Annotated in this window: 72 protein-coding genes, 8 pseudogenes and 1 other annotated feature (2 of these 81 only partly in view); of the genes and pseudogenes, 49 read left to right on the top strand and 31 right to left on the bottom strand. The window is 63.7% G+C overall.

Annotation, left to right across the window (positions count from 1 at the left end):
• The 12 genes from AC6RIC_RS25740 to AC6RIC_RS25685 all read right to left on the bottom strand — a co-directional run.
• Positions 1 to 1,232: the 5' portion of a recombinase family protein gene (locus AC6RIC_RS25740; protein WP_499736658.1), read on the bottom strand. Its footprint begins 466 nt before the window's first position; only the first 1,232 of its 1,698 coding nucleotides appear in the window; its start codon is at positions 1,230 to 1,232; its stop codon lies off the left edge, out of view.
• Between the two features lie 181 nt (positions 1,233 to 1,413).
• Entirely contained in the window at positions 1,414 to 1,698 is a 285-nt protein-coding gene (locus AC6RIC_RS25735) for a hypothetical protein (RefSeq protein WP_499734500.1), read from the bottom strand.
• A 338-nt stretch (positions 1,699 to 2,036) separates the two neighbouring features.
• Positions 2,037 to 3,893 (bottom strand): hypothetical protein, encoded by a 1,857-nt coding sequence (locus AC6RIC_RS25730; protein ID WP_499734499.1) that lies wholly within the window; start codon positions 3,891 to 3,893, stop codon positions 2,037 to 2,039.
• Positions 3,894 to 3,990: 97 nt separating this feature from the next.
• A complete protein-coding gene (locus AC6RIC_RS25725) occupies positions 3,991 to 4,512 on the bottom strand; it encodes an RraA family protein (protein WP_499734498.1) in 522 nt (173 codons plus the stop codon).
• A gap of 112 nt (positions 4,513 to 4,624) precedes the next feature.
• A complete protein-coding gene (locus AC6RIC_RS25720) occupies positions 4,625 to 5,491 on the bottom strand; it encodes a hypothetical protein (RefSeq protein ID WP_499734497.1) in 867 nt (288 codons plus the stop codon).
• An 86-nt stretch (positions 5,492 to 5,577) separates the two neighbouring features.
• Complete coding sequence (locus AC6RIC_RS25715) at positions 5,578 to 6,750, bottom strand: AAA family ATPase (RefSeq protein WP_499734496.1); 1,173 nt, start codon at positions 6,748 to 6,750, stop codon at positions 5,578 to 5,580.
• Between the two features lie 118 nt (positions 6,751 to 6,868).
• Positions 6,869 to 7,765, bottom strand: a complete 897-nt coding sequence (locus AC6RIC_RS25710; protein WP_499734495.1) for a hypothetical protein — start codon at positions 7,763 to 7,765, stop codon at positions 6,869 to 6,871.
• 152 nt (positions 7,766 to 7,917) lie between these two features.
• The gene (locus AC6RIC_RS25705; protein ID WP_499734494.1) at positions 7,918 to 8,919 is read right to left on the bottom strand and encodes a hypothetical protein; all 1,002 of its coding nucleotides are present in this window, start codon (positions 8,917 to 8,919) and stop codon (positions 7,918 to 7,920) included.
• Positions 8,920 to 9,043: 124 nt separating this feature from the next.
• Entirely contained in the window at positions 9,044 to 9,964 is a 921-nt protein-coding gene (locus AC6RIC_RS25700) for a hypothetical protein (protein ID WP_499734493.1), read from the bottom strand.
• A 126-nt stretch (positions 9,965 to 10,090) separates the two neighbouring features.
• Positions 10,091 to 11,242, bottom strand: a complete 1,152-nt coding sequence (locus AC6RIC_RS25695; RefSeq protein WP_499734492.1) for a hypothetical protein — start codon at positions 11,240 to 11,242, stop codon at positions 10,091 to 10,093.
• Positions 11,200 to 12,606, bottom strand: coding sequence for an exonuclease domain-containing protein (locus AC6RIC_RS25690; protein ID WP_499734491.1), 1,407 nt, complete (start codon positions 12,604 to 12,606; stop codon positions 11,200 to 11,202). Before AC6RIC_RS25690 ends, AC6RIC_RS25695 begins: the two co-directional genes overlap by 43 nt.
• Positions 12,607 to 12,618: 12 nt before the next feature.
• Positions 12,619 to 12,984 carry a hypothetical protein gene (locus tag AC6RIC_RS25685; RefSeq protein ID WP_499734490.1) on the bottom strand — a complete coding sequence of 122 codons (366 nt, stop codon included), beginning with the start codon at positions 12,982 to 12,984 and terminating at the stop codon, positions 12,619 to 12,621.
• Positions 12,985 to 13,989: 1,005 nt separating this feature from the next.
• On the opposite strand from AC6RIC_RS25685, the gene AC6RIC_RS25680 reads away from it, so the two are divergent.
• From AC6RIC_RS25680 to AC6RIC_RS25605, 16 genes are all read left to right on the top strand, one after another.
• Entirely contained in the window at positions 13,990 to 17,124 is a 3,135-nt protein-coding gene (locus AC6RIC_RS25680) for a hypothetical protein (RefSeq protein ID WP_499734489.1), read from the top strand.
• Positions 17,124 to 17,582 (top strand): hypothetical protein, encoded by a 459-nt coding sequence (locus AC6RIC_RS25675; protein ID WP_499734488.1) that lies wholly within the window; start codon positions 17,124 to 17,126, stop codon positions 17,580 to 17,582. The genes AC6RIC_RS25680 and AC6RIC_RS25675 overlap by 1 nt, the downstream gene beginning before the upstream one ends.
• Positions 17,583 to 17,587: 5 nt before the next feature.
• Entirely contained in the window at positions 17,588 to 18,826 is a 1,239-nt protein-coding gene (locus tag AC6RIC_RS25670; RefSeq protein WP_499734487.1) for a 5'-methylthioadenosine/S-adenosylhomocysteine nucleosidase family protein, read from the top strand.
• Positions 18,827 to 19,186: 360 nt separating this feature from the next.
• Complete coding sequence (locus AC6RIC_RS25665; protein WP_499734486.1) at positions 19,187 to 20,089, top strand: HNH endonuclease; 903 nt, start codon at positions 19,187 to 19,189, stop codon at positions 20,087 to 20,089.
• 182 nt (positions 20,090 to 20,271) lie between these two features.
• Positions 20,272 to 21,219, top strand: a complete 948-nt coding sequence (locus AC6RIC_RS25660) for a LysR family transcriptional regulator (protein ID WP_499734485.1) — start codon at positions 20,272 to 20,274, stop codon at positions 21,217 to 21,219.
• A gap of 200 nt (positions 21,220 to 21,419) precedes the next feature.
• A complete protein-coding gene (locus AC6RIC_RS25655) occupies positions 21,420 to 22,208 on the top strand; it encodes a creatininase family protein (protein WP_499734484.1) in 789 nt (262 codons plus the stop codon).
• A 104-nt stretch (positions 22,209 to 22,312) separates the two neighbouring features.
• The gene (locus AC6RIC_RS25650; RefSeq protein WP_499734483.1) at positions 22,313 to 23,932 is read left to right on the top strand and encodes an ABC transporter substrate-binding protein; all 1,620 of its coding nucleotides are present in this window, start codon (positions 22,313 to 22,315) and stop codon (positions 23,930 to 23,932) included.
• A gap of 109 nt (positions 23,933 to 24,041) precedes the next feature.
• On the top strand, positions 24,042 to 25,055 hold the full coding sequence (locus tag AC6RIC_RS25645; protein ID WP_499734482.1) for an ABC transporter permease: 1,014 nt from the start codon (positions 24,042 to 24,044) through the stop codon (positions 25,053 to 25,055).
• The gene (locus AC6RIC_RS25640) at positions 25,052 to 25,915 is read left to right on the top strand and encodes an ABC transporter permease (protein ID WP_499734481.1); all 864 of its coding nucleotides are present in this window, start codon (positions 25,052 to 25,054) and stop codon (positions 25,913 to 25,915) included. Before AC6RIC_RS25645 ends, AC6RIC_RS25640 begins: the two co-directional genes overlap by 4 nt.
• 219 nt (positions 25,916 to 26,134) lie before the next feature.
• Entirely contained in the window at positions 26,135 to 27,376 is a 1,242-nt protein-coding gene (locus AC6RIC_RS25635; RefSeq protein ID WP_499734480.1) for a Zn-dependent hydrolase, read from the top strand.
• A 27-nt stretch (positions 27,377 to 27,403) separates the two neighbouring features.
• Entirely contained in the window at positions 27,404 to 27,763 is a 360-nt protein-coding gene (locus AC6RIC_RS25630; protein WP_499734479.1) for a RidA family protein, read from the top strand.
• Between the two features lie 47 nt (positions 27,764 to 27,810).
• Entirely contained in the window at positions 27,811 to 28,452 is a 642-nt protein-coding gene (locus AC6RIC_RS25625) for an isochorismatase family protein (RefSeq protein WP_499734478.1), read from the top strand.
• A 57-nt stretch (positions 28,453 to 28,509) separates the two neighbouring features.
• Positions 28,510 to 30,081 (top strand): ABC transporter substrate-binding protein, encoded by a 1,572-nt coding sequence (locus tag AC6RIC_RS25620; protein WP_499734477.1) that lies wholly within the window; start codon positions 28,510 to 28,512, stop codon positions 30,079 to 30,081.
• Positions 30,082 to 30,096: 15 nt separating this feature from the next.
• Entirely contained in the window at positions 30,097 to 31,056 is a 960-nt protein-coding gene (locus AC6RIC_RS25615; protein ID WP_499734476.1) for an ABC transporter permease, read from the top strand.
• A 5-nt stretch (positions 31,057 to 31,061) separates the two neighbouring features.
• Positions 31,062 to 31,934 (top strand): ABC transporter permease, encoded by an 873-nt coding sequence (locus AC6RIC_RS25610; protein ID WP_499734475.1) that lies wholly within the window; start codon positions 31,062 to 31,064, stop codon positions 31,932 to 31,934.
• A gap of 33 nt (positions 31,935 to 31,967) precedes the next feature.
• Entirely contained in the window at positions 31,968 to 33,245 is a 1,278-nt protein-coding gene (locus tag AC6RIC_RS25605) for a M20 family metallopeptidase (RefSeq protein ID WP_499734474.1), read from the top strand.
• Between the two features lie 503 nt (positions 33,246 to 33,748).
• On the opposite strand, the gene AC6RIC_RS25600 is transcribed toward AC6RIC_RS25605, so the two are convergent.
• Both AC6RIC_RS25600 and AC6RIC_RS25595 read right to left on the bottom strand, forming a co-directional pair.
• Entirely contained in the window at positions 33,749 to 35,431 is a 1,683-nt protein-coding gene (locus tag AC6RIC_RS25600; protein WP_499734473.1) for a hypothetical protein, read from the bottom strand.
• Positions 35,431 to 35,799 carry a hypothetical protein gene (locus tag AC6RIC_RS25595; RefSeq protein WP_499734472.1) on the bottom strand — a complete coding sequence of 123 codons (369 nt, stop codon included), beginning with the start codon at positions 35,797 to 35,799 and terminating at the stop codon, positions 35,431 to 35,433. The genes AC6RIC_RS25600 and AC6RIC_RS25595 overlap by 1 nt, the downstream gene beginning before the upstream one ends.
• Before the next feature lie 301 nt (positions 35,800 to 36,100).
• On the opposite strand from AC6RIC_RS25595, the gene AC6RIC_RS25590 reads away from it, so the two are divergent.
• Genes AC6RIC_RS25590 through AC6RIC_RS25570 form a run of 5 tightly spaced genes read left to right on the top strand, consistent with a single transcriptional unit; the run spans position 36,101 to position 39,646 of the window.
• Entirely contained in the window at positions 36,101 to 36,622 is a 522-nt protein-coding gene (locus tag AC6RIC_RS25590; RefSeq protein WP_499734471.1) for a hypothetical protein, read from the top strand.
• A 10-nt stretch (positions 36,623 to 36,632) separates the two neighbouring features.
• Complete coding sequence (locus tag AC6RIC_RS25585) at positions 36,633 to 37,388, top strand: hypothetical protein (RefSeq protein WP_499734470.1); 756 nt, start codon at positions 36,633 to 36,635, stop codon at positions 37,386 to 37,388.
• Between the two features lie 4 nt (positions 37,389 to 37,392).
• Positions 37,393 to 37,902, top strand: a complete 510-nt coding sequence (locus AC6RIC_RS25580) for a hypothetical protein (protein WP_499734469.1) — start codon at positions 37,393 to 37,395, stop codon at positions 37,900 to 37,902.
• 35 nt (positions 37,903 to 37,937) lie between these two features.
• Positions 37,938 to 38,225 carry a hypothetical protein gene (locus AC6RIC_RS25575; RefSeq protein WP_499734468.1) on the top strand — a complete coding sequence of 96 codons (288 nt, stop codon included), beginning with the start codon at positions 37,938 to 37,940 and terminating at the stop codon, positions 38,223 to 38,225.
• Positions 38,222 to 39,646, top strand: coding sequence for an AICE element replication initiation protein (locus AC6RIC_RS25570; protein ID WP_499734467.1), 1,425 nt, complete (start codon positions 38,222 to 38,224; stop codon positions 39,644 to 39,646). The genes AC6RIC_RS25575 and AC6RIC_RS25570 overlap by 4 nt, the downstream gene beginning before the upstream one ends.
• Before the next feature lie 260 nt (positions 39,647 to 39,906).
• Here the strand turns inward: AC6RIC_RS25570 and AC6RIC_RS25565 are convergent.
• Positions 39,907 to 40,432: pseudogene (locus AC6RIC_RS25565) on the bottom strand (YcnI family copper-binding membrane protein).
• Positions 40,433 to 40,527: 95 nt separating this feature from the next.
• Positions 40,528 to 41,125 (bottom strand): annotated as a pseudogene (locus tag AC6RIC_RS25560) (IS3 family transposase); the annotation flags it as partial.
• Positions 40,725 to 40,841: a sequence feature (AL1L pseudoknot), on the bottom strand. Its footprint overlaps the pseudogene before it by 117 nt.
• 51 nt (positions 41,126 to 41,176) lie before the next feature.
• Between AC6RIC_RS25560 and AC6RIC_RS25555 the strand changes: the two are divergent.
• Positions 41,177 to 41,356 (top strand): annotated as a pseudogene (locus tag AC6RIC_RS25555) (IS3 family transposase); the annotation flags it as partial.
• 246 nt (positions 41,357 to 41,602) lie between these two features.
• Here the strand turns inward: AC6RIC_RS25555 and AC6RIC_RS25550 are convergent.
• Positions 41,603 to 42,866, bottom strand: a pseudogene (locus AC6RIC_RS25550) (IS110 family RNA-guided transposase); the annotation flags it as partial.
• Between the two features lie 143 nt (positions 42,867 to 43,009).
• Between AC6RIC_RS25550 and AC6RIC_RS25545 the strand changes: the two are divergent.
• A pseudogene (locus AC6RIC_RS25545) lies at positions 43,010 to 43,345 on the top strand (integrase core domain-containing protein); the annotation flags it as partial.
• Between the two features lie 35 nt (positions 43,346 to 43,380).
• A pseudogene (locus AC6RIC_RS25540) lies at positions 43,381 to 44,256 on the top strand (N-carbamoyl-D-amino-acid hydrolase); the annotation flags it as partial.
• A gap of 26 nt (positions 44,257 to 44,282) precedes the next feature.
• Here AC6RIC_RS25540 and AC6RIC_RS25535 read toward each other — a convergent pair.
• A complete protein-coding gene (locus AC6RIC_RS25535; protein WP_499734466.1) occupies positions 44,283 to 45,263 on the bottom strand; it encodes a LysR family transcriptional regulator in 981 nt (326 codons plus the stop codon).
• Positions 45,264 to 45,520: 257 nt separating this feature from the next.
• On the opposite strand from AC6RIC_RS25535, the gene AC6RIC_RS25530 reads away from it, so the two are divergent.
• The 6 genes from AC6RIC_RS25530 to AC6RIC_RS25505 are packed head-to-tail and all read left to right on the top strand — an operon-like array spanning position 45,521 to position 50,536.
• Positions 45,521 to 46,369, top strand: a complete 849-nt coding sequence (locus AC6RIC_RS25530) for a transporter substrate-binding domain-containing protein (protein ID WP_499734465.1) — start codon at positions 45,521 to 45,523, stop codon at positions 46,367 to 46,369.
• A 34-nt stretch (positions 46,370 to 46,403) separates the two neighbouring features.
• On the top strand, positions 46,404 to 47,063 hold the full coding sequence (locus tag AC6RIC_RS25525) for an amino acid ABC transporter permease (RefSeq protein ID WP_499734464.1): 660 nt from the start codon (positions 46,404 to 46,406) through the stop codon (positions 47,061 to 47,063).
• 1 nt (position 47,064) lies between these two features.
• Entirely contained in the window at positions 47,065 to 47,790 is a 726-nt protein-coding gene (locus AC6RIC_RS25520) for an amino acid ABC transporter permease (protein WP_499734463.1), read from the top strand.
• The gene (locus tag AC6RIC_RS25515) at positions 47,787 to 48,557 is read left to right on the top strand and encodes an amino acid ABC transporter ATP-binding protein (RefSeq protein WP_499734462.1); all 771 of its coding nucleotides are present in this window, start codon (positions 47,787 to 47,789) and stop codon (positions 48,555 to 48,557) included. The genes AC6RIC_RS25520 and AC6RIC_RS25515 overlap by 4 nt, the downstream gene beginning before the upstream one ends.
• 36 nt (positions 48,558 to 48,593) lie before the next feature.
• Positions 48,594 to 49,550: an agmatinase gene (locus tag AC6RIC_RS25510; RefSeq protein ID WP_499734461.1), complete on the top strand. Its 957-nt coding sequence runs from the start codon at positions 48,594 to 48,596 to the stop codon at positions 49,548 to 49,550.
• A 17-nt stretch (positions 49,551 to 49,567) separates the two neighbouring features.
• Positions 49,568 to 50,536 carry an arginase family protein gene (locus AC6RIC_RS25505; RefSeq protein WP_499734460.1) on the top strand — a complete coding sequence of 323 codons (969 nt, stop codon included), beginning with the start codon at positions 49,568 to 49,570 and terminating at the stop codon, positions 50,534 to 50,536.
• A gap of 169 nt (positions 50,537 to 50,705) precedes the next feature.
• Here AC6RIC_RS25505 and AC6RIC_RS25500 read toward each other — a convergent pair whose 3' ends face one another.
• Positions 50,706 to 51,167 carry an Lrp/AsnC family transcriptional regulator gene (locus AC6RIC_RS25500; RefSeq protein ID WP_499734459.1) on the bottom strand — a complete coding sequence of 154 codons (462 nt, stop codon included), beginning with the start codon at positions 51,165 to 51,167 and terminating at the stop codon, positions 50,706 to 50,708.
• Positions 51,168 to 51,251: 84 nt separating this feature from the next.
• A pseudogene (locus tag AC6RIC_RS25495) lies at positions 51,252 to 51,985 on the bottom strand (IS5 family transposase).
• Between the two features lie 155 nt (positions 51,986 to 52,140).
• Here AC6RIC_RS25495 and ocd point away from each other — a divergent pair.
• From ocd to AC6RIC_RS25455, 8 genes and pseudogenes are all read left to right on the top strand, one after another.
• Positions 52,141 to 53,190, top strand: a complete 1,050-nt coding sequence (gene ocd, locus AC6RIC_RS25490; protein WP_499734458.1) for an ornithine cyclodeaminase — start codon at positions 52,141 to 52,143, stop codon at positions 53,188 to 53,190.
• An 11-nt stretch (positions 53,191 to 53,201) separates the two neighbouring features.
• Positions 53,202 to 54,131 (top strand): citrulline utilization hydrolase CtlX, encoded by a 930-nt coding sequence (gene ctlX, locus AC6RIC_RS25485; RefSeq protein ID WP_499734457.1) that lies wholly within the window; start codon positions 53,202 to 53,204, stop codon positions 54,129 to 54,131.
• 307 nt (positions 54,132 to 54,438) lie between these two features.
• Positions 54,439 to 55,308, top strand: a complete 870-nt coding sequence (locus AC6RIC_RS25480; RefSeq protein ID WP_499734456.1) for an amino acid ABC transporter permease — start codon at positions 54,439 to 54,441, stop codon at positions 55,306 to 55,308.
• Entirely contained in the window at positions 55,305 to 56,108 is an 804-nt protein-coding gene (locus AC6RIC_RS25475) for an amino acid ABC transporter ATP-binding protein (protein WP_499734455.1), read from the top strand. The genes AC6RIC_RS25480 and AC6RIC_RS25475 overlap by 4 nt, the downstream gene beginning before the upstream one ends.
• 25 nt (positions 56,109 to 56,133) lie before the next feature.
• Positions 56,134 to 57,018 (top strand): ABC transporter substrate-binding protein, encoded by an 885-nt coding sequence (locus AC6RIC_RS25470; RefSeq protein ID WP_499734454.1) that lies wholly within the window; start codon positions 56,134 to 56,136, stop codon positions 57,016 to 57,018.
• A 140-nt stretch (positions 57,019 to 57,158) separates the two neighbouring features.
• Positions 57,159 to 57,956: a hypothetical protein gene (locus AC6RIC_RS25465; RefSeq protein ID WP_499734453.1), complete on the top strand. Its 798-nt coding sequence runs from the start codon at positions 57,159 to 57,161 to the stop codon at positions 57,954 to 57,956.
• A 63-nt stretch (positions 57,957 to 58,019) separates the two neighbouring features.
• A complete protein-coding gene (locus AC6RIC_RS25460) occupies positions 58,020 to 59,015 on the top strand; it encodes an arginase family protein (RefSeq protein WP_499734452.1) in 996 nt (331 codons plus the stop codon).
• A gap of 287 nt (positions 59,016 to 59,302) precedes the next feature.
• Positions 59,303 to 59,497, top strand: a pseudogene (locus tag AC6RIC_RS25455) (IS481 family transposase); the annotation flags it as partial.
• Between the two features lie 86 nt (positions 59,498 to 59,583).
• On the opposite strand, the gene AC6RIC_RS25450 reads toward AC6RIC_RS25455, so the two are convergent.
• The 11 genes from AC6RIC_RS25450 to AC6RIC_RS25400 form a co-directional block, all read right to left on the bottom strand.
• Complete coding sequence (locus AC6RIC_RS25450; RefSeq protein ID WP_499736672.1) at positions 59,584 to 59,787, bottom strand: hypothetical protein; 204 nt, start codon at positions 59,785 to 59,787, stop codon at positions 59,584 to 59,586.
• Between the two features lie 62 nt (positions 59,788 to 59,849).
• Positions 59,850 to 60,962, bottom strand: a complete 1,113-nt coding sequence (locus AC6RIC_RS25445; protein WP_499734451.1) for a sialidase family protein — start codon at positions 60,960 to 60,962, stop codon at positions 59,850 to 59,852.
• Positions 60,963 to 60,986: 24 nt separating this feature from the next.
• Positions 60,987 to 62,624, bottom strand: a complete 1,638-nt coding sequence (locus AC6RIC_RS25440) for a dipeptide ABC transporter ATP-binding protein (protein ID WP_499734450.1) — start codon at positions 62,622 to 62,624, stop codon at positions 60,987 to 60,989.
• A 31-nt stretch (positions 62,625 to 62,655) separates the two neighbouring features.
• A complete protein-coding gene (locus AC6RIC_RS25435) occupies positions 62,656 to 63,459 on the bottom strand; it encodes a hypothetical protein (protein WP_499734449.1) in 804 nt (267 codons plus the stop codon).
• A 52-nt stretch (positions 63,460 to 63,511) separates the two neighbouring features.
• The gene (locus tag AC6RIC_RS25430; protein ID WP_499734448.1) at positions 63,512 to 64,378 is read right to left on the bottom strand and encodes an ABC transporter permease; all 867 of its coding nucleotides are present in this window, start codon (positions 64,376 to 64,378) and stop codon (positions 63,512 to 63,514) included.
• The gene (locus AC6RIC_RS25425; RefSeq protein WP_499734447.1) at positions 64,378 to 65,328 is read right to left on the bottom strand and encodes an ABC transporter permease; all 951 of its coding nucleotides are present in this window, start codon (positions 65,326 to 65,328) and stop codon (positions 64,378 to 64,380) included. Before AC6RIC_RS25425 ends, AC6RIC_RS25430 begins: the two co-directional genes overlap by 1 nt.
• 43 nt (positions 65,329 to 65,371) lie before the next feature.
• Entirely contained in the window at positions 65,372 to 67,012 is a 1,641-nt protein-coding gene (locus tag AC6RIC_RS25420; RefSeq protein ID WP_499734446.1) for an ABC transporter substrate-binding protein, read from the bottom strand.
• 41 nt (positions 67,013 to 67,053) lie between these two features.
• Entirely contained in the window at positions 67,054 to 67,617 is a 564-nt protein-coding gene (locus tag AC6RIC_RS25415; RefSeq protein ID WP_499734445.1) for a helix-turn-helix domain-containing protein, read from the bottom strand.
• 203 nt (positions 67,618 to 67,820) lie between these two features.
• Positions 67,821 to 69,059 (bottom strand): Zn-dependent hydrolase, encoded by a 1,239-nt coding sequence (locus AC6RIC_RS25410; protein ID WP_499734444.1) that lies wholly within the window; start codon positions 69,057 to 69,059, stop codon positions 67,821 to 67,823.
• Positions 69,060 to 69,124: 65 nt separating this feature from the next.
• Entirely contained in the window at positions 69,125 to 70,510 is a 1,386-nt protein-coding gene (gene hydA, locus AC6RIC_RS25405) for a dihydropyrimidinase (RefSeq protein WP_499734443.1), read from the bottom strand.
• Between the two features lie 187 nt (positions 70,511 to 70,697).
• On the bottom strand, positions 70,698 to 72,143 hold the full coding sequence (locus AC6RIC_RS25400) for an amidohydrolase family protein (protein WP_499734442.1): 1,446 nt from the start codon (positions 72,141 to 72,143) through the stop codon (positions 70,698 to 70,700).
• Between the two features lie 35 nt (positions 72,144 to 72,178).
• Here AC6RIC_RS25400 and AC6RIC_RS25395 point away from each other — a divergent pair, with 35 nt between their 5' ends.
• The 11 genes from AC6RIC_RS25395 to AC6RIC_RS25345 form a co-directional block, all read left to right on the top strand.
• Positions 72,179 to 73,600 carry a chlorohydrolase family protein gene (locus AC6RIC_RS25395; RefSeq protein ID WP_499734441.1) on the top strand — a complete coding sequence of 474 codons (1,422 nt, stop codon included), beginning with the start codon at positions 72,179 to 72,181 and terminating at the stop codon, positions 73,598 to 73,600.
• A 49-nt stretch (positions 73,601 to 73,649) separates the two neighbouring features.
• The gene (locus tag AC6RIC_RS25390; RefSeq protein ID WP_499734440.1) at positions 73,650 to 74,003 is read left to right on the top strand and encodes a RidA family protein; all 354 of its coding nucleotides are present in this window, start codon (positions 73,650 to 73,652) and stop codon (positions 74,001 to 74,003) included.
• Between the two features lie 148 nt (positions 74,004 to 74,151).
• A complete protein-coding gene (locus AC6RIC_RS25385) occupies positions 74,152 to 74,919 on the top strand; it encodes a FadR/GntR family transcriptional regulator (RefSeq protein WP_499734439.1) in 768 nt (255 codons plus the stop codon).
• 69 nt (positions 74,920 to 74,988) lie between these two features.
• On the top strand, positions 74,989 to 76,239 hold the full coding sequence (locus tag AC6RIC_RS25380; RefSeq protein WP_499734438.1) for a Zn-dependent hydrolase: 1,251 nt from the start codon (positions 74,989 to 74,991) through the stop codon (positions 76,237 to 76,239).
• 255 nt (positions 76,240 to 76,494) lie between these two features.
• Entirely contained in the window at positions 76,495 to 77,448 is a 954-nt protein-coding gene (locus AC6RIC_RS25375) for an ABC transporter substrate-binding protein (RefSeq protein WP_499734437.1), read from the top strand.
• 178 nt (positions 77,449 to 77,626) lie between these two features.
• The gene (locus AC6RIC_RS25370) at positions 77,627 to 78,709 is read left to right on the top strand and encodes an ABC transporter ATP-binding protein (protein WP_499736657.1); all 1,083 of its coding nucleotides are present in this window, start codon (positions 77,627 to 77,629) and stop codon (positions 78,707 to 78,709) included.
• A 115-nt stretch (positions 78,710 to 78,824) separates the two neighbouring features.
• A complete protein-coding gene (locus AC6RIC_RS25365) occupies positions 78,825 to 79,619 on the top strand; it encodes an ABC transporter permease (RefSeq protein ID WP_499734436.1) in 795 nt (264 codons plus the stop codon).
• A gap of 2 nt (positions 79,620 to 79,621) precedes the next feature.
• A complete protein-coding gene (locus AC6RIC_RS25360) occupies positions 79,622 to 80,425 on the top strand; it encodes an ABC transporter permease (protein WP_499734435.1) in 804 nt (267 codons plus the stop codon).
• A 27-nt stretch (positions 80,426 to 80,452) separates the two neighbouring features.
• Entirely contained in the window at positions 80,453 to 81,625 is a 1,173-nt protein-coding gene (locus AC6RIC_RS25355) for an amidohydrolase family protein (RefSeq protein WP_499734434.1), read from the top strand.
• Between the two features lie 233 nt (positions 81,626 to 81,858).
• The gene (locus tag AC6RIC_RS25350) at positions 81,859 to 83,394 is read left to right on the top strand and encodes an ABC transporter substrate-binding protein (RefSeq protein WP_499734433.1); all 1,536 of its coding nucleotides are present in this window, start codon (positions 81,859 to 81,861) and stop codon (positions 83,392 to 83,394) included.
• Positions 83,395 to 83,412: 18 nt separating this feature from the next.
• Positions 83,413 to 83,472, top strand: the beginning of a protein-coding gene (locus AC6RIC_RS25345; protein ID WP_499734432.1) for an ABC transporter permease. The gene runs 918 nt beyond the window's last position; 60 of the gene's 978 nt are visible here — the first part of the coding sequence; its start codon is at positions 83,413 to 83,415; the stop codon falls past the right edge of the window.

Genomic DNA, 83,472 nt, shown 5'->3' with positions numbered 1-83,472 from the left:
AGTTCCGCCCGCCAAGCGTCGCCATTGGAGCGCCGCTCCCGGTTCAGCCGATTGGTCTCCTGAGCGTACGCGCGCATCGCCTCCTCGACCATCTCCGGCGCCATCATCCGATCCTTCAGGCCAGCGAGCACGCGGCTTTCCAGCGTGTCCTGACGGATACTGCGGCTGTTGTCGCAGGTCGCCTTACTGATGTGGTTCGAGCAGGCATAGCGCTGCGGGCCGCGGAGGGAATAGGGGCCACCGCAGCAGCCGCAAAAGATCAGGCCGGACAGCAAGGTGCGGGGGCGGCGCGCGACGTTCAGGCGGTTGCGCCGGTGATGCTCGCGCACCCCTTCCGTCAGCTTCGCGAATTTATCCGTGATCTCGTTTTGGCGCGCGCGGGCGGCCTGCCAGAGTTCGTCGTTGACGATGCGCCATTCTGGAACGTCCTTGACGATCCAGGCGGTCTGCGGGTTGAGCCGGGAGACGCGTTTGCCGGATGAAGGGTCCTTGATGTAACGCAGGCGGTTCCAGATGAGCCGGCCGATATAGAGCTCGTTGTTGACGATGCCTGTGCCGCGCTTCACATGGCCGCGGATGGTGGTGTCGCCCCAGGGCTTGCCGCCAGGGCCGGGAATGCCCTCGCGGTTCAAAGTCAGGGCAATGCTGCGCGGCGCGACGCCGGCGGCAAACATCGCGAAGATGCGGCGGACGACTTCGGCTTCATGGCCGTCGATGGTCCGGTCGCCCCGGATCGGCGCGCCATGCGCATCGAACTGCTTCACGACCTTGTAGCCGTAGCAGAGGCCGCCGCCGGACTTGCCGGCTTCGACGCGCCCGCTCATGCCGCGATGGGTCTTCTCGGCGATCTGCTTGAGGGCCAGCGCGTTCATCGTGGCGGTGAGCCCGACATGGAGCTCGGTGATCGCGCCCTCCGACAGGGTGACGATCTGCACGCCGGCGAACTGGAGCTGCTTGAAGAGCGTCGCCGTGTCGGCCTGGTCTCGGCTTACCCTGTCCAGACCCTCCGCCAAGACGAGGTCGAACCCGCCTTCCAGGGCCGCCTGCAGCAAAGCCTGGATGCCGGGCCGCAGGATCATGCTCGCCCCTGAAATCGCCGCGTCCTTGTAGGTGCCGACGACCTCCCATCCCTCGCGCTCCGCACGCTCCCGGCAGACCCGGAACTGATCCTCGATCGACGCCGCACGCTGGAGGTCGGACGAATAGCGGGCGTAGATCGCGACGCGGGTCATAGGGACGCCTCCTGAACGGGGCCCATCATCACAGGCTCTCGGGGGTCGGGTGCACGAAGTATCGATATCGCCTGCGTTGCCTTCAAGCCTTCTTCCCCTTCGGCCGCGAGCCGGTCTGCGGGAAATCCTCGGTGCAGCGAGCGGATTGGGGCCCGCTTACCGGGTCCTGTCGCTGACAGCGTCAGAAGTGCTCGTGCTCCACGACATCGGCAGCAACGATCTCAGCGATCATGCCCTTATGAATCGTGATTCCACGTTCGGCGAGGAAGGCAATCGCCCTCGAATCATCCCCGTTCCAGAGGATTCCGCCGTAGTTTTCGGCGTAGGTCAGCAGTCCCTTGTAAGTATTGGTGCCCAACCCGCGTGCCAGAGCTTCGACCGCGTGACAATAGCGCGCAGGCGCGAATGCCTCCCGCGCCCTCCACTTCATGTTGAAGATCCTTTTCCCATCCAACCGTACGAGCATTGTCTCATCCTTTCCGTTAAATCTTCTGAGCTTCTTCCCAGTCCGAATACTGAATCCCAACATCAGCTGGAGGCTCGCTTCAGCTCGCGCGCGATCTGTCGGCCCATCAGTCGAGCCAAGCGACGGATGGCCTCGCTGGCGGCACCGGACGGTGCGTGCTGTCGGTCGGAGGCAGCCGTGACCACTTCAGCGTCGACACCGGCCGGCTGGTGGGAGCGGGAAATCTCCGGACGCTGTCTTGGCCTCTTGGCCATGGCCACCTCCAAATTGGGAGATGACCAAATCCATCGCGGTGGCCTGAAAAAACAGGGGGGAAGTTTCGGAATAAGGAGATACGGCTAGGTCAGCCAGATCGCTGCCTCGGCGAGAACGCTGATCTCTTTTGATAACGTCGCCGGCTCAAAACATTTCCCGCCATCGGCCTTGAGCCGAACTCGGGTTGCTAGCCCCTTCACCATGGCCGTGGCGCACAGATGAACGAGTTCTGCGACGACGTTCTCACGCGCAGGATGCTTCTTAACGGCAAGGCTGAGTGCCTCATCGAAATACGACCAATCCCGGTTGAAGTCCGGGTTGTCCCCTGACGAGCGGAAGCCGTGAACCAGGAAGAATTCCTGCGCCATGTGGCAAGTCACGATCATGCTGCCACAGCGGTGCAGATCGCCCAGCGCGATGAACCACTGGTACATCAGGGTCAGGTGCATGTCGTCAAGCCAGAGTTTGGCGGGATTAACTCGGGCATGCAGAGCCAGCAATGCCCGAAAGAGCCGGTCAACCACCCAGGGCTTCGGATCCTCTTCCGAAGGCTCGCTGTTGACGGCTCGGTCGAGCGTCTCGCGCAGATCGCTCTTCGCCGCTTTGCCGTTGTTCTGCTGTCGGAGGTCACGCAGATGCCCAGTCTGAACATGGGCTCGCCGAAGAGTCTTCAGCGTGGCCTGAAGAAGTCTATAAGCGTGATCGATCCGGATCTCTGCACTGTGGTCACCGGAACCATGACAGCGCTCCAGTCCAAGCTGAAACAGGCCGTCGTTCAGACCGTGAGCGTAAGCGCCAGACGTCAATTCAGCGATCTCTGACCAATCCTTTATAGTCTCTTGCAAGTCGGCAAAGCTGCCCATTGCGTGTCTGTACCGTTGGTCACGATTGACAATGGTGTGGCCAACGCGCGGATTGTAGATGCCTTTCCGTGATGAGCTTTTCTCTATTTCGATCAGGCCGGTTTCTATCAATTCACGGTGCAAGGTCTCGATGGTTTTGAATAGTGTCATCAAGAAGCGGATCAAGATGATCTCGTGTGCTGACTTCGTAGCGTTTCCGTGTTTGAAAATATTTCGATCGACCCTGATATCTCGATCCAATACCAGATTAATCTTACCTTTAGGATCGAGGGTAATCTTACGCGCATCCTTCGCCGCTATCTCCATGATGATTTGGAGACGGCGGTTTCTAACGCATGAAATATGCGGTGCGAGCGAAGCGAGATGGGTTTCCTCGATGAGAAGTTTATCACGCTCGATAATCTTCCCAGCGCGGCCAACCTCGCCTATCTCGCCAGTCCTTGGCACAGCAGCCCGCCTTTGGCCGGACAACGCAGGGCGAACATACTCGTCGTAGTCCTCGAAGTAGTCAGTTCCTGCATACGGGTCGAGGGCATCTATGGAAGGTGGCAGGCTGCCTTTTAACGTTCGCTGCTTGATATCCAGTTCAACCAACAGCCCATTTTTATCGAAGACATCGATGCCTCTGCGCCCGAAATAAAACGCTCTCTTTTCGCTTAGCAGAACGCAGCGGACGAGCTCGGATCCCTTTTCTTGAAGCAGTTCGAGGCGCTTCAATCCATCCAATACAATCGTGATCTTCTCAAGCTTGATTAGCAATATCGGCTGTACGGTTAGATGCGCCTCCTGATCCGACAGGGAGGAGGGCTTCCACTGATCGGAAGGGATGAACCGGCGGCCCTTGGGGACCATCCAAATCACGTCTGCCAGTTTTAGGTCCGCGAACGTGATGCCTTGTTCGAGCTTACGACTGACGATCGCCTCGTTGATGCCGCAGGCGATCTGAAAGATGCTGAGCACCTTGCCGCCGACGCGACGGCATTCGCCATAGCGAGCAGAAACCAGATAGGCCTCGGAGAAGTCGGGCTTACCGCCATCGACGCGCCCGCTGGGCTGTTCGTTTAACGCTCTTCCCATTCTCGCGAATCGCCACCCTTTCTCCAGGAGAGGATGGCGAAGATCGCGAAAAGGCCTAGGGCGTCGGCAAGCTGTGGTTAATTTTGGAAGCGCTGGCCTACGGAGTGCCGACCCCGCCCGTCTTCACGGAAAATCTGGCCTGGAACTGCTCCTTCTCGGCAGCGACGACACCATCGGCATCACCAACGATATACTGCGAGGAGGTGATCAGACCCGCTTCGCAATCGAGAACGCCGGCGTAGGCGATCCCTTCGTCCTTGCGCAGCAGCCGGGGCGTGTTGCCATAGGCCAGGATCGGGATGCGCGCCTTCATCATGGCATCGACCTGTCCGACCTGTCCGAGGATCACGACCGCTCGGCAGCCGCCCTGCATCGCGCTGACGAGTTCGTCCTTGCCGAAAACGGCGCTGTTACCGAAATGGCTGGCGCCGATGATCACGACGTGATCCTTGCCGCGCGTCCTGAGCACCTCATTGAGCTTGAGGCGCCCGACATGGGGCACCACGGGGAGCGCGTCGCCCTCGAATTCAGCGATCTGTGTGTAATTCACGGTGCTGGGGAGAACCCTGGCCAACGGGCCGAGGCTCTCGCAGATCTTCATGCACTTGTAGGCGGCCATATCTCTCTCCTGACGAAAGTTGCAGTCGGGAGAGTTTTCGAACCGGTCCTCTCCGAAACCAGAGGGCAAGTTTCGGAAGGGTTCGGCGTGGCGGATGCGAAGCACTTGGTGATCAGGTCGCGCTAGGCTTGAACAATTGCCCGAATCCCTGTCCCCGCGACTTCCAGCTCGCGGCCTTGCGCCAGTGCGGGCGAAGAACATGGTCGTGGATGATGAGTTCGGCAAGGCGCAGGAGCCGGTCGGCATCGTCGCCCCTAGGGCGGAAGAAGTAGAATTCCTGCGCCGCGCTGACGCGCTTCAGATCACCGAAGCCGTAACCGGTCTGACGCATGAGCTCGACCGGCGCGATGCCAATCAGATCGCAATGTGCGCGACCAGCGTCGCTGTAGAGCCAGGGGTTGAGCGCAGCATGGCGCATGCGATGATGCAGCTGCTTGTCGAACTCCCTCACCGACATGGATTCCGGCAGGCGCACCGCTAGCGAGCGCTCCGCCAGGGCGACTGGCGATCCGCGCAAGGGCGCCGTCGGCGGCAGGATGTGTTGTAGCATCCAGTTGTCGAACCCGAGGTCGGAGCAGAGGTGCCCGTCAGCGCTCGTGGTCAGCGAGCCGTAGCGATCGGCGTTGAGCTCGCGCAGCCGATCGCGGATGTTCACCTGGGCGGTCACGGAGACCTTGTGGACGGCAATCCTGAGGCGGCGCGCAAGGCCGAGCAGCCCGGTCGCCGTCGGCAAGCGATGATCCTCGCCGCACCCGGCTGCGTAAATCCAGACCAGCTTGCCGGGGTTGTATTTCAGTGCGAAGCGCTCATTGATGAAGCTGTCTTCCTGAAGCCGGAACACGCTCTTTCCACCGATGCGCGGCCAACGCGTCGGGTACCATTCGGTGACCGCACCGGCTGATCCCGCTGGCAGCAGCCTGCTGCCGACAGCGCGCTTCCTCGTAGCTGTATCGGGCTTGGCCTGTTCATTCGTCATCATGGTCTTGATCCTCGCAGAGCTTCCCGGGGGCATTCCCGATCTCACACTCATTTTCCGCTGCTCACTTCGGATTCGACTTGGAAGGCTTACCCTCGCGCCTGCAGGAACCCGATCGGCTCAGGTTTCGCTGCGCCTACCGCCAATCGGTCGGCCGCCTCGACATCGGCGACGGTCAGATGCCTGCGGCCAGCCGCTGCCGCGTAGCCGAGCGCCAGCCGCGCGACCCGCGTAATCCGCCTCGGATTGGCGCGCGCCAGCCGGACGATGACCTCGTCACCGGGCGGGGTGATCACCCCGCGCGCCTCGTCCAGCGCCGCCCTGACGATCAGCCGCGTGATCGCGAGAAGATCATCGCCACTAGGGGCGGCGATCTCGACCATGACCAGCCTGTCTTGAATGAATGCGGGTAGACGACCGGCATCATTCGCGGTCGCGGCGACGATCGCGCCCGACAGGTCGAAGGGGATACGCAGATATTCGTCGTGAAGAGCGCGGCTGTTCTCCGGTTCCAACATGTTGAGCAGCACGTTGTAGGGCTGCTCGTCACGGTGGCTGTCGAACTTGTCGATTTCGTCGAGGAGGATGACGGGCTGGGCGGTGTTCCCACCGACCAAGGCCTCGTTGACGACCGACATGCGCGCGCCGCGCCAGGAGGTCGGGTGGCCGACGATCAACTGCTGCGCATCGCTATTCGTCGCGCAGGAGAAGGCATGGATCGCAGTACCGAGGGCGCTCGCGATTGCTTTCGAGGCATGGGTCTTGCCGATGCCTGGCGGTCCGAGCAGCAGCAGCGGCGGCACGCTGACAGCCGCCTCCGACATCATCGACAACGCCACCGCCCGGTCGATCAGGTCGATGACGGTCGCGAATGTCGGGCAGGCCAGCCTGACCTCGGCCAGCCGATCGCGCATCGTCTGCGAGCCGAACAGCAGGGGCCGGGCAGCACCACGCTCGTCGTCGGCAAGCCAGCGGAGCTTTTCCAGACGAACCTGCTCCTCGGTGCTCAGCGTGGGCTGAGGCAGGCCGAGTTCAAGCTCGTCGTCGAACATGTATGGCCGGCCGTATACGCGCTCGAGCTGGTCCAGCAGCGCGGCGCGGTCATAGATCGCGACCTCGCGAGCCGGATAAGCACTGTTATCGAGGAGAGGGTTGGCCGCGGCGTCGCCGACCACATCCTCATCTCGACTGATTGGCAGCGCACGGCTCCGACGCTTGATGCGAGGAGCCGTTTCATAGGCGGGGATGGTGTCGGTCATCATGTGATCTCGGTGGGTGTGCTCGGTCGAGCTGCACCCGGCACCACCGATCACGACGAAAGGCGCGACACGGAGGTCGCGCCTTCACCGGCTCAGGCTTGGCCGTGTGTTCTGGCGCAGCTCAGTCGAGGTTGGTGACCGTCCGCCCGAGCTCGACCGCCCATTCGATCGCGGCCCGCATGGGATCGGGGTCACGGCCGCGCGGTGCGATCAGGTCGAGGGCGGCTCGCTTGATTGCGAGGTCGTCGTCATCGAGAGCCCGGCACACGCCGATCCGGGCCAGCCGCGCATAGGCGAGAAGCTCGGCGCCCCTGAGCGGTTCGTCGAGGAGCGAGGGATCCGAGATCTTGCCCTGCAGGCGTCGCCAGACATCGATCTGCGCCAGCAGCGCGCGAGCGCCATCGAAGAGGTCAGCGAGGTCGACCGGCGTCGCAAGCCAGAGCTGAAGCGACCGGGCCATCGCGACCGGATAGGCGGCGGGCTCGCCTGCCGCCGCGCGGAGGCAATCATCTGCCGAGACCTTCGGCAGCCTGGCCGGCCTCATGCCGTCCTCGCTCATCGCGACGAAGTCGCCGCCGCACATCCGGCTGACGCGATAGACGATGTCAGGCTCGCCCGAACGGCGGGCCTGATGGCGCAGGGTGCGCCGCAGGTCCGCGCGGGCGCGGTAATCTGCTTCGCCGTGCGGCGCGATCAGCATCGTCGCGACATTGCCGGCGTTGATCAGGATCGCCCAGGCCCGGACAGCATCGGATTTGAGGTCGTCGACCGTGACGACGCCGTCGCCCAGGGCCGTCAGCAGGTTTTCGATCTGACCGGCATGGAAACGGGCTCGCCCCCGGATCGGCAAGAGCGACGGACGCTCACGCCAGACCGAGGCGCACCGCCGGAGAAGGGATTGATCCTCGTCGCCCAGGAACTCGAGAGCCTCGAGTTCGTCGACGATGCCGACGAGCGGGACCTCGTTGGCGGCCGAACGCCAGGCCGTCGCGATGTCCGGGTTATTGCTGATCTTCACGGGACTGCTCTTTCATGAGGGGTGATCTGCTCTCCGCAGCGCCTTTCCCCCGGTCCCTCTTCCCCATTGACCGGACCCCAACGCGAAGGGGCGGCACCGCGCGGCGCCGCCCCTTCCTCGGAAGACCGATGGTGTGGTCGCCTTGAGCTGGCCTAGACGATCGGGATCCAGTCCGGCTCGAGCACGATCGTCGCGGTGGGGCGCCAGCCATGGGCGGGCCAGGCAGCTTCCGTAACGAGATGGCGGATCGCCGCCTGCATGTGCGCGGGATCGCCGCGGCTGGCGCGAGCATTGATGACGGTGACGAGCCGCTCCTTCACCTGCGCTTCCTGCGAATGCTTCAGCGCCGGCCAGATCGCGATCTGTGCCGCGGCCATGTAGGCCAGGATGAGCGCGCCCTCGCAGGCCCAGCGCAGATCGCGCGCGCCATCTTCCGCCTGCCGCGCCAGGACCCGGAGACGATCGGCGATCGCGAACATCTGCTCCACGCGTGCGAGCCGGCCCTCGAAGGACGGCTCCGCCTTGAGGAACAGGCCCCACCGGGCGATCTCACGGGGAGAGAGCAGGATTTCCCCGGCCGAGGGCGGGGTCAGGTCGGCGAGATCGAAGGACCGGATCGGCCAGTGCGCCAGGCCCCGATCATCCTGGGAGGGTGCCACGGGCCCCGGTGGCACGATCAGCGGGTCCACCGCATAGGCGGCGCGCCGAAGCCGGATCCGGGTCGCGGTCGCGGCATCGAGCATCGGCGCCTCGCCACGCTCGGCATCGTCACCGTGGAGCGCGCCAGCCTCTGCAAGTGCCATCTTGGCATGGGCGTCGTGAACGGTGTCGCAGGGCCAGATCGCGACGATCGCGCTGCAGGAGAGACCGGCAATGGCGAGCGCGACCCAGGCCCGGTTTTGCGGATCGGGGTGATGGCTGCCGATCATCAGCCTGCGGGCCTCATCGCCACAGCGCTTCGCGTCGATGGCGACAGCCTGAAGGTCAGGCGTGCTGCGGCGGAACGCGATGAGCTCCGACACCGAGGGATCGTCACTGATGCTCTCCGCGATCGCCGTCAGCGGATCGCGGATGGGATCGGCTGGACCATCCTGGCCACCGGGATGTGCATTATCGTGCGGCGCCAGCGGGCCGCGAGAGTCGTTCCTGCTCATGTCTTGCTTTCTCATGTGGGTCATAGCCTTGTCGGCTACGCCCTCGTCCGGTCCCTGGAATCGCGAGAGGGCACCGCGGTCCGCGGCGCCCTCCCGGCATGCTCTGAGCCTGATCCAGTCCGGATCAGAGCGGCTTGAACCGACCGGCCGCCTCCCGCTTCATGCGACGAAGCTCTCCGAGGCGATCGGCCATCGCGCCGGCGAACATCACAATGTCCCGCAGGCGCTGTTCGACGAAGCGCAGCGACTGCTCCTCGATCCGGCGCCGGACGGTCTGGTCCCCGGCCGTGACCGCGTCGATCAGCCAGGCCCGCGCGAGATCGGCCGCTGCCAGCAGGTTCGCGCCGTGGCAGGCGCGCTGAAGCCGGTCGAGACGCTCGCGATCGAGATCGGCTTCCGTCTCGATCGCCCGGGCGAAGCGGTCGGCGTCGTCGAGCTGTAAGGCCGCGCGCTCGACCAGGATCGCTGCCGAGGTCTGGTCGCGCAGGAAGGCCATCAGGCTGAGACCCTGCTCCAGGCCGAGGACCGTCGGGCGGCCATCATGGCTGTCGTCGAGAGCGGGCACCGTCGCCGCATGGAACATGGTCTCAACCGCGGCGGGTTCGCCGAGGTCGCCATGAGCGAAGGCCTTCCGCGCTAGCTCTGCGAAGTCCGCATCGCCACCGACCGACGCGATGACATCGCCGAGGACACGTCGGCGCGCCGCGAAGTCTACGGCCACGCGCGGCGGCGCCAGCGCGACCGTGATGGTCGCGGCCGCGTTCAGGAGCGACAGTCCGAGGAGCATGTCGAGGTAGTAGACGACCTGCGCCCGCGCAGAGGTGCCGGCAAGCGCGAGGAAGCGGGTGATCTCGACAGCGTGGCCGATGGCGCGCCCGGCGACCTCGCCGACCTGGAGGGTCTCGGTGGCGATGATGGCGTAGCCCTTCTCCGCGCCAGCGGAAAGCGACAAGCGGTCGCTGAAGGCCGCGAGGTCGTCGGTAACCGCTCTGATCGGCAGTTCGAGCTCGATATCGGCGAGTGAGGCAGAGGAGATGGTCTTCATTTTCAGTCGTCCCAGATCATAGGGGTGACAGCCACATAGCTGCGTTTTCCCCCGGGCCCTGGAATCCAAGGAGGCGCCCGTTTCCGGACGCCTCCCTTCTTCATCCGTTCCTATTCGGCGCGACCGTCAGACCAGTTCGTTCCAGTCGAACTGGAGCCGATCGCGGGCGCCCACGGGCAGGGTTTTTATCCAGGCCGCCTCGGCCGTGACGTGCCGGACCGCCGACTGCATGGAAGGCGGATCGCCAGCCTCGCCGCGCCTGTTGATCAGGGCGACCACCTGCTTCTTGGTTTCAAGCGCGTCGCGGTTGTGAACCGGCCAGATCATGACCTGGCAGGCGGCAAGGTATCCCATCAGGCGGGCGCCCTCGGCAGCCACCGTCAGCTCGCTGGCGTTGGCAGGACCGCGGCCGGCAAGTTCGAGCAGGCGGTCACAGGTCTCGAACATTTTCGCCGCGCGCTGGAGAAGCGCATCGAGGTCGGGGGCGGATCTGGCGAACCTGCTCCATTCGACCACCTGCCTGTCGGCGAAGGCCGGCGGTCCGCCGCGCTTCGGCAGATGCTCGACGAGATCGAAGCGCTCGAGCGGCCACGCAGATAGTCCTCGGTCGTCGCTCTGTGGCGCAGCCGGCGCCGGCGGCAGGATCAGGGCCGGTACCGCGAAGGCGCCGCGCCGCCAGCGGATCCGCCGGGCGGTTTTTGCGTCCATGCTGCCGTCGAAGTCCTTTTCGCGGCGATGCAACTGCACGCCGGTCCGCGCATCGAGCGCGAGCTTTGCCTCGGCCGCGTCGAGGTCGTCCGCCGGCCAGAGCGCGACGAGCGCGATCAGGCTGATGCTCATGATCTCGAGCCCGCCGCAGACGGCCTCGCCGACATCATCGCCGCTCTCGCGCGCCAGCCACACCCTGAACTCCTCCGAGTGGAGGTTCTTGGCACTCCTTGCGGCATGCTTGAGATCGAGCGGCTGGCGCCTGAACGCCACCAACTCGGCAACACTAGGATCATCCCCGGCGGCGATCTCCATCGCCACCGTGATGGGATCACGCATGGTGGTCTCCGCCGGCTCGTCGATCGCCTTGCTGGCGCGCCGGGCGAGCGAGCGACCGCCCTCATTCTTCCTGGTCATGTCGGTACTTTCATCGGGGTTCCAGCCATATCGGCTGCGCGTCCCTCTCGATCCCCAGATGGGAAAGGCGCCCGGTGGGCGCCTTCGTCGTCGCGGCAGATGGTTTTGGCTCAGGCCGCCAACTGGAAGTACTGGCTGCGCTGGCGGAGCCATCGCTCGATCTCGTCGAGATGAGGATGTTTGCTGACCTCATCCTGGGCGAGACCGGCACGCAGCTCGGCAACCTGCCGCAGCGCCATCGGCAAGGTCAGCCACGGCACCTCGGCTTCGGTGGTCAGCCGATCGCGCAGCCACGCCTGGCCTCTTTGCCAGGCAACCGGAGACATGGCCTCCGGCGCCTCCAGCAACATCAACCGATTTGCAAAGGCTTTCAGCCGCTCGTCCGTGAACTGCGCGGCGATAGCCGGGCGATCCTCCCAGGGCGAAGCGTGCCAGCGGGCGCTCAGCCGGGCATCCTCGTTTGAGAGGAAGCCTCCGGCATAGAGGCTCGCCTCCGGATAGGGCGGTGGCTCGCGGTCGGCGAAGCGGTTCGCCATCGCGACGGCGAGATGAGCACGGAACTCGGCATGATCGCGGACCCGTGCCGCGCGCTCGTGGTAGAGCGCCGCATCTCGCTGGTTCGGTGGCAGGGCGTGGCAGCCCTGCTCATAGGCCAGCAGGATCGGCTGGGCATTGGTCCGTACCAGCCTGATCGGACGAGGGCCCGGACCGGAAAGGAGTTTGGCGATCTCCTCCGGGCTGCCGTCGAGATAGCTTTCCGGATCGATGGTCAGGTCGACAGTCGCCCAGGAGGTCGCGACCGGCGGGTTCGCGATGACGCCGACGACGGGAGCGAGCTTCGATGCACCACCGAGAAGCAGGACCTCGCCGCCGGCAAGGAGCCGGTTCGGGATGGCCTTGTCGGCGAGGCTGAGCATCATCGCGACCGTCACTGGCGCGACCTGGCGCAAGTGACGGAACAGGGCGAGCGTAGCTCGCGTATCGGCAAGGGCGTCATGCGCCTCGTCCTCGGCGAGCGCGATGCCATTGGATCTGCAGACGTCGCCAAGCCTGAAGCTCGGCTTGCCCGTCGGGCAGACCGGCACGGTAATGGCCGCGGGTTCCAGCATTGCGACCGCCCTGACCATGGTCAACAGGTCGGCCCGGCGATGGCCGCCAAGCTGGGTCGCATAGGGCGGGAGGAGATGGGTGAAGAACGTGTGCCGGAGCATTTCCTCGTCGAACCGGATCGTGTTGTAGCCGATCACGGTCGAGGGCGCCCAGGCAGACAGCGCCTTTGCGATGGCGCCGAGCATCTCCGTGCTCGACATCGGCGCCTGCTCGAGCTGGGCCGGACCGATGCCGGTCATGAGAAGCGCGCCCGGCGTCGGCACGATATGGGCCGGAAGTCGGCAGCGCAGCGAGAGCTCGCTGATCGGCTTAAGGCTGTCGTCGCAATTGATCAGGGCCGCCTGCAGCGGCACATTCCACTGCGGCTCCAGGCCGGAGGTTTCGAGGTCGTAGACGATATAGGACATGGCGGCTGCCTCTCAGTGCCGGCTCGTCGTGCCGGCCTCGATCGGCAGCTTTCTGAGAGTGATGCCGAGCCTGCGTGCGTCGACATGCATGGCGGTCTCGACCATCACCGCCGCATGCGAGCGCTCCATCTCGTCCTCCTGGAAGATCATCGCCTCATAGGCCGTGATCTTGCGCTCGAGGTCATCCTCGCTCTTCGCGGGCGGCTCGGCGATCATGAAGGCGAAGAAGCGAGCCTGCGCCCTGGCTCCTTCTGCAAGCTGCCGGCCATTGAGGCCGCCGAATTCGGGATGAATCCGATCGCCTTCCTGCTCCAGCAGCATCGCATGGGCCGTCGAGAGCTGCCACAGCAGGAAGTATCGGGCGGCGTTGTCGCCCATCTGCCTGTAGGTCCGTTCGTACCGTCCAAGATCCGCGGCCGTTGGTCGCGCGTCATCGCTCGCGGCGAACGCCGCTCCATTCGTTCTGCTCATCAAACTCACCCGTTCTGGAATGACCCGGAACGGCACGTCGGCTCAGATTCTCGGGGGTCCCCAAAATGGGTTCCGGAGTTCGCCTGTTTCCTCCTATGTGGACTGATCAAAAGCCGTGCGTCTGACTCAAGCGCAGGCGCTAACCTGGCCCATTCCTGCCGCTCGCGAGGTCCGCTTTCTGGCGGGCGGCCTCCAACTTTTGATTAGGGCTAAACCTCCCCTAATTCGCGCTGTCGTGAGGTGACGGTCTCCAGACGCGGCCGTCCGCCGGATCGAAGGGGATGCAGGCGACGAACCACTGCATCGCCGCTTCTCGAGCGCAGAAACCAGAGATTCTGAGAGGCTCGCGAGGGCGGTCTCGATCGTCCGATAGTACTTGACCTGCCACCCGAACGCGCAGCTCCTCGGCAGGACCGCGAAGGCTTCCACTCCGCCATTAACTCCCCGACGCTTCCGCACGTACCTAGCACCGAGGGCTTTCGCCTCGTCGGCCGCCAGTTGCATAAAGGGGTATAAGCGTCTGCCCATGCGCACGTTAAGGTCTTGGCAAGGCGATTGCGCTTGGGTATAGGCGCCGACTTTGAGATCGCTTGTCTTGGGCCGGCCGGCCTGTCGCTGGCTTGTGCAAACGCGATCATCGCTCCCACGGCAGGGTGCATTGCCTTCTAACGCCTCGCAGGAGGGTCGGATGAACCCCGAATTCGCAAGTTCGCTCGGAGTAGCTCGCTTGCCTGTCATCAGCCTGAAGGTCGTCGCGTCCGGCAAGAGGCAGCAGGCGTCGCCAGTCTCGTCGTGCCCGAAGTCGACGGAGAGCAACCTAAGCGCGACCCGAGCCGTCAAGTAATCGTCCAACTTGCCGAATCGACGCCGCATCGCGCATGGTCGCGGCCTTGGCGGTTGGCGGGTGCGTAAATGGGATCGCGTATCAGGGTTCTCCGAAATCTCGCTCGTGGAAGCGGCAAGTTTCACTTCCACAGGCGCGAGATCATCAGGGGTATCCTTGATAGCGCCGGTGCGGAGCGGCAGTCGCTCTCGGTATTCCTTGCTGCGAGCTTCTTTAGCCTGCCGGACGGCTGGTCCGTTTTCAACTTCAGCCCGAAGGACTGGCCGCTTGGCGACCGTCTAATCGCTTGCAGGCATCCCGCGGTAGAGGCTCGGCTGCTCGAGATGATCCTCGATTATGCCGACGCGAATGCGGATGCCGTAACGCGGCTCTACGCGCTGAGTGCGACGGCGAGCAACCAGCTACTCCGTCGGAACGTGGTCCAGATTGAGGCCGGCAACGATGAGCTGGATGCGGCTGACGCCCAATCTTTGTTTGGATTACGGATGAAATGCGCCGCCAACCAAGCGGCGACCGACGCTGTCATCGGTGCGGTAGAGCAGGGGCTACCGCTCAAGAGCTGGGCCCGCTCCCGCTTGGTACATCCTATGGTGTACCACTTCTCGCACACCCCTCCCGCCGCCTCCCTCGACAATTTCCTATCCTATATCGTGACCGGCAAGGAGCACGACGCCGAAAAGCTCGCGCTGAAGCTGATGTTGAGCGACGAGGCGGCACGTGAGTGCTCCCTGGCCTTCAGGTGCTTCATCGGGCTGATGGGGCATCCCTTCGACGCAATCGAGTTCGTCATCGACCATGTCGAGAACGAGATCGCATCGGGGCGCGCGCTGGCCAGCCATCTCGAGCGGTTCATAACGGAAATCGCCTTGAGGCAACCGGGCTCGCGCGCAGGGATGATCTCCTCCGTCATGCTCGGTCAGGTCGACTTCCTTGAAGGAACGCGTCCTGAAGGGCTGGCGCAGCGTTTCGAGATTCCCGAGCAGGACCTCGAAGCCTATGCTTCCCTCTGCAACGTCTCGCCGCTGGGGCACGCGTCCAACCCTGAATCCACGCGGCCGCTCGATGTTCTGACGCGGATGCGAGCGAACGAATACCCAGAGCCATCGGATTTCCACTTCATCTGGGTCAACCACGCCGTCTGGCACTTTATCGACGGCGGCCGCTTCATCGGCGCGCTCCTCCGATCGGTCTACATGGTCGACCGGGCCGCGAGCGATCTTGAGGTCCGCGCGTCGTTTCGACTGATGTGCTTCCTGGGGTTCGCGAGCCCTTTCCTAGCCTCGGCGCCGTCCGCGATGATCATGCTGAGAAGGCTTCACCGAAATGGTGTCAACGTCCCGCCCTCGGACGACATTGAGACGCGCACCGACCAACAGCTGCATCGGCGCGCACCTTTCAAGGATCGACTCTGGATTAACGAGCTCCAGTGGCGGCTCAGGCGTCTAGAGGAAGACGGGCGGATAGAGCAGTGGTTAAAGGTCGTCCGGTCCGAGACACGGCTGCGCCCGTCATACCTCACGGGTATCAATTGGCACTGGGTCGAGGAGATCATCGCGACGCGCCGCCTGAAGCCGTTCAGGAACCTCGACGGGGCCTTCCTTTTCATCCACATGGAGCTCGAGGCGAACACCGACCCGCTCCGCCTGCGACTGACCTTGGAGCCGCTGCTCAAGGGAAAGGAATTCGGCGATGCTGTCAGGACGATCATCAGTGAATTCGGCGCGGCCGCCGGAGCTCTGGTGCGGCGATACCTGACGACGCAGAACCTGCTTGCTGTCGGTTTCGCTCCCAACTACCTCGCAGCGCTGGACCAGCGCGTCCGCGCCATGGAAGCTTACATCCGCCAATTCAAATTTAACCCGCTCCTGACGGAGGAGGTGTATGAAAGTGAGGTCAAGGCGCTGACGGCCGAGCTATTCCTGACGGACGTGAACGCCGGCAAGTTCGAGATCCCGTGGGAAACGTTCCGCAAGGACGCGAACGATGCCAACCAAGAACTGTACCATGCGGCCGAAAGCCTGCGACGTCCGTTGGACGGCGCCGCTCCGCTGACAGCGATCGTCGAGACGCCGTTGGCATTCCCCAACGGTCGCACCCAGACCTTCAAGGTCCGACAACGGGACCAGGCGCTCTTCGCTTGCGTGATGGCAGTCCTCAAGGACTTCATGCAGCATCCCGCCTTCGGCCTTGAAGTCATCCTCTCGGGCCGGTTCCGACATAACAACCTGATACAGGAACTGTGGGCCGCCATGGCGGACGTCATCGGTGCGACCATCCCGTCCGTGTCGCAGCACGCCAAGGCGGCCCTCATCGACGATTACAAGCTGGCGGCCGAGCGGACCGTCGATGGCTGGTGCGCAAGCCGCCTCCAGACGAGGAGGCCGGAGAAACCGGCCGCACTCTTCGACCTGATCCCCGACTCCCGGGAGGTCGAAGCGCTCCTGGGGCTCGCCAAGGACGTCGACGGGATGCTCGCGATCACGGACGTGGTTATCGAGTGGATCAAGGCCAAGATGCGCACGCAGGTCGCCTCGGCGCGATCGGCATTCGAGCAGGAAGTAGCTACGGAGCTGAGCGCTTCCTTCGCGGAAGTCCGCGCGCAGCAGCTGTCGGGCGGCAACTATCGCGATGCCGACGTCCACCTGGTGTTCAACGCCGTCAACGACGCGGTCCAACGGCGCATAGGCGACCTCGGCCATTGGTTCGACGGCGTGGATTCGGCGACGTCGGGGCCGATCTCCCTCGGCCATCTCGGATTGGCGGCGGAAGCGCTATTCGAGAACATGATCCCCGGCAAGACACTTGCCTTAAAACTCGACCGGGACGCGGAATGCGTTTCTTTCCCGCCCCACCACGTGAAGATCGCCTTCGATCTGGTGAGGGAACTCTGCTACAACGCCATCAGGCGCGGCGCGGGCCCCAACGTCGAAGTGGTTGTTGAGGGCGTTGCCGGACAGCAGGGTATGTTCCGTTTCAGGAACGATTGCTCGCCATGCGCTTCGGACGAGATTGGGGAACAGACGGTCGAGGGGCACGTGTACCACGGCCGGAACGAGGCGGTGACCCGGGAAGGCAACTCCGGCTTGCCCAAAATCGCGGCCAGCTCGGCGACCCTGGTAGGGAAGGACGCGTCCATCCGGTGCGTGCGCACCGAGCGGGACTACGAGGTCCTTGTCGCGCTCCGGCCCGAAGGGCAAGGCTGATGCGCATCCTGGCCGTCGAGGACAACGACCGCAAGTGGGCCCGCGTCGAGACCGTCGTGCGATCAGTGATCGGGGACGCGGATATCGTGCGCGCCCGGGACTTGAAGGACGCAGAACGCCTGGTCGAAGAAAGCGGGTGGGACCTCCTCCTCTTGGATATCTCCCTGGATATCCGCGCCGGCGGGGATCGGGGCGGACGAGGCGCCCACGACTATACCGGGGGCCTGAAGATCGCGGGCCGGATGTTCTATTTGGCATGCGAGATCCCGACGATCATCGTGACGGGCTTCGACGCGTTTCCCACGGCCGCATCGTCCGCTGGGCAAGACGTGATCCTCGGCCTGGAGGACGTCGGCCGCCAGGCGCGGAAGTTTCTGGGTGCCTATCTGCTGGGATCTGTCCGCTTCGGATCGCCAGATTGGGAAGCCAACCTGCATAACCTGCTGAAGGGGATCTAAGAAGCATGAAGATCCTCGTCATCCACGATCGCGTCGAAGTCGGCTCGGAACTCCAGCGGATCGCCGAGGCGACCGCCGGTTCCGGCGCCAAGGTCGAGCTTGTCCATGACGTCTTCAGCTCTCGCGACAGGCTGAAGGCGGGCTTCTACGATTTGGTGGTCGTCGACCTGACGCTTCCCGTGAAGACGGGGAGCGCGCATGTCAGCCTCCAGAACACGCAAATGCTGCTCGAAGAGATATTCAACGGCGATGTCAACGTCCCCGCCGACGTCGTCGGCATCAGTAGGGAGGCCGACGTCCTGAGCCTGCTGCGCACGACCATTGGCGAGCACCTGATGGCCTGCCTGCACGAGGACACGGACGGAGCCTGGCGGGAGGCCTTCCGGACGAAGATACTGTACCTCATGAACGCTAGGTCGGCCCGCCGGCTGGTGGCGAACTCCAGTTATGACGCAGACCTCGTCATTATGACGGCGCTCGACAAGGAGGCGCAGCCTTACTCCCACCTCTTCGAGCCGGCTGCGTCAAGCGACTTGCCGGGCGCGAAGGAATTCTCCTTTCAGGACGCGGCGGGCAAGACCCGCAAGGGGTACATCTACTCGATCGGGCAGGCGGGGCAGCCTCCGTGCGGATCCGCCACGCAGGCCCTGCTTACCCAGTTCCGCCCCAAACTGATCGTCATGACTGGGTTCTGCGGCGGAGTCGCCGAACGCGTAGGGTTCGGCGATCTCGTCGCGTTCGGCACAACTTCGGCGTGGGATTACGGCAAGTGGGAGCAGATCGAGGACGCGTCCGGTAAGCGAACCGTGTTTCGCCCCCGCCCGATGCCCTTGAGCTGCCCCACCGATGGCATCCGGGAAAAAGTGCGCGAGGCGATGGCTTCCGGATTCTCACCCGATCCCGAGACCCTCGCCTCGGTCCTGAAGCTAAGCAAGGGGAAGATCACCGACTGGAAGCTGCGGCTCCGCGGGGCTGGATCGGGCTCCGCCGTCGTCACGAGCCTAGAGACCTTAGACGGCATCGTCGGCCGCGACGAGGAGATCTGGGCGATCGATATGGAAAGCTACGCGTTCTACTACGCGTGCCTCCATACGCCGGTTCTGCGTCCCGATTTTATATGCATCAAGTCGGTCGCGGACCACTGCAACGGCGAAAAGAACAGCGATTATCATGATTCCTGCAGCCTGATATCGGCGCAGTTCGCCAAGCAGATCATAACGAGGAGATACGACTTCGGCGCATGATCGGGGGGGAACGACGACGTCCTGTCGACTATTCTAGGGACAGCGACGTGATCATCGAGGAGAGCGGGACTTCAGGGCCCGTATGCCGCGGCCCCCTTGGGAGCAGGTGCTGGAGATTCGCCTCCAAAGCCTTCACGACTAGCTCGTCACGTAGCCCGGCAGGTAGTAGCTCCTCGACTTGGCCGGCCAGTTAGTTGGACAGCACATTCGCGAGCGCGCTTTGCCGCTTTTTCGTCGCGCTCCTCCCGGAGTGTTTCCCGTTCGGACTTCTCTGGGACTATCGGAAAGTCGAGGACGGAATCCGCCACCTTCGACCAATCGGGGACTGGGCGGAACGACTGGCGCGCCTATGATGCTGCTATGGCCTTCGGCATTTTTATTCACCGTCCGGGTTCGATCTACGACGACAGCCCGTCTGAGCGTTATCAGTTCCCGCGCCCTTATCTCAACCGCGTGCAGGCCTGCATCGGCGATTGGATCATCTATTACGAACCCAGGAAGTTGAAGGGGACTCGCGGCTACTACGCGATCGCGAAGGTTCAGCAGGTGATCTTGGACCCAGCCGTCCCGGACATGTACATCGCCATCATCGAGCCGGGCAGCTACCTCGACTTTGCCCGCCCAGTGCCGTTCATGGATGCCGATGGCGTGCTGGTGGAGAGAGGTCTTCTGAACCAGAACGGACGCATATCCGGCCGGGCGCAGGCTGCGGTCCGGTCGGTTTCCCGCGCCGATTTCGATCACATCCTTGCCATAGGTCTGGATGAGCACAATGCCTTGCTGCCCAGGTTGGGCCAGCCTAACGGTGAGGCCGGTTTCGCCGAGACTCAGACGCCATTCGTGTTCGAACAGGAGCGCAAGCGGCTTGCCATTGTCACCAATCGGATCGCCCGAGACCGTGTTTTCCGGCGCGTGGTCCTCCGTGCATACGATGAGCGTTGTGCCATTACCGGGCTGAAATTAATCAATGGTGGCGGTCGCGCCGAAGTAGACGCAGCGCACATCCGGCCAGTCGAGGCGAGTGGTCCGGACATCGTCAACAACGGCATCGTGCTTTCTGGAACGGCACACTGGATGTTTGATCGCGGCTTGATCAGCCTCTCTGACGACCTCGATATCCTCGTCTCCCGCCAAGCCAACGACCCGGACGGCATCCGCAGCTTCGTGAATAAAACCGGGCGGGCATTTGCGCCACCCAATGCGCACGAGCGCCCTCATCCGCGCTTCCTGCACTGGCATCGGGAGCATTGCTTCAAACAATAGGACGGAGCGTCAACGTGAGCTGTAGGGTGCGCTATCAATGTCGGCTTCTGGCGCGTCCCCACCGGAGACGCCGTCAAAAGGGGATGGGCCTGACCTCGGAATGATACGAGGATCACCGATCTGTATCCCATAAGGCCTTGTTCTTGCATTGACCACAGCGCGATGATGCGAACCTAGCCCGCATGACGCGGCTAGGAACGAGCAGGTACATTATCGGTCAAAGCATGCACATCCGACAGATCGAGACTTTTTATTGGGCGGCTCGGCTTGGCAGCTTCGCCAACGCCGCAAAGCGACTGAATGCGACACAGTCGGCCGTATCGATGCGCATCCAGGAACTCGAATCGCGCCTCGGGGTACGATTATTCGACAGGTCGCAGCGCTCGGCCCGTCTTACGCCGGACGGCGTTTCTCTCCTGCCCCATGCGGAGCAGTTGATCCGCACGACCGAGCTGATTTTCGCCTCGATCGCCAAGCGCGAGGCGATCTCGGGCTATGTCCGTGTCGGGGTCGTCGAGATCATCGCGCATACCTGGCTGCCGAAATTCCTGGCGCTGCTCCAGCGCGTCTATCCCGGCGTGCGGGTCGAGCTCGAGGTCGGCTTGTCGCATGTCACCGAGGCGAAGCTCGGCGTAGGCGATCTCGACATGGCGCTGACCGCCTGCGAGTTGCCGGCGTCACGCTATGTCAGCGTCGATCTCGGTACCGTGCCATTTCGCTGGATGGCGCATCCGGCGCTCGCCGGCGCCTCCGAAACGCTCCTGCCGAACGAACTGACGAACCTTCCGGTCATTCTGACCTCGAAGGAGGAGCAGCATCGCGGATCGACGCTGCACTGGATGAGCAACAACGGCGTCCAGTTCCACGCACTCACCATCTGCAACACTTTCGTCACCGCCGCCGCCATGGCCAAGGCGGGTCTCGGCGTCGCGCTGTTGCCGCCCAGCCTCTACGCAAAGGACATCGCTGAGGGCGCTCTGCGCGTGCTCTCCTGCACCCCGGAGATCGATCCGCTCAAGATCCATTGCCTGCGCCCCCGTCAGGGCCAGACGCCCGCCCATCGGGCCGTCGAATGGGCGGCGGTGGCAGCGAGCAGTTTCCCGAACAAGGCTGTCTCGGAGCAGCCGTGAGCGCAGAGACTTCCGCGACTCTTCAAGAATTCACGAGCAAATCCTCTCGAACTATTCGCTTGTCTGCACAGGCCGTCGCGCCGAGATTCCCATGGGCGTTTCCGCGGGCGCGAAGACTGTCAAGATACTGATCTTGCCGGCGATTTTCTTCGCCTGCGCCCGAACCGGACCATGCCAGGCGATGCTAAGGAGCTTTAAGGATGCGCTGGGAAGATCTGACCTGGATGGAGATCGATCGGCTCGATCGCAGCACGCCGATCGTCATGAACATCGCCTCGATCGAGCAGCACGGGCCGCATCTGCCGGTCAGCACCGACTCCGCCATCGGCGGCTTCTTCATGGCCGAGCTCGATCGGCGCGCAGGCAAGGGCGTGCTCGTGCTGCCGCAGGTCAAGGTATGCTGCTCAGCTCATCATATGGACTTCCCAGGCACGCTCACCGTCAGTCACGAGACGCTGCTGGCCTATCTCAGCGAGATGCTCGAATCCGTGGTGGCGCACGGCTTTCGCACCATCGTGCTGGTCAACAGTCATGGCGGCAACCGCGCTATAGGGCAGGTCCTCCTGGAAAAATTCGGCGCCGCCCACCCCGAATGCCAGGTCGCGTTCCTGACCTGGTGGCACATGGCCGCCGATGAGCTCGGGGCGATCCGCGAATCCGGTTTCGCCGGCGTCGGCCATGCCTGCGAATTCGAGACCGCCATCATGATGCATGGCGTGCCGGGCTCGGTGCGCGACGAGCTGATCTCTGGCCAGAACTATGTGCCAACCTACCCTTGGGCCGATTCCGACATGATGCAGTCCGGTCGCGCCGCCCTGTTCAGGACCATCAAGGCGAGTTCCAACGGCACGGGCGTGCTGGGCGATCCCTCGCTCGCCAGCGCGGAGAAGGGCAAGCAGATCACCGAGGCCGTGATGCGGCACCTGATCGAGATCGTCGGCAGCCTGAAAGACGCGCCGCCGCAGCGCGCCCGAAGCGCAGCCGAGTAGCCGGGGACTCTTCAAGAAAGGTGCGAGGTTCGGTCGCCAAGAATGCGCTTGTCGTCCCGGCGGATGGCAACAAAGCTCGGATATCAAAGCAAGAGGGGAAAACCATGAGCGCTAACAGTGCTTTCGCGAAGCCGGCGTGGGCATGCCTCGACCGGCGCTCGGTCCTGATCCTGTCCGGCCTTTTGGCTTTCGCTCCGCAGGCGGTGCAGGCGGCGCCGGGCGTGCTGGTCATCGCAAACGATATCGGCGACACGATCACGCTCGACCCTGCCCGGATGGGGACTTATACGCCGGCGCTCAGCCTGCATGCGGCCTATGACACGCTCGTCACGATGAGCCCCGGCGACTATGTCACGATCAAGCCGCTGCTGGCCGAGAGCTTCGCGCGGACGCCGGACGGCAAGGGCTGGCGCTTCAAGCTCCGTTCCGGCCTCAAATTCGCGAGCGGCAACCCGATCACGGCGGGCGACGTGAAGTTCTCGCTCGACCGCATGCTGAACATCAAGGACCAGCCGGCCGGCTATGCCCGCACCGTCTCGCGCGTCGATCAGGTCGACGACATGACGGTCGACATCTACACCAAGGATCCCGCCGATCCGATCCTGACGATCCTGTGCGCGCCGGCCGCCTCGATCCTCGATTCCAAGCTCGTGAGGCAGCATGGCGCGACCGATGCGGCCGATGCCAAGGAGACCGACAAGGCAACCGCCTGGCTCAACACGAAATCGGCCGGCAGCGGCGCCTACCAGATCACCGGCTGGGAGCGGAACGGCTCGATCACGCTCCAGGCCAATCCGCACTACTGGGGCGGCAAGCCGGCCTATGAGCGCGTCGTCGTCCGCCATATCGCGGAGAGCGGCAGCCAGCTTCTCGCCGTGCGCCGCGGCGATGTCGACATCGCCTTCAACCTGACGCCGGAGCAGATCAAATCGGTCGAGGGCGACAAGGACGTCACGATCGCCCGTACGCTGAGCCAGGACTGGACCTATGTCGCGCTGACCAACAATCCCGAGATCAGCGAGGCGATGGCGAAGCGGGAGAACCGCCTCGCGATCGCCTATGCGATCGACTACGACGGCATGCGCGATTCCCTCGTCGGCGGCGCGGCCACCCGCCCGGCCAACTACATCTCGATCGGCATCGGCGGCTCGACCGAGGAGCTGACCAAGGAGATCGGCTACCGGCAGGATCTCGACAAGGCCAAGGGCCTGCTCAAGCAGGCCGGCAATCCCGACGGTTTCAGCTTCCCGCTCTACTATCAGGCCGGCTCCTTCGGCGGCGTGCCCTACCAGATCATGGCGCAGAAGATTCAGGCCGACGTGGCCCGCGTCGGCATCAAGGCGGAGCTGAAGCCGATGGATCCGGTCACGCTGCGGACGCTCTTCGTCAACGGCAAGGCGGCGGCCGCATTCGGCTACTGGAACCCGCCGGCAGTGGAACCGCTGCTCAACGCCGAGGCCGTCTTCCAGCGCGGCGCCCAGCGCGTGCGCTGGAACGTCCCGCCGGAAGTCGGCGAAACAGCGGTGCGGGCCTCGCGTGCCGCCGATCCCGCGGAACAGCACGCGCTCTACAGGAAGTTCACCGAAGCGGTGCAGAACGAGGGGCATTTCATCGTCCTGTTCCAGCCGCAATACCAGGTCGCGGTCAGGAAGAGCGTCGCCGATTTCACCCTGACCGGCGCCGGCTGGTTCGCGGAACTGGCGCGAGCAAAGCCGGCGAAATGAGTCGGCCCGCGGGCGTGCCTTGCGAAGGCGCATGGCGCGCCCGCCGGCGCGGGATGGCGGGGTCGCCGCCCCGCTTCCATGCCAGGGCTCGTAAAGGCTACCGTCACTCATGCTGCAATATGTGATCTCGCGCATTTGTATCGCCGTCGCCACCGCATTGCTGGCGACGCTCGTCGTCTTCGTCATCGCCAATCTCGTGCCCGGCGATCCCGTTCTGGCGCAGCTCGGCGACATCGCGGCGTCCGACAAAGCCTTCGTCGCGGCCTTCCGCGCCAAATGGGGCCTCGACCTGCCGCTCTGGCAGCAATACCTGATCTTCCTGCGCCAGCTCGCCCAGGGCGATCTCGGCATGTCGATCACCTCGCAGCGCCCCGTGCTCGAGGACATCGTCCAATACGCTCCGGCGACGATCGAGCTCGCGACGCTCGGCTTCGTCCTGTCGCTCCTCGTCGGCATCCCGCTCGGCATCGTCGCCGCCGTCCGCCGCGATAGCTGGGTCGACCATCTCGCCCGGCTGATCTCGCTGTTCGGCGTCTCCTCGCCGTCCTTCTGGCTCGCCTTCATCCTGCTCGCGATCTTCTATGGCGGGCTTCAGATCGCGCCGGGGCCGGGCCGGCTCTCCGTCGTCGACCTGCCGCCGCCGACCGTGACCGGGCTCTATCTCGTCGATGCGGCGCTCGCCGGCGATTGGGCGACCTGGCGCAGCGCCGCCGCCCATCTCGTCCTGCCGACCATCGTGCTCGCGGCGGCGACGATCGGCCTGATCACGCGCACGACCCGCGCCAGCATGCTGGAAACGCTCGGGCAGGACTACATCCGCACCGCCCGCGCCAAGGGCCTCGGCGAGCGCGCCACGGTCCTGCGGCAGGCGCTGCCCAATGCGCTCATCCCGATCGTAACGCTGAGCGGGCTCGCCTATGCCCAGTTGCTGACCGGCGCGGTGATGGCCGAGACGATCTTCTCCTGGCCGGGCCTCGGCCGCTATACCTTCCGCAGCGCCACGACGCTCGATGTGCCGGCGATCATGGCCGTCACGCTGCTGGTCGCGGTCGTCTACCTGACGATCAACCTCCTGGTCGACCTGTCCTATCCCTTCCTCGATCCCCGGGCGGAGCGGCGATGAGCGCGACCGGTGCGATGGACGGCGCTCGCAGCCGCGCGAAGCTGCGCTGGCGTCTCGGCCGCTTCGGGCTGCCGGCCCTGGGCGGCGCGGTGCTGCTGGTCTGGCTTCTCCTGACACTGCTCGCGCCGGTGATCGCCCCGTACGGCCCCAACGAGATGGACATGGCGGCGCGGCTCGCGGCCCCCTCGCTGAAACACCTGATGGGCACGGATACGCTGGGGCGCGACGTTCTCTCGCGCGTTCTCTACGGCGCGCGCATGACGCTCTTCGCCAGCCTGAGCGTCGTCTGCCTCGGCCTGCTGGTCGGCACCATCGTCGGCGGCATCGCCGCTTACGCCGATCGCTGGCTCGGCGAGGCGCTGATGCGCTTCACCGACCTCGTCATGTGCTTCCCGCCGATCATCCTGGCCATGGCGATCGCGGCAGCGCTCGGCGTCGGCCCCGGCAATACCATCATCGCCATGCTGGTGGTCTGGTGGCCGAAATTCGCCCGGCTCGCTCGCAGCCAGGTGCTTGTCCAGCTTCAGCAGGAATATGTCGAGGCCGCCCGCATCAGCGGCTGCAGCGGCGCCCGCATCCTGCTGCGCCATGTCGCGCCCAACGCGATCGGGCCGCTCGTCGTGCTGATGACGGTCGATCTCGGCACGGCGATCATCACCTTCGCCAGCCTGTCGTTCCTCGGTCTCGGCGTCGTGCCGCCGACCCCGGAATGGGGCGCGATGATCGCCGAGGGGCGCGAGTTCTTCGATCAATGGTGGATCGCGACCTTCCCGGGCCTGGCGATCCTCAGCGTCGTCGTCGCCTTCAATTTTTTTGGTGACGGCGTGCGCGACTGGCTCGATCCGCGCTCGCGCGCCTGACTGCGACGACCGAAAACGCCGTCGCGCGCATCGATTGCAGCTTCGGCCGCGACATCTCGCGGCCGGCGAAGATCTTTACGCCTGACCATCAATAACATTGAAGTAAAAAACTCAGATTAAATCGTTTTTGCGGGCAGCTCTCTCCGGCTACCTCAGATGTGGCGGCGATCATGCCGTGACCGGCGCACGGCGCCGCGATCCATCTTCCGGGAGGCCTTCTTGCTGCAGCAGTCGATCGATATCGACCCGGCGCTCGTCGAGCATTACGTGATGACGCTCGGCTCCTACGGGGCCTATGCGGAGACCGGGGTCTGGCGCACCGTCTATTCGCCCGAATGGGTCGCGGCAACGGACCAGTACGCGAAATGGTGCGAGGAGGCCGGCCTCGACGTCCGGCGCGATGCGGTCGGCAACGTCTGGGGCCGGCTCGAAGGCAGCGAAGGCGGCAAGTCGATCGTCTCCGGCTCGCATATCGACACGCAGCGACCCGGCGGCCGCTATGACGGGACGCTCGGCGCGCTCGCCGGCCTGATCGCGATCCGGGCCCTGAAGCAGCAGTTCGGCCAGCCGAAGCGTCCGCTCGAGGCCCTCGCCTTCTGCGAGGAGGAAGGCAGCCGCTTTCCCGCCGCGAGCTGGTGGGGCTCGCGCGCCATCACCGGGCGCATCGCCCCCGACGATCCCGACAAGGTCATCGGCTTCACCGGCGAGACCATCGCCGAGGCGATGCGCGAGATCGGGCTCGATCCCGCCCGCATTCCGGAGGCGCGCCGCGACGACATCGACAGCTTCGTCGAGCTGCATATCGAGCAGGGCCCGATCCTCGAGCAGGCGGGCCTTCCGGTGGCGGTCGTTACCGGCATCACCGGCATCCGGCATTATCTCGTCGATCTCGAAGGCACGCAGAACCATGCCGGCGGCTTTCCGATGGATATACGCCGCGACCCGATGGCGGGCTTCGCCGAGATCGCCTCCGGCGTGATCGATACCGCCCATCGCTGGGGCCGGCCGGCGGTGACCACGGTCGGCCGCGTCGAGGCCGAGCCCAACGGCGTCGCCGTCATCCCCAAGCGCGTGCGCTTCAGCATCGACGCGCGCCATCCCGACCCGCAGGCCTGCCGGCGGCTGCACCAATCGCATGAACGCCTCATGACCGAGGTGGCGGCGCGGCGCGGGCTCGATCTCTCCTGGGACGTGCATATCGACCATCCGGCCTGCCCGTCCGACCCCGGTCTGCTCGCAACGCTGCAGGCGGCGGCGCGGGATCAGGGCGTGCCCTTCATGCTCATGGCGAGCGGCGCCGGCCACGATTCCCAGCAGATGGCCGCCATCGCCAAGGTCGCGATGATCTTCGTGCGCAGCAAGGACGGCCGCAGCCACACCCAGGAAGAATTCTCGTCGATCGAGGACATCGTCGCCGGGATCAAGGTTCTCGCCGCCAGCCTGCACAGGCTCGCCTACTGACCCCGCGCCAAGACTGAAAGGCATGTGATGAAGAAGTATTTCGGTGGCCCGATGCCGGTTCCGCTGACGCCCGCGATCCAGGCCGGCCCGTGGCTGTTCCTGTCGGGCCAGGTTCCGACCGAGGCCGACGGCTCGATTCCCGCCGGCATCGAGGCCCAGACCCATCTCGTCATGAAGAAGATCAAGGCGCTGGTCGAGGAGGCAGGCTTCTCGCTCTCGGACATCGTCAAGACGACGGTCTTCATGCGCGACATGAGCCAGTTCGACGACATGAACAAGGCGTATTCGACCTACTTCCCGACCAATCCGCCGGCCCGCTCCACCGTCAGGGCCGAGGTCGCCATCGCGGCCGATGTCGAGATCGAGTCGATCGCCGTGAAGATGTGAGCGCCGGAGCGCGCATCGTCGGAAGCGAGCAAGGCTGGGACAGGACCATGTACGAAGACGTCAAGCAATATTATCTCAGCCGCGGCTTCGGCGGCCGCGTCGGCTTCGGCTCGAAGCCGGCCGTGGTCGTGATCGACATGGCCGCGGCCTGGATCGATCCGGCGGCGCCGATCGGCTCGGACAATGTCGAGGCGATCGTGCCGTCGATCCGCGCGGTCCTGGCGACCGCCCGGGAGCGCGGCATCCCGGTCTTCTTCACGACGATGGCCTTCGACGAGGGCGGCAACGAGGCGGCGGGCCCGGTCGGCCGCAAGCTCCTGCACATGTCGGAGCGGGGCTCGCTGCGGCGCGGCGAGCGGCTCGTCGATCTCGACCCCCGCCTGGAGCGGCGCGAGGACGAGATCCTGATCGAGAAGCAGCGGGCATCCGCCTTCTGGGGCACCACCTTCGGGGCGCATCTCGTCCGCAACGGGATCGATACGCTGATCGTCACGGGCTGCAGCACGAGCGGCTGCGTCAGGGCGACGGCCGAGAGCGCGCATAACGAGAACTACCGCACCATCGTCGTGGGCGACGCGGTTGCTGACCGCCACCCCCTCGCCCATCAGTGCAACCTCACCGACATCGACATGCGCTACGGCGACGTCGTCAGTAGCGCCGATGTGCTCAAGTATATGGAAAATCTATAGAATCCTTCCTGTCGGGTTGGATCTGGACTGGCGTCAAGCACAACGAGGGGTATCGCCATGACCATGTCGCGCAGACAGTTTGCTTATGCTCTCGGGACGGGCCTAGCCGCCGCGGGCCTTCCGATCGAGACACTCTGTGCGCAGGGCTCTGCCTCCCGGATCGTCCACGCGATCTCGGCCGGCGACATCAGCAGCCTCGATCCGACACTCGCCTGGGTCTCGGCCGAGGCGCCGATCGTCACGGTGGTTCACCAGGGTCTGGTCTCTTATCCGCCGGGCACCGTCTCGACCGATTTCCAGCCGTCGCTGGCCGAGAGCTGGACGGTCTCTGCCGACGGCAAGACCTACGAGTTCAAGATCCGCAAGGGCGTGAAGTGGCATGAGGACATGGGCGAGTTCTCGGCCGAGGACGTGAAGTTCTCGCTCGATCGCTACCGCGACGCCAATGTCTCGCCCTGGGCCAAGGCCTACTCCATTATCGACCGCGTCGAGGTGATCGACCCCTACACCGCCAGGATCGTCCTCAAGAACGCCGACCCGTTCTTCCTCGCCAACGTCGCCGGCGATACCGAGTCCGTCGGCCTGATGGTCTGCAAGAAGGCGTTCGAGACGCGCGGTGCCCACGCCATGCGGCTGCATCCGATCGGCACCGGCCCCTTCCGGTTCAGGGAATATGTCGCCCGCGACCGCGTCAGCATGGTCCGCTTCGACGATTACTGGGAAGGAAAGCCGCTGCTGGAAGAGCTTGTCGTGCGCTTCATGCCGAGCTCGGCCAGCCGCGAACTGGCGATGCGCACTGGCGAGGTCGACAGCATGCGCGGCGCGCTCGACGCGCAACTCCTGGATCGCATCGCCAAGCAGGGCCTGATCATCGATCGGAAGGGACCCGAAACCGCCTGGTATCTGCATGTGAATACCGGGGTGAAGCCGCTCGACGACGTCCGTGTCCGCAAGGCGATCGCGCATGCGATCAACCCCGGCGATCTGAGGGCTTTCCTCGGTCCGGTCGCGACGATCTCGGACGTGCTGATTCCGCCTTCCTATTTCGGCTCGGCGAAAGCGGAGGAGCTCCCCGCCGAAGGCAAATGGGGCTACGATCTAGACAAGGCGAAGGCGCTGCTGAAGGAGGCGGGCCTGAGCTCCGGCTTCAACCTCAGCATGATCATCACCGAGCGCGACGACTATCGCCAGATGATGGTGCTGATCCAGCAGCATTTGAAACGGGTCGGCATCAATCTCGAGCTGAACCGGGTCGATCACGCCTTCTATCACGCCCAGATCGTGAAGAATGTGAACCCGCTGATCCTGCACGGCGATCTCTCCTTCCCGAACGCCGAAATCTTCCTCAACCGGTTCTTCCGCAGCGACGCGATCCGCAATTTCAGCCGCAAGCAGGACCCGGAACTCGACGCGTTCCTCGACAGGATTGCGGCAGCGACAACGCTCCACGAGAAGCGTCGGCTCCTGGTCGAGGCACAGCGGAAGGTGCTGCCGGATTACCGGATCATCCCCACGACCTATACCTTCCAGCCGCTGATCCGCAGCAGCAAGGTCGATCTCGGCTACGAGTTGAGGAACTCGCTCTCGCTCGAGTACCGCTATGGCTGGAAATCGAAGAAGACGGCCTGAGCGGCGGATGCGAGCATGACGCGCACGCCAGCCTGGAGCTTCATCGCCAAGCGGACCCTGCGCACGCTGGTGACGCTCTGGCTCGCGGTGACCCTGATCTTTTTCGCGATCCGGGTCATCCCCGGCGATCCCGCCGAGGCCGTGCTCGGCCACCAGTCGACATCGGAGGGACTAGCGACGCTGCGCCGGCAGATGGGGCTCGATCAGCCGATCCTCGTTCAGTACTGGCGCATGCTCGCGAATCTGGCGCAGGGCGATCTGGGACTGTCGCTCGTCGTCGGCCAGCCGATCTCGCGCATGATCCTCGACGTCGCACCCTTTACCGCCCTGGTGGTGCTGGGCTCGCTCCTGGTCGGCGCCGTCATCGGCCTGCCGCTTGGCATCGCCGCGGCGCAGGCACGCAACTCGATGCTCGATTATGCGGCGCGGCTGCTCTCGCTGACCGGGCTCGTCATTCCCGGGTTCATCACCGGCATCCTGCTGATGATACCGTTCTCGGTCTGGCTCGGCTGGTTCCCGGTCGTGGGCGCCGGTGAGCGCGGCGACTGGGCCAGCCTGGTCAAGTTCGCCGTGCTGCCGTCGCTCGCCGGGGGGCTCGGCATGGCGGCCTATCTGACACGGCTGACGCGATCCTCGGTTCTCGAACTGCTCAGCGAGGATTTCGTGCGCACCGCGACGGCAAAGGGCCTGTCGCGCCAGATCGTCCTCTACAAGCACGTGCTGCGCAACGCGATGATCCCGATCGTCACATTTCTCGGCTTCTACGCGATCATCATGATCGGCGACTCGATTGCCATCGAGATCGTCTTCTCGCGGCCCGGCTTCGGCCGGCTGATCCTGGGCGGCATCGCCCAGCGCGACTACGTGCTGCTGCAGTCGGTCCTGCTGGTCTATGTGCTTGTCGCGACGCTCATCAATCTCGCCGTCGATATCCTCTACACGATCATCGATCCGCGCGTCGAACTCGCGAATTGACCGGCATGAGCGAGATCACCGCCCTCCCCCCCCAGCGCACCCGGCTGAGTGGCGCCGTCCGCGCGGCCTTCGCCAACCCGGTCTCGGGGCTGGGCACGCTCGGCTGCCTGCTGCTCCTGATCGTTGCCGCGATCGGTCCCCTGCTCGCCCCTTATGACTCGCTCGACCAGGACATGCTGGCGCGCTTCGCCGAACCGAGCGCGGACCATTGGCTCGGCACGGACGAGTTCGGCCGCGACGTGCTCTCGCGCCTGCTCTATGCGGCACAGGCTTCGATCGGCATCTCGTTGCTCTCGGTCTTCTTCGGTCTGCTGATCGGCAGCGTGCTCGGGCTGATCGCCGGCTATCGCGGAGGCTGGGCCAACCTCCTGATCATGGAGGCGAGCAATCTCCTGCTCGCCTTCCCGACCATCGTGCTCGGCATCGTCGTGCTCGTCGCGCTCGGGTCCGGTGTGATCAATGTGGTGATCGCGCTCACCGTCGCCTTCATTCCGCGCTTCGCGCGGCTCGTCAGGGCCGAGACCTTGGCGGTCAAGGAGAAGAACTTCGTCGAGGCCGCGCGCGCAGCCGGCGCTTCGCATGCGCGGATCATGATGCGCCACATCCTGCCGAACGTCATCGGCACGGCGGTCGTCAGCGCCGCGCTCTGGACGGCGACGGCGCTGCGTGCCGAGGCGACGCTGAGCTTTCTCGGGCTAGGTGTCCAGCTGCCCTATCCGAGCTGGGGCAACATGACCTCCGAGGCGATCGTCTACATGTTCGACAATGCGAGCCTCGTGCTGTGGCCCTGCCTGGCGATCGTGTTCGCCGTCGTCTCCTTCAATCTCGCCGGCGATGCGCTGCGCGACTACCTCGACCCGCGCATCGGCGTCCATTGAGACAACAAGATACTGGCTGACGGAGGAGACACGATGTCCATTGCCCCGGCGACGATCGATCAAGACCTGGAGGCGAAGCTGCTCGCCGCATTGGAAACCATTGACCCCGTCGCTCTCACCGCCGAGCTCGTGGCGATCCAGTCGCATCGCGAGATCGAAGGCCACGAGACGCCCTGTGCGCTCTTCATCAAGGAGCTGTTTGAGCGCGAGGGCATCGAGACCTACCTGCAAGAGGTCCGCGACGGCCGCTACAACGTCATCGGCATCCTGCGCGGCAAGGCCGGCGCGCCGAGCCTGATGTATAACGGCCATATCGATACCGTGCCGCCGGGAGCCATGCCGGAGCCGTTCAAGCCGCAGATCCGGGACGGCCTGCTTTATGGCCGTGGCGCGGTTGACATGAAGGGCGGTGTCGCCGGGCAGATCTGCGCGATGATCGCACTGAAGCGCGCCGGCATCGAGCTCGCCGGAGACCTCATCCTCGCCGGTGTGGTCGCCGAGGAGGATTCAACCAGCCTCGGCTCGCTTCACATCATCGAGCATGGTCCGAAGCCCGACATGGTTGTGGTCTCCGAGCCGACCGGGCTCGACGTCGTCACCGCGCATAAGGGCTTCGACTATTATCGAATCGATGTCCATGGCCGCGCCAACCATTCCAGCCGGCCGGACAAGGGAATCAGCGCCCTCTATAAAGGTGCGAAGATTGTCAACGCGATCGAGAGGCGTTTCATCGCCAGCTCATGCGCGCACTCGCACCCACTGCTCGGCCATGCCTCGCTGAATACCGCGGCGATGCTGAGCTACGCCAACAACGAGGCGGTCACGGTGCTGCGCCGCGCACCCGGCGACAAGCCACCCGGCGCCGTCGTGCCGGACATCTGCACAATCTATCTCGATCGTCGCCGCATTCCGGGTGAGACTCTCGAAGGTGTCATGCGTGACTTCGAGCAATTGCTGGCGGAGCTAAAAACAGAAGATCCCGAACTGGACGCCGCGGCCAGCTTCATGGCCGCCTGCCCGGAATTGCCTTCGCATCCGCCGCTCGACACCAATCCAGACCATCCGCTAGTTACGGAATGCGTCCGGCTCGGTGCCATTCACGCCGGCTCTCCGTCAGAGGCGAAGGGCGTTCCGTTCTGGAGTGATGCCGCCCTCTTTAACGACCATGCCGGAATCCCCGCGATCGTGTTCGGGCCAGGGCATGTCGAAGTAGCCCATTCCAACCACGAGCACGTGCCTGTCGATCACCTGACCAAGGCAACGCGTGTCTTCGCACTTCTGCCGATAGCCTTGTTCGGGAGCGTGCCGTAAGGCGCGCCGCTTGGAAAGCGGAGCTTAGCACGAGGCTCCCGCTTCACATCGTCCTGCAGTTTTCTCCGAGCGGCGGGCCAAACTCGCAAACATCTGGCAGATAATTATCGGCGCCATCGCCCGACTTCGACGAAGCCTGTCCGTGGCTCGACAATGTCTGGTTCCGGGCGGTGTCTGGACGTCGGCAATTAGCGCGATCCAAACGGAAGCACGAGAATCGACGTCACTCGTACCAATAACGAGATGGTTTCGCTGCCGATCGGCACCTGATTGGCCGACGAGATCGCACCAGATTGCTCGTCATTGTCATTTAACTGACTGATATAATAGGTAATATTGGTTTCTGGACGAAGTTTCGGAAACCGCCCCGGAAGCCTGACGGATAGGGAAAGATGGTCGCCGTATAACAAACGGAAGCCATCCGGATGTCACGGCTGATCGACCTCAAAGCTAATGCAGACCACGGCCGCCCTCAGGCGGCTGGTAAGGCACGATGCCATGTCCTAGCGCTCGACGCCGCCCCCGCGTGGCCTCTGGCGGAGGACCGCAGGCTGGCGGGCAACCTGAGCCGGGTTCCCGGGAGCCTGACCGCCAGGTTGGGGCATGAGGCGAGCGGCCAGCTGGGCGCGACGGCGGGCGAGGGCCTCCATCTCGTTGCGCTGGCGCTGCCGCTGGATCTGTTGCTGCTGGCGCCGGAGCATCTCGGCCTGGGCCATGTGACGACGGTTGGCTTGGGCGGCGTGCATCCTCTGTTCGCGGACGCGCTGCTCCTGCTCGGCTACACGGCGGGCGATAGCGCGCTCGCGGAAGAAGCGCTGTGTCTCCTCACGAACGGCGCGATTCATCTCGGCGCGCTCGACGGTCGCGGCGTGATCCGAAGCGGCACGGAGGCGCTTGGCGGAGGTATAGCTCGGGATCGCGGCAACGGCGATTCCGGCTGCGGCGAGCGCGGCGATGAGGCCCGCACCTGTGGCCAGAACGCCCACTGCTACCATGTAACAGGCGGCTTTGCGGATATCCCGCCCTGCGAACAGCTTTGCGGCCAGGAACGCGCGATTGACGCGCGCCCGTCGAATCCGATCGCGCTCACGGTACCGGGCCCGCACGAGCTTCTGCCTTTCGCGCAGATTCCTCTGCTCCTCAGCGGTAAGGCGGGCGGCCAGGCGATCACGTCCTCGCCGGGCCTTGTCGGCCTCCTGCTGCTCGCCATCGAGATCCGTCTCTGTAACCAAGCGGTCGAACTCGCCGAGCAGGTCGGAGGCACTGCGCTGCGGCGCGTCCTTCCGGAGCTCGGCCTTCACGATGGCTTCGGAGGGCAGGGGGCCGAGAATCGCTGCAACCTGCGGCTCCTGGAGCGGCCCCTTGTCGCCCGCCGCCTTTCGAACGCGATTGAGATTCCGGGTCAGGGAACCGGCGAACAGCGTCTCGCTGTCGAGAAGCCGAACGATGGGCGCGCCCGCGATGCGTTTGTCGCCGCCCGCGAGCCGGAACCCAAGCTTCTCAAGTTCGACCGGCAGCTTACGGATGTCTTCGCCGGATCGACGCCAGGCTTCCAGAAGCCTTGCGTCGACCACATCGAGATCGGCCTCGAGCCGACCGGCCTGCTGACGCTCGGCCTTGGATCGGCCAGCCCTCTTCTCGGCGACAGGCCCGGTTGCGGCGATCTCTGCGAGCTCCGGCAGACCGCGTTCGCGCAGCAGCTGGGCGACCCGGTCGACCCGCAGGCTCGGCGTCAGACCTTCGCCCAGTTCGATCTCGAGGCGGCGGGCGATCATCTCGTCGCGCTCTGTGGAGCGAACGAAGCGCAGAGCCTTCCCCGACCCCGGCGCAACCATCGCATAGTTGACGTGGAAGTGCGGCGCACGGTCGCCCTTTCGATGCTCCACCACGTGCCGGGGGCAGTCAAAAGGGATGCCGTACTCCTCTTCGTAGACCGCCAGAACGCGCTTCAGTCCCTCCGGGCCGAGCGGGACCTTCGGCGCGATCTTGAGGTGGACGATGTCGCGCGTCACGCGGCGGTTCCGGCGCGCGATCGCGGCCATGATACGCAGCGCGAGCGCGGTGTCGGCGGGAACGTCGCGGATCATGTCGGCGCGGACGAGGACTTCCTTGTTCGACCCGCGCCCCGTCTTCCCGAGATGCCGGCTGAGCTCGCCGATCCGACGGGGCGTAGTGATGATGATCATCAGGCATCCTCCTCGATCTTGAGCAGATCGAGCACCCGGGCCATCAGCGCCTCCGTCGCCGACCGCATGTTCTCGATGTCCGCAACGACCGAGACGAGCGAGCCGGAACCGTTCGCCAGCCTGGCCAACTGGTTCAGGTTCCGGCCGTGCGCCCGAAGCTCGTTCAGCACCTCGCCGAGGAGTTCGGCGTTCGCGACGGAGCGCCGGACCGTCGGCGCCCTTATCTTCGAGCCGAGCAGCTTCATCAGCTGCGACCGGGCCCAGGCATTGCTCTTGAGGCCAGCGGCTTCCGAGACGACTGCCAGCTGCGCGGCAGTGGCCTCGTCGATCCGGAACGAGACGAAGTTCGCAACCTGTTCGCCCGCCATCAGGGCTTCTCCTTCTGTTTGCGGCGGAGCCGGCGCCCTCAGGCGCACCGGCTTGCCGGTTGGGGTGCAGGGACCTCCCTGCCGAGCCTCGATCTGCGCAATCGAAGATCTGTGCACATCGAATCCACTCGCCCTCTCAGGAAAACAGAAGTTGAGATCCTTTCAATACTTATTATCGCATCCATGATCCATACGTAGCTCGCTGTATATATCCGTATATGTACGTAAAGATAAAATATAATTTCAATCAATACTTCACAGCGATCCGCAATCCCGACATGGTCATGACAGGAGACAACAGATGACCGACGACGATCTCTCAAAGCGTAAACGCAAGGCCGACGAAGACCTGAAGGTCATTCTCGCCGGCCGTCCGACCACGATCGGTAGCCGTGCGGACGTGGTGCGGATCTTTCACAGCCACATCGTGGCGATGCGTCAGGTCCAAACCTCCTGGGAAGCGATCGCCGTGAAGCTCGAGGACTGGAGCGGCCTTGGCGTCGCCCCCACCACGGTCAAGCAGTACATGACCGACATCAGCCAGGGCCGGATGACGATCGAACCTCGGTCGACGGTCCACCCGCAGGCCGAGACGCCCTCCGCGCCGCCTGCCAAGACCTCCCATTCGATTCAGGATTCTCGCAAGGAGCGCAGCGGAGACTCCAGCCCGTTGACCGACGAGGCGGGTTTCAGGCTCCCCGAGACGAATTCCCAGATCAGCGTGGGCGCCCCCGCGCCGCACCACCGGAATGCCGACGGCTCTTCGTCGGCATCGAGCACCGCTACCCGCGGTCGCTACGCCCTCAAGTCACAGCCAGAATGAGGCCAAGCCCATGTCCGATACTTCCCGCCCGACCACGACCAGGAGTGCCGCCCTCGGCAGCACGGCGATGAGCCGAACGCCCCAGGAAGCCCAGCCCGTCTTCCTCTTCTACAGCGGAAAGGGCGGCGTGGCGAAGAGCACCGAGGCGCTCAAGTTCAACTATCACTGCATCAAGGCCGGCAAGGTGCCGACCCTGGCCGATGCCGACTTCATCGTTCAGGATTTGATCCTGGCTCATCACCAGGAGCAGGACTGCCACCCGATCAAGCTGTCGGAAGAGGACGGGTTCACCGCCCTTGCGGACGTGATCGCGAGCACGCAGGCCGGTTCGCCGATCATCGTGTCCTGCCCGGGCGGTCAGGCCGAGATCTTCAACGACAACGCGCCGGTCATCCTGATCGCCGCGCGCAACGCGGGCCGCAGGGTGATCGTGATGTCGCCCATGGACTTGCATGTAAACTCCTACAGCCATGTTCCCGAGGTCGAGCAGGCGATGCCCGAGGCCGAGATCTATCTCATGCGCCCGCGCTGGTTCGGGCGTCCCGAACAGTTCGTTGCGTTCAACGCGTCCCAGCTCGGGAAGCGCTATCTGGCGGCGGAACGGGTCATCGACGTCCCCCTCATGCCGGCCGCCCTGGCGCGGGCTTTCAAGGATGGCGAGCACTCGCTGCACTGGATCGAGCTCAACGGTTCGGGCGGCGAGAAGGCCTCGCTCGAGGCCTGGCGCGAGAAGTCGCGGCGCGCCTATGCGCGGTTCCTGGGCTGATCCCATGGACCGGCAGGCGCTCGATATGGTCGCGCGGGAGATTCTCGGGCGGCCTCTGACGGATGACGAAGCGGCCTTTGTCGCGAATGCGTGCGTGGCGATGGGGCTGGGCGAGGGCGACATCCTCGTGCGTCTGCTGATCGTTTACGCCTCTCTCATGACCTTCCTCGGCCGCACGTTGGCGGCCGTGGAAGCGTCGCGCTCGCCTTCCGCCCTGCTGCGCCGTCATCCCGGCATGTCGATCGGCTTCATCCTGTCGATAGCAGCCCTCGTTGGAGGCGCCTTCGCGTTCGGCAGGGCGAGTGTCGCCGACCGATCTCATCAAGATATCACGCAGACCCTGCGGTGGACGCTGTCGCCGGAGGGCGAGCGAGCCCGCCGCCTCTCCGATAGCGGGCTCCTCCGGGAGCTCGACGCCTGCAGCATCCCCGGCTGGTACGTCGTTGGCGCCGACTGCTTTCCCGGCCCCGACCCCAAGAGCGGAACCATTCGCGGTTTCCGCATGAGCCCCTGAACCTCCATTCCTCATCGTCGAAAGGCAATTCCAACATGTTCGAAGATCTGTATCCGGCGACCGCGCGGGCCGCCAAGGCCTACATGATGGCTGAGTACGGGAGGCGCGAGGCGAGCCCGCCGGCGGCTGCGGTGGATCGCCGTGAGCCCTCCGCCATCGCCGCGGCCGGGGAGGGCAGGCCGTTGCGCCTGACGATCAACCTCTCACAGGGGTGCACCTCCGAAGTCGTGATCCGTGTTGGGCAGTCCGCCCCTGCGCTGACCGTCACGCTCGATCTCGATGGCGCCGCGCCACGTCCCGCTAGACCGGAGGGCGCGCCGTGAACGAGGAAGAGGAATCCAAGCCGAAGCCGACCGATACCGATCTCCTCGTCGCAATCGGCGAGAAGGAGGCCGTGCTGTCCCAGCATCGGTCCAAGGCCTACGCCACGGTGAACACCCCTAAGGGGCGGCGCACGTTGCAGGTGCTCGGGCCTGGCTGCGCGACGTGGCTGCGTCTTCGGTTCCGTGATCTGCATCGTCGGACCCCTTCCGCGGGTGCGGTCAAGGCTGCGATCACGGCGCTCGCCGACCTCGCCAGCCTGGCCGACGAGACGCCGGTCTGGCTGAGGTCGGCCTGGCACGAAGGTGCGGTTTATATCGACCTTGCCGACGAGAGCGGCTGCGCCGTCAAGGTTAGCGCAGAGGGCTGGCATCTGGTCGCTCGTTCGCCAGCTCTTTTCGTCCGTAGCAATCTGAGTCTGCCTCTGCCCCGGCCGGCACGTCAGGACGATCTCGATAGGTTGCGGACACTACTGAACATCCCCGATGAAGCCACGTTCCAGCTCATAGTGACCTGGTGTGTCGCAGCGTTGATGCCGACTGGCCCATATCCGCTCCTCGCGATTGGAGGCGAACACGGTTCGGGCAAGACATTGCTCGCCGGTATCCTCCACGATCTGGTCGACCCCAGCACGCTTCCGCTGCGCGCCTTGCCGCGTACGGAACGTGACCTCTACATCGCATGCGCGAACACGCATGTTTTGGCATTCGACAATCTTTCGAAGGTTTCCAAATGGCTGAGCGATGCCTTCTGCAAGATCTCCACGGGCGGCGGAATCGCGCTCCGGCAGGTCTTCACAGACGACGGCGAGGTCTATTTTCGTGCCATGAAACCAATTATCTTGAATGGCATCGAAGACGTGGTCACGCAGTCTGACCTCGCCGACCGCGCTATCGTCCTGAACCTTCCTTCGATCCCCGAGGAAAATCGCATCGATCCGGCTGAACTCGCGGCCCGTTTCGAGGAATGCCGGCCCGAGGTTTTTAAGATGCTGCTCGACCTGATGTCGTTCGCGCTCGCCATGATGCCTTTGCTGAAGATCGAACGGCTGCCGCGCATGGCAACCTTTGCCCGGATCGGTATCGCCATCGAAGGATGCTTTGGAGCACCAGGGTGCTTCATGGCGGCCTATGATGCCAATCGCGCAATGGCCTCTTCCATCGTCGCCGATAGCGATCCCCTGGTCGCAGCGGTGCAGGCCCACGTAGCCGATCACCCAGGTTGGCGCGGCAGCGCGACCGAGCTCGCGCGCCAGCTCGAGCCCAGGCTCGACCCGCCTAAAAAGCTCGAGCCCGCCGCCCTCGCAGGTCATCTGCGCCGCATCGCGCCTGTCCTGAGAACGAACTGGATCGAGGTCGAGTTCACCCGCGCCGGCAAGAACCGGGACCGCACCATCATCCTGACGCCGAAGGTTCCACGCTAAGAAGCGTTCAGACTCGTCCGCCCTGTCCCGCCGTCCGCCATTAACTGTGGGCGGACGGCGGGACAGGGCGGACGACAATTAATCCGACCAATTAGACCGCAGATGGCAATACTTCGCACCTACCCGGCCGCAGCGTTGAACACCGCCTCAATGGCGCAGCCGTCCGGATCGATCGCGGATGCGGCAAGGCAATGGGCACAGGGAGAGCCTGGCAGAACGAGCACCATACCGGCAGCATCGAAGCTCCGCCGCTTCTGGACTTACTGGGCAGGCGTCAGCTTCAGCGCGGGAGCCGGGAACTTGTAGTCGCCCGCCGACTTGCCGGCTTCGGGAATCTCGATCCAGCGCTCGGTGCCCTCGCCCTCGCATTCCTGGACGGTCGGGACATACAGGGTAAGGGTGCTGTCGGCCCTGAGGTCCTTGGCGAGATAGCCGGTGAAAACGAACTCGTCGTAATGCTCGTCGGGCAGACGCCCGCCGCTCCACACGACCTCCTTGACGCCCTCCGTCAACTGGGAGCCGTGATAGTCGTAGGCCTTGTCAAACTTGCCCTTGACCGTTTCAAGCGTCCAGCCGGGCTTTGGCATCGGCTTGACGGATGACGCCATCCGGGATCTGCACGCGGACCTTGGTGGTCGGCGCGCCCTTGCAGCCGTGCGGAACGCGCAACACGGCCTTGTAACCTGCGCCGACCGGTGCCGAGCGGGTCTCTAGCGTGACATGAGCAAAGGCCGGCCCGGCGACGAGCAGGCAGGCGAGAGCGGTCATGGACTTCATCGGTTTCATCCTCGGTGTTGGGGCCGTGCTGACGGCCATGATGCGGCAAACCGGAGGCCTGCTGTGTTCGGAGAGGCAACGGCGGAGCGGCTTATCGCCTCAGCCATCAGACGTTCGACCGTGCAGCGGGCGACGTCGAACCCCTCGCGCAACATCTGCCGCCAGACCTTGCGCGCGCCATAGACCTCGAAGTTCTCGCCGAACACGCGCTGATCTGCGGCTTCAGTTCCAGGTCCCGCTTCGCCCGAGCCGACCGCTTCCCCGGATCGATCCGCCTGGCGACATGCTCATGGTAGGTTGACGGGGCGATCGGCAGCACCTTGCAGATCGGCTCGACCCCATAAGCCCCGCGGTGATCGTCGATGAAGACGATCATGACCGGTGTCGGCGGTCGAGCTCACCTCAAGCAAAATATGCCGATGCCTTGCGCAGGATCTCATTGGCCTGCCGCAGCTCCCGGTTCTCGCATTCGAGAGCCTTGAGCTTGGCCGCCATGTCCGTTGTCAGCCCGGGCTTGCGGCCGCTATCGATCTCGGCCTTCTTCACCCACTCGCTCAGCGTCTGCGCCGTGCAGCCGATCTTGCCGGCGATCGACGTGATCGCCGCCCAGCGCGACGGATGCTCGGCTTCATGGTCCAGCACCATCCGCACCGCGCGCGCACGCACCTCAGGCGAGAACTTGTTCGTCGTCTTGCTCGTCATAGCCCCATCCTCTCAGGAGTTGGGGCCTCCGACAAACCCGGGGCGGTTCACTTTGTCGAGGATCGCACCCATAACGGTCGGAAGTTCCGCATGTTGAATGTGATCGACGAGTTCACCCGGGAATGCCTGTCGATCCGGATCGACAGGAAACTCAAGTCCACCGACGTCATCGATGTCCTGTCCGATCTCTTCATTCTGCGCGGCGCGCCCGGCCACGTCCGGTCGGACAACGTCCTATGTCGGGAAGCAGCTTTGGGCTTTGGCCAACAGGCCTCATCGCGTCGGCAATGCGCCGACGTCGGCATTAAGCTGATCCAGATGGTTTCCACCGTCAACGGGATCGCTCCCAGCCATAGCAAACACAGGATCCAGCGGCATTGATGCGGCCGTGGTCCTCACCGTCCTCAAGACGAGATACGCACCCAGGTGGAAGGCCCGAACATTATCTACAGGGTCGCCTCTGGCGCCCTCACGGCACTTGCAGAGAGGGGTCCTTCCACCTGGCATCCGACCGTTCCAGGAACGGCCGGTATTCTGTTCCCGTCTTGACGACGGCATGCGCTACCCGCGCCATCTTGGCGGTGAGCGCGGTCATCGCCTTGCGACGGCGATCGGCATCGTCCGCGTGACCGGCAACATAGCGGCCGAGCTTGTCGCGGAAGCTGTTGTCGCATTGGCGCGCGGCGACCTGCGCCGCCATCCAGAACGTTCGGCGCAGCCGGGCATTGCCGTACTTCGACAGCTTGGTCCGACCGCGGAAGGTGCCGGATTGGCAGGTGGCGAGGTCGAGGCCGCAGAACTTCAGGAACTGGCGGTGATGGCCGAACCGGCGCAGATCTCCGGCTTCAGCCATGATTGTCAGAGCGTTGATCGGCCCGATTCCCGGGATACGCCGCAGCAACTGGTAATCGTGATGATCGGCCAACGTGACCTGCGCGATCTCCTCGATCCGGTTGCGCTCCCGGATCAGGCCCCGCGCCTGGGCAATGATCATCCGGAACATCGTGATCGCCGCGCTCTCCTCCGGCACGGGCAACGCGATCGATGAGCAAGCCGTCTCGTAGATGTCGTTGATCAGCCGCGCCTTGGAGACTTTGCGGCCGACCAGAGGCCAGGCCTCGGCCGAAAACGCTTCCCGCTCCAGTGCGGTGATGCTGCCGGGGGTGGGGAAGCGCTCGATCAGCGCCAGGAACCAATCCGAGCGGCTATTGCCGGCGAAGCGGCCGATCTCCGGAAAGTACAGCGGCAGATAATGCGTCAGGATGCGGTGCCAGGTCTGCGTCTTGGCCTTCGAGATCGTCTCGTGCGTCTTCGACAGCTCCTGGAGATCGTTGATGCCGGCGGCCAACGGGTCGACATAGGCCTGCGTCGCGCCGATCCGCAGCATGTGCAGGATGACCTGTGCGTCCTTGGGATCGTTCTTGTCCCAACCGTTGTGCAGCGCCTCCCGGGTTCGGGCCAGCGCGACCGAGGAGATCAGCCGCAGCTCGAAGCCTGCCGTCAGAAGCCGGTAAGCGAGCGTGCGATGGTAGTTGCCGGTCGCCTCGAAGCCGACGAGGATCGGTCGTCCGATCGCGGAAAGCTCAGCAGCCAGGCGGTCGTAATCCGGCCTGGTCGCCAACACGGTCATCCGCCGGCGTCGACCGCCTTCAGGTCGTTCGATCAGGACCTCCTGACGGTGCTTGGACATGTCGATCGCTACCAGCACGACGCCGGTGGGAGTAGAAAAGCGCTTGGTCATGGTTGGCCTCGCTCCAAAGTGTTGTCTCGACAACCTCACTTTAGAGACCTGCTGGTCGGCCATGACCGCCGTGGCGGCGCGCTGCGCTACGCAAGGCTTCGCGCGCCGTCAGCCAACGGTTGAGCCCCTTCCCAATGTGCTACGGTCCCGAGTTCATCGCCAAGGCGGTGCGGGAGTGGATCGTGGCAGTCGGCGCGAAAACGGCGTTCATCGAGCCTGGCAGTCCTTGGGAAAACGGCTACTGCGAGAGCTTCAACTCCAAGCTTCGTGACGAGCTTCTGAACGGCGAGCTGTTCTACAGCCTCGCCGAGGCCCGGATCGTCATCGAGGGCTGGCGTCAGCACTACAATACCCGGCGTCCGCACTCCTCGCTCGGCTACAAGCCGCCAGCACCGCCCGCCGTGCTATGGCCGGCTGCGCAAACCCAACCAGCTTCGCCGGCCATCTCAACCGTGGCCGCCAAGCCCTCCATGCATTAGATCAGAACCGGGCCACCTGATGGGGGCAGGCCACATCCGTCGTCCGCCGGATGATCGCTTTGATGGAACAAGCGAAGTTGCGGGGCGCGGACTTCATCGTCTATCCCGAGCTCGCCCTGACGACGTTCTTTCCTCGCTGGCATTACGAGGATCGCACGCAGGCAGACCGCTGGTTCGAGGCTGCCATGCCGGGGCCTCAGACACAGCCGCTCTTCGACAGGGCGCGCGAACTGCGGATCGCCATGAGCTTCGGTTATGCCGAGCTGACGCCGGAAGGGCGACATTTCAACAGCTCGATCCTCGTTGACAAGGCCGGGCGTATCATCGGCAAATATCGCAAGGTGCATTTGCCCGGCCACGCCGAGCTCGACCCGACGAGAGCGCATCAGCACCTCGAAAAGCGGTATTTCGAGCCCGGCGACCTTGGCTTCCCCGTCTGGACTTTCGAGAGTGGTCTGGTTGGCATGGCAATCTGCAACGACCGGCGCTGGCCCGAGACCTATCGCGTCATGGGGCTCCAAGGCGTCGAGATGATCGTGCTGGGCTATAATACCCCCACTGCGAACGGCCACTCCAAGACGGAAACCCTGGTCGATCGCCTCTTCCATCATCGCCTGTCGGTTCAGGCCGGAGCCTACCAGAACTCGACCTGGGTCGTCGCCGTCGCCAAGGCGGGCGTTGAGGACGGCCATGCCCTGTTTGGAGGCACGCTGATCGCCGGGCCCGACGGCAAGATCTTCGGTGAGCTCGACCACGAGGACGATGGACTGCTCGTCCATTCCTGCGATCTCGACGCGACCCGTTTCGGCAAGGAGACGATCTTCAATTTTGCTGAGCATCGCCGTGTCGAGCATTACGGGCTCATCACGACCCGCACCGGGGCTGGCGATCCCCTGGGAGAAACCGCCTGACGGGAAGGAATGCCGTCCGATTGCGGTCAGCGGCCGCCCGCCTCATGGAAGCGGATGTCTGGCATAACCCACGGCATGAGTTCGCGAAACATGCGCAGGTAGACATCCCCGAAAATCGTGCGGGCGAGCTCGGCGATCTGGCCCGGCAGCGGACCGAGTTCCCCGCTGCGTGCGACGACCGTAACGGGCCTGCGAAACGACGGCCCGGGGAAACGGCGAAGGTCGATGGCGGAGAGATGGCTGAGACTGCGTGCGATCGACGTCGTCGGCAGCATGGACCAGCCCAGACCTCCCGCCACCATGGCGGCAACCGAGTCGACGCTGTCGAAGGCGAAGGCGTAGTCCGGCTCGATGCGCATCCGCCTCAGCTGGCGCTCGATCTGCTGTCCGAGATCGCTGCTCAGGCTGTTGCGGATAAACGGCGTTTCCAGCGCGTAAGCCTTGAAATCGGCGGGGTCGGACAGGTCCGGGCACCCTTTCGGCAGAAGAAGGACGATCGGCTCGTCTATCACGTCGTGCCGCTCCAACCCGGTCGCATCGTCGAAACGGGAGGCGGCGATCAGCAGGTCCAGCGTGCGGTCATGCAAGCGAGCGCGCAAGCCCGCGTTGAAGTCCGTCGCGATCGAGAAAGAGCGGATCTGCCCCGTCGCCCCCTTGATGAAGTGGGGCAGGAAATGAATCGCAAGAGAATCGATCAGGCCGATTCGCAGATTCGGAATCGGCGCGGCGATGCCCAGCCTCGCCTCGGCATCCATCACCTTGGCCTGGCGGATCAGGATCTCGGCGTGCCGCCGGACGATGTCCCCCAGCACCGTCGGTGTCACCGGGCGACACGACCGGTCGAGCAGGCTTGCGCAGAAATGCCGCTCGAGCTCGGCCAAGGCATGCGACACTCCCGACGGAGTCATCCCGAAAGCGCGCGCGGCCGACGACAGGCTGCCGCGCTCACAGATCGCCGCGAAAATGGCGAGCTCACGAAGGTGGAAGGCCAGGAAGGGCTGTTCCATCGGGCACCATAAAGTGAAATATACTCACTTTCTATATGAGCATCTCTCACATGATGCAAATGCCGAAGCGTGTAGAACCTGAGCAAGGATCTGTGGAATATAACTATTTCTCTCGACACCCCTTCTCGCAGCAGCTCGCTGGCGCTTCCACCGGCACAGGAAAGAACTGTTCGCTCATCCGGCATGGCGGTAAGCCTGAGGCTCTCTGGACAGGGGCGCGACCCGCGCCGGCCGGACAACGATAACGGGGATCCATCATGACATTGACGCGTCGCACCTTGAATTGCGGCCTGCTCAGCGCCGGCCTCTTCACATTGTCCAGTCGCACGGCGTTTGCCGGAGCGACGCTGGAGCGCATCAAACGCAATGGCGAGCTCGTGGTCGCGACCGAGGCCCAATACCCGCCTTTCGAATTCGTCCGCGACGGCAAGATCGTCGGCCTCGGCCGCGACCTGCTGGAGGAGGTCGTGACCAAGCTCGGCGTCAAGCTCCGGCAGCTCGACCTGCCGTTCCAGGGCATCCTTCCCGGCCTCGTTGCCAACAAGTTCGACCTCGTCGCGACCTCGGTTGGCCTAACGGAGGAGCGCGCCAAGCGCTACGCGTTCACTATGCCGGTCGGCACCAGCCGGGCCCACGTGCTCAAGCGCAAGGGCAACGACAAGATCAAGTCGCTTGCCGATCTCAACGGCAAGATCGTCGCGACGCAGCTCGCCTCCTCGGTCGAGCCCACCGCCAAGGCGCTGGACGAAAAGCTCAAGGCCGAGGGCGGCCAGGGCTTCGGCGAACTGAAGCTGTTTCCGGCTTTCTCCGACACATTCCTGGCGGTCGGCAGCGGGGTCGTCGATGCGGCGATCGCCAACCTGCCGCTGATGCTGCTGCTGATGCGCGACCGACCCGGCATCTTCGAGGTGGTCGGCCCGGCGACGGACCGGCAGAACTACCTCGCCTGGGCAACGCGGCCGGAGGATGTCGTTCTCCGTGACTTCGTCAACGGCGTATTCAAGGAACTGCACGGCAACGGCAAGATGGCGAGCCTGCAGGAGAAGTGGCTCGGAACGAAGCTGGATGTCCCGCAGGCCGGCTACCTGCCCGACGGCGCCATCTGAGGCGCAAGAACGCGCGCAGGGACCGAATAAGGCCATGGATTTCAGCTTCCAGGCGATGGCTGAAGCGCTGCCCGCACTGATGCGGGCGGCCGGCAGCAACCTCGCCATCGCCGCCGCGGCGATGGTGCTGGCGCTAATCGGCGGCACGGTCCTGACAATCCTGCGCTCGTTGAAGATCGTCTGGCTCAACCGCGTCATTGCGGTGGTGATCAGCTTCATTCGCGGCACGCCGGTGCTGATCCAGATATTCCTGTTCTATTACGGCCTGCCGGCGCTGGGGCTCCAACTCGATCCCCTCGTCGCGGGTGTGATGGCGATCGCCTTCAACAGCGCGATCTTCATCAGCGAGATCATGCGGGGTGGCCTGTCGAACATGGATCCGGGGCCGATCGAGGCCGCGATCGCGCTCGGGCTGAAGCCCCGCACGATCTGGCGAAAAGTGGTGATCCCGCAGCTCTATCTGCGCATCCTGCCGCCGCTGGTGAACGAGACGACGATCGTGCTGAAGGGCACGGCTCTGCTCTCCGTCATCACCGTGGTCGAACTCTTCCGCACCGCCCAGCAGATTTCGGCGACGACCTTCCGGCCCTTCGAGACCATGATCGCGACCGCCGCGATCATCCTCGTGCTCAATCTGCTGGTCAGCCGCTTCGGCGGTCTGGTCGAGGCCCGGCTTGCCGTGAGGCGCGGCTGAGATGGCGCTCGACTATACCGTCATCACCGAGAATCTCGACCTGTTCGGCAAGGGCGCGCTGGCGACGGTCGCGATCTCGTCGATCGCGATCGCCGGCGGGCTCGTGCTGTCCTTCCCCGTGGCGCTGATGAAGCTGTCGCCGCGCCGGTCGCTGCGCTGGCCGGCCGCGATCTATATCGAGTTCTTCCGCAACATCCCCTTCATCGTGCTGCTCTCGCTGTTCTTCTACGGCCTGCCGGCCCTGGACGTTCGGCTCCAGCCGATCACGACAGGGGTGGTCGCGCTCGCGCTCTTCGGCAGCGCCTATTTCGCGGAAATCGTCCGCGGCGCGATCCTCTCCGTCCATCGCGGCCAGATGGAGTCGGCCAGGGCCATCGGCATGTCCTATCTGCGGGCGCTATGGGACATCATATTCCCGCAGATGCTGCGCTTCTTCATGCCGGCCGCGACCAACACCTCGATCTCGCTCGTCAAGGAGAGCGCCGTTCTGGCGACATTGTCCGTTTCGGAGCTGACCTATCAGGGCCTGATCGTGCAGGGGAAGACCTATGCGCCCTTCGAGGTCTTCATCGCCACCGCGCTGATCTACTGGGTGCTGACTGCGATCCTGGCTGCCCTGTTCTGGAATGGCGAGCGGCGTCTGAGCGGCAGCAACGCGAAGACGGTATCGGCCCGCCATCATCTGGCCGCCCGCTATCTCTCGCTGGAAGCGGAGCCGCGCCGATGACCGCCGCCCCTCTGCTGACCGTACGCGGACTGCGCAAGCGTTTCGGCGCAACCAACGCCGTGGACGGCGTCGATCTCGACGTCGCCGCGGGCGAGATCGTCTGCATCATCGGCCCCAGCGGCTGCGGCAAGAGCACCTTCCTGCGCTGCATCAACTATCTGGAGCGTCCGGACGACGGCACGATCCAGCTAGACGGCGACCATATCGGTCGCGTGCCGGCTGCGTCAGGCGCCTTGCGGCTGCAATCGGCCGGCGAACTCGACGCGATGCGCCCGCGCATCGGGCTCGTCTTCCAGCAGTTCCATCTCTGGCCGCATCTGACGGCGCTGGAGAACGTGGCGCGCGCACCGATCCGCCTGCGCGGTAGGTCGCGGCCGGCTGCGGAGCGCGAGGCGCAGGCCCTGCTTGCCCGCTTCGGCCTCGACGCCAAGGTCGGCCGCATGCCGGCCGACCTCTCCGGCGGCGAGAAACAGCGCGTCGCGATCGCCCGCGCGCTGGCGATGAAGCCGGAGCTGATGCTGTTCGACGAACCGACCTCGGCGCTCGACCCCGAAGTCGTCGGCGACGTGCTGAGGCTGATGAAGGAACTGGCCGAGGACGGCATGACCATGCTCGTCGTCACCCATGAGCTCGGCTTCGCCCGTCGCGCCGCCGACCGCCTCGTCTTCTTCGACGCCGGCAGGATCGCCGAGATGGGCCGGCCCGACGAACTCATCGACAACCCGCAATCGCCGCGCCTGCGTGAGTTCCTCGCGCATTTCGCCTGACCAGCTTCCCGCAGAAGAAACCGAGCCGAGACGACCATGACCGACGCGCTGACCGACGCTCCCGAGCACGGGCACAAGACCTTCCTATTCTCCGAACTCGCGCTCGATCTCGACAATCTGCGGGCCGACATAGCCTTTCTCGGCATTCCTTTCGGGCACCCCTACACGATCCGAAATGTCTCAAACGACCAGTCGAACGGGCCGACCGCCGTGCGCCAGGCCTCCGACCGTGTGTCGCGCTCGCTCGAGCGCTATGATTTCGATGTCGGCGGGCCCCTCTTCGATGAGCGCCCGATTCGCATGGTCGATTGCGGTGACGTTATCGGCGAGATGCACGACCCGGCCTCGCATTCGGCCCGCGCCGAAGCCGCGATGCGCAAGATCATCGCCTCGGGCGCGATGCCGCTGGTCATCGGCGGCGACCATGCCATCCCGATCCCGGTGCTGAATGCCTTCGACGATCAGGGGCCGCTCGTGCTGGTGCAACTCGACGCCCATATCGACTGGCGCGAGGATGTCGGCGGCGTGCGCGAGGGGCTCTCCAGCGTCATCCGACGCATCTCGGAGATGGATCATGTCGGCGAGATCTTCCAGATCGGCATGCGCTCGCAGGGCAGCGCCCGCCAGGCGGATGTCGATGCCGCCCGCGCCTATGGCGCCCAGATCATCACCTCCTACGAAGTGCATGACGAGGGCATGGAGGTTGTGCTGGCGCGCATCCCCGACAATGCCCGCTATTATCTCACCATCGACGCCGACGGTCTCGATCCGTCCGAGATGCCGGCCGTCGAGGGGCCCGCTCCCGGCGGCATAACCTTCCATCAGGCGCGCAAGCTGATCCACGGCCTCGTCCGAAAGGGGCGCGTCGTCGGCATGGACATCGTCGAGATCACGCCCTCGCGCGACGTCAACCGGATTTCGGCCGTCACGGCCGGGCGGCTGTTCTTCAACATGATCGGCGCGGCTGTCCGTGCGAACTACTTCAACAAGTGAACGGTGCGCTGCCCCCGATGAAACCGAGCCTGATCGAGATGCGCGGCGCCGGCGAGCGGTTGAACCGCGGCTTCGTCGGCGTGCCGACTTTCCTGCGCGCCGACTATTGCAGCGACATCGCCACCACTGAGGCTGAGTTCGCCGTGCTGGGCGTACCCTTCGACGAGGGCTCGCCCTATGCGCCGGGCGCACGTTTCGCCCCCCGCGCCATTCGCGAGCATTCCCTGCGCTTCGGCATCTCCGGCCTCTACGACATCAACAGCGACAGCGTGCTCGCGCCCGATCTCGTTACGTCGGGCCGACTCGTCGATTGCGGCGACGTCGACATCTGGCCGACCAATCCGGCGCGCAGCTTCGCCAATCTGACAGAACAGATCGGCGCAATCCGCCGCGCCGGCGCCAAGCCCGTCGTGATCGGCGGGGATCATTCGATCACCTTCCCGATCCTGCAGGGCTTCGACACGCCGGTCCATGTAATCCAGCTCGACGCCCATATGGACTACGGCGCCGTGACCGAAGATCTGCGGCACACGAACGGCCAGGCCTTCCGGCAGCTCCACGCCCTGCCTCAGGTCACGAGCCTAACCCAGATCGGCATTCGCAGCCTGCGCACGCGGCCCAGCGATGTCCGCGACGCTCGCGCCAATGGCAGCACGATCGTAACTATGTCGATGCTGCGTGACGGCGGGCCGGCGGACGCGCTCGATCATATTCCGGAAAGGGCTGCAGTTTATGTCAGCATCGATGTCGATGCCTATGATATGGCGCTGGTACCCGGCTGTGTATCGGCCGAACCCGACGGCATGCAGTTCCCCGAGTTGATGGGCATCCTGATGCGCATCGCCGAGCGCTTCGAGGTCACGGGCTTCGACTTCGTCGAGGTCAATCCGCCGCTCGATGTCGGCACCGGCGTGACCTCTTATCTCGGCGCGCTGACAATGGCGCGCTTCCTCGCGGCGATTGCCAACGACGATGTCGGCGGGTGAGGGCTCTATGTAAACGGACCCATTGGAGGCAGGCGATTGTTCGTTGTCGCGCTCACGAGGTTGGGATCCGCTGAGTGGCAGGACCATGAAGTTACAAGCGGCAGGAGCCACCCCCTACGACTAGCGGCTGACGGCGAACCAGCAAACAAAATCTGCTTCATAACGGTCTTCACACACTGCTGAGCAAAAGGCTGGTTTCGCTATTGGACACGCCGTCGATCATCCTGATTTCACGCAGAACACGATCGAATTCCGACAAGCTGTCGGACCGGATGTCGGCGACGAGATCCCAGTTCCCGTTCGTTGTGTGAAGAGCGTAAATTTCCGGCATGCCGCGCAGTTTGCGTATTACCTGCGTAGTCGATTTGCCAACCACTTCGATCATCATCACGGCGCGGATGGCGCTGAGGGCATGGTCTTCCCTGACCCGCGCCGTGAAACCAAGCAGCGTTCCCGTCTCCAGGAGGCGCTCCAACCGGCTCTGAACAGTCCCGCGCGCGATGCCGAGAACGTCTGCGACCTTCGACAGGGAGGCGCGCCCGTCGGCGCGCAGATGCGCGATGATCCGCCGGTCCAGATCGTCAGGCAGATATTTCGCGACGGGTTTTTCTTTCGTAATGGCGTTGAACATATTGCATTATCCGATTGAGCAAATCGCTCGAAAGAATGCCGATATTAACACAGAACTACGCTTTCGGACAGGCAACTCCGGTTGCTAGGCTTCGTGGACAAAGGGTAGCCAGAGTTTGACTGCGGCAATGGCGACGAATCCGAGGTAAGATTCCTTGCTCTTGTCGTAGCGTGTGGCGACGCGCCGCCAGTTCTTGAGCTTGCTGAACAGACGCTCGATCAGATTGCGCCACTTGTATTTCTCGGCATCGTGCGGCGCAGGGTTCTTGCGGTTGCGCTTGGCCGGTATGACGGCCTCGATCTCGGCTTTCGCCAACTCCTCGCGAATGGCGTCGGCATCATAGCCCTTGTCCGCCAGCAGCGCTTCGATCTTGTCGGCGACCATCCGCAGCAGCGGCGCGAAGCCCTTGACGTCGTGTGCCTCTCCGCCCGTCAGGACGAAGCCGAGCGGGCGGCCTTTGGCATCGCAGCGGGCATGGAGTTTGGTGGTAAAGCCGCCACGCGATCGACCAAGCGCCTCTGTTTGCTGAGTCCCCTTTTTATGCCGACTGCGCAGTGATGCGCCCGGACGATGGTTGAGTCGATCATGTCGGCGGAGGGGTCTCGCTCGACCATCTCCGCCAGGCTTTCCAGCATGGCGTCGAAAACGCCGACCTCCAGCCAGCGCCGGTAGCGGCGGAAGACGCTGTTCCATTTGCCGTAATCGTCGGGGAGATGCCGCCACTGCGCGCCCGTCCGCGCCAACCACATCATGCCCTCAAAGTAGCGGCGGTTGTCCTGCGCCGGTCGGCAACCGCGCCCGTGCTCGGCCGGCAGCAAAGGCCCAATCAACGCCCATTCCTCGTCCGTCAGACCGATCCGCTCGCCCAAGGCTTCCTCCAAAAAGAAGCCTTGAATCAATCCGCGTGTCTCAGGTCAAGCTTTGTCCACGAGGCCTAGCCTTCCGGCAGATCAACCTGTTTCGGAATATGCCGATGCTGCCGCCGCTTCCGTCGACGAGGGCCATGGTGCCTTTCGTGAGCGTCGAAAACATGATGCGCCTCGTCCATCATCGCGGTGTCGAGACCGTACTGGCCGAACTGGCCGAGGCGATCGAGGCTGATTTCCGGCGCTGGGACAGTTTCGACAAGACGCCGCGCGTCGCCAGCCATTCGCGCGACGGCGTCATCGAGCTGATGCCGACTGCCGATGGCAGCGTTTACAGCTTCAAATACGTCAACGGCCATCCGCGCAATGTCGCCGAGGGCTTGACTGTGACGGCTTTCGGCCTGCTGGCCGAGGTCGCGACCGGCTATCCGGTACTGCTGACGGAGATGACGCTGCTCACCGCGCTGCGCACGGCGGCGACCTCGGCCGTGGCGACGCGCCTGCTGGCTCCGAAGGGCGCACACACCCTGACGCTGATCGGCAATGGCGCCCAGGCCGAGTTCCAGGCGCTGGCACTGAAGGCGGTTTGCGGCGTCGAGACGGTGCGCCTTAACGACATCGACCCGCGCGCGACGCGCAAGGTCGCAGCCAATCTCGCCGGTTCCGGGCTTGGGATCGTCGCCTGCGCCTCGGCGCAGGAAGCGGTCGAAGGCGCGCAGATCATCACGACCTGCACCGCCGACAAGCAGTTCGCAACGATCCTCACCGACAACATGATCGGCCCCGGCGTCCATATCAATGCGATCGGGGGCGACTGCCCGGGCAAGACCGAGCTGCATCCCGACATCCTGCGGCGTTCAGAAGTCTTCGTCGAGTATCCGCTGCAGACCCGCATCGAGGGCGAGATCCAGCAGATGCCGGCCGATTTCCCGGTCACCGAGCTCTGGCAGGTCGTCACCGGCGCGGTGCCGGGCCGGCGCGACGCCGGGCAGATCACCCTGTTCGACGGGGTCGGCTTTGCCATCGAGGATTTCTCGGCGCTGCGCTATGTGCGCGAGCGACTGGCGGGCGGCGATTTCTACCAGGATCTCGATCTCATCGCGGATCCCGACGATCCGCGCGATCTGTTCGGCATGCTGCAACGCGCGAAGGTATGAAAAGCACCACAATGACGCGACAGGCTTCCTATTCCGTCCAGGCCCCAGCCGCGGTGGTCATGGTGCGGCCGCATCATTTCACCGTGAATACCGAGACTGCGGCGGATAACCGCTTCCAGGCCGGCGTCGATGCCGGCGAGGACCTCGCCGCCCGCGCCCATGACGAGATCACCGGCGCGGCCGAGACGCTGCGCAGTCACGGCGTCACGGTGCATATCTTCGAGAACGAGGGCACTCAGACGCCGGATGCGGTTTTCCCAAACAACTGGTTCTCGACCCATGCCGGAGGCCATGTTGCGATCTATCCGATGAAAGCCGTCAGCCGCCGGCGCGAGCGGCGCGGCGACGTCATCGAGATGCTGAAGGCCCGCTACCGGGTGCAGGAGGTGATCGACTATTCCGGGCTGGAGTCGGACGGGCTGTTCCTGGAGGGCACCGGCGCCATGGTGCTGGATCATCTCGACCGCGTCGCCTACGCCGTGCGCTCCGATCGTACCGATCCGATCGCGCTCGAGCGCTTCTCGACCCATTTCAACTTCGAGCCGATGGTCTTCGATGCCCGCGACGGCGACGGCGTGCCGATCTACCACACCAATGTGCTGATGTGCGTCGCGACCGACTTCGCCATGATCGGACTCGACATGCTGACCGACGCCGCGCGGCGGCGGGAAATCGTCGCGCGGCTGGAACGCTCCGGCCGGACAATCATTCCGCTGACCAACGAGCAGATCGGCCGCTTCGCCGGCAATGCGCTGGAATTGCAGGGCAAGCGGTGCCGCCTGCTCGCGCTCTCGACCACGGCGTTGAACGCCCTTCGCGAAGACCAGAAGGAGGCGATCGCGGAGAGCGCGCAGCTGGTGGCGCTCGATATCCCGACGATTGAGAAAGCCGGCGGCTCGGTGCGCTGCACGCTCGCGGGAATCCATCTGACGCCGCGCTGAGCCGCGGGCGCAAAGCGTCTGGCTCCCTGCACCGCAATCCATATCGCCGCCTGACTGCACGGCCGCGGCGGCTAACGAGTTTCATCGCGATATGAGGTTTCGTGATAGAAAACTCATATCGCGAAAAAATAGTCATTTAGTCGCTAAAAGTTGGTATTGACTTTATATCACGAATTAATGTGTCGTAACAGTCAACAAAGTTGCGGTGGTCGAAAGCGCAGCCGCACGGGGTAGGGGCCTTCGGTTTCGAGAGCATGAGCGACCATCACCACGCTGCCAACCTGCCGCGCCGAGCGAGGCCGCTCCCATGACCGGCGCGCAAGCTCTGTCGTCCGGCCCGTCGCGCGCCGATGCGGTCCGGCGGAAGAATCATGTGCCCACCGCCTTCGCCACGTTCGTTGTGGTGGTCTTGCTCGCCTTCGCATTCATCGTCAGCCGCAGCGGCAGCATTTCTTGGGCGGCGGTCCAGGAATACCTGTTCCACCCCAGCATCCTGCTCGGTGTCGGCATGACGATCTGGCTCACCATCGTGGCGATGGTGCTCGGCAGCGTGCTCGGCAGCGTGCTGGCGGTGATGGCGATGTCGGGGAGCCGGCCTCTGCGACTTCTCAGCGTCGCCTACACTTGGTTCTTCCGCGGAACGCCGCTGCTCCTCCAGATGGTGTTCTGGTACAATATCGCCCTGTTCGTTCCGCGGATCGTCATCGGTCCGATCGACGTCTCCACGAACGAGCTGGTGACGCCCTATGCGGCTGCGATCTTGGCGCTGAGTCTGCACGAAGGCGCCTATATGGCGGAGGTCATCCGCGGTGGCCTACTCGCTGTTCCGAGGGGCCAGTACGAGGCGGCCTCGGCACTGGGCCTGACGCCCTACCAGACCGGGCGCCACATCATCCTGAAGCAGGTCCTGCGGGTCATCATTCCGCCGACCGGAAACCAGGCCATCGGCATGCTGAAAACGACCTCGCTGGTTTCGGTCATCGCTGCCCAAGATCTGCTGACGCAGGCGGAGCGAATCTACGCGACGAACTACCGGGTCATCGAATTGCTGATGGTCGCAGGCGTTTGGTACCTGCTGCTGACGACGATCGGCAGCCTGCTGCAGCACGCCCTCGAACGGCGGCTGTCCGGCACCGGTGGCGAGCGCGCCCCGGCGCGGATCGGAGGTGCCGCATGACCGGCCTCGCGCATGCGGCCGCGCCGGCGGATGACGGGCCGATCGTCCGAGCGAGAGGCATCCGCAAGAGCTTCGGGCCGCTCGAGATTCTGCGTGGCATCGACATGGATGTGCGGCACGGCGAGGTCGTCTGCATCATCGGCGCCTCAGGAAGCGGCAAGTCCACCTTCCTGCGCTGTCTCAATGGGCTGGAGAGCTTCGACGCCGGCGAGCTCCTGATCGATGGCGCGCCATTGGATCTCGTGCTGCGCGCCGGCCGCTATCACGAATTGTCGCCGCGGGAGATCGCGATCCGACGTCGTTCTGTCGGCATGGTCTTCCAGCAGTTCAATCTTTTCCCGCATCTGAACGTGCTCGACAACATCACGGTCGCGCCGGTCGTGACAGGCCTGCTGTCGCGGCGGGAGGCTGTCGCAAGGGCGACGGAGCTGCTCGGGCAGGTCGGGCTCCAGCACCGCGCCTCAGCCATGCCGTCGCAGCTTTCGGGCGGCCAACAGCAGCGCGTCGCCATCGCCCGCGCGCTGGCGATGCGCCCGAAGCTGATGCTGTTCGACGAGCCGACATCGGCCCTCGACCCGGAGCTGGTCGAGGAGGTGTTGAACGTGATCCGCCAGCTCGCACGGTCGGGCATGACGATGGTCGTCGTCACCCATGAAATGGCCTTCGCGGAGGATGTCGCGGACAGGGTCGTGCTCATCGACGAGGGCCGGATCCTGCAGCAAGGCAGTCCCGCGGACGTTCTACGCAACCCGCAGAGCGAGCGGGCAAAGGGCTTCCTGGCAAGATTAAACAGAGGGTGAAAGGAAGAAGCCAATGATGGTACGGATGAAGAGCGTAATGGCAGGGGTGGTCGCGGCGCTGTTGTGCGCGTCCATTTCCCATGCGCAGGAGGGCAAGGTCAACGAGGCGGCGCGCAAGCTGCTGCCGAAGAGCATCGTAGAGAAGGGCGTCGTCACGGCCGTGACCGATCCCGGTTCGCCGCCTTATTCCTATCTCGACGAGAAGGGGGCCTATGTCGGGCTGGAGCACGAGCTGGTCACCGCCCTCGCCGGCCGGCTGGGACTCAAGCTCCAGGTCAATTCGGCGAAGTTCGCGAGCATCGTGCCGGCGATCCAATCCGGCCGCTTCGACATCGCCTATATCGCACTCGGAGACAAGCTCAGCCGCGAGGAAGTCATCGATCTGATCGACATCTATACCGAGGGCTCTTCGATCATCGTTCCGAAGGCCAACACCTATAAGCTAACGAGCTTGTCGCAGGCTTGCGGCCTGCGTGCGGCGGTCGGCGCGGGCTCGTTCCCGCTCGAGCTGGTCAAGAAGCAGAACGAGATCTGCAAGGACAAGCCGATCACGATCCTCGAATTCGTGACGAACACCGATACGCTCAACGCGATCCGCTCTGGCCGGGCCGATTTCGGCCTCCAGACGTCGAGCGTCGCCAAATATGTCGCCGACAGGATGCTCGACAGTGCCGAAGGCAGCCTGATCCCGATCCCGGGCAAGCGATATATGGAAACCTACCATGCCATCGGCGTGAGCAAGGCCAATCCGGGCTTGCGAGACGCCATCGTCGTCGCGCTTCAGGAAATGGTCGATGACGGCTCCTATGGTGCCATCTTCAAGAAGTGGGGCTTGGACCAGAACATGCTGACCAAGATCACCCACAACGATGCGGCCCGTTTCGAAAACCAGCTCTTCAAGCTCGACTGACGCCGAGAGAGCCTGTCATACGGTGGGCTCGCGGCGACGCGAGCGACGCCGACCAGGCTTGGGGCGCCCCACTGTTAACGGCCTTCTGCAAGGAAGGCAGGGCGCCGTTCATCCCCCACGTGACTGTTCCGGAGGCCTCCATGGGAAGGCGACATATCGAGGATCTGCGTATTGAAACCGTGACGCGGCAGATGTCCAAGGACGGTCCTCTCGCCGGAGCCGAACTGCGCGAACTTTCGCGCGACGACGTGAGCGGGGACAACTCGCTCATCGCGAATCTGCCGGCAGGTTTCGAATCCGGCTCGCTGGCTGGGCGCGCCTGGGACATTTACGTGCTCTCGGGCCAGGTTTCCGTTGGCGGGGGCGTCCTGTCCGCGGGTCACTATGCCTTCGTCCCCGGCAATGAGAGCAGCGGCACGATCAGATCGGTTTCTGGCGCGGAGCTCTTCATTGGCGTGATCGAGGATGAGCGGCGCGAGGGTGACATTCTGCTCGTGAACCCGGACGACTTGCCATGGGATGCGCGGGTTCGTGCTGTCCCCGAGGCAAAGAACGGTCTCAGCCACGGCTATGCGAAGTTCTTCCGGGTCGACAAGGCGCGAAGCGAGACAGTCGGACTCGGCGCCCTGCCTCCCGGCGTCGGGCTCGACTGCTCCGAGGAGCATGAGCCGGTGGACGAGATCCTCAATCTGCGCGGCGATTTGCTCATCCTCGACAATGAGCGCCGCAAGGTGCGGATCACGCCGGGGATCTATCAGTGGCGTCAGCCAAACGCGCTGCATTTGCCCAAGTATTCCCATACCGGAAACCTGAATTTCTTCCGGACCCATGGCGGTTTGTGGGGCTGCCCCATCGCCTTCAAGCGGCATGACGATTGGGATGCGATCGTCGCCGGCTACAAGGCCGAGTGGAGCGGGCTTTCCTGGCCCCTCATCTGAGTGCCGAGCGCCGGTGTTTCGTGATCGGGCCGCGCGGCGGACAATGCCATAGCCTTCGAATGCATGACCGATGTTTCCAAGGATAAGACGATGAATGCCAAGCCTGATCTCGGTGCCCTGTTCGGTGCCTCCGCGCTGACCAGCACCTTTCTCGGCCTCGATGCGTGTCCAGACCTCGACCTTCTGAAGGCGCCCGTCGCGCTGTTGGGCGTGCCCTGCGCGACGCCTTATGCGTCGGTCGGCGCCTATTGCCGCAACGCGCCCGATGCCCTGCGCCAGGCGACGGCCTCCTTGACCGCAAATCTGGACCGGCACGATTTCGACAGCGGCGGCGCTGTCTTCCCCGCGCCGCATCTGCGTCCGGTAGACTGCGGCAATCTTCCCTTCGACGAGGGCGATCCTGCCGGCAATCGCCAAATCATCCGCGCTGCTGTGATCAAAATTCTTGACCGGGGCGCGGTGCCAGTTCTTCTCGGAGGTGACGATTCCATCCCGATCCCGATGATCGAGGCGCTGGGCGAGCGGGCGGCGGGGCGGCGATACACGATCCTGCAGATTGATGCCCATATCGACTGGCGCGAGACCCACATGGGGGAACGGTTCGGCCTCTCCTCGACGATGCGCCGTGCATCTGAACAGGGCCATGTCGAGCGGATAATACAAGTTGGGGCGCGCGGCATTGGCTCAGCGGCGACGTCGGATTACGAGGATGCTGCGGCCTGGGGCGTGAAGTTTGTCACAGCTTATGAGCTTCACCGTGACGGCATAGAATCCGTGCTGAGGCTCATTCCCCTAGGGAGCGATATTATCATCTGTATTGATGCCGATGCGCTCGATCCTGCCCTGGTCCCTGGCGTAATAGGACGCGCGCCGGGCGGGCTGAGCTACTATCAAGTGGTCGATCTCATTAAGGGAGCAGCCAGCCGCGGCAAGATTGGCGCGATGGACTTCGTCGAGTTCATGCCGGAACGAGACGTCGACAATATCGGAGCGTTCACCATGGCTAGACTGGTCGCGACGGCGTTGGGGGTTCTTGTGCGCCAAGCCGGCTGCGATTGATTTCCGGACCCGCAAGATTTAGAGCACGCGCCGATCAGATTGCATCGCAATCCGATCGGATCACGCGTTCTCTATCAATAAGTAAGAGACGGATTCGCCGATCAGGTTGATTCAACCTGATCGGATCCGGCTCTAGTCGGTAATCTCAAGATGCGCTCTAGCTGCCTTTTCGTTCTATCATTAGAACTTGGCAAGCTGGGGCGCTCTTCTTGTGCGCGATTCCCGTATGCGAAAACCGCCGCACGGTTGTACCAGCGATTGGAGATCGCAATATGCTGCTGGGCGTTACAGACAAGTGCTATCATTACGACACCCACGACCAGCTCGAACGGCACTTCGCCGACTTCGTCTGCGCCTATAATTTCGGCCGCTGACTGAAGACCCTCAAGGGCCTCACGCTCTGCGAATTCATCTGCAAACGATGGACTTCAGAGCCGGACCGATTCACGCTCGATCCAATCCACCAAATGCCGGGACTGAACACCTATACACAAAACGATCCCTCCAAATCAGGATCGTCAGAGTGGGCGCTCAATCCGCGCCGAAGAAGGTGCGCTCGGAACACCGCTTACCATGGAAGCTTTTCGTGTAGAGCTTCACCTTCGAGATCGAAGCTTTCGATTTCGCGCTCGACGCCGGAGGCAATGGCGGTTTCAGTGCCGAAGAGAGCTCGCGAGTCGCGGTCAAGAACCTCCACCAAAATATACCTGATTGCAGCTCGAGTGTTCGGATTGCGCCCGTTGGGTTTGTAGGAAGGCTGCGCGGCGGGCATCAGACGCGCAGCTCATCCGATCGAAATGTCGTCGATGTGTGATTTAGATCGTCTGGCGACTGTCAGCGAGTTGGCTCGATCCACCACTCCACGATGCTGGTCGCATCCTGCCAATACGCATGGGACGCCTGCACGCGAAGCCGCTCACGGTCCCTTCCCGGCGACTTGACCACAATGCTGTTCGAATAGGCGCCCTGGCCATGCTCCCGTTTCGCCAGATAGCGCCCCTCGTCCCAATTGATGCCGTCGTGCGAATAGTAAATCACAAAATGGCCCATGCCGGGTGCGGGCCCATAGGTACCGCTACGACCATGGATGAAATAGCCTCCGCCGAAACCGATCATCTGCGGATTGCGGATGCGCAATGCGAAATGCGTCTTCGCAGGCTGGCTCCAGCTGCGGCCATTGTCGTCGGTGATGCAGTATTCCAGCCGATCTTCCTCGTGCTTGTTGTAGATGTAGGCGATCATGCGTCCGCCACCGAGGCGGCACAGGGTGCCGTAGCCCTTGTTCAGCGTATCGAACGGCAGGTCGCTCACCGGCTCGAAGGTCTGGCCGTCATCGCGGCTGGCATAGAGCGTGTAGATATGGTCGGGCGTCGACCCGCAGAAATTGACCTCGGCATCGTTGCGGAACTTGAGCACGTAGATGACGCCGTCGGCATAGGTCGCACCGTAGAGCCGGCCGCGATCCGGTCCGACCTCGACCGGTGCGCTCCAGGTCTCGCCGCCATCGGTGCTGCGCGTCGAGGTCGGGACCAGATAGGGCTCCCACAGGGCATCCTTCGACACGTCGCAGAGCACATGGAACAGGACGACCGTACCGGTCTCGGTCACGATCGCCTTCTCGGTGAAGATGCACCAACCCGTCTTCTCGTCATGCGCACGCTTGGAGTAATCCAGCGCCCGCGGTGCGCTCCAGCTCTTTCCCCCGTCGGAGGAGCGCTTGTATTCCATCCAGCCTACGGCTGAATGGCCCGAGGTTCCGTGCCGCCCGGGATCTTCCGAAGAACAATTCGGGAAGAAAGCGAAGATCTCGCCGTCGCCGCGCTGGAAGGCGGCATGGCCGAGATGCCCGCTGCGCCCCGTCGCCTGATGGTCGACGAAGATATCCAGAGCCGGCGGCTCCGGGGTTATGGTGAAGTCATCGAACGTCGCGGGGGCAGGCTTGGTCATCGCGGGCCTCGAAAGCATGGGGTGTCAATGGATGGGCTGCGACGCGCCGGCCGCCATGCCGCCGACGACATCGCTCAGTGTCGGGGCAGCCGAGAGAAGCTGGCGCGTATAGTCATGGCGAGGATTGCCGAAGATCTCCGTGACGGAGCCGGCTTCGACGCAGAGGCCGTTCTTCATCACGAGGATGCGGCCTCCCAGGGCGCGGACGACGTTCAGGTCGTGGGTGATGAACAGGTAGGAGACGTTTTGTTCCGATTGCAGCCGCAGCAGGAGATCGAGGACGGCCGCCTGCACTGACAAATCCAGCGCCGAGGTCGGCTCGTCGCAGACGATGACGCGCGGCTTGGCGGCAAAGGCCCGGGCGATGGCAACTCTCTGCTTCTCGCCGCCCGAAAGCTGGCCGGGGTTGCGCCGGGCATAGTCGGGCGGAAGCTGGACAGCCCGCAGCCATTCGGCAACGCGCTCGTCCATCTCCTCGGGCCTGCAGGAGCCATAGAGCTGCATCGGCCTTCTGAGGATCTGGGCGATCGTCTGACGTGGGTTGAGAGACGCGTCGGGGTTCTGGAAGATCAGTTGGATGGCCTGACGAGCGGCGCGAGGCCGCTTTCGCGGCACGGCGGCGAGCTGTGTTCCGCCCAGAGAGATCAAACCCTCGTCGGCTCGGGTCAAGCCAGCGACTATCCGAGCCAATGTGGTCTTGCCGGAGCCGCTCTCGCCGACCACCGACAGGGTCCGTCCCTCGGGCAGGTCGAAGCCGATCCTGTCCACCGCGGCAAAGCCGCGCCCGGAAAACAGGCCTGCGCCATAGCGCTTCACGATATTCTCGCCGGAGAGGGCCGAAGGCGGAACGGCGGTCAGCGCCGCATCGTCCCGGGCCACACGGTCGGGAACGGAGGCGATGAGCTGGCGGGTATAGTCGTGCGACGGCCTTGTGAAGATATCCGCCGTCGTGCCCTGCTCGATGACCCGCCCGTGGCGCATGACCAGAACGCGATCGGAAACGCGGGCGACCACCGACAAATCATGGCTGATGAACAGAAGAGAACATCTCGACCGCCGGCGCAGATTCTGGACCAGCTCGATGATCTGTGCGGATGTGGTGACGTCGAGGCCGGTCGTAGGCTCGTCCATGATGATGAGCTTCGGCTCGCATGACACTGCCGCGGCGATCAGCACCCGCTGCTGCTGCCCGCCCGAGATCTCGTGCGGGTAGCGCTCGAACAACTCCGCCGGCTTCGGCAGGTTGACGTGCTCGAACAGCTCGAGAACCCGTTTGCGGGCCTCGTCCCACGACATCTCGCTCCGATGCGCGAGCAGTTGCTCGACGACCTGGCGGCCGACCCTCATGCTCGGGTTGAGCGATTTCTTGGGATCCTGCGGAACGAAGGAGACGGTTCCACCGCGAAGCTTGCGCAGCTCGGGCTCGCGCGCACCGGTCACGTCCTGGCCGTCCAAGAGAATCCGTCCGGCCAACGCGGCCTGCGGCGTCCAGCCGACGATGGCGTAGGCCACGCTCGACTTGCCGGAGCCGGATTCCCCGATGATGCCGACGGCCTCGCCGGGCGCGATTTGCAGGCTGGCGTCGCAGACCGCCTGCACGGTGCCGCGCGCCGAGCAGTAGGACATGCCCAGCTTGTCGACGTCGAGAACGAGTTCGCTCACGCCAATCCTCCTGCTCGCCAGATCAAAATCGTCATAGGCCGGGTATGGGCCCGATGACGTCGAACCTGGCCTTGTAGGCTTTCAGGACATCGCCCCAGCCGGGAGCCTCGACATAGGTCACCGTCGCCTTGCCGGAGGGCCATTCGCGATTGCGGAAAAGCTGGACGCAGCCGGTATGGCTGTATTTCGGCAGATGCCGCGAATCGAGCGGACGCCAGGCATAGGAGCCCGGCGCGGCCTCGACCGGCTTTCCCGAGACGGGGTCCAGCAGGAGCAGGTCCCCGCTCAGCCGGAAGATCTCGTCGGCGACGTCGTGCCATTCGGCGCAGTCGAGCCCGCTGCCCGGCCACATCACGTCGATGCCGAAATTGTCGCGGTTCTCGGGGTCGACACGCAGATACTTCACGACATTGGTGCTGGTTCCGGTGCTGGAATGGGCGCAGTCGCTGGTGCGCACCTGCCAGGGCTTCGTTTCCGGATCGACGATCTCGAATTCTCCAGAGCCGACCCCCTTCTCGCCGGTCGCGAGGAAAACCGTGGCTCCGCCTCGGAGCGTGACTGCGCGCTCGGCCGTTTGCGGCGGCAGATAGGCGAACCAGCCCCGCGGGACCGGGCGACCGTTGACGATGGCGGAGCCGGTCAGAACGAAGAATTCCAGCGTGCGGCCGGGCGGAAAGTGGAAGGCGATCTCCCGGTCGACGACGACATAGGCGGTGAAGGCACCGTCCCGGCCATCACGGGACAGAACGCGCATATGCGCTCCGGCCAGAAAATCGCTTCCCTGCACCAGCGGGAACGCGGCCAGCGCGCGCCCTTCGATGATTTCACGAGCCATGGATTGAGCTTTCCTGATGATGGATTCGTTCGGTTGAAGCAGTCTCGGGGCATCAAGCCCGGACCGTGCTTCCGGAGAGGTAGCGATTGACCTCGTTGGCCAGGACGGCGATCGAAATCACCAGGCTCGCTATCGCCAACGTCGGAAACAGGACGACCCACCAGGAGCCTGCCAGCAGGAGCCCGTAGGATTCGGCGACGATCAGCCCCCAATCCGGTGCGGGCGGCTGGACGCCAAAGCCCAGGAAGGACAGGTTCGCGACCGCGAACACGGCGAAGGTCATCCGCACGGTGAACTCCACGACGACGATCGGGAAAATATTGGGAAGGAGTTCGCGCAGCATGACATAGATGGCGCTGTCCCCCCGGACGCGTGCGGCAAGAATGTAGTCCTTCTGGGTTTCCTGGAGGACGGCACCGCGGATCGTGCGCGCGACCACCCACATGAACTCGAAGGCGATCACGCCGATCAGGGCGAGATTGGAACGCCCAAGCGCTGCGATCAGCAGCAACGCCAGGATGATGCCGGGCACAGAAATCACGGCCTCGCCGATGCGCGACAGGACTTCGTCGAGAAGACCTTGGGCATAGCCCATAGCGAGACCGAGAACGGTCCCCGATACCGTCCCGAACAGGGCTGCGAAAAAAGAGACGGTCAGGATGTCACGCGATCCGACGAGAACGCGCGAAAAGACATCGCGCCCCAGATCGTCTGTGCCGAAAAGGAATTCGGCGCCCGGCGGCTGAAACATCACCTCCATCTGCACATTGAATGGATCGTGGGGAACAAAGGACGGAGCCGCAATCGCCGCCACCACCCAGAACAGGAAGACGCAGCCGGCAACGATGGAGGAAAGGGAGAGCTGGTAGCCGGTCTCCACCGCCTGGCGCTGCGGAACATCGGAAGTCGAGAGCGACATCACGCCACCGCCTTTCGCAGGCGAGGATCCATCGAACGCTGCACGATGTCGGCGAGCAGCGTCAGCCCGACATAGAGCGTGCCGATCAGCATCACGCCGGCTTCGAGGACGGGCATGTCCTTGTATTCGGCCGCGCGCAGCATCATCACGCCCAGCCCAGGATAGTTGAAGATCTTCTCCACCACGACGAGGCCGCCGATGAGGTAGCCGACCTGCGTCGCGATGACGATGATCGACGGCGCCATCGCGTTCCTGAGGACGTGCCGGCGGGTGATCGCCGAGGGGCTCAGCCCCTTCAGGGCCGCGGTGCGGACATATTCGCTGCGGTAGATTTCGACCGCATTGGCGCGGACGACGCGGGCGAGATAGCCGAACAAGGTCGCCGACAGCACCAGCGCCGGCAGGACGAGATAATAGATCTTCATCCAGACGTCGCTCCCCGGCGGCGTCATCGCCGTGATCGGAAACACCCTGACCACGACGCCGGTCAGCAGAATCAGGATGATCGCGACCACAAAGCCCGGGACGACCATCAGCAGCATTCCGCCATAGGTGATCGCCCGATCGAGCGCGCTGCCCTCGTGTCTGGCCGACCAGAGGCCGGCGATAACGGACAGAGGCACGACGATGACCAGCGTCACCAGCCCCAGAGCGACCGAGCGGCTTCCGGCCGCCCAGATCATCTCAGAGACCGGCATCTTCTGGGCGTAGGACGTACCGAGATCGCCGGTGAGCGCATGTCCAATCCAGTCGAGATAACGGGTCAGCGGCGGGCGATCGAGGCCGAGCTGGGTGGAGAGCGCCGTGACCGCCGCTTCGCTCGCGTCATTGCCGAGAATGGCGCGAGCGGGGTTGCCGGGGAGGATCTCCGCCCCGACGAAACCGATGACGGAAAGCACGAACAAGGTCAGGATGCCGGAGCCGAGGCGCCGCAACACGAACGCTGTCATACAGCCTCTCCAAGCAACATCTGGCGCGGCCTCGCGCCAAGCGTCAGGCCTTGCGCACCGCCTTGTGGAGCACGGGATAGGACGCCTGGCGCTGGAGCCCGTCGATATATTTGTGGCTCAGCGAGACCTGATGCTTGAACGCCGGATAGATCATCGGCGTCTCGTCGAGCAGGATCTCGTGGATCTTCCTGGCCGTCGCGCGCTGCGCCTGGAGATCGACCTCCGCCGCGAACTGGTCGGCGAGCTTGTCGAACTGCTCGTTCTCGAACCGTGCCGAGTTGATGTTCGCACCCTTGCGCAACTGGATGTTGAAGAACAGGTTCGGAATGCCGCGGTGGCCGTAGCTGTTGATGCCAGAAACCGAGTCTAGCATCGGCGAGCTGCCATAGCGCAGGTCGCCGCGATAGGCCGCGCTGTCCAGCAGTTCCAGATCGGCCTGGACGTTGATCCGCTTCAGCGCGCTTTGTAGGAGCTGGGCCATCTGCGGCAGTACCTGATAGCGCAGCACGGTCAGCTTGAACTGGAAACCGTTCTCGTAGCCGGCCTGCGCCAGCAGCTTGCGCGCCGCCTCGATGTCGAAGGGCCGCTGTGGCAGGTCGCCCGTATAGGCGGCATGGACCGGCGCGATTGGGGCATCGTTGCCGATACTGGCATAGCCCTGCAGCAGGCCCTTCACTAGGGCCTCGCGGTTGAGGCACAGCGCCATCGCCTGACGGACGCGCTTATCGGTGAAGGGCTTGCTGTCCATCCGGAAATGGATCGGATCGTGGTTCGAGGCCTCGCGCACGTCGATATTGTAGGCGGAGGCGTTTGCGATGATCGCGCGCGCATTCGCCAGACCAATCGGGCCAGTCATATCGATCGACTGGTTCTGGAAGGCGAGCAGCAGCGCCGTCTCGTCCTCATACATGTTGAGTTCGAGGGACTCGGCCAGCGGCGCGCCCTGCCAATAATCCCTGTTGGGCTCGAAGATGGCCCGAACCCCGGGGATATACTCCTTGATGCGCCACGGCCCGGTCCCGATCCAGTCCTTCGACCAGTCGCCGCCATAGTTCTCGGGAACGATCATGGCATTGTAGTTGTCGTTCGAGACCAGCCAGGAGAACGACCCCACCGGCTTTTCGAGTTCGAACACCACCGTCGCATCGTCCGCGGCCTTCACGGCGCCGGGATTGAGGGTGCCGGCGAACATGCCGGACGCGCTCGAGGGGAATTTCGGATCGGCGAGACGATTGAAGGTCCAGGCGACGTCCTTCGCCATCAGCGGCGTACCGTTGTTGAACTTGACGCCCTGGCGGATCTTGAAGGTCCAGATCGTTCCCTTGTCGTTCGCGCTCCAGCTCTCGGCCAGGACCGGGCGCAGCTTGCCGGGCTCCGACCACGACAGGTATTCGCCGACCTGGCTCACCGCCATGGCCCCGGCACCGTCCTGGATCTTGATCGGATCGAGCTGCTGGCCCGGCACGCCCGTACCGGCCCGAAGAACCCCACCACCGGCTCCTGCCGGTGCGGCGTGAGCGATGCCGGGCTCGCCCGCGATGAAATGGGCCGCCGGCAGGGACAGGCCGAGGATACTCGCAATCTTGATGAAGCCGCGGCGATCGAGATTTCCGTTCAGGAACTCATCGATCGCATGGCTCTGAAGGCCGGTGCTGTTAAACCTGATATTATCAAACCGCTTCATTTTCGAAGATCCCCTTTTGTATTACTGGTCAATTCTCCGGCTTAAGCGGGAGGCGGCACAATAACCCAAAATGATTTGCAGACGTCTGTCTCAGACAAATTCACCCATGAATGAGGTATTGTTGGAGCGAATGTTAAAGTATCGCCTGCGCTTAGATCGTAAATTTCTCCCCCGACGACCACTCGCAGCTGTCCTTCGATAACGTGAATTAGATCGCTATTAGCTTTTATTACGTACATTTCGGGGCCAGATCCGCCACCTGGTTCGATTACGGAATATAACGCCATCATAGCGTCGTTCTTTTGTCCGTTTACGATCCGCTCTTTTAGGCTGTGTCCTCCGAAATTTACTGGAACTCCTTGACCGGCAGGCACGTAGCTAGAAGGCGGAGGATCGAAAACATCCGAAAGCTTAATTCCAATCGCGCTGAATATCTTAAGTAGAGTCGCTATAGATGCTTGCACCTCGTCGCGCTCAAAGCGGCTAATGAAAGACTTTGTTACCCCTGAATTCTTTGCAACCTCCTCAATCGTAAGCTTTCGCGCCTTCCTAAAAGCCCGAACTCGACCGCCGATGTTCCCTTCCACGGCATCATCTGGCTTCATGAGGAAAGTTCCGCGCTGAGTTTACCTATGCGCAATCTCTCTATCGAGAATGGCGGATTCTGGCCAGTATCAACCCTTTGTTTGAGGCGTCAACCGCAAAATTAGTTTTCTAATGAGAAACTTTTGTCACCTGCCTCTGGCATTCGGATTTTGCCGTGGCCTAGCGGGCCGACCACTTCGGAGTTTGGTCGCCCAGGTTCAGCTTAGTAGGCGGCCTTGTGAAGCGTGGCCGCCAAAACCTTGATCCCGCTTACGATGTCCTCGATCGACGAGAATTCCTCTGGCGTATGGCTTCTGCCGTCTTTGCTGCGCACAAAGATCATTACAACCTTGGCGATCGCTGCCATCTGCTGAGAGTCATGTCCCGCGCCGCTCGACATGGTCATGAAGGGTATTCCTTGCTCGCGTGCAGCTTCCTGCGCCATGAGCAGAAGACCCGGATCGCTCGGGCACGCGGGCTGATTGATCATCGCTTCCCAGGAAATATCTAGGTTCCGCCGTTCGGCCACCTCGCGCATTGCGCGCTCATGCGAAGCGAGCAGGCGATCGTAGGCGGCGGCTTCCGGATGCCGGGCGTCGATTGTGAAGCGCACCTTCCGCGGGATCACGGCGACGCCGTTGGGCTCGACCTCGACCCGGCCGACGGTGGTAACGGCAGGGCGCCCCCAGCGATGGGCGGTGTTCACCACGGTCGTGGCGATTTCGGTGAAGCCCATCATGGGATCTCGGCGCAAATCCATGGGGAAAGCTCCGGCATGATTCTGCTCGCCTTGCAGTTCCACGACGCCTTGGCAGATGCCCGTGATGCCGGAGACGATGCCGACCGGCAGATTGGCGTGTTCCAGGATCGGCCCTTGCTCGATATGCAGCTCGATGAAGCTGTCGATGTCGTCGCGGCGCGCTTCGGGAATGCGGGAGGGGTCGAAACCGGCCTCGTGCATTGCGTCGGCGATCGTTTCGTCGCTGGTCAGCCCTCGGATGCGTTCCGGATCCTCCGGCGCGATGCGCCCGGTCACCGCCCGCGATCCCCACCAGCCCGCAGAAGGGAAGCGGCTGCCTTCTTCCTCGCACAGCGCAACTGCCTCGAGAGGGCGCTTTGGCTCCCCGAACTGCTCCTTGAGGGCTCGGATGGCAATCAATCCAGCGAGCGCTCCAAGCGCGCCATCGTACCGGCCACCAGGGCGCTGCGTGTCTATATGTGAACCGGAAACTACGGAGGATCCGCCTTCACTGCCTTCTAGGCGTCCCCATACGCTGCCGACGGCGTCTTGCCGAGTCGCGAGGCCTGCATCCTCGCACCACGGGACGTATTGTGCCGTCGCTGCGATCCATTCAGGTGAATAGACGGTACGCCAGACGCCCGTGCCGCTATGCGCACCGAAGCGTCCCAGTTCTTCAACATAGTGCTGCACGAGAGCGGGGTCGATATGGATGTGAGGCATGAACTTGCTCTAGATTGGCTCATAAGTCGGTTATCTACGTAGGGCGGTGCGACCGTCTTGCAGCGTCAGCCTGTCCGGCTTGCCCGTGGTCCCTTGCGGTGGATGAAGCCGCCTTTTCTCGGCACCCCGAGAAACGCGCGGCCTGCAACGATCTCCTGTCCGCGCAGGAAAACCCTGTCGGGCAGGCCGCGGACCGCGCGTCCTTCGTAAAGCGTGTAGTCGACGTTCTGGTGCAGCTTGCCCTGGCTCAGCGTCATGGTGGCCTGCGGGTCCCACAGAAGGATGTCGGCGTCGCTTCCGACCGCGATGGCGCCTTTGCGGGGGTGCAGCCCGAATACCTTAGCCGGTGAAGTCGCGACGATGTCGACGAAGCGCGACAGTGAAATGCGACCCTCGTTCACGCCCTGATAGGTAAGGATCAGTCGCTCCTCGATACCCGGCGCGCCATTGGGAATTCTCGAAAAATCGCCGCGGCCCATCTCCTTTTGACCCTTGAAGTTCCAAGGAGAATGATCCGAGGACACTGCGGAAAGCGTTCCGTCCGCGAGAGCGGCCCAAAGCACGTCATGGTCGTGGGCACTGCGGGCGGGTGGCGTGAAGACGTATTTGGCCCCTTCGAAATCGTCCCGGCCGAGATCGTCCTTCGTCACGTAGAGATAATGGGTGCAGGTCTCGGCCAGAACGTCCACGCCACGCCGGCGCCCCCGCAGAAGTTCCTCCAGCGCCTCCTCGCAGGTCAGGTGCACCACGTAGAGCGGCGCGCCGGCGATTTCTGCCAGCGCGATGGCTCGCGCCGTCGCCTCGGCTTCCACGCGCGGCGGGCGCGACTCGGCATGATAACGAGGTTCGACCTTACCTTCGGCGACGAATTTCTTCTGAAGGAAGTCGGCCGCGTCGCCGTTCTCGGCATGAACCATCACGATGGCGTCGGCGGCTCGCGCGGCCTCCAGGGCCTTCAGGAGCGCGAGATCGTCCACCATCGATTGACCCTTGTAGGCCATGAACAGCTTGAAGCTGGGAACGCCCTGGGCGGGAAGCGTGTAGAGCTCCTTCTGAACCTCGTCGTTCAGATCGATGACGATGATGTGAAAGCCGTAGTCGATGGCCGCCTTGCCCTTGGCTTTGGCGTGCCATCCTGCGATCGCATCCTGCAGCGACTGTCCCATCTCCTGCCGGCAGAAGTCGACGATGGTCGTGGTGCCGCCGCATGCTGCCGCAACCGTTCCCGTATCGTAGTCGTCCGCCGTGGCCGTCCCGAAATCGGGCGTGTCGAGATGCGTATGGACGTCTACCCCGCCTGGCATCACGTAGCGTGCGGAGGCGTCGACCCGACGCGCGTCGGAGGGCATTTCGCCACCGATCTGGACGATGACGCCGTCCTTGACGCCAACGTCAGCCCGGAAGACGTCCGAGGCGGTTACGACGGTCCCATTTGAGATGACGAGATCCATTCTCGTTGTCCTTTGGCAATAAGTTTTGCTCGCCGGGAGGGGCGGCTCGGTTTCGGCAGGGCGGCTCGGCTTACCCGGGGAGGTATTGAATGCGCGCGAGCGGCTGTTTCATGGATCGCCTGACTAAACCTGCGGACCCGAACAACGATCGCGCCAGTGAGAAGTGCAGGGATCGTGGCGCTGGACCTTAGGTCGCCGCAAGGCCGGTCGAGCGCATAACGCTTCCGTTCTTCACAACCACGCGCATGTTCTTCAACGTCCGTAGGTCCTCCAGCGGATTTCCTTCAACCGCGACGAGATCGGCATAGGCGCCCGGCTTGATCACGCCGACCTCGCCCGCAAGGCCGCAGACTTCGCCGCCGCTGGCTGTAATTGCCCTCAGGGCCTCCTCGTTGCTGAGGCCGGCCGAAGCGGCAAAGATCGCCTCCTGGGCAATCTCGCCATGAATCGCATCGGTCGAAAGGGCGAAGCGCGCGCCCGATTTCTTGAGCTTGGCGACGCTTGCCCAGGCCGCTTCGCGCCCCTTTAGGATCCGTTCCCGAATCCAGACCGGCCAATTCGGCAGCTCCGCGATGCCGGGCTCGGTCGTGAAGACGCCGAGCGTCGGCACTATCCATGTGCCTCTCTCGGCCGCGCGATCGTATTGCGCGGGCGTCATGAAGACGCCATGCTCGATAACGTCGACGCCAAGGTCGATGCACTCGTCGACGCTGACGCCCCCATAGGCATGGGCGGCAACGGGCCGGCCGTACCGGTGCGACTCGTCGACGGCGGCGGCGAGTTCCTCCCGGGTGAAGAGAGGCGCGCAAGCGTCCTCGCCACCGCCGATGACACCGCTGTGAAAGACCTTGATCAGGTCTGCTCCGCGCGAGATGTTCTCTCGAATCGCGCGCCGCATTGCGAAGGGGCCGTCGACCGTCAGGTTATTGGGATGGGCACCCAGGCTTGACGTGAGCCCGCGCGTCGAGGTGACGATGCGAGGTCCTGGCGCCTCGCCGCTGTCAAAGGAGCGGCGGACGGCGAGATCGATGAAATTTCGGCTTCCAACGAGGCGCAGCGCGGTGACGCCGCAGTCCAGATTGAGCTTGCCTCGATTGGCCATGCGCAGAGCCAGGGCGATGTCGTCGGCCTGGGCCTGCTGCAGTTCGTTGCCTGCCAGCACATCGAAATCGAGATGCGTGTGGGCGTCGACCAGGCCCGGCATCACGGTGAAGGCGGCAAGATCCAACAACCCCGGCGCGGCTCGGTCAAGCGAGTCATCGACGCCTCGAACGGCGGTCACGCGGCCATCGCCTATTTCGACGACCTGCGGCCCCGCGGGAGCCGCGCCGTCCATCGTGAGAAGGGATCCACAGAGAATTCGGGATATGGCCGTCACAAAATTGTCCTCACGCGAATCAGGTGGAGCTGCGCCCGCTGGCCGTCGACCGGACGTCAGGTCGAGCGGGGCTCGGCTCATGTCCGCCAGCCGAGGCCGGCAGCCACATGTCGGTCCCGCTGACGACATCGCTTGCAAGGCCGGCATCTTTCCCCGCGGCACCAAAAAAGCGGGGTACCGTAATTGATCATTATTGATGATGATCATCTGTTGGGCTATGAAGCTTGTCAAGCGGCCAATTGCAGCAGCGGCCATCTCGGGTCGGAAGGGAAACGCGCATGAAGCGCAGGATGATCAAGGCCGGGCACGTCATCGCATTCCAGAACGGAGGGCATCGCCATCTTCGTGACGGCGTCGTTGTCTGGGAGGGCGACACGATCATCCATGTCGGCAAATCGTTCGCCGGCCCCGTCGACGAGGTCGTCGATGCGCCTGATCGGATCGTCACGCCCGGGTTCATCAACACGCACGCGCATCTGTCCGAGTCTCCGCTTGATAAAAGCTTTGTCGAGGATCGGGGACCCCGGCAGTTCTACCTGTCGGGACTATTCGAGTTCCTGACGGCCCGTGATGTTTCGATCACCGACGAGATGCGCCGGGCTGCGATCGCTTTTTCCGTTCCGGAGCTGATCCGTTCCGGCACCACGACGATCATGGAGATCGGCGGCTATGGCGAGGACGTGGTCGAGCTTGCCGGCGGGGCGGGCCTGCGGGCCTATGTCGGGCAGGGGCATCGCTCCGGGCGATGGTATACCGACGATGGCCGCACCGTGAAATACGAGTGGTTGCCGGATGACGGCCTCGCCGGCTTCGAGAGAGCCGTCCGATTCATCGAGGACAACGACGGGGCGATGAATGGCCGCATCAAGGGCTTTCTGACCCCCTATCAGGTCGACACGACTTCGGAGGCGATGCTGCGTCGCACGCGGGCGGCGGCGACCGAGATGAAGGTTCCCCTGGCGTTGCATGCGTCGCAATCGGTGCCGGAATTCATCGAGATGACGCGCCGGAACGGTCGGACGCCGATCGAATGGCTGCGCGATATCGGCTTCCTCGGGCCGGACGTCATTCTCGGGCATGCCATCCTCCCGGGCGGGAATAGCTGGACCAACTATCACGCCGACGACGTCGGAATACTCGCCGACACCGGAACGAACGTCGCCCACGCGGTCTGGGTGTTCGCGCGGCGCGGCATCGCGATGGAGAGCTTCGCTCGCTATCTGGCCCGCGGCGTCAACATGACGATCGCTACCGATACCTGCCCGCAGAGCATGATCGAGGCGCTGCGATGGACGGCGGTCGTGAGTAAGATCGTCGATCGGAGGACGGATGTCGCCACGGCTGCGGACGTCTTCAATGCGGCGACGCTTGGTGGTGCCAAAGCCCTGAAGCGGGATGATCTCGGGCGGATCGCCATCGGGGCGAAGGCCGACCTGCTGCTATGGGAGGGCCGTAGCCTCTTCATGACCCCGGTGCGGGATCCGATAAGGAACATCGTCTATTCGGCGCAGGCCGACGATCTGAACAGCTCGATCGTTGACGGAGAGTGGATCATGCGTGATCGCGTGGTTCCGGGCGTCGATCTCGGCAAGCTCGCGGCGGATGTTCAGGCCGCGGCTGAAATCATGTGGGCCGGCACGCCTAACGGCGACTGGGCCAAGCGCTCGATCGACCAATTGTCGCCGGAGAGCTTCCCGGCATTCCAGCCCTGATCGTCAAAGTCGGTGCATCTCAATCCGTAGCAAGAGGAGTTAGTTGTCCGTGATCACGCGTCGTCATTCCAATGGCCGTCTCAGTCATGTCGTCGAGTACCCGCTCTCGGGAACGGTCGTGTTGCTTTCCGGCGAGGTCGCGCAAGATCGCGACCTCGACATCAGAGGCCAGACACGAGACGTCCTGGCGACCATCGACAGGCTTCTCGGCGAGGCCGGCACCAGCAAGGAGCAATTGATCTCCGCTCATATCTGGCTGCCCGACATCGGCGATTTCGACGCGATGAACGAGGTTTGGGACGGGTGGGTCTCCAAGTCCAACCCGCCGGCGCGCGCCTGCGTGGAAAGCCGGCTGGCGGATCCGAAGTTGAAGGTCGAGATCCAGGTGTCCGCGCTCAAATGACCGTTTTCCCCGCAAGCAGCATATGTCGTCCCGCTTACAACCTCGCGGGACATAGTATGCAGATAGAGCAAGCATGCTACTAGGATGCCCTTGCTGCGGTGGCTTCGGACAGCATTCAGGTGTCCGATGCCAGCCTTTGGACTTGATGATGAGCGACGCTGAACCCGGCTTGGGCGCGAGCCTACCGACCGAAGATCGAATGCAGCTTATTGCGCTTGAGGTATTGGCCGAGTCGGCCGGGCCATCAGGAGCGCTCAGCCTCGCCAGCGCCTTCCGCAATGCCGGGATCGACGTCGCAGAGGCTACTGCGGGACGTTACCTTCGGCAGCTCGATGAGCTTGGCTTCACGCACTCGCTCGGCAAGCGCGGCCGAATTCTAACGGAGGAAGGTGAGAAACGCCTATCCGATCTCAAACTCAGCGACAGCTTGGCGGCGCACGGCGCGCGCGTCACCGCAACCGTGGGCAGTAACGATATCGATCAGCTCATCGACCTGCTGCACGTTCGCCGCGCAGTCGAGGTCGAGGCCGCCGGGCTGGCGGCCATGCGCGCAACTCCGGATGAGATTGAGCGGCTTGCTGTCGCCGCCACCACGCATATCGATTGCGTCGAACAGAGCAACCGTGTCGAACTCTCGCATAATTTTCACGCCCTGGTGTCGGTCTACTCGCACAACCAGATGCTGTCGGCGATGACGGCCATGCTCCTCGATCCCAAGCATGACCCGCTTGCGAAACTGCTCGATCGTATCGCCGCCGATGCAGGCACTGCGCTAAGCATGGCCTTGGACCATGAGCAGATTGTGCAGGCCGTCCGTGAAAGAGACGCGGCGAAAGCCGAGCAGTACATGCGCACTCACCTGGACAAGCTGATCGCAGTCGTCGTCAGTTATCGCGGAACCGGCAACGGCTCTTAGTCCAGCCTCCGGAACTTGATCTGCAGCGTCCGCAATTTTCGCGATGCTCGCATCGCGTGAGGAAATCTTATGCCCGAAATCAACCCGTCGCGGCTATTGGCCGACCTCCGTCACTTTGCGAAATTTGGCGCCTATAGGACCGGCGTGCATCGCCCGACATTCTCCGCCGAGGACATGGCCAGCCGCCGCTGGCTTGCAGGTCAATATGAGGCGGCGGGCCTCTCCCCATCGATCGATGGGGTCGGCAACGTTTTCGGCCAATCTTCACAGATCGGGCCAAGGCTGCTGATTGGTTCTCATGCCGAGTCACAAAATCAGGCAGGGTGGCTCGATGGTGCCCTGGGCGTGATCTACGGTTTGGAACTGGCGCGGGCCTTCCGCGAGAGCGCCGCTTGCTCCGGCTTCATCATCGAGCCCGTGGCGTGGGCTGACGAGGAAAGCCATTTTATCCCCTTCCTGGGGACACGATCATTTATCGGAGATATGACCGAAGATGAGATGGAACGGGCAAGCGATCGGACGACCGGGCAGCCGCTCATGCAAGCGATTGCCACAGCCGGACTTGCCGGGGTTCCGAGGCGCAGGGGCGATCCATCGCGGTATATCGGCTACCTGGAAGCGCATATCGAACAGGGGGACTCGCTGGAAGCGGCGGGACTAAGCATTGGCATAGTGACCAGCATTGTGGGCATCCAGCAGTACAGAATCGTCTTTACCGGCTCCCAAAACCACGCGGGAACGACACGCATGGCCGTGCGCAAAGACGCAGGAAAGGCACTTGTGGACTTCTGCGGTGTGCTCAACCAGAAATTCGAAGAGCTGAAGGCAGAACGCACCGTCTGGACCGTCGGGCGGATTACACTCGATCCAGGGGCGCCCGCGATCATTCCGGGAAGCGCCGAGATGCTGTTCCAGTTCCGCGATAGCGATCCGGCTGTGATTGCCAGGTTGGATGCCGCTCTGCATGCCCTGATCGCTGAAGCGGACGATGCCGGGCCCTGCAACGTCGGAATCGAAACCATGTCCGTCTCGAAGCCATCGCTCATGGAGCCGGGCTTCCAGGCCGCACTCGCCGGGGCGGCCGAGTTGCATGCGCGGGGACTTCATACTGCCATGCCTAGCGGCGCGGGACATGACGCCCAGATCCTGGCTCGGACCATGCCGTGCGGCATGCTGTTCGTTCCGAGCATCGGCGGCATCAGCCATCATTGGACTGAGGACACCAAGGAAAAGGACATCGTTCTCGGTTGTCAGGTTCTGGCGGATGCGGCCGAGACCATTCTTCGCGCGGCCCAGGCGGATGTGACCCACCACGCCTGAGCCGAACGCTTAATGAGGTCCCGATTGTGCATTGACGAAGTCCTCGATCTCCTGCATCATCATCCATGATGATCGACGCATGAATGCGGTCACGAAAGGGGATTTCTTATGATAGCGAACGTTCTCACTAGCAGACGGCGTGTTCTCCAAGGTGTTTCCGCCCTGGGCGCCGCTGCGCTCGCGCCGGGACTCGGATCGGTTGGGGCGGCCTTCGCTCAGGGAGCGCCGATCGGGGACGGCAAGGCGGGCCGGATCGTGATCCGGACGCCTGGCGGGTCATACGAGGAAGCCTGGCGGGCCGTATGCTGGGAGCCGTTCGCGCGCGAAACTGGCTACCAGATCGTTCCGATCGCCACCAACGCTGCGCGCATCCTGGCGATGATCGAGAGCGGCGCGAGCGATGTCGACGTCCTCGACTACGGTCCGATCCAGTTCATCACGCTCGCCGAGAAGAATGCGCTTCTCAAGCTCGACAAATCCCAGTTCAAGCTGACCGATCTTGCCGATATCGATACGGTGACCGACTATTATCTCGGCGTCCTGGTTTATTCGACCGTGCTCGCCTACAACACCGAGGTCTTTGGCAAGAGGCATCCGACCAGCTGGGCGGAGTTCTGGGACACCAAGACGTTCCCGGGTCCTCGGATTCTCGAAGACGCGGCGACGGGTGTCGTCGATCTCGAATTCGCGCTGATGGCTGACGGCGTGCCCATGGACAAGCTGTACCCGCTCGATGTCGACCGGGCGTTCAAGAAGCTGCGCGAGATTCGCCCCAGCATCGTGAAATGGTGGGACACGGGCGCGGTGGCCGCTCAGATGCTGGCCGACAAGCAGGCGGTTCTCGGGTCGATCTGGAACGGCCGGGCGCAGACCCTGGCGCAGCAGGGCGCTCCGATCGGGATCGAGTGGAACCAGGCTCAACGCTTCGTGCAGGGCCTCGCCATCTTGAAGAACTCGAAGAACGTCGAGGGTGCCTACAAGCTGCTCGACTATTCGTTGCAGCCGCGCGTGCAAGCCGCGCTGGTGCAGCGCGTCGCCTATGGGCCGGTCAATCGCAAGGCCTTCGAGGCCATCCCGGCCAATCTGGCGGCGATGATGCCGACCTCGCCGGAGAACGTCGCGCGCTCGTCGGCCAACGATCCCGTCTGGTGGTCGAAAAACGGCAAGGCCGTCGCGGAGCGCTGGCAGGAATTCCTGCTGGAACGCTGAGCGCTCCAGCCTTCCGACAAGGGGCGGGCTGCAGGAGCCCGCGATCTTTCGAGTGCCGACCCGCGACGTGCTGGCCGCGTCTCGGGGGCACGCCGAACGACCGAACATCGTCGCCTCGCACAGCCGGCCACGTGCAGCGGACGAGCATGATGACATGAACGAATCTTTTCGAGGCGAGATGTCCACCGGTGTCAGTATCCATCTTCAGAAACTCGCGAAGCTCTATGGCGGAGCTGCGGCAGTTCAGGACGTAGATTTTTCCGTCGAGCCCGGCGAGTTCGTCAGTTTCCTGGGCCCGAGCGGCTCGGGCAAGACCACGACCCTGATGATGATTGCGGGCTTCGTTGCTCCCACCCGTGGGCAGATCTTCATCGATGGGCAGCCGGTCGCGCATCTGCCGCCGCAGAAGCGCGGGCTGGGCATGGTCTTTCAAAACTATGCGCTGTTTCCGCATATGACGGTGGCCGAGAACATCGGGTTTCCACTGAAGATGCGCGGAATCGAGCGTGAGACGGCCGACGGGCAGGTCCGCGACGCGCTCGCCATGGTCAAGCTCACCGGCTTCGAGGAGCGCTATCCGCGGCAGCTGTCGGGGGGGCAGCAGCAGCGCGTTGCGCTGGCGCGCGCCATCGTCTTCGAGCCAAAGGTCTTGCTCATGGACGAGCCTCTCGGAGCCCTGGATAAGAAGCTTCGCGAGCACATGCAGCTCGAAATAAAGCACATCCAGAACCGCCTTGGCGTAACGGTCATCTATGTCACGCATGACCAGGATGAGGCCCTGACGATGTCGGACCGGGTCGTGGTTATGCGGGATGGCCGCGTCGAGCAGATCGGCAGTCCCGCCTCGCTCTACAACGATCCCGAGACGGCGTTCGTCGCGGACTTTCTGGGGGAATCTAATTTCATCGAGGGGCGCGCCGAGGCGGCAGGCGATGGGCTGGTCCGGATCGGCCTGCCGAACGGACTGGCGACGTCCGGTCTTTCGAAGCACCCCGTTCAGGAGGGCGCCTCCGTGCGCGCCTGCCTTCGCCCCGAGCGTGTCGCGGTCCACCCGGCCATGGACCCGCCGACCGCCGAAGCCTGGGCAGGGCGGATCGAGGAGGTCATTTATGTCGGCGACGCGACGAAGCTGCGGATCGGCTTCCGAGGGCAGGCGCTGACCGCGAAGATTCAGAACACCCAGGATTCTGCTCGGTTCTCCGTCGGCGACGAGGTCGTCGCCTCATGGGCCGCGGCAAGCGTCAAGATCCTGTCAAGGTGAGCCGATGACTACCTCACGCGCCGTGGCTCGCTCTGCAGATCGATCCGAACCGCATGCGGCGGAAGCCGCGGCCGAGCGCAGGTCGCGCAGGATTTCGCTGCTGCTGTTGACTCCCATGCTGGCTTTTCTCGCGATCTGCTTCGCATATCCGCTGCTGGACATGCTGTCGCGCAGCATACAGGGTCCGGAAGGACTGACCCTCGAATTCTATCGGCGTATTATCGATCGCCCGGTCTATCTCAGGATCGTCTGGGAAACCGCGATCCTCTGCGCTCAGGTGACGATCGTCACCCTCCTTCTCGCCTATCCGCTCGCATATGTGCTGACCTCCGCCCGCCCCGGCGTCAGGGCGGTGATGATGGTGCTTATCCTCGTGCCGTTCTTCACCAGCATCCTGGTGCGGACATATGCCTGGATGGTCATCCTCGGCCCGACCGGATTACTGGTCCAGCTTCTCGAAATGTTGATGCTCCCCAAGGTGTCCCTCCTCTACAATCGCGCGGGGGTTCTGATCGGCATGAGCTACGCGCTGCTCCCCTACATGGTCTTGACGCTCTACAGCGTGATGCGGGGCATCGACCGAAGGCTTATCGAGGCCGCCGCCAATCTCGGCGCAGGCGACTGGCAGACCTTCCGCTATGTCTTTCTGCCGCTGAGCCTGCCGGGGGTGACGGGTGGAGGGCTGCTCGTCTTCATCCTCTCGCTCGGCTACTTCATCACGCCGCGGCTGCTCGGCGGAGACCGCGACCAGACGATCTCGATGATTATCGATTATCAGGTCGAGCACGCGCTGAACCTCAATTTCGCGGCAGCGCTGGCGACGCTCCTGCTGGTCATCACGCTGGCCGGGTTCGTCCTGTACGACCGACTCGTCGGCTTCCGGACGCTCCTCGAGAGCAAGGTGCGCTAGCCGTGAGCCTCGACAGATACGCATTCTCGTCTTGGACGAAATCGGCGCTCCTCTACGGCTGCGCCTGTCTCGTCCTCCTTTTCCTGATGCTTCCGATCCTGATCATCGTGCCGATCTCGTTCAGCGCGGATCAGTATCTGCGGTTCCCTCCCAGCGGGTTCTCGCTGGAATGGTATCGGCGGTTCTTCCAGCGGCCCGAATGGATGGCCTCACTGCGGCTCAGCTTCGAAATCGCGCTGATGTCGACGGCGATGACGCTCGCACTCGGCGTGCCGGGATCGATCGCGCTCGTCCGGGGGCGGTTTCCAGGCAAGAGCCTGATATATGGCCTCCTGCTTTCGCCGATGATCGTGCCGACGATCGTAAGCGGCGTGGCGATCTACTTCTTTTTCGCCAAGCTGAATCTGGTCGGCAGTCCGTTTGCGATGGCCTTGGGGCATACCGTGTTGTCCCTGCCACTGATGATCATCATCGTGACGGCGACGCTGCAGGGGTTCGATGAACGGCTGGAGCAGGCCGCCTATAGCCTCGGGGCGGGGCCGCTACAGACCTTCCGCTTCATTACTCTGCCCTTGATCGCCCCGGGCGTGATCTCGGGGACGCTGTTCTCGTTCCTCAGCTCGTTCGATGAACTGATCATACCGTTGCTGCTGGCGGGCACGACGAGCTTCACCTTGCCGGTTCGGATATGGAACAGCGTTTTCATGCAGGTCGAGCCGACGATCGCCGCGGTGAGCACGGTCCTGATCGCACTTGCCGTCGTGATCCTGATCATTTCGCATCTCGTTCAGCGCTTGCGGCCGTAGCGGCGGCATTCGCATAGGGGGAAGTCAATGAGCCGAAACAAGATCGTTCTTTGCGGCCGTCTGGTCACCATGACGGCAGCAGAGCAGGAAGGGCCGCAGGCCATCGAGATTGAAAACGGGCACATACTGAAAGTCGCGCCCTATCGTGGCGAGGCGATCGACGCGCCCGAGGTGATCGATTTCAGCGACTCCACGGTCCTGCCCGGGCTGATCGATGCCCACAGCCATCTGGAGATGCTCCACATCCTGCTGGGCGACGAGCGCCTGCAGACCTCGGTAAGCGATGCGGTCTTGTCCTTCCGTGCCGCCAAGAACGCAGCGGCGAATCTGCGGGCGGGCATTACCACCATGCGCCTGCCCGGCACCAAGAACTATATCGATATCGCTTTGAAGCAGGCCATTGAAAACGGCGACATCCTGGGGCCCCGTCTCGTCGTGGCCGGTCGAGGGATCGCCTCGAGCCTCACCGAGAACGTCAACCAGATCACCGCCGACGGTGTCGATGCCGTGACCGTAGCTGCGAGGAACAACATCGCGCAGGGCGTCGATTTCCTGAAAGTTTTCGCCACCGGATCGACCAGTCCTTCCTTGCTTCACGGCAGCGCCCCCTATTTGCTGGAGAGGGAGCTGCGCGCCGTCAAGGAAGTCGCCCGCGAGTTCGATATCCCGGTCGCGGCCCACGCCTATGGGGGGAAAGCGATTGAGCTGTGCCTTTCTGCGGGTATCGACCAGATCGAACACGGCTTCTTCGCCAGCCCCGAGCAATTCGACCGAATGGCGGAATCGGGCGTCTGGCTTACCGGGACCCTGGGTGTTTTCCTGACCCGTCCCGGACTGGCGGACCGGCCCGGTATTTCATCGGGCGCACGCGATCGCCTGCTCGTTGCCTATGACGCGAACATCGAAAGCGTGCGGCAGGTTAAGCGGGCGGGGGTGAAGTTCGCGCTGGGAACCGATGCCATTCATTGCGAGATTGTTCAGGAAGCAATCTTCGCCGCAAGCGCCGGATTGACCGCGCGCGAGGCGCTGGAAGCCATCACCAGCAACGCGGCTGCTCTCTGCGGTATGTCAGGAGAGGTCGGGAGCCTCATACCCGGAGCCTTCGCCGATCTCGTCGCGGTGAAGGGAGATCCGATGCAGGACCTCGCTATCCTAAAATCTCCTGCCGCGGTGTTGCAAGCGGGCAATAGGATATTCTGAACCTGCGGGCGGGACCGGCTGCTTCGCGGACGAGCGCAACAGGACGGGCGCGGGCGCAGGGGGCGTATTGTCAAAGTCTTTATCATCATAGATGATGATTTAATGAGCCGGGCTCTTTCCGGCGCCGCAGAAATGGGGGTTGTAAAACCATGGTCGATATTTGCCAGCCATCTTTCTCGCGCCGGGAGTTGCTGCTGAGCAGCACGGCTGCCGCCCTCGTTGCCGAGCTGCCCATGATCGGCGCAGCCCTGGCGCAGGAAACGCCGCGCCGCGGTGGGGTGTTGACGATCGCCCAGACCATCGAACCCGCAATGCTGACCGCGGCGTTCAATCCCTCGACTTACATCGTCCTGGTTGCAGGCAAGATCTTCGAAGGCCTGGTCTCCTACGATGCGGAGCAGAAGCCGCAGCCCTCGTTGGCGACGAGCTGGGAGGTCGGTGCCGACGGTCTCACCTACACGTTCAATCTGCGGGAAGGTGTGACCTGGCACGACGGCAAGCCCTTCACCGCAGCCGATGTCGCGTTTTCGATAAGCGAGGTCTGGAGCAAGATCCATCCGCGCAGCGGAGTGACTTGGTCCAATCTCACCGGAGTCGAGACGCCGGACGCGAAGACGGTCGTCGTGAAGCTGTCGAAGCCGGTGCCGTTCCTTCTGTCTCTTCTCGGCGGGTGGGACGCCCAGGTCCTGCCGAAGCACATCTACGGGATCGGCGATATCCGAACGAATCCGGCGAACAATGCGCCGATCGGCACAGGGCCGTTCATTTTCAAGGAATGGCAGCGCGGCCAGTTCATCCGGCTCGAACGCAACCCGAACTACTGGCAGCCGGGCAAACCGTATCTCGATCAGATCGTCATCCGGATCATGCCGGATGCCGGCTCGCGCGCTGCGGCGTTCGAAGCCGGAGAGGTTCAGCTCGGGCTTTTTAACCCCATCCCGCCGGCGGATCTGAAGCGTCTGCTCGCTTCGCCGCAGCTTGCGGTGACGACCGACGGCTATGCGATGTTTGCGCCGATGTCGCCGGTCGAGGTCAATACACGCAACGAGTTCCTGAAGGACAAGCGCGTTCGGCAGGCGATCATGTATGCGATCGACCGGAAGTTCGTTCTCGCAAACATCCTGTACGGGTACGGCAAGATCGCCACGGGCCCGCTTACGTCGGACTCGCCATTCTACACTACCGAAGGCGTCCATCTCTACGAGCAGGACCTTCCACGGGCGAACGAGCTTCTCGACGAAGCCGGCTTCCCGCGCCAGGGCAACAAGCCCCGGTTCAAGCTCTCCGTGGAACTGACGCCATCTCCGGAATGGTCGCGATTGGCCGAGTACTTCAAGCAGGCCCTGGGGCGCGTCGGCATCGATGTGGAAATCAGGTCGTCCGATTCTCCGACTTTTCTGCGTCGGGTCTACTCCGACTATGATTTCAACCTGACTTTGGGATTCCTGTTCATGCTTTCGGACCCGAGCGCCGGCGTGCAGCGTCTCTATTACGGTCCCAATATCCGGAAGGGCGTGCCCTTCGCCAATGCCTCGGGCTACGCCAACCCCGAGCTGGACAAGATTTGGGAGCAGGCTCGCGAGGCGATCGATCCGGCCAAGCGCAAGGAATTGTTCGCCCAGGCGCAGCGGATCGTCGCCGAAGACCTCCCGGTGCTGAACCTGATCGAGTTTCAGTTCACCACCGTCTATAACAATAAGCTCCACAACCCGACCGTTGGCCCGGACGGCGCCTATGGCACTCTGAGCGATGCCTGGCTTGCCGCCTGAAGCGTGTGAGGGCGGCGCGTGGTGAATCTCCCGAGATTTCTGGCGCGCCGCCTGGTGCAGGCCGTCCTGACGCTGCTA

This window comes from Allobosea sp. TBD101, assembly GCF_059817965.1.
The sequence above is the reverse complement of the archived record's forward strand: the minus strand, read 5'-3'. Positions and strand labels throughout refer to the sequence as shown.

Coding starts and splice junctions, on each gene's coding strand:
- AC6RIC_RS25660 (WP_499734485.1), top strand. CDS start 20,272: ATGACGCGGCTAGGAACGAGCAGGTACATTATCGGTCAAAGCATGCAC.
- AC6RIC_RS25695 (WP_499734492.1), bottom strand. CDS start 11,242: ATGGCTCCGCCAGCGCAGCCAGTACTTCCAGTTGGCGGCCTGAGCCAA.
- AC6RIC_RS25500 (WP_499734459.1), bottom strand. CDS start 51,167: ATGTTCAACGCCATTACGAAAGAAAAACCCGTCGCGAAATATCTGCCT.
- AC6RIC_RS25410 (WP_499734444.1), bottom strand. CDS start 69,059: ATGCCTCACATCCATATCGACCCCGCTCTCGTGCAGCACTATGTTGAA.
- AC6RIC_RS25620 (WP_499734477.1), top strand. CDS start 28,510: ATGACCATGTCGCGCAGACAGTTTGCTTATGCTCTCGGGACGGGCCTA.
- AC6RIC_RS25730 (WP_499734499.1), bottom strand. CDS start 3,893: ATGGGAAGAGCGTTAAACGAACAGCCCAGCGGGCGCGTCGATGGCGGT.
- AC6RIC_RS25640 (WP_499734481.1), top strand. CDS start 25,052: ATGAGCGCGACCGGTGCGATGGACGGCGCTCGCAGCCGCGCGAAGCTG.
- AC6RIC_RS25595 (WP_499734472.1), bottom strand. CDS start 35,799: ATGGCGGGCGAACAGGTTGCGAACTTCGTCTCGTTCCGGATCGACGAG.
- AC6RIC_RS25690 (WP_499734491.1), bottom strand. CDS start 12,606: ATGTCCTATATCGTCTACGACCTCGAAACCTCCGGCCTGGAGCCGCAG.
- AC6RIC_RS25530 (WP_499734465.1), top strand. CDS start 45,521: ATGACATTGACGCGTCGCACCTTGAATTGCGGCCTGCTCAGCGCCGGC.
- AC6RIC_RS25355 (WP_499734434.1), top strand. CDS start 80,453: ATGAGCCGAAACAAGATCGTTCTTTGCGGCCGTCTGGTCACCATGACG.
- AC6RIC_RS25575 (WP_499734468.1), top strand. CDS start 37,938: ATGTTCGAAGATCTGTATCCGGCGACCGCGCGGGCCGCCAAGGCCTAC.
- AC6RIC_RS25370 (WP_499736657.1), top strand. CDS start 77,627: ATGTCCACCGGTGTCAGTATCCATCTTCAGAAACTCGCGAAGCTCTAT.
- ctlX (WP_499734457.1), top strand. CDS start 53,202: ATGACGCGACAGGCTTCCTATTCCGTCCAGGCCCCAGCCGCGGTGGTC.
- AC6RIC_RS25425 (WP_499734447.1), bottom strand. CDS start 65,328: ATGACAGCGTTCGTGTTGCGGCGCCTCGGCTCCGGCATCCTGACCTTG.
- AC6RIC_RS25350 (WP_499734433.1), top strand. CDS start 81,859: ATGATCGGCGCAGCCCTGGCGCAGGAAACGCCGCGCCGCGGTGGGGTG.
- AC6RIC_RS25585 (WP_499734470.1), top strand. CDS start 36,633: ATGTCCGATACTTCCCGCCCGACCACGACCAGGAGTGCCGCCCTCGGC.
- AC6RIC_RS25645 (WP_499734482.1), top strand. CDS start 24,042: ATGCTGCAATATGTGATCTCGCGCATTTGTATCGCCGTCGCCACCGCA.
- AC6RIC_RS25735 (WP_499734500.1), bottom strand. CDS start 1,698: ATGCTCGTACGGTTGGATGGGAAAAGGATCTTCAACATGAAGTGGAGG.
- AC6RIC_RS25600 (WP_499734473.1), bottom strand. CDS start 35,431: ATGATCATCATCACTACGCCCCGTCGGATCGGCGAGCTCAGCCGGCAT.
- AC6RIC_RS25535 (WP_499734466.1), bottom strand. CDS start 45,263: ATGGAACAGCCCTTCCTGGCCTTCCACCTTCGTGAGCTCGCCATTTTC.
- AC6RIC_RS25605 (WP_499734474.1), top strand. CDS start 31,968: ATGTCCATTGCCCCGGCGACGATCGATCAAGACCTGGAGGCGAAGCTG.
- AC6RIC_RS25580 (WP_499734469.1), top strand. CDS start 37,393: ATGGACCGGCAGGCGCTCGATATGGTCGCGCGGGAGATTCTCGGGCGG.
- AC6RIC_RS25510 (WP_499734461.1), top strand. CDS start 48,594: ATGACCGACGCGCTGACCGACGCTCCCGAGCACGGGCACAAGACCTTC.
- AC6RIC_RS25705 (WP_499734494.1), bottom strand. CDS start 8,919: ATGAGCAGGAACGACTCTCGCGGCCCGCTGGCGCCGCACGATAATGCA.
- AC6RIC_RS25415 (WP_499734445.1), bottom strand. CDS start 67,617: ATGAAGCCAGATGATGCCGTGGAAGGGAACATCGGCGGTCGAGTTCGG.
- AC6RIC_RS25700 (WP_499734493.1), bottom strand. CDS start 9,964: ATGAAGACCATCTCCTCTGCCTCACTCGCCGATATCGAGCTCGAACTG.
- AC6RIC_RS25590 (WP_499734471.1), top strand. CDS start 36,101: ATGACCGACGACGATCTCTCAAAGCGTAAACGCAAGGCCGACGAAGAC.
- AC6RIC_RS25460 (WP_499734452.1), top strand. CDS start 58,020: ATGACCGATGTTTCCAAGGATAAGACGATGAATGCCAAGCCTGATCTC.
- AC6RIC_RS25445 (WP_499734451.1), bottom strand. CDS start 60,962: ATGACCAAGCCTGCCCCCGCGACGTTCGATGACTTCACCATAACCCCG.
- AC6RIC_RS25505 (WP_499734460.1), top strand. CDS start 49,568: ATGAAACCGAGCCTGATCGAGATGCGCGGCGCCGGCGAGCGGTTGAAC.
- AC6RIC_RS25520 (WP_499734463.1), top strand. CDS start 47,065: ATGGCGCTCGACTATACCGTCATCACCGAGAATCTCGACCTGTTCGGC.
- AC6RIC_RS25480 (WP_499734456.1), top strand. CDS start 54,439: ATGACCGGCGCGCAAGCTCTGTCGTCCGGCCCGTCGCGCGCCGATGCG.
- AC6RIC_RS25675 (WP_499734488.1), top strand. CDS start 17,124: ATGCGCATCCTGGCCGTCGAGGACAACGACCGCAAGTGGGCCCGCGTC.
- AC6RIC_RS25670 (WP_499734487.1), top strand. CDS start 17,588: ATGAAGATCCTCGTCATCCACGATCGCGTCGAAGTCGGCTCGGAACTC.
- AC6RIC_RS25725 (WP_499734498.1), bottom strand. CDS start 4,512: ATGGCCGCCTACAAGTGCATGAAGATCTGCGAGAGCCTCGGCCCGTTG.
- AC6RIC_RS25610 (WP_499734475.1), top strand. CDS start 31,062: ATGAGCGAGATCACCGCCCTCCCCCCCCAGCGCACCCGGCTGAGTGGC.
- AC6RIC_RS25430 (WP_499734448.1), bottom strand. CDS start 64,378: ATGTCGCTCTCGACTTCCGATGTTCCGCAGCGCCAGGCGGTGGAGACC.
- AC6RIC_RS25655 (WP_499734484.1), top strand. CDS start 21,420: ATGCGCTGGGAAGATCTGACCTGGATGGAGATCGATCGGCTCGATCGC.
- hydA (WP_499734443.1), bottom strand. CDS start 70,510: ATGGATCTCGTCATCTCAAATGGGACCGTCGTAACCGCCTCGGACGTC.
- AC6RIC_RS25380 (WP_499734438.1), top strand. CDS start 74,989: ATGCCCGAAATCAACCCGTCGCGGCTATTGGCCGACCTCCGTCACTTT.
- AC6RIC_RS25615 (WP_499734476.1), top strand. CDS start 30,097: ATGACGCGCACGCCAGCCTGGAGCTTCATCGCCAAGCGGACCCTGCGC.
- AC6RIC_RS25680 (WP_499734489.1), top strand. CDS start 13,990: ATGGGATCGCGTATCAGGGTTCTCCGAAATCTCGCTCGTGGAAGCGGC.
- AC6RIC_RS25525 (WP_499734464.1), top strand. CDS start 46,404: ATGGATTTCAGCTTCCAGGCGATGGCTGAAGCGCTGCCCGCACTGATG.
- AC6RIC_RS25720 (WP_499734497.1), bottom strand. CDS start 5,491: ATGATGACGAATGAACAGGCCAAGCCCGATACAGCTACGAGGAAGCGC.
- AC6RIC_RS25470 (WP_499734454.1), top strand. CDS start 56,134: ATGAAGAGCGTAATGGCAGGGGTGGTCGCGGCGCTGTTGTGCGCGTCC.
- AC6RIC_RS25385 (WP_499734439.1), top strand. CDS start 74,152: ATGAGCGACGCTGAACCCGGCTTGGGCGCGAGCCTACCGACCGAAGAT.
- AC6RIC_RS25450 (WP_499736672.1), bottom strand. CDS start 59,787: ATGCCCGCCGCGCAGCCTTCCTACAAACCCAACGGGCGCAATCCGAAC.
- AC6RIC_RS25630 (WP_499734479.1), top strand. CDS start 27,404: ATGAAGAAGTATTTCGGTGGCCCGATGCCGGTTCCGCTGACGCCCGCG.
- AC6RIC_RS25650 (WP_499734483.1), top strand. CDS start 22,313: ATGAGCGCTAACAGTGCTTTCGCGAAGCCGGCGTGGGCATGCCTCGAC.
- AC6RIC_RS25625 (WP_499734478.1), top strand. CDS start 27,811: ATGTACGAAGACGTCAAGCAATATTATCTCAGCCGCGGCTTCGGCGGC.
- AC6RIC_RS25685 (WP_499734490.1), bottom strand. CDS start 12,984: ATGGGCGACAACGCCGCCCGATACTTCCTGCTGTGGCAGCTCTCGACG.
- AC6RIC_RS25400 (WP_499734442.1), bottom strand. CDS start 72,143: ATGGCCGCTGCTGCAATTGGCCGCTTGACAAGCTTCATAGCCCAACAG.
- AC6RIC_RS25365 (WP_499734436.1), top strand. CDS start 78,825: ATGCTGGCTTTTCTCGCGATCTGCTTCGCATATCCGCTGCTGGACATG.
- AC6RIC_RS25665 (WP_499734486.1), top strand. CDS start 19,187: ATGGCCTTCGGCATTTTTATTCACCGTCCGGGTTCGATCTACGACGAC.
- AC6RIC_RS25515 (WP_499734462.1), top strand. CDS start 47,787: ATGACCGCCGCCCCTCTGCTGACCGTACGCGGACTGCGCAAGCGTTTC.
- AC6RIC_RS25420 (WP_499734446.1), bottom strand. CDS start 67,012: ATGAAGCGGTTTGATAATATCAGGTTTAACAGCACCGGCCTTCAGAGC.
- AC6RIC_RS25715 (WP_499734496.1), bottom strand. CDS start 6,750: ATGATGACCGACACCATCCCCGCCTATGAAACGGCTCCTCGCATCAAG.
- AC6RIC_RS25475 (WP_499734455.1), top strand. CDS start 55,305: ATGACCGGCCTCGCGCATGCGGCCGCGCCGGCGGATGACGGGCCGATC.
- ocd (WP_499734458.1), top strand. CDS start 52,141: ATGCTGCCGCCGCTTCCGTCGACGAGGGCCATGGTGCCTTTCGTGAGC.
- AC6RIC_RS25435 (WP_499734449.1), bottom strand. CDS start 63,459: ATGGCTCGTGAAATCATCGAAGGGCGCGCGCTGGCCGCGTTCCCGCTG.
- AC6RIC_RS25395 (WP_499734441.1), top strand. CDS start 72,179: ATGATCAAGGCCGGGCACGTCATCGCATTCCAGAACGGAGGGCATCGC.
- AC6RIC_RS25465 (WP_499734453.1), top strand. CDS start 57,159: ATGGGAAGGCGACATATCGAGGATCTGCGTATTGAAACCGTGACGCGG.